Below are 112,971 nucleotides of genomic sequence, written 5' to 3' on the forward strand. Positions count from 1 at the left end.
CCGTCCAGCGTGACGGTCTGCTCCCCGCGATTCGCGAACGAGCCGCCGCCGGGCGCACCGTACTTGAACTTCCAGCCGTCGTCCTTGAGCTTCTTCAGGTCGCCTTGCAGCCCCGGCGATTTCGCCGCGAGCTTGTCGACGTCGTCGCCCAGGCCGGTCTGCTGCGGCGCGGCGGCGGCGCCTGCCGCACCCGCGCCTGCACCCGCGCCTGCACCGGCGGCTCCGGCCGCCGCTGCCGCATCGCCGCCGGCCGCGCCGGTCCCGCCCGGCGGCGCCGACGCGCCCCCTTGGTTCAGGTGGATGACCGGCCCGTCGATATAGATGCCGCTCGCGTCGATGAGGATGGTGGACGCGCCATGCGTCAGCTTGATGCTGCCCTTCGTCATCGTCACGACGCTGTCGCCGACCCGGTGCTCGATGCCGTCGCTCGCTTCGTGACTTTGCGTGCCGGGGCCGGCCGCGTTCGCCACCGCCTGGGTGTTGATCACGTTGGCGGTCGACGAGCGCGTCAGCGCGATCGTCTCGGTCAGGCTGCCCTGCGCGACGTGTTTCGTTTCATCGCCCTTCAGCACCGACACCTTCCGCGCACCGCCCTCGACCGTATGCGATTCGTTATCCTTGACGACCGTGTTCATGTCCTTCTGCGCGTGCATGAAGAACTCTTGCGCGCCGTTCGCATCCGAGAAGCGCAGCTCGTTCGAGCCGGCGCCCTTGTGCGTCTGGCTCTTGATCCCCATCGTCTGGCCGCCGCTGCCGTGATACGGGTTGCCCGAATCACCGTTGAACACGCGCCCGACCACGACCGGGTTGTCCGGATCGCCCTCGTTGAACGCGACGATCACTTCCTGCCCGATCCGCGGAATCGCCGCGCCGCCCCAGCCCTTGCCGGCCCACGGCTGCGACACGCGCACCCACATCGAATCCGAACCGTCACGCTTGCCGCGCCGATCCCACGGGAAATGCAGCTTCACGCGGCTGCCGTCGGTATGGATCTCCTCGCCCTTCGGCCCGACCACCATCGCCGACTGCGTGCCGTGCATGGACGGCTTGCGCGTACGCCGCTCCGGCCGGAACGGAATGTCGAACGGCAGGCACGTGAACGTGTTGTGGTACGGCAGCTCGGCACCCTGGCGCGTGTAATCGTTCACCGCCTGGTGGCGCACGCGCAGGATCACGAATTCCTTGTCGTTGTAGCTGGACGAAGCGTGATTGACGAGCGTGAACCGGCCGTTCGTCGTCATCCCGCGCGCATACCCGGCACCGTTGAAGCGCCGCGCCTGCGCTTCTTCGGCTTCCATCGCGTAACGCGCATAGCGTTCGCCGTCCTCGCCGTGGTCGTACAGCGAGTGGTACTGATAGCGTTCGGTGCCCTGAATGTTGTCGTGCTTGAGGCTGACGGTCGGCACCTCGACATGCATCAGGCTCGACGACGGCTGGTTGTAGTTGAAGTCGCGGAACGTGATCTTGCCGACCCGGAAGCTGAACGCCTCGTCCCACCGGTCGATGCCGTTCAGTTCGCTGGCGGCGCTGTCCGCGTAGTACGGGATCGTCTCGAGATTCGGGATCGGCCGGAACAGCGAATTGCTGTCGCCGATCACCAGCACGTGCCTGTCCTTCTCGAAGCGGAACGTCCAGACGAGCCCCTCCTGCTCCATCAATCGCGTGCAGAAGTGGTAGTACGACTCGTCGTACATCACGATGTATTCGAGCGGCGGCCGCTCGCTGCGGATGTCGAATTCGAAATCCGCGAACCCCATCTCCTGGAAAATCTCGCGCAGGATGTCCTGCGGCGCCAGGTTCTGGAAGATCCGGCAGTCCGTCGAGCGCGTGAGGAACCAGAACCACGGCACGACCGACATCTCGTAGCGCGTGACCGTGCCGGAATTGCCGACCCGGCCGAACGACGCGACGTAGCCGTCGAAATAGCGACGCTCGTCAGTCTCGGCCGACGCGGCCACGATCTTCGTCAGGCTGAAAGTCTTGCCCTGCGGATCCAGCGCGATCTTCACGCGCTGGCCGACGATCTGCTCGGGCCCGATATTGTTCCGGTGAGACAGCAGGTCGAGGTGAATCTCCGGCAACTGGTTGACGTGCTCGTCGATCACGGCGGCGTTGACGAGCAGCACGTCCTGGCCCAGCGGCGTGTCGAGCGTGACGTAGCGGTTGTCCTGGGTCAGTTGCGGGCGCCCGCCCGTCACGCTGTTGAGTGCGTCGGCGATCGATTCGGGGGTCTTGCCGAGCATCGCCATGCCGGTTTGTGCGAGCTGGACGGCGCTTGCCGCGCCGCCGAGCAGCCCCGCGCCCGGCATGCCGGTCAGTGCGCCGAGCTGCCCCGCCATGCCGGCGATCGAGCCCAGGCTCGCCAGGCCGCCCGCCGTCGCGGGGACGGCGCCACCGGCCAGCCCGCTGGCGCCCCTGTCTTCCACGAAACTCATGATTAACCTCTTTCTTCTATTCGGGCGGGCCGATTGCCGAATTCGCAATGCGCCCGGCTGCGAGGGTCTCTCAGTTCCTCGCGCGTCGCCAAATATAACAAATTGGAGGAAAATTCATAAGCATTTCGGAGTATGTAACGCTCGTTTAAATCACCGTGGCGCTCGGCGGTTCAGCCTCCTCCGTCAAACAGCGCCAGTGATCGGCCGTGCACTGGCTACAGGCCGTTGTGCTGCAATGCGTCAGGCAATCGCCGGCCCGCCGCGCATGAATGCCTGTCATTCATGTGTCACGCCCATATACGTGAATCGACTTCGACGTCTTGATAACCGGCCGTTAAATTAATACCGATCAAAATCGGGTTTTACGCAACCCGATTGTCATATTTACCGATTCATTTGAAGTCCGGTTTGATAACCCGGAAGATTCAATCGCCCCATTCATGCATGATTGGTCGATTGACGAGAAATGAATGCCGCCGCCGCGTGACGGCACGACACCGGCACGGAGGCCGTGATGCGTGCCGCTAGCGCGTCTTGCCCCGCGCCGCCTTCTTCGCGCCCTTCGCGCGCGGCGCTTCCTTCTCGGCCTGCGCGCCGCCGCCCATCAGATCCTCGAGCCACGACAGCGCGTCCACGTACGACAGGAACTGCTGGAGATAGCCCGGCGACAGGTCGCGCATCAGCGACAGCGAGCGGTGCACGAGGCTGCTCGAATTCAGCGGGCCCGCATTGCGCGGCACCTGGTCGAGCGCCTGGCGATACTGCTTCTCGGTGCGGACCTTCGACCACGTCTCCCGGAAGAACTCGATCATGGCCGGATCGATGCCGGCGCGGTCCGCCTGCGCATCGCGCGCGAGCTGCGCGACGAGCGCCGCCAGCGCGCCGCGTGCGGGCTCGCCGGACGCGGGTTCGCCGCGCGCAGGCTCGCCGGGCGGAATGCCCACGTCAGCCGCATTCGGCGCACCACGTTCGACGATATCGGCATAGCCGGCGAGCAGCGTCGCCAGCCGCGCGTCGAGCAGGCGCCGCGTGTCGCCGTCGTGGCCGGCCGCGCGACGCGCCAGCGCGTCCATCAGGTGAAACCGCACCGGGTCGAGGCGATCCGCGCCCTGCTCGCGCCACGCGTCGAGCATCGCGCGGGCCTGCGTCGCGTCACTGCCCACGCCGGCCCCCGTTCGACGCCGTGCGGCGCGGCACCGGCGCGATCTCGACGCGGCGGTTCTTCGCGCGCCCCGCATCGTCGGCGTTCGAGCTGACCGGCTGCTCCGAGCCGAATGCGGCGGCGAACACCGACGCGCTCGGCACGCCCGCGTCGATGAATGCGCGCGTGACCGTCAGCGCGCGCTTCGCGGACAGCTCCCAGTTGTCCGCGAACTGGCGGTTGCCGGCGTGCACCTGCTGGTCGTCGGCGAAGCCGCTGACCATCAGGATCTCGTCGCGGTTCTTCAGGTACGCGGCGAGCGGCCCGGCCAGCGTCTTCAGCAGCTCGCGGCCCTCGGGCTGCAGCTGGTCGGAGTTCAGCGCGAACAGCACGTTGCCGGCGATGCCGATGCGGCCGTTCACGAGCGTCACGCGGCCGGCCGCGAGCGGGCCGGCCAGCGCCTGCTCGAGCGACTTGCGCTGCTGCGCTTCCTGCTGGCGCTGCCGCACCGCTTCCTCGAGCTTCGACGTGAGTTGCAGCTGCATGCCGATCACGCCGACCAGGATCAGCACGAACGCGCCGAGCAGCACCGACATCAGGTCGGCGAACGCAGGCCAGACCGGCGCGGCCGATTCCGCGCCGCCGTCGATTTCGTCGTGCATGCGTTACGCTCCGACGGACGCGCGCCGGCCGGCGAGCTGTTGCAGGTCTTCGACGATCTGCTTCTGCGACATCATGCTCAGGTCGATCACTTCGCGCGCCTGCGCGACGTAGTATTCGAGCTGCTCGTCGCTGCGCACGAGCGACTTCTCCAGCGCGGCCTCGATGCGCTGCAGGTGGGACAGCAGCTTGTCGTTCGATTCGCCGAACGCGTGCACGGCCATTCCGAACGCGTCGCCGAGGCTCGCAACCTCGACGGCGCCCGCCGTTACCTGCGCCGCAACCGCGTCGAGCTTGCGGGTTTCCGCGTCGACCGTGTCGTTGAAGCGCGCGCCCACGCGTTCGAGCAGGCCGGCCGACGTGCCGACCAGCGCGTCGACCGCGCTGCGTTGCTCGGTCGATGCGTGGTTGACCGCGTCGAGCAGCGTTTCCAGCGTCGCCAGCAGGCGGCTGCGCTCCTCGAGCATCGCGGTGTCGCGCACCATGCTGTCGGACAGGCGCTGGCGCAGTTCGGCGACGACCTCGGCCGCGGCCTTCGGTGCCTCCGATGCGGCCTGCACGAGGCGGGAGATCTCGTTGATCGTGTCGCTCGCATGCGCCTGCGCGTGCGCGGTGATGTCGTTCGCGGTGCGGGCAAGCGTGTCGCAGATGTCCTGCTGGCGGCTCGCGGCCTGCGTGCTCGCCTGCGCCCACTCGTCGCGCAGCGTCGCGGCCATCGACGCGAGCGACGCGTTCCATGCGGCGAGGCGCTGTTCGTCGCGCGATGCGAGTTCGGCCTGAAGCCCCGCGTGAGATTCGCGCATCGTGTTCAGCAGCGATGCCGAATGCTGTTCGAATGCCGACGTCTGCGCGCCGATGTCGCTTGCCGATTGCGCAAGCGCGTCGATGATCTTCTGCTGGCGGCTCGTGTGATCCGCGCTCGTCTGCGCCCATTCGTCGCCGAGCTTCGCCGCGATTGCTGCAAGCGACGCATTCCATGCGGCGAGGCGCTGCTCGTCGCGCGATGCGAGTTCGGTCTGCAAGCCCGCGTGCGATTCGCGCATCGTGTTCAGCAGCGATGCCGAATGCTGTTCGAACGCCGACGTCTGTGCGCCGATATCGCTTGCCGATTGCGCAAGCGCGTCGATGATCTTCTGCTGGCGGCTCGTGTGGTTCGCGCTCGTCTGCGCCCATTCGTCGCCGAGCTTCGCCGCGATTGCTGCAAGCGACGCATTCCATGCGGCGAGGCGCTGTTCGTCGCGCGATGCGAGTTCGCTCTGCAAGCCCGCGTGCGATTCGCGCATCGTGTTCAGCAGCGATGCGGAATGCTGTTCGAACGCTGACGTCTGCACGCCGATGTCGCGCGCCGATTGCGCGAGCGCGTCGATGATCTTCTGCTGGCGGCTCGTGTGATCCTCGCTCGTCTGCGCCCATTCGTCGCCGAGCTTCGCCGCGATCGCTTCAAGCGACGCGCTCCATGCCGCGAGACGCTGTTCGTCGCGCGATGCGAGCTCGCTCTGCAGGCCCGCATGCGATTCGCGCATCGTATTCAGCAGCGATGCCGAATGCTGCTCGAACGCCGACGTTTGCGCGCCGATGTCGCGCGCCGTTTGCGCCAGTGCATCGCTGATCGCCTGCTGGCGGCTGGTCTGGCTTGCGCTCGTCTGCGCGAGGTCGTCGCGCAGCGCGGCGGCCATCGCCGCGAGCGAGTCGCGCCATGCCGCGAGGCGCTGTTCGTCGCGCGACGCGAGTTCCGTCTGCAGCCCCGCGTGCGACGCGCGCATCGTCTCCAGCAGCGACGCCGAATGCTGCCCGAACGCGGCGGCGGCCGTCTCCAGCGCGCGCGCGTTGTGGCCGGCCATCGTCTCGCCGGCCTGCGCCTGCTGCGCCAGCGCGTGCCGCCACGCGTCCGACATCCGCTGTTCGGTCGCCTCGAGGCGCGTCGCGACGCCGTCCAGCAGGTCGGTCGAGCGCTGCGCGAAGGTGTCGGTGAACTGGCCGAGCGTGGCGCGCAGCTGCTCGGCCGATGCGTCGTTCGAACGCTGCTGGTCCGCGAGCGCGCGGTTCCAGATGCCGGCCACGTTGTGGGTGGTCGCCTCGAAGCCGCTCGCCAGGCCATCCAGCTGCCGATCGACGGCCTGCGTGACGGTGTCGCGCAGTACGGTCATTTCGCGCGTGAGCCCCGCCATCGTCGCTTCCATCACCGGCTGCAGCGCGGCACCGGCCACGCGGGCGCTCTCGGCGGCGCTGTCCTGCAGCGACTGCCCGACCGACGACGCGAGCCGCCCGTATGCGTGCTCGGTCCGGTCGAAGAAGGCCTGCTGGCTCGCGGCCTGCTGCTCGTGCAGCGCGACGCTGCGCTGCTCGAGCGTCGTCATCATCGTCTGCAGCCGGTCGACCAGCGCCGGCATCACGTCGGCCTGCCGCTGCAGCAGCCGGAACGACTCGTCGCGGCGATGCGCATGCGAATGCACGCGCAGCGTCGTCGCGATCTTCGCGTCGAGTTGCTGCGCCGCATCGATGCGCTCGCGGCGCAGCAGCGCGGACAGCAGCCCGAGCATCGCGGACGTCGCCACCCCGGCGATCGACGTGCCGAACGCGAAGCCGAGGCCCTTGACCGGCGCGATCAGCGACGCGCGAATCGCGTCGAGGTCGGTCGCGCTTTCCAGCGCGGCGCCGGTGCCCTTGAGCGTCACCACCATCCCGAGCAGCGTGCCGAGCATCCCCAGCAGCACGAGCAGGCCGACCAGGTAAGGCGTGAGCGACGGCCCCGGCAGCGCCGCGCGGGTGCCCTCGATGCGCGCGCGCACCGCGCCGCGCAGGCCCGGGTGCAGCGTGTCGAGCCACGCGTCGAGCGCAGCCGGCGGCTCGGACAGGCCGGCCACCGCGCGCGAAAGGGTCGCCGTGGCCTGCCGGTAGCGCAGCAGTTCGAATCCGCCGGCGAGATAGCAGGCGGCGATCAACAGGGTGACGGTCGCCGCCACCGGGTTCGACGCGACATAACCGGCGCCGATCCAGCACACCGCGATCAGACCGGCCACGAATACAACGAGATCAATACGAATTCTGGACATAACGTCTTGTTTAGCTGGCGCGAAGGGCTTCGAGCAGCCCTTCCACCGTTTGAAACCGAACTTCGAGCTCGGCGAGCAGCACGCTCTGCATATCCTTGCGGAACACGTCCAGCCATGCGCCGGACGTGACCGCCGTGTTTCCCGATTCCTCGACATCGCCGAGCGCCTGCCGCTCCGCGTCGCGCAGCCGCTCGAAGTGCGCGCCGAGCAGCGCCGGCACGGTGGCCAGCAGGCTGCGCTCGCGCGCGCCGAGCACCCGCTCCATGATCGCGTCGAGCGTCGCGAGCCGCGCCATGCCGGGCGTGCGCGCCGCGAGCGCGACCCGCAGGCGGCCGCGCAGCTGGCCGATCGCCGTTTCCATCTCCTGCTGCAGGGACAGATAGCGCTGCCGGAAATCCGCGAAGTCGGCCGTGTCGGCGGCCGGCGCCGCCGGCATCGCGCCGTTGCGGCGGCTCGCGCCGGCCGCGCGGCTGCGCGTCACCGCCTGCGCCAGCTCGTGGCGCACGCGCGCGCACTCGCGCTCGGCGTCGCCGCCGGGCGCGCGCGCGCCGCCGGCGAGCGCAGGCGGACTGCCGTTCAGCGCCGAGGACAGCGTGATCGCGTCGGTCCAGCCGAGCCATTGGCTCAGCCGGTCCGCCAGCGTCTGCCGGGATTCGGGTACGTCGGCATCCGCCAGCCGCGCGAGCAGGCGAACGAGCGTCGGGCCGCTCAGTGCCGTGCGCTGGGGGGCTTGCACCATGCTGCAACCGTCAAAAAAGGCAGCAGTTTACACGTCGGCGCGGGGTCCGCCGCCGGATTGCGCCCGGCGGGTGCGGCAACGCACCGCGGCAGAGCCCGCGAACGCCCGCCGGACAAGGCTCGCAGCGCGATCGGCGGCGGCCGGCGCTCAAGAATCCGGCGCGCCGGACCGATAAACCGGACACGGCGGGCTTGCCCCGCGCGTCTGCATTGCCGGCCCGACTCGACTCCACACGATGCTTCCCGATTTTGCCCTGCGCTTTCTCGACCGCTTCCGCAAGCCGGTCACCCAGCAACAATTCGCCGAACGGCTGACGAACGCGCTGCGCGCGGCCGGCGACACGCGCGCGTGGATCTACGAAAGCGACAAGAGCCGCCTCGTGCAGTCGGACACCCGCTCGAACGTGATCAACCTGCACAACCTGTTCCGCGACTACGTCGGCGCGAAACCGGCGGACCGGCAGGCCACGCTGGCGCGCCAGGCGAGCGGGATGCTGCAGCACGCCATTCCCGCCGCGTTCGCCGAGGCGAAGGCGCAGCTGCGGCCGGTGATCCGCAGCGCGACGGAGCGCGGCGTGATCGACCTGCAGATGGAGACGCGCGCGAACCGGCCGGCAATCGCGCACCGGCCGCTGTGCGAGAACCTCGAGATCGGCATCGCGTACGACAGCGAATTCACCGTGACGCGGCTGACCACGGCCAAGCTGGACGAATGGGGCGTCACGTTCGACGACGCGTACGACGTCGCGCTCGACAACCTGCGCGCCGCTTCGTCGCGCGCGTGGCTGCCGCTGCAGCACGGCGTGTTCCTGTCGCAGTTCGGCGACTACTACGACGCGGCCCGGCTGCTGCTGACCGACCTGCTCTACCGGCAGCCGATCGCCGGCGCGCCGGTGGTGATGGCGCCGAACCGGTCCGTGCTGCTGCTCACCGGCGACCGCAACGCGGCGGGGCTCGACACCCTGCTCGGGCTCGCCGAGCAGGCGCTCGCGCAGCCGCGCCCGCTGTCACCGCTGATGCTCCGCTGGGACGGCACAGCCTGGCGGCAGTTCGTGCCGGACGCGCTCGCGCCGAGGCTGCAGCAGCTGCGCGTGAACGAGCTCGCCGGCGACTACCAGGACCAGCAGGCGCTGCTGAACGAGGCGCATGCCCGCGACGGCGTCGACATCTTCGTGGCGAAGTACGGCGCGTACCAGCGCCCGAGCGGGGAAGTGTTCAGCGTGTGCGTGTGGACCGAAGGCGTGCGCGCGCTGCTGCCGGAAACGGACTGCGTGGTGCTGTACCGGCAGTCGACCCGGCAGTCGGCGTACGTGCCGACGGCGGAGCTGATGCGCGCGTGCGGCGGGCTGATGAAGGCGACCGGGCATCGCCCCGTTCGCTACGAGGTCGACGCGTTCCCGGACGACGCGGTATTCGGCGCGTTGCTCGCGCAATATCCGGAATGCTGAGCGGATGAACGGCGGCGCAGGCGGATGCGGCGCCGCATCATGCGTCGCCCTTCGCACCCCGCGTCAGTCCCCGCTTTCGGCGCGGTCAGGATCAGCCGCAGCCCGAGCGCGGAGATCGCGCCGGCCGCGGCGCGGTCGACCCATTTCTTCGTGCGCAGATACCATTCGCGCGGCCGGCGGGTCGAGAAGCACAGCGCGACGATCGTGCAACGGCGCCACGCGAGCGGCCATGCTGCCGGTTCCCCGCCGCAACCTGCCCCCATTCGACCGCGCCTGTACGCGACACGCGCGGCCCCGAAGCGGCCGACTGCCTTCGGCGCGCGGCGTCGCAAGGACTGACCCAGCCGGCCAGATCGACAAGGTCTACCATAGACGAACCGTGCGCCGCGAACGCGGCCCGGCCGGCACGCATGATGCTTCCGTCATGCATCGTTCACGACGCAACGCACCCGCAGCGCAGGAGAACGCCATGGCCCAACGCTTCGACGCAATCATCATCGGCACCGGGCAGGCCGGCCCGCCGCTCGCCGCCCGGCTGTCCGGCGCCGGCATGAACGTGGCCGTGATCGAACGGGGCCGGTTCGGCGGCACCTGCGTGAACACCGGCTGCATTCCCACCAAGACGCTGATCGCCAGCGCGTACGCCGCACATCTCGCGCGGCGCGCCGGCGAATACGGCGTGACGCTCGGCGGGCCGGTAACGGTCGACATGAAGCAGGTGAAGGCGCGCAAGGACCAGATCTCCGGGCGGTCGAACCACGGCGTCGAGCAGTGGGTGCGCGGCCTCGAACACGCGACCGTGCTCGAGGGCCACGCGCGCTTCGACAGCGCGAACACGGTGCGTGTCGGCGATGCGCTGCTCGAGGCGGAACGGATCTTCATCAACGTCGGCGGGCGCGCGCTGGTGCCGCCGATGCCCGGTCTCGACCAGGTGCCGTACCTCACCAACTCGACGATGATGGACGTCGACTTCCTGCCCGAGCATCTGGTGGTGGTCGGCGGCAGCTACGTCGGGCTCGAATTCGGCCAGATGTACCGGCGCTTCGGCTCGCGCGTGACGATCGTCGAAAAGGGGCCGCGCCTGATCCGGCGCGAGGACGAGGACGTATCGGATGCGGTGCGCGAGATCCTCGAGCGCGAAGGCATCGACGTGCAGCTCGATGCGAACTGCCTGAGCGCACGGCGCGACGGCAGCGGCGTCGTGGTCGGCCTCGATTGCACGGGCGGCGCGCGCGAAGTCGCGGGCTCGCACCTGCTGCTCGCGGTCGGGCGCGTGCCGAACACCGACGACCTCGGGCTCGAACGCGCCGGCGTCGACACCGACGCGCACGGCTACATCAAGGTCGACGAACAGCTGCGCACCAGCGTGCCCGGCATCTGGGCGATGGGCGACTGCAACGGCCGCGGCGCGTTCACGCATACGGCCTACAACGACTACGAGATCGTCGCGGCGAACCTGCTCGACAACGATCCGCGCAAGGTGTCGGACCGCATCCCCGCATACGCGATGTTCGTCGACCCGCCGCTCGGCCGCGTCGGGATGACCGAGGCCGAGGCGCGGCAGTCGGGCCGCCGGCTGCTGGTCGGCACCCGCCCGATGACGCGCGTCGGGCGCGCGGTCGAGAAAGGCGAGAGCCTGGGCTTCATGAAGGTGATCGTCGACGCGGACAGCCACGCGATCCTCGGCGCGTCGATCCTCGGCGTGACCGGCGACGAAGTCGTGCATGCGCTGCTCGACGTGATGGCCGCCGGCGCGCCGTACACGACGATCAGCCGCGCGATGCACATTCATCCGACGGTGTCGGAGCTCGTGCCGACGCTGCTGCAGGATCTGCATCCGGTGCCGTAGCCGGCGCGCAGCACGCACGCCGGCAGGTAGGCGAACACGGCCGGCGCCACGGCATTCGAGCCGTCGATCGATCGCGCCTTCGCGGTTCGCGCAGATCGCCGATGCGCGCCGGTACATGGAGGCCGGCGCAGGCGCCGGCCGACAATCAATGGAAGCCTGCCGCCTTCAATGCGTCTGCGGCCATGTGCGCGCCAAGCGCAAACAACATGGCACCCATCGTCCATCGCTGAGCCAGCAGGAGCCCCGGGCGACGGGCGAGGAACGCCGCCATGCCGCCGGAGCAGATGGCCACGAAGCCATTGACCAGTGCGAACGCGACGATCAACGACGCACCGAGCACGAGCGACTGCCTGAGAACGCTGCCGTCCTGCGCGTTGATGAATTGCGGCAGGATCGACAGAAAGATCATCGCCAGCTTCGGATTCAGCAGACTCGTCGCGGCGCCCATCGCGAAGAGCCGGCGTGGCTGTTCCCGGCGCAGCTCGCGCACTTCCAGCGGAGAACGGCCGCCGGGCTTCACGGCCTGCCACGCGAGATAGAACAGATACACGGCGCCCCCGGCGCCCAACACGCTGCCTGCATAAGGCACGCTCAGGAACAGCGCCGTGATGCCGAACGCTGCGCCGAACATGTAGAAGAGGTAGCCGAGCATGACGCCCGCCAGCGAAATCAGCCCGGCCGAGCGTCCTTGCGCAATCGAGCGCGACATCACGTAGACCATGTTCGGGCCCGGCGTCACGGCAATCATCCCGCCAACCGCCAGAAATCCGTAAATCGATGCCGTTCCCTGCATGGTCGTGCACTCCGCTCGTGATCGTCGAGCGTAGTATCGGGTCGATGCATAACCACGTAAAACGAATTAAACTGAAGCGATTGCTCAGATTTTCTGAATAGAATGAAGAAGCTCGATCTGGACGTGCTCGAGATGCTCGTGGCGGTTGCCGATACGGGATCGTTCGTGCGTGGTGCGGAGTCCGTGCACCGGTCGTCGTCGGCGGTCAGCATGCAGGTCAAGGCGCTTGAAGAAGCGCTGGGAAAACCGCTTTTCGTACGAAGCACCCGCAACGTCACGATTACCGCGGAAGGCAAGACGCTCGTGGACTATGGCCGCCGCATGCTGGCGATGCGGGATGAAGCCTGGGCGTCGGTCGTGCGCCCCGAGATCAAGGGCCGCGTCACCATCGGCGTGCCCGACGACTACGCCGCGTCGCTGCTGCCTCAGGTGCTCGGAAAGTTCGCGGTTGCGCATCCGCGTGTCGAAATTCGGGTCATCGGCCTGCCCAGCAGCGCGCTCGTTCCCTTGCTCAAGGACAACACGCTGGACCTCGCCTGCATCACGAAAACGAGGGGCGTGGCGAGCGAATTCATCCGCTTCGAGCCGATGGTGTGGGCCGGGTCGCCCGCAAGAAAGGTGTGGAAGGAACGCCCGCTTCCGATCGCCGTTTTTGCCCATGGCAGCACGGCGCGCGCCAATGCCGTCAGCGCGCTTCAGCGCGAGAACATCAAATATCGGATGTCTTACGAAAGCCCGAGCCTGATGTGCCTGATCAGCATGGTGGAGGCGGGACTCGCGATCGCCCCCCTCGCAAAGTGCAGCGTGCCGGGGCATCTCGTTCAGCTATCGCAGAACGAAGGGTTGCCGCCGCTGGATGAACTCGAAGTCGTCCTGGCCCGAAGCGCACGGTCCGGCCGGCCGCCCTGCGATTTTCTCGCGGAGCAGATTCTCGCGGAGATGAGCGCGTGAGCCGGTCGCGCGTTGACGCGCTCCAGCACCCTGCCGTGCGGCCGCACGTCCGGATCGCGGAATGCCGGCGGCGGTAGTGCGATCAGCACGTCGATCGCTTAGCGCAGCACCTTGGCAATCGTGGCGTGTTGCCCTGTTCCGGTTCGATGTGATGACGCGTCGCGCACGCACGCTCACGCGCCGATGAACGCGCCGTCGCGCGCGACGATCCGCCCGTTCGCGACGACGAGCCGGCGCACGGGCCGCGCGACGATCGCATGCGCGACCGTCTCGGCGTCGACGAGCACGAGATCGGCGCGCGCGCCGGCGCGCAGCCCGTAGTCCGCGAAACCGCAGCCGCGCGCGCCCGCATCCGTCACGCAGTCGAGCGCGATCGCCAGATCGTCGTCGCGACGCAGGTCGTAGCGCATGCCGATCAGCATCGCGCGTTCGAGCATGTCGGGCACGTTGTACGGCGACCAGGTATCGCGAATCCCGTCGTTGCCGCCGAACAGCGTGATGCCGCGCTCGCGGCACGTCTTCAGCGGCGGCACCGGGCACGACGCCGGCGCGGACGTCAGCAGCGCAACGTTCAGGCTGGCGATCCGGTCGAGCAGCGCGTCGCGTTCACGCTCGGGCAGCGCACCGAGACAGAACCCGTGGCTGACCACCACCTGCCCCTGCATCCCGTGCGCCGCGACGCGATCGAGCAGCAGGTTCAGCGTGAATGCGCCGACCTCGCCCGGTTCGTGCAGGTGAATGTCGATCGGCTTGCGGTGGCGCTCGGCGAGCGCGAACGTCGCATCCAGCGAGCCGGCCGGATCACGGTCGATCAGCGCGGGATCGAGCGCGCCGAGCACGTCCGCGCCCGCGTCGAGCGCACGCGACAGCAGCTCGACGGTGCCCGGGCGAATCAGCATCCCCGACTGCGGGAACGCGACGATCTGCATGTCGAGCGCGTCGGCAAGCGTCTGCCGCGTCTGGAGCACGCCGTCGAGATAGCGCAGGCCCCCGTCGGTATCGATGTCGACGTGGGTACGCAGCCGCGTCGTGCCGGCCGCGACGAACGCGCGCGACAGCGCGAGCGACTGCGCGGCCGCGTCGTGCCCCGACGTCTTGCGCCATTCGCGCTCGTTGCCGATGCGGTCGGTGAGCGCGGGGCCGACTTCGTTGCGGTACCACGGGCGGCCCCAGTTGCTCTTGTCGATGTGCGTGTGCCCTTCGACGAAACCGGGCAGCAGCAGCGCGCCGCGGCCGTCCTCGACCGTCGCGCCCGGCGCCGCCGTCACGCCGGGCCCGATGGCCGCGATCCGGCCGCCTTCGATCGACACGGCCGCCGCACTGCCGTCCGGCAGCCGGACGTTGGAAATCAGGAGGGAAGAAGAAGTCGTCATGTGGATTCGGCCGTCGTCGAAAAACGGGCCGGCAGCCTGTGCTGCACGGCGGTGATCGCGATGAAAACCAGCGCGTTCGCGAGCAGCGCGCGCAGCTGGATCAGCTGTATGGTATCCAGCCGCAATTGCACTCAGAAATGAAATGTTCAACTGAAGATCAGTTGGAAATCGAATGCCAGCCGATGGTTCGACCCTACAAGAAAAACGAAAGCGCACGCAAGTAACGGGGCCAGGGTGTCAAAATGGCCCATCGATGCACGTACCCCAGCGGCGGCGCGCCCCAAACCCCATCGCCGATCCACGCCTCATGACCATCCGCACCCGTATCACCGACGACAACCCCGTGCTGCTCGACATCTGGCACCGCGCCGTCAAGGCGACCCACGCGTTTCTCAGCGAGCAGGACATCGCCGGGCTCTACCCGCAGGTCCGCGATCTCTATCTGCCGAGCGTCACCATCTGGGTGGCCGAAACCGGCGACGGCCGCATCGCCGGTTTCATCGGCACGAACGACGCGCAAATCGAAATGCTGTTCGTCGACCCGGACCGGTTCGGCCAGCGCGTGGGCACGCGCCTGCTCGATCACGTGCGCGCGCAGCACCCGCACCCGACCGTCGACGTCAACGAGCAGAACCCGGGCGCGCATGCGTTCTATCGCCGCTACGGCTTCCGGGACATCGGCCGCTCGGAAACGGACGCGGCGGGCCGGCCGTTCCCGCTGATCCACATGAGCTATTGAACGGCGCCCGCGCACCGCAATTCGAAACGATTCGCGCAATTACGATCAATATCGTCAAATTTAAATAAGTTCAATAAATGGGCAATGTTCGCTAATTCATAAAAATCCGCGCAACCAAAATTTAATTATTCGATTTCCCTCAGCGCAACGAAGCCTGAAAAACTCAACAAATCCGGCTGTTTAGTGGATACAAGGTAAAAACGATCCGCATGATTGCGCTCGCTAAAGTCGTCAATTAATATCCAATCCACTTGAAAGGCATCGACCGATTAATGCCGGACAAGCAGCGGCGGACAACCCGCCGCGTTTCCATGTTGAAAATCTCGTGTTCACCCAACCAGGAGAATTGACATGCAGGAAAATCAGCAAATCGACTTGCTCGAGTGGATGAAGGAAGACACGCATCCGCAGGCCGTCGACATGATGGTCGAGGACGCCGTGGTGCCGTTCGGCACCGCACTCTGGCCGGTCTGAGCGGGCCATTCGACCAGGCGGAAGGGCATCGCCCCTTCCGCCGCTTCCGGAGACACGCATGCTGAACCTGCACCGCGCGCTCGGCTGTCATCCCGCGCTGCGCGACAAGCTCTCACGCGCGGACCAGGCCAAGCTGCTGGTCGGCTACGACGCGCGCAACCGCGACACCGCGCTGCGCGCGTTTTCGACGCTGCCCGAAACGCTCGCCGCCACCACCGTCTGCCTCGACACCACGCCGCCCGACGAGATCGTCGCGGCGATCGGCGAGGCCGACCTGTTCGTGCTGCTGTACGACTCGTCGACGCTGCCCACGCCGTCGCCGAGCGGCCCGCCGTTCCTCGCGGCGATCCGGCCGGCGATCGTCGAGCACTGGGGCAAGTCGGTGCTGTTCAAGGACTACGGCCCGCATCTCGACGAGGCGTTCGCGGAATCGCTCGACGACATCGCCGAGCGCAACGGCCGGCTGATCGACGCCGCAGCGCGCGCGTCGCACATTCACTTCATCGACGAGGCCGGCAACCGGCTCACGGGCTCGCTCGCGCCCGACCAGAAATGGACCAGCGTGGACGGCCTGGGCAACCTCGACGTCGTGCCCGGCGAGATCGCGACGCACGTCACCGACCTGCGCGGCTCGATCGTGTTCAGCGGCACGTTCCTCGGCACGGTGCCGTTCGCGGTCAAGTACAAGGTGGCCGAGCGGCTCGCGACGCTGCACGTCGAGGACAGCACGATCGTCGGCTTCGACAGCGACGATGCGGACTTCCGGCGCGATTTCGCGTCGTACCTCGAGCGGCATGCGAACCATCGCACGATCGAGGAATTCGGCATCGGCACCAATCTCGGCATCCGGCGCCTGTATGGTCGCAACGCGGGCTTCGAGGAACGGCATCCGGGCCTGCACCTCGGCCTCGGCGGCGGCGCGCAAGGCAGCCATCATCTGGACCTGATCTTCGCGCGCGGCACGCTGGCGCTGGACGACAGGATCGTGTTCGACGGCGCATTCGCCGTGTGACGCCGTTCGCGGCGCGTCACGACACAGTCCTCAATCCTTCGCGAACTGCCCGTCCCGCAGCCGCCACACGCCGAGCGGATTGCCATCCTGCAACGCCGGCGGCAGCAGTTCCGCCGGCAGCGCCTGATAGCACACCGGCCGCAGGAAGCGCTCGATCGCGAGCGTGCCGACCGACGTCGTGCGCGAATCCGACGTGGCCGGGAACGGCCCGCCGTGCACCATCGCGTGCGCGACCTCGACGCCGGTCGGATAGCCGTTCGCGAGAATCCGCCCCGCCTTGCGTTCGAGCGTCGGCAGCAGGCGGCGCGCGAGCGCGTAGTCGTCCGGCTCGATCTGCAGCGTCGCGGTCAACTGCCCTTCGACATGCTCGGCGAGATCGATCATCTCGTCGATATCGCGGCACGTGACGACCAGCGACGTCGGCCCGAAGATCTCGTCCTCGAGCTGCGGGTTCGCGACGAACGCGGGCTGCGTCGTCGCGAACAGCGCGGGCAGCGCCGCCGACAGCGCGCCGCTCGTCGCGCCCTGCGCGAGCGTGCGCACGCCGTCCGCCGCCGCGCGCTGCGACACGCCGCGCGCGTACGCCTGCGCGATGCCGTCCGTCAGCATCGTCTGCGCGCCCTTCTGCCCGAGCGCCTGCGCGGCCGCGTCGATGAACGCCTGCGTGTGCGGCCCGTCGAGCACGACCACGAGCCCCGGGTTCGTGCAGAACTGGCCGACACCGAGCGTCAGCGATTCGACGAAGCCGCGCGCGATCTCGCCGCCGCGCGCCGCGAGCGCGCCGGGCAGCACGAAGCACGGATTGATGCTGCTCATCTCCGCATACACGGGAATCGGCTCGCGCCGCCGTGCGGCGATGTTCATCAACGCAAGCCCGCCGCCGCGCGAGCCGGTGAAGCCCACCGCCTTGATCGCCGGATGCGCGACGAGCGCCTCGCCGATCGCGTTGCCCGCGCCGAGCACGAGCGAGAACGTGCCCTCCGGCAAGCCGCAGGCGGCGACCGCGCGCTGGATCGCACGCCCCACCAGCTCCGACGTGCCGAGATGCGCGGGATGCGCCTTCGCGACCACCGGGCAGCCGGCCGCGAACGCCGACGCCGTGTCGCCGCCCGCGACCGAGAACGCGAGCGGGAAGTTGCTCGCGCCGAACACCGCGACCGGCCCGACCGGAATCTTCTGCAGGCGCAAGTCCGGGCGCGGCAGCGGCTGACGTTCGGGCTGCGCGGCATCGAGCGTCGCGCCGAGCCAGCGGCCGTCGCGCACCAGCGCCGCGAACAGCCGCAGCTGGCCGACCGTGCGCGCCCGCTCGCCTTCGAGCCGCGCGACCGGCAGCGCCGATTCCTGGTGCGCGCGCGCGATCAGCGTGTCGCCGAGCGCGACGAGCTCGTCCGCGATCGTGTCGAGAAAACGCGCGCGCACGTCGAGCGGCGCCGCGCGCAACGGATCGAACGCGGCCGCCGCGAGCGTGCATGCGCGGTCCGCGTCGGCCGCATCGCCCGCGCCGAATTCGGGTTCCAGTTCGACGCCGCGCGCGGGATCGAACGCGCGCAGCGCCCCTGCCGTGCCGCGCACCGATGCGCGGCCGATCAACATGTCTCCGGAAATCTGCATCATCCACCTGCCTGCTTGTGCGGTTCGTTCAGGTCGATCCGGTAGACCCGGATCGCGTTGTCATGCCAGATTGCTCGACGTGCGCCGTCATCGAGGTCCGCCAGCGCGGCGGCAAAGGTGCGCAGCAACGCGGGATACGTGACCCGCAGCCCCGCCACCGGGAAATTGCTCGCGAACAGGCAGCGTTCCCAGCCGAAGATCGCGATCGCCTCGCGGATGATCCGCCGGTTCTCCGCGTCGTTCCACGCGGCGTCGCGCAACCCGAACTCGGACAGCTTCACCGACACGCGCGGCAGCGCGGCGAGCGCCGCCATGCCGCGCCGCCAGCGCGCGAGCCCGGCCGCCGAGCGGTCCCACGGCAGCCCCGCGTGTTCGAGCACCACGTCGACGGCCGGCGCACGCGCGAGCAGCGCGGCCGCTTCGTCGAGATGCCAGAACGGCACCCGAAGATCCCAGCCGAGGCCATGCGCGGCGAGCCGTTCGAGCGCGGCGGGCCAGCGCGCGTCGCGCAGCGTGCCGGGGCCGTCCACGGTCGCGTCGGGCGCCGGCGCGATGCGCGGCTTGAAGCGCACGCCGCGCACCAGCGGCCACGCGGCCTGCCCGGCGAGCCGCTCGTCGGCGTCGCCGGCGAGCAGGTCGACCCATGCGACGACCGCCGACGGCAGCCCGTGCGCGGCCGCGACGTGATGCAGCCAGCGCGTTTCCGCGAGCGCTTCGTCGTGCGCGCGCTCCGCCTCGACGTGCACGCTCGCGACGAGCGGCGCGCCGTGTGCCGCCCGCCGGTAGTCGTCCACGTCGAAATCGCGGCACAGCGCCGCGTAGTCGCCGAGGATGAAGCGCGCCGGGTCGTAGCGCTCCTGCAGCCACGGGTAGTGCGCGCCGTCGCCGAGCCGCCACAGATGATGATGCGCGTCGACGAGCGCCGCCGGCAGCGCGACGGGCGAAGGCTCCCCGCGCATGTCAGCGCGCGCCGGCGAGCACGAACGACGCGTCCGGCTCGCGCAGCGTCGGCAGTGCGCTGACGAAGCGCCACGCATCGAGATCGAGCTCGCGCACGTAGTCGTCCTGGAACGACACGTAGGCCGCGCGCCGCGCCGGATGGAACGACAGCGCGGTCGGGTTCGCGGGCAGCGCGACGCGCTCGATCTCCTCGAGCTGCTGCGCGTCGAACACCGAGATCGAGCGCTCGCCCGAATTGGTCAGCAGCAGCAGGTCGCGGCCGTCCGGCGCGCTCGTGCGATAGATGCGGTTCGGGTCGTGGCGCGTTTTCACGCGGCGGCCGCAGGTCATCGTGTCGGTGTCGATCGCCACCAGCGTGTCGTCGCCGCGGTTCGCGACGAACAGCGTGCGCTCGTCGCTCGACAGCGCGTTGCCTTCCGGGCGCGGCCCCGGCATCACCGCGCGCGGCGCGACCGTCGCGTCGCGCGGATGGAACTGCGTGACCGTGTTCGACAGCAGGTGCACGCCGTATGCGCGGCTCGCGTCGCGCGTGAGCGTCACGAGGTGCGTCTTCACGCCGCCGGACGGCACCGCGAGGTTCGGCACCGCCTGCTCGGTCGGCCGGTCGAACACGAGCAGCATGTCGTGCGCCTCGCTCATCGCATAGAGGCGCCCTTCGCGGTCGCTCGCCATGCCGTGCGGCCGGTAGTACGGCCACAGGTCGAGCATGCGCGTGTGGGTGCGCTCGACGAGGTCGATCTCGGCGATCCGGTGATCGCCTTCGTGGCCGCGCGACCACGCGGTCTCGATCCCGAAGATGCCGACGTAGGCGAAGCGATTGCTCGCGTCGACGGTGAATTCATGCGGGAAGTTCGGCAGCACGATGTGCTTGAGCGCCGTCTTCGTGTCGAGGTCGTAGAAGCTGAAGGTATGGGCGCACTTCTGCACCAGCAGCAGGATGTCGTTCATGTCGTGTCTCCGTACTTCGATCATGCCGCCGCGGCGCGCGGGCCGCGGCGAATTCGTGCGTTCCCGCGCCGGTTCACGCCTCGCAGCGCTTCGGCAGCGTGAAGGTCAGCAGCCCGGCCACCGCGAGCGCGCCCGCGAGGCTGTACACGCCGGCCGCCGCGCTCACGTGCTGGGTCAGCACGCCCACCGCATACGGGCCGCAGAACCCGCCGAGGTTGCCGAGCGCGTTGATCAGCCCGCGTGCGCTGCCCGCCGTCTCGACGCTGCACAGCTTCGGCGGGATCGCCCAGAACACGCCGGCCGCCGCCTGCAGGAAGAAGCCGCAGCCGATCAGGAACGCATACGACACCCACGTCGCCGACTGGAACCGCACCGACAGGAACAGGCACGCGGCGAAGCCGAGCAGCGGCAGCACGATGAACAGACGCCGCCTGCCGGTCTTGTCCGACAAATACGACGTCACGCTCATCCCGAGCATCGTGCCGATGTACGGCAGGATCGCCAGCATCCCGACCTGCGCCATCCCGCCATGGGTGAGGTTTTTCAGGAGCGTCGGCAACCACAGCGTATAGCCGTAGATGCCGACCTGGTAGCAGAAATTGATCGCGACGAGCCGCCAGACCGTCTCGTCGCGCAGCAGCGCACGGAACGACGTCGCGGTGTGCTGCGCGCTGCCGCGTGCGGCTTCGCGCTCCGCGCGCAGCGCGTCGACGAGGTAGGCCTTTTCGCGCGGCGACAGCCAGCGCGCGGTTTCCGGGCGATCGTCGGCGAACGGCAGCCAGATCGCGAGGAACGCGAGCGACAGCAGCCCCGCGCCGTAGAACAGGTGGCGCCAGTCGTACGCGGCGAGGATGAAGCCGGACAGCGGCGCGGTGATGATCCCCGCGAGCGGCACGAACATGATCACCATCGCGTTCGCGCGGCCGCGCTCGCGGTCGGGAAACCAGTTGCTGACCATCGTCAGCACGACGGGCAGCATCCCGCCTTCCGCCACACCGAGCAGGAAGCGCAGCGTCAGCAACTGCCATGCTTCGGTGACGAGCCCCGTCAGCGCCGACAGCACGGCCCAGCTCACCAGCGACCACGCGATGAACTTCTTGCCGCCGCCGAGCGCCGCGAGCCGCCCGCCCGGAATCTGCAGGAACAGGTAGCCGAAGAAGAAGATGCCGCCCGCGAGGCCGGCCATGCTCGCGCCGATGCCGAGCTCGGCGTTCATCCCGCCCGGCATCGCGAAGGCGATGTTCACGCGGTCCATGTACGACACGATGCAGGCCATCAGCAGCGGCGGGATCACGCGCAGCCAGCGGCGGCGCGGAATGGGGGTGGCGGCGTCGGCATCGTAGGCCGGGCTCGCGTGGTTCAGGGTGGTCATGGTGTCTCCAATCGTTTTCGGCTTTGTCGGTATGCATGCGGCCTTCTGGCGGGCCGTTCGGTGTCTGTTCGATGTGCAGCCTAGCGCCCCCAGCGCAGCACGAGCGGATCGAGCCGCCGCGCCGCGTCGAGCAGCCCCGCGCGCGTATCCGGATGCAGGTCGGGCCACGGCGCGCGCGGCCGGTCGCACGCGATCACGCCGCCCGCCTTCATCAGCGCCTTCGCCGCGAGGAAGCCGGCCTGCCGGTTCTCGTAGTTGATCAGCGGCAGCCAGCGCGCGTACTGTTCGCACGCTTCATCGCGGCGGCCCGCGAAATACGCGTCGGTGATCGTGCGGATGCCGTCCGGATAGCCGCCGCCCGTCATCGCGCCCGTCGCGCCCGCATCGAGATCGGCGAGCAGCGTGATGCCCTCCTCGCCGTCCCACGGCCCTTCGATCGCATCGCCGCCCGCGCGGATCAGCTCGCGCAGCTTCGCGGCCGCGCCGGGCGTCTCGATCTTGAAGTACGACACCGCGTCGATCTCGCGCGCGAGCCGCGCGAGGCAGTCGACCGACAGCGGCGTGCCGCTCGCGGGCGCGTCCTGGATCATCAGCGGGATGTCGAGCCCGTCGCTCGCTTGATGGAAGAACGCGTGAATCGACGCCTCGGGCACGCGGAACGTCGCGCCGTGATACGGCGGCATCACCATCACCATCGCCGCGCCCATGGCCTGCGCGCGCCGGTTGCGCGCCGCGCAGATCCGCGCGCTGAAGTGCGACGTCGTGACGATCACCGGCACGCGGCCGGCGACGTGCTCGAGCACCGTGCGGGTCAGCAGGTCGCGTTCGTCGTCGCCGAGCGCGAACTGCTCCGAGTAGTTCGCGAGGATGCAGATGCCGTGCGAGCCCGCGTCGATCATGAAGTCGATCGCGCGGCGCTGGCCGTCGAGATCGAGCGCGCCGTCGTCGGCGAAGATCGTCGGCGCCACCGGAAAGACGCCCTGGTAACGTGCGCGCATGGTCACTCCACGATGTCGAACTGGTCGAGGAATTCGGTCTTCAGCGTGAGGCCGAGGCCGGGCACGTCGTCGCGCAGCTGCAGGAAGCCGTTCTCGGCCACCGGTTCGCCGTCGAAGATGTAATAGAACAGCTCGTTGCCGACCTCGACGTCGAACATCGGGAAGTACTCGCTCATCGGCGACGCGAGCGTGCTCATCGTCAGGTGGTAGTTGTGCATCTGGCCCGCGTGCGGGATCACCGGCACGCTGTACGCCTCGCACAGCGCGTTGATCTTGTGCGCCATCGTGATGCCGCCCACGCGGTTCGTGTCGTACTGCACGACCGACACGGCCTTGCGGTCCAGCAGCTGCTTGAAGCCGTACAGCGAGAACTCGTGCTCGCCGCCGGAGATCGGGATGCTCGTGAGCCGGTTCAACTCCGCGTAGCCGTCGAGGTCGTCGGCGATCACCGGTTCTTCCAGCCAGCGCGGCTGGTATTTCTCGAGCTTCGGCAGGATGCGCTTCGCATACTCGAGGTTCCAGCCCATGTAGCATTCGAGCATCAGGTCGTTGTCATAGCCGATCACCTCGCGGATCGCCGCCACCGATTTCAGGTTCTCGGTCACCCCCTGCTGCCCGTGCGCGGGCCCGTAGCCGAAGCGCATCTTGAACGCGCGGAAGCCTTCGTCGAGATAGCGCTGCGCTTCCGCCTGCATCTCGCGCAGATCGGTGCGGTACAGCTTCGAGTAGTAGCAGGGAATCTTTTCCTTCGTGCGGCCGCCGAGCAGCTTGAACACGGGCTTGCCGACGCTCTTGCCGAGGATGTCCCAGATCGCGATGTCGACCGCCGAGATCGCCGCCATGCCGATGCCCTTGCGGCCCCATGCGTGGGTCGCGCGGTACATCCGCTGGTTCAGGTATTCGTAGTCCCAAGGGTCCTGGCCGATCACGAGCGGCGCGAGGTACTGGTCGACGATCGCCTTCGCGACGTGCGGCGCGAGCGCGACGTTGCCGAGCCCGACGATGCCGTCGTCGGTCTCCACTTCGACCACCGTCCACGCGTGGAAGCGGAACGTGCTCATCGTCTCCTGCGGCGCATACAGCAGGTCCATCGCGTTCGAGCAGAAGTTGCCCTGCGGCGGCACCGTCTTGCCTTTCCATTGGTACACGCGTGCGCGTACGGCCTTGATCTTCATGGGGTTGTCTCCGGGTGTTCGGTTCTGAATGGGTGTGGCGGATGGCCGTCACGCGGACGTGGTCTGCCGGCGGTGCGCGGCGCCCATCCGGCACGCGATCTGCAGCGCCTGCCAGGTCGCGCCCACGTCGGCCGTGCCGCGCCCCGCGATGTCGTACGCGGTGCCGTGCGCGGGCGTCGTGATCGGCACCGGCAGGCCGCCCTGCACGGTCACGCCGCGCGAGAAGCCGAGCAGCTTGATCGCGATCTGCCCCTGGTCGTGATACATCGTGACGATCGCCTGGTAGTCGCCGGCCTGCGCCTTCAGGAAGATCGTGTCGGCCGGGAACGGGCCGTGGAACGGCGCGTCGGTCGGCCAGTCGCGCGCCTGCAGCGCGCGCACCGCCGGTTCGATCACGTCGATCTCCTCGCGGCCGCAGCTGCCGCCGTCGCCGCCGTGCGGATTGAACGCGGCGATCGCGACCTTCGGCGCCGCGACGCCGTTCGCAAGCAGCGCGCGGTAAATCAGTTCGGAGGCCTGTTCGATCCGCTCGACGGACAGGTAGCGGGCCGCGTCCTTCAGCGGAATGTGCGACGAGATGCGCGCGGTCCACAGTTCGCCGAGCGTGTTGAATTCGCAGAAGTAGCCGGTCACGCCGAGGTATTCGGCGAAGTGGTGCAGCTCGTCCTCGTGCCGCAGGCCGCCGAGCTTCATCGCGTGCTTGTTGAGCGGCGCGAAGCAGATCGCGTCGATGTCGCCGGCGCGCGCGGCGTCCATGCAGCGGTTCAGCACGTCGAGCACCGAGCGGCCGCCGGCGGCGCCGGCCTGGCTCGCCGTGACCTGCGCCGGATCGACGGTATCGACCGCGACGAAGGCCGGCCGCGCGCACGACGGCCGCTCGCGCACGGCGGCGAGCGACGCCACCGGTTCCAGCTCGACCCGCACGCCCGCGACGCGCTGCCCGGCTTCCCACAGCCAGCGGTCGCCGATCAGCACCAGATTGGCGCGCGACGTGGCGTCGGGGCGCGCGAGCAGCTTCGCGATCAGCTCGGGGCCGATGCCGGCCGGGTCGCCGAGCGTCAGCGCGACGACGGGCAATGCCGGGGCGGCCGTCATGCGCGGGCTCCGGCGCGGGCCGGGCCGCGGGCGGGGGTGGCCGAATTCGTCTGCATGGTCGTCTCCTGTGCTGTCTGTCTGTCTGGCCGGCAACCGGCCGTTCGTCATGTGGGGTTCATGCTAGGTAGACGGAACGCACCGGTAAATTGAAAACTCTTGATGAATTGATAACCTGAGGTAATCAGATTGGGTTCGATCGACCGGAAGGACTCGACGCCGCAGTTGCTGAACCGGCTGCGGATGCGCCAGGTCGCGCTGCTGCTGGCGGTGGAGGAATGCTCGACGCTGCGCGCTGCCGCCGACCGGCTCGGCCTCACGCAGCCGGCCGCGACCAAGATGCTGCGCGAGCTCGAGGACGCGCTCGGCCAGCCGCTGTTCGAGCGCGTCGGGCGCGGGCTGGTGCTGAACCCGGCCGGCGAGCGGGTGCTCGGCTACTTTCGCGGGATACGCGGCAGCATGGAAGCGCTGAACCGCGAGCTGGCCGAGCTGCAGCTCGGCAGCGCGGGGCGGCTCGCGATCGGCAGCATCATGGCGGCCGCGCCCGGGCGGCTCACCGAGGCGCTCGTGCAGCTGAAGGCGCGCTTTCCGCTGCTCGCGATCGACATCGCGGTCGATACGAGCGACAAGCTGATGCCGCAGCTGCAGGAAGGCGTGCTCGAAGTGGTGATCGGGCGCGATGTCGGCGCGGATTGCGAATTCCGCGCGGTGGACGACGAGGCGCTCGCGATCGTCGCGGGCCGCGACCATCCGCTGGTCGGCCGGGAGCGCGTCGAATTCGCGGCGCTGCTCGACTATCCGTGGATCCTGCAGCCGGCCGGCAGCCCCGCGCGCGAAGTGGTCGAGCGCGAGTTCCGGATGCATCACCAGCCGATGCCGCGCGGGCTGATCGAGACGGGCTCGATCCTCACGACGATGAACCTCGTCGACCGCTCACGGATGCTCGGCGTGATTCCGCAGACGGTCGCCGCGCTCAATGCCGCGCACGGGATGGTCGCGATCGTCGATTACACGCTTGGGCAGAAGCTGCCGTCGTATGGGAGCCTCGTGCGGCGGGATCGGCCGCTGTCGGTGCCGGCGCAGCAGTTTCTGGGGTTGTTTCATCGGGAGGCGGGGGGCTGACGCGCCCTGTCACCGCTTGCGGCGATGCGACGCCATCAGCCGCCATCCACGCCGCGCCGCGCCCCCCTCCGAAACGCCCCCGGCGCCACCCCATACCACCGCTTGAACGCCTGCGAAAAACTCGACAGATCGCTGAACCCGAGCCGCTCGGCCACGTCGGTCAGCGTCAACCGCGCGTCGCCGAGCAGCGTTTCGGCCATCGCGCCGCGCGACTCGGCGAGCAGCGTGCGGAACGTCGTGCCCTCGTCCTGCAGCCGCCGCTTCAGCGTGCGCGCGCTGGTTTTCATCAGCCGCGCCATGTCCTCGAGCGAGAACGGCGCCGCGCCCGGCGTCGCGCTCAGGTAATCGCGGATCATCGCTGCGGTGCCGACATGCGCGCGCCGCGCTTCCACGAGGCGGCCGCACATCTGCTCGCACATCGACACCGTGAGCGGATTCGCATGCGGCAGCGGCCGGTCGAGATATGCGCGCGAGAACGCAATGCAGTTCGAGCGCGCGCCGAACATGGGTTCGACGCCGGCGATCCGCGGCACGGAAACGGACGGCGCCGCGCCCCGCGCCACCGTCGCCGCCGTCGCCGGACGATCGGCCTGCAACGTAAACCGCGACAGCGTGAAATCCGGGCCGCCGATTTCCTCCATCAGCACGGTCGCCGCGGTCATGTCGCGCTCCACGACGAACCGGCTCAGCTCCCCGGCCAGCTCGGGCGCGCCGAAATTCAGCACGCAGCCGTCGTCGTCCTCGCGGTACGTGATCACCGTGTACGCATAAGTGAGCGGCAGAAAGCGCATCGCCAGCGCGAGCGCGTCGCGCGTGGTGGCACTCGCGATCAGCCCGTAGCCCCACACGCCGTAAGCCGAGAAGTGATAGCGCCGCCCGACCTCGAAGCCGAGGCCCGGCGGATGCCCGAGCAGGCGCAGCAGGTTGCCGGTGACGCGCAGTTCCTGCGCGGCCGTCACCTCCGCGTTCGGGTCGTCGAGCTGCGCGTCCGACAGCCCCGTGCCGGCGAGCAGCTTCGCGCGCGACACGCCGCGCTCATCGCCGAAATCGGCCAGCAGCCGGGCGCTGGCCGGACTTCGGGTGTAGTCCCAGAAGCTCATGCAGAGATACCCTCGAAGCGCCGATTTGGCCCAAATACTAAAACAATTGTCCCGTCGCAGCATTGGTGTTTTCCCACGCGGCACGCACCATCGGCGTCATCCAGTCGTCGCCGAACGACTCCAACGACCGCCCTAGGAGACACCATGCATTCGAACCCGCCTGCCGCCGTCGCCGCACGCCGCGCACCGTCGCGCGCCGCCTGACCCGCCGACTTTCCGGAAACGATTCCATGACCAGAACATTCGACTACATCGTCGTCGGTGGCGGATCGGGCGGCTGCGTCGTCGCGGGGCGGCTGACCGAGCGCCCGGACGTCACCGTCTGCGTGCTCGAGGCCGGCAACCGCGGCGACGGCACGCTCGTCAACGTGCCGACCGGCGCCGTCGCGATGATGCCTACCCGCATCAACAACTGGGCGTTCGAGACCGTGCCGCAGCCGGGGCTCGGCGGGCGCCGCGGCTACCAGCCGCGCGGCAAGGCGCTCGGCGGCTCGTCCGCGATCAACGCGATGGTCTATATCCGCGGCCACCGCAGCGACTACGACCACTGGGCCGCGCTCGGCAACGACGGCTGGGCCTTCGACGACGTGCTGCCGTATTTCCGGCTCAGCGAGCACAACGAGCGCTTCGACGACGCGTGGCACGGCCGCGACGGCCCGCTGTGGGTCAGCGACCTGCGCACCGGCAACCCGTTCCATGCGCGCTACCTCGAAGCGGCCCGCCAGGCGGGCCTGCCGCTGACCGACGATTTCAACGGCGCGCAGCAGGAAGGCATCGGCCTCTACCAGGTCACGCAGAAGCACGGCGAGCGCTGGAGCGCCGCGCGCGCGTACCTGCTGCCGCACGTCGGCCGCCGCGACAACCTCACGGTCGAGACGCACGCGCAGGTGCTGCGAATCCTGTTCGACGGCACGCGCGCGATCGGCGTCGAGGTGCGGCAGCACGGCGAAGTCCGCACGCTGCGTGCGCGGCGCGAAGTCGTGCTGGCCGCGGGCGCGTTCCAGACGCCGCAACTGCTGATGCTGTCCGGCGTCGGCCCGGCCGCCGAGCTCGCGCGCGTCGGCATCCGCACGCTCGCCGACCTGCCCGGCGTCGGCCGCAACCTGCAGGACCATCCGGATTTCATCTTCGGCTATCGCACGCGCAGCGTCGACACGCTGGGCGTGTCGGCGGGCGGCGGGCTGCGCATGCTGCGCGAGCTGCTGCGCTTTCGCCGCGAGCGGCGCGGCATGCTGACGTCGAACTTCGCGGAAGGCGGCGGCTTCCTGAAGACGCGCGCCGAACTCGACGCGCCGAACATCCAGCTGCATTTCGTCGTCGCGCTCGTCGACGACCATGCGCGCCGCCTCCACACCGGCCACGGGATGTCGTGCCACGTTTGCCTGCTGCGCCCGCGCAGCCGCGGCGCGGTCACGCTGCAGAGCGCCGATCCGCTCGCGGCGCCGCGCATCGATCCGGCGTTCTTCGACGATCCGCGCGATCTCGACGACATGGTCGCGGGCTTCAAGCTCACGCGCCGGCTGATGCAGGCGCCCGCGCTCGCCGGCTGGATCACGCGCGACCTGTTCACCGCGAACGTGACGACCGACGACGAGATTCGCGACGTGCTGCGGCAACGCACCGACACCGTGTACCACCCGGTCGGCACCTGCCGGATGGGGCGCGACGCGCTCGCGGTCGTCGATCCGCAGCTGCGCGTGCGCGGGCTGCAGGGGCTGCGCATCGTCGATGCGTCGGTGATGCCGACGCTGATCGGCGGCAACACCAACGCGCCGACGATCATGATCGCCGAGAAGGCGGTCGACCTGATGCGTGGCGCGAGCCGCGTGTCGATCCAGTCCCGTGCCGAGGCGAACGCCGACACGCAAACCGCGGCTGCGCCCACCTCCGACGCCGCCCCTTCCCGCCCCGCCCAACCCGAGGACATCCGCCATGCACTCGCCTGAGCCCTCCGCACCCGACGCCGCTGCTGCTGCCGCCGCCGCGCCGCTGGCCGCCATCATCATCGGCGCGGGCTTCGCCGGCATCGGCATGGCCATCGCGCTGCAACGCGAAGGCATGCATGACTTCGTGATCCTCGAGCGCGCGCACGACGTCGGCGGCGTGTGGCGCGACAACAGCTACCCGGGCGCCGCGTGCGACGTGCCCTCGCACCTGTACTCGTTCTCGTTCGAGCCGAACCCGCGCTGGTCGCGCACGTTCGCGCCGCAAGCGGAAATCCACGCGTACCTGCAGCACTGCGCGCGCAAGTACGGGCTCGCGCGGCACCTGCGCTTCGGCGCGGAAGTCGCGCATGCGCGCTACGACGAGCCGCATGCGCTGTGGCGCGTGACGCTCGCGGACGGCACCGAGCTGAGCGCCGCGCTGCTCGTCAGCGGCACGGGGCAGTTGAGCCGCCCCGCACTGCCGACGCTGCCGGGCATGGAAACGTTCCGCGGCCACGCGTTCCACTCCGCGCACTGGGACCACGCGTATCCGCTCGCCGGCAAGCGCGTCGCGGTGGTCGGCACCGGCGCATCGGCGATCCAGTTCGTGCCGGCCATCGCCGGGGCCGTGAAGTCGCTGACGGTGTTCCAGCGCTCGCCCGCCTACCTGATGCCGCGCCCGGACCGCCCGTACCGGCGATGGGAACAGGCGCTGTTCCGGCGTCTGCCGTGGGCGATGAAGCTGCACCGCGCGGCGATCTACCTGCGCTACGAATCGCGCGCGATCGCGTTCACGCGGCTGAACGGCCTGATGGACGTCGCGGTCGGCCGGCCGTTTCGCAAGCTGCTGGCGCGGCAAGTGCCCGACGCGGCGCTGCGCGAACGCCTGACGCCCGACTATCCGATCGGCTGCAAGCGCATCCTGCTGTCGAGCGACTACCTGGCGGCGATCGCCCGGCCCAACGTCGAGCTGGTGACGCAAGGCATCCGCCGCGTGACCGAACACGGGATCGAGACCGCCGACGGCACGCATCATCCGGTCGATGCGATCGTCTACGGCACCGGCTTCGCGGCCACCGAGTTCCTGTCGCCGATGCGCATCACCGGCCGCGGCGGGCTCGACCTGAACGACGCGTGGCGGCGCGGCGCGCAGGCGTATCTCGGGATGACGGTGCCGGGTTTCCCGAACTTCTTCATGCTGTACGGCCCGAACACCAACCTCGGCCACAACTCGATCGTCTACATGCTCGAAAGCCAGATCGCGCACGTGATGCGCTGCGTGCGCGCGATGCGGCAGGCCGGCGCGAGCGCGATCGACGTCGACGCGGGCCGCTACCGGCGCTACAACGTGCACGTCCAGCAGCGCCTCGCGGGCTCGGTGTGGAGCGGCTGCAAGAGCTGGTATGTCGACGCGTCCGGCCACAACAGCACCAACTGGCCGGGCTTCACGCTGACGTACCGGTGGCTCGCGCGCCGCTCCGGCCTCGCCGCATACCGCTTCTCGAGCGTGCTGCCGGGCATGGCGGGGCACGCGGGCGGCGTCGCCGTCGCCGCGCCGAAGGGCGCGCTGGAAGCGCTCAACGCGGGGTTCCTGCGCGGCTTCCTGCGCGTCGGCTTCCGGGCGCTGATCGGGCCGCCGTTCGGCATCGGCGTGCAGCGGCGCGTCGTCGGGCTGCTGGCGCCGCTGATGCCCGGCGTCGGCGGGATGATCCGCTATCGCACGCACGCGGGCGGCGTGCCGGCCGAGGTCGTCGCGCCGAAACGCGGCGACAGCGGCGGCGCGATCCTCTATCTGCACGGCGGCGCGTTCTGCGTCGGCGGGCCCGGCACGCACCGCAGCGTGACGACGCGGCTCGCCGACGAATCGGGCCTGGCGGTCTGGGCGCCCGACTACCGGCTCGCGCCCGAGCATCCGCACCCGGCCGCGCTCGACGATGCGCTGGCCGCGTATGCCGCGCTGCGCGCGCAGGGGCATGCGCCGTCGCGCATCGTCGTCGCCGGCGATTCGGCGGGCGGCGCGCTCGCCCTGGCGCTCGCGATCGCGTTGCGCGAGCGCGGCGAGCCCGCGCCGGCCGGGCTGCTGCTGATCTCGCCCGTCACCGACGCGGCGCTCGGCGGCGAAACGCTCGCAACGCGGCGCGGCGACGACCCGATGATCCGGCGCGGCTGGCTCGAACAGGGGCTGCGCTGGTATCACGGCGCCGGCGCGGCCACGGCGCGCGGCCCGCTCGACACCGACCTGCGCGGCCTGCCGCCGATGCTGATCCAGGCCGGCGACCAGGAAGTGCTGCTGTCGGATTCGGTGCGGCTCGCGAATCACGCGCTCGCGTGCGGCGTGCCGTGCCGGCTCGAGGTGCACCAGGCGCGCTGGCACGTGTTCCATCTGCAGTCGTTCTATCTGCGCTCGGCGCGGGAGGCGCTGCGCACGCTCGCGGGGTTCGCGCGGGAACGGGTGGCGGCGACGGCGTGATTGGTGCGCGGTAACGTTGGCCGTCCGGCCAATAGCAGGCAGTTCGTAACGAATGAAAGAATCGACTTCGTCCGGTTAGCGGGTTTCATCGTCCGAAGCCCGCAACGAAAGGCGCTGCCAGCCGCCCGGCTGCAGCGCCTTTTGCTTTGCATGCGTGCCGCCCCCGGCACGTTTCGAGGTCGGCTCCTTTCATTCTCTTTCTGTAGCTTATAAGTTACAATGCTGCCTGTCATCGAACTGCTTCGCCATCGATGCGACGACGGTCGCGAACCCTTTACCGAATGGCTGCTCGCCGTGCGCGACAAGGTCGCGCAGGCACGGATCCGCGTTCGCCTGCGCCAGGTGCAGATGGGCCATTTCGGCGACTGCAAGCCGGTTGGCGACGGTGTGATCGAACTGCGCATTCACGTCGGCGCCGGCTACCGCGTGTACTGCGGCCGGCACGGCAAGGCGGTGGTCCTGCTGCTGACCGGCGGCGACAAAGGCAGCCAGGCGGCCGACATCGGGCACGCGAAGGCAATCTGGACGGAATGGAAACGGAGGCAAGCTTGAGCCCACTCAAAGGCGCGGTGTCGCACCACGACGCCGAACTCGCGGAGCTGCGCGCCGATCGCGAACTGGCGGTCGAATACCTGAAGGCGGCGATGGCGTCGCTCGACGATCCCGACGATCGCGCGGCCGGCCTGCTCGCGCTGCGCACCGTCGCCGAAGCCTACGGCGGCCTCGGCGCGGTCGCGGCGCAAGCCGGCATCAGCCGCGAGGCGCTCTACCGCGCGCTGTCGCCCAACGGCAACCCGACACTGAAAACCCTGATCGCGGTGCTCAAGACCGTCGGCCTGCGCCTGACCGTCGAGCCGGAAGCCAGCCCCCGCGCGTGAGCGCCGTGCGCGTTCACCGCGCCGCCATCCACACCAGCAGCACGTCGGCCGGCGCCGACGGCGTGCCCGCCGGCGGATGCACGACGGTCGCGTCGATCGCGAGCGCCTGCGCGATGTCCGGCGCGCGCTCGATCGTCGCGGTGCGCACGATCGTCATCAGCCCGGCCGGCCGGTGCAGCGTCTCGCGATACAGCGCGCCGTACCACAGCGCCCGCGTGCCCTGCGCATCCTGCAGCACATACGGATAGCGCCACAAGCGCAGCACGAGCCGGCTGTCCGGCTGGCCGGGATCGGCGCGCACGAACACGCGCCGCGTGCCCACGCCCTGCGAATAGCGCGGCAGCACCGGCAGCCCGTCGGCCGGCGCCTGCGGCACCAGCCAGCGCAGCGCGGTCTGCAGCGACCACGGCGTCGCGCGCTGCCAGCCCGCGTGCGAGAGATGCCGGGCGAGCACGTCGGCGGCGACGCACCACTGCAGCGGCAGGAATTCCTCGCGATCGCCGCTGATCTCGGTGCGCCGCGTCGGCACGCGCTGCCAGCCGCCGCGCATCCACTGGTCGACCGTCATCGCGACCACGCGGCTGTGCGCGCGCGGGTCCCGGTCGGCCTGCCACGCGGCCGGCACCGTCCAGACGCCCGCCGTCGCCAGCACCACGACGACCGCGACGAGCGCGCCCCGCGGCTGCACTTCGTCGCGCACGTGCCCGTACGCATACGCGCCGGCCAGCAGCGCGAACCACGCGAGCCCGAGGCTCCAGCCGCCGAGCAGCCCCGACAGCCACGTGTCGCCCAGGTACAGCCGCGCGAAGCCGCCGAGCACGATCCACAGCACGATCGCGGTCACGACGCCGGTGCGCCACAGCGCGCCACGGCCGCGCGTCAGCACCCAGCCCATGAAGCTGCTCGCGAGGATGCCGAACGCCGCGTCGGCGTCCGGCAGCGGCACGTGCGGGCTGCCGGGCGCGAGGTTCGCGGGCGTCGCGCCGTTCGTGCCGGCGCCGAACGCCGGCACCATCACGACGGCGACGCCGACCGTCGCGATCCACCACACGGCCGTCATCCAGCAGCGGTGGATCACCAGCCACACGAGGAACGCAGCCGCGACGATCAGGCCGACGTCGCGGCCGTTGAGCACCGCGACCGCGCGCATCGCGGCATCGACGGGCGGCGTGCGCAGGTTCAGCAGCGTTCCGTACAGCGTGGTGTCGACGCCCATCAGCGGATCGTTCGCGACGACGTCCTGCACGATTCCCGCGAACAACCAGACGCTGCCGACGAACAGCAGCGCGAGCACCGGGATCGCGCCGGGCAACCGGCGCACGCGCGCGACGAGCCCGCGAAGCCGGGCGACCAGCCACGGCCGGCGATGCGCGAGCGCGTGCCACGCGGCCAATGCGGCGCGGTGCAGCAGCGGCACGCCGCGCTGCAGCGCGACGCGCACGCCGAACCACACGGCCGCGACCAGCGCCGCGACGACCAGCAGGATCGCGGCGACCCGCGTGCTGACCGCTTCGGCAAGCGCGGCCGACGCGCCGAACGCGATGCCCGGCGCGACGTGCACCGGCGCCCATACGAGCGCCGAGCCGACGTTCACCGGATAGAACGTCCGGCGCGGCAGCGACGCGCAGCCGACCACCACCGGCACGACCGCGCGCACCGGCGCGAGAAAGCGCGCGAGCACGATGCTCTTCATCCCGTGGCGCAGCACGAACTGCTCGCCGCGCTCGTACGCCTCGGCGTGGCCGAGCCGCGCCCACCAGTTGCGGACCGCGCTGCGATAGCGGCGGCCGAGCTCGTAGCTGATGCCGTCGCCCACCACCGCGCCGGCCACCGCGACGCCGATCGTCGCCCAGCCGTCGAGCGCGCCCGCGCCGATCAGCGCGCCGGCCGCGAACATCACCGCGCCGGCCGGCACGACCGTGCCGACCAGCGCGATCGCCTCCGCGCACGCGGTCGCGAACACGATGACGAGCACGAGCGCCGGATGCGCGCCGACGGCGGCAAGCCACGCATGGATCGTTTCGCTCATCGGGTGTCCTGTCGAACGGCGGCCCCGCGTCGCCACGCGACCGCAGCGAGCAGCGCGGCCGGCAGGATGGCGGCGAGATCGATCATCGACGGCTCTCCTCGCAGGGTGGGGGTCGGCGTCGAACTCAGTGTAGTCCCGAACCGGGGCGCGCCGCCGGCGGCCCGTCCTGGCGGGCGGGGCAATTCAGGGCGCGATGCGGAGCGCGATTCAGCGGACGAGCAGCGCCGCTTCGGCGGCCGATTCGCGCCAATCATCAGATCATTGAACTGCGGCCGCGCCGCCGATCGCAAGCTCCCCGGATTATTTCGTCCCGTTATCGATTTCACCTGCCGCGTCGCAGAAAATTTCGCCGACGTTTACCGTTTTTCGGTCAGGCGGAATATATTGATCGGATGAACGGCCGGCGCGCCGACTTCGCGCGGCCCGGCCTTACGGGGGAAACCGTCTCCACGACACCCGCGCCATCGCGCACCGAAGCGTCATCCCGCCAAGAGGACCGCTCCATGATCAAGGTGATTCTGGCCGACGACCACGCAGTCATGCGAGACGGACTGCGTCACATACTCGAGACGGCCGGCGGTTTCGAAATCGTCGGCGAAGCGAGCGACGGGGCGACCACGCTCGCGCTCGCCGAGCGCGGCGCGGCCGACGTGCTGCTGCTCGACCTGTCGATGCCCGCGCCGACCGGCATCGAGCTCATCCGGATGATCAAGACCCACGCGCCCGCGCTGCGCACGCTCGTGCTCACGATGCATACGGAGGAGCAGTACGCGGCGCGCGCGTTCAAGGCCGGCGCGACCGGCTACCTGACGAAGGACAGCGCGACCGCCGAGCTGGTCGCGGCGGTCGGCAAGGTGGCGGCGGGCGGCCTCTACGTCAGCCCGTCGGCGGCGGAAAGCCTCGCGCGCACCCTGCACGCGCCCGCCGAGACGTTGCCGCACGAGCGGCTGTCCGCGCGCGAGTTCGACGTGATGCGCCGCATCGTCGCCGGGCAGACCGTCACGGAGATCGCGGGCGCGCTCGCGCTGAGCGCCAAGACCGTCAGCACCTACAAGATGCGCATTCTCGAGAAGATGGACCTGCCGCACGACGCGGCGCTGATCCGCTATGCGGTGCGCCACGGCCTCGGCATCGACCTGGACGACGCATGACGCACGCCGCGACGCCCCAGCACGACTCCACGCGGCCGGACGATCCGCCGCCGCAGGTGGATGCCGCCGCCCGCGACGCCGAGACGGACCCGTCGCGGATGTTCATGTCGTCGCTGCCGCCGGGGCCGCGCGAGCGGCGGCTCGCGCTCGCGACGGTCATCGTGTCGGCGGCGATCTTCGTCGCGCTCGTGCCGTTCGCGCCGATTCCGCTCGCGCGGGAGTGGGGGTTCATCCCGGTCTACCAGACGGCGATCCTCGTCAACGACATGGCGACGGCCGGCCTGCTGCTCGGCCAGTTCGCGATCCTGCGCGAGCGGGCGCTGCTGGTGCTCGCGGCCGGCTACCTGTTCACGGGCTTCATGGCCGGCGTGCACATGCTGACCTTCCCCGGCCTGTTCGCGCCCACCGGTTTGCTGCACGCGGGCGAGCAGACCACCGCATGGCTCTACATGTTCTGGCACGGCGGCTTCCCGCTCGTGGTCGCGTGCTATGCGCTGCTGCGCGACGCCCCGCGCACGCCGCCGAAGCCGGCCAGCCATGCGGCGGTGCCGATCGCGGGCTGCGTCGTCGCGACCTTGCTCGCGACCGCCGCGATCGCGGTGTTCACGACGGCGGGCCACGACTACCTGCCGCGCGTCATGCGCGGCAACTGGATGATCGAGCCGCTGCTGAGCCCCGTCGTCGCCGTCTGGGCGCTGAACGTGGTCGCGCTCGCGTTGATGTGGCGCCGCCGGCGGCGCCACTCGGTGCTCGATCTGTGGGTGATGATCGTGACGGTCGCGTGGCTGTTCGACATCGCGTTGTCGGCGATGCTGAATCATGGGCGCTTCGATCTCGGCTTCTACGCGGGGCGCATCTACGGGTTCGTCGCGTCGAGCGTCGTGCTGTTCGCGCTGCTGTTCGAGAACGGCCGGCTGCATGCGCGCACGGCGCGCGCGCTCTCCGGCGAACGGCACGAGCATCAGCTCGTGCTGCAGAAGACGGCGGAGCTGAACGACGCGAACGAACGGCTCGAGCAGCGCGTCGCCGCGCGCACCGCGCAGCTCAGCGCGTCGAACCGCGACCTGCGGCGCGAGGTCGAGGAACGCGTGCGCGCGGAGCGGGCCTTGCAGGCGTCGCGCGAGGAATTGCGGGAGATTTCGGCGATCAGCGCGAGCGCGCGCGAAGCCGAGCAGCGCCGCATCGCGCGCGAGCTGCACGACGAACTCGCGCAGACGCTCGCGACGCTGAAGAACGATCTCGAATGGCTGATCGATCGCGTGCCGCAGGACGATGCGATGCTTGCCCGCAAGATCGCGGCGATGCACGGGCTCGCGCGCGGCGCGGTGGCCGCGACGCGGCGCATCGCGTCCGACCTGCGGCCGCTGATGCTCGACGATCTCGGCTTCGCCGCGGCGATGCAGTGGCTCGTGCAGGACTTCCGGCAGCGGCACGGCATCGCCTGCACGCTGCGCGTCGACCCGCCCGAGCGGAACCTCGCGGAGCCGTACGCGACGGCCGTGTTCCGCATCGCGCAGGAAGCGCTCGCGAACGTCGCGCGGCATGCGGCGGCCTCGCAGGTCGACGTGGATCTGGCGTGCGGCGGCGGCGACATCGCGCTGACGATCCGCGACGACGGCGCGGGCTTCGATCCCGGCGATCCGCGCAAGCCGACCTCGTTCGGGCTCGTCGGGCTGCGCGAGCGGGCGTATCTGGTGGGGGGGATGTTGACGATCGATACCGCGCCGGGAAAGGGGACGAGGGTGTCGGTGCGGATTCCGCTCGATGGGGCGCAGGTGGCGTTCACGGTCGGTGGGCCCACGACAGGACACGCGGATTAGCGGAGGTGGCGGTAGGCGCGGAACCGAACGCGGCCGCGCGATCAACGGCACGAATGGGATGCATGGCGGCAATCGGCAGCACGACTGCCTTCCGTCAATGGTAGTCGTCTTCCCGTTGATGTCGGACTGCCAGAATGGTCACTTGCTCCGAGTACTCGATCTCGAACAGCATCACGTAGCCCCATGCCCCGAACGAGATGATCAGCTCACGCAAGAAGGGATTCGCGGCATCGGCCTTTCGGCAACTGAACGGAAAATTTCGCAGCACGGAAACACCCTGCCCGATCGCTTCCAACGCCCGTGCCGCGGCTTGCGCATCCCGCTCGAGCAAAAACCTGTACAACCGCATCAGGTCCTCACGCGCCGCGCGCGTGTATCGCACCTGATATCTCAAACTGCTTTCCTCGCCATGCGCGAGGCGTTCAGCATCCCTTCAAGTTCTGCATGCACTTCGTCAGCGTCGAAATACTCGCCGGTGCGACGCGCTTCATCACGAGACGCAAGGCCGCGGGCAATGAACTCCCGCTGGAATCGCCGACGCGCGATGCCGTCGCGCAACGCCGCTTCCATGAACGCCGATAGCGTTTCGTTCTCGTCCAGCACGGATTCGGCCGCGTCGCGCAATTCCGGATCGACGCGCAGGGCCGGCATGGTCGCGGTTTTCATCGCATCCTCCTGCATTACATTTGTAATGCATGGTAGCACATCGGCTGATGGATGCGCAGTCGTCCGATCGGCATACCGTCGTGCCGGTGCCGAATCGTCCGGCGGGCCCTGCAGCCGAGGCGTGCCGACCGACACGCGCCCCGCCCCCTCACACCCCCACCGTCACCATCCCCCGCTCCGACCGCGTCCACGCAACCAGCGCACCGGCCCCGAGCAACGCGAGGCACACGATCGGCACGATCATCGGCCCGAACGCGGTGCCGGTCACCTTCCCCGCGAACGGCATCAGGTTCTGGCTGAAGAAGCCGCCGAGGTTGCCGATCGAGTTGATCGCCGCGACGCTCGCCGCCGCGCGCGCGCCGGTGAAGTAGCGCGGCGGCATCGACCAGAAGCACGGATACAGCAGCGGGATGCACGCGCCGCCGAGCACCAGCGCGACGAAGCGCAGCGGCGTCGACGGCAGCACCAGGCTCAGCAGGAACCCGAGCGCGCCGAGCGCCGCGACGATCGCGATCGTGCGCAGGATGCTCTTTGCGCGGCGCAGCTTCGACGGCAGCCAGACCAGCAGCAGCACGGCCAGCGCCCACGGCAGCATGCTGAGCAGGCCGTTCGTGCTGCTCGACACGCCGAACGACTTCACGAGCGTCGGCAGCCAGTACGTCACGCCATACAGCGACGTCGACATCAGCATGTAGGTCGCCGCAAACAGCATCACGCGCGGATCGAGCAGCGCCTTCCACGGTTGCCCATGTTCCGCGTGCGCGGGCTGCTCGCGTTCGAGCGCGGCCGCGACCACCTGCTTCTCGCGCTCGTCGAGGAAACGCGCATCGCGATATGAAGCCGGCAGCACGCGAAACACGACGATCGCGACCACCACCGCCGGGATGCCCGTCGCCACGAATACCCATTGCCAGCCCGCGAGCCCCCACACGCCGTTCAGGCTCAGCAGCCAGCCGCCGACCAGCGAGCCGAGCATGTTCGCGAGCGCGCTGCCGAGCGTGAAGATGCCGAGCACCTTCGCGCGGTAGCTCTGCGGGAACCACAGCGTCAGGTAGTAGATGACGCCCGGATAAAAACCGGCCTCGGCGATGCCGAGCGCGAAGCGCAGCCCGCAGAACACCGGCATCGACGTCGTGAAGCCCATCAGCACGGTAATCAGGCCCCAGGTCAGCATGATCCGCGCGAGCCACACGCGTGCGCCGTAGCGATGCAGCGCGAGCGTGCTCGGCACCTCGAACAACAGGTAGCCGATGAAGAACAGCGACGACGCGAGGCCGAACGCGGCCTCCGTCATGCCGAGGCTGTGCACCATCTGCAGCTTCGCGAAGCCGACGTTCTGACGGTCGATGAACGCGATCAGGAACATCACGACGAGGATCGGCAGCAGGCGCCGCGCCATCTTCGACATGACCTGCCGTTCTTCGGCGGACGCGGGGTCCAGGGTTTCGGTGGCGTTCACAGCATGCTCCTCCTTGATTTCGGTTGTATGCGCTCGGGCGTTCGCCTACGACGGGCGGAATTCGCCGAGCATCGGCGTGAACATCTCGGTCCACGCGCGCGGCTTTGCCTTGATCGTGCCGGCCATGTAGAGAAATTCGACGTAGTCCATCAGCTGGTTCGGCTTCACCGAGAAACGCGTCTCGGGCGCCGCGAGCATCTGCATCACGTCGTCGTGCGACACGCCGACGCCCGACGACGCGGCGTAGATCGCGGCCGCCGCGCGCGGGTCCTGCGCGATCGCGCGGTTCGCGTCGTCGAGCGCGCCGAGGAACGCGGCCGCGAGCGCGGGCTCGGTGTCGACGAGCCGCTTCGGCGCGAACACGACGTCGAGCGTCAGCGGGCCGAGCACGTCGACCGAACTGACGACGCGATGAATGCCCGGCTGCCGCAGCTCGAGCGTCGAGAACGGCGGCGACGTGAAGTGCGCGGTGACGCCGTGCTCGCGCCGGATCAGCGCCTGCATCGCCTGCGGATGCGGCAGGTTCACGGTGATCGAATCGAGCTGCGCGAAATGCGGCCGGCCGAGCAGCTTGGCCGCGACCATCTGCAGCACGACCGCCGACAGCGACGTGCGGATGCCCGGCACCGCGATCCGGTCGGCCGGCGTGAAATCGCGCAGCGACGTCAGCCCGGGGCGGTTCGCGTTCAGCGACAGCGAGGTGGTCGACAGCCCGCTGATGCCGATCACCTCGACGTTCGGAATGCCGCGTGCCCGCGCCCACAGCTCGATGAAGCCCGGCGCGCCGGCGCCCGCGAAATCGAGCGTGCCGGCCATCATCGCGTCGTTCACCGAATTGCCGCCGTCGAGCAGCACCCAGTCGACGCTGACGTCGCGCACGCCGTGCTTCGCCGCATGCCGTTCGAACAGCCGCTGCTTCTCCATCACGAGCAGCGGCAGGTACAGCACGCCATAGCCTTTCGAGATCCGCACCGTGCGCGGCTTCGACAGCACGAGCGCGGGCGCGAGCGCCGCGCCGAGCCCGGCGGCGACGAACGCGCGACGGCGCAGCGACGGCGTCATGCGGGCGCGCCCGCTTCGGTGATTGCCTGCTGCATGTTGCCGTCTCCTCTGGTATTAATGCCGTCTCTGCCATCCTCGGCTCAAGCACAGGTTATCGAGCGAGTCTGAGAAAATGCTGACATCCCGCCCCCGGGAAAACCCGTAACCCAATCGAACCGAAGCAGGCCAGCACCATGCGCATTCTCGTCGCGGAAGACGACGCGGAAATCGGCGCGGCGATCCGCAGCCGCCTGACGCGGCTCGGCCACGCGGTCGACCTCGAAACGAACGGCGCGACGGCGAACAGCCTGCTCGGCGTCGAGCGCTTCGACCTCGTCGTGCTCGACGTGATGCTGCCCGCGATGGACGGCTTCGCGATCCTGCGCAACCTGCGCGCGTCGGGCAGCACGACGCCGGTGCTGCTCGTCACCGCGCGCTCGGCGATCGACGACCGCGTGAGCGGCCTCGGGCTCGGCGCGGACGACTACCTCGTGAAACCGTTCGACTACCGCGAGCTGGAAGCGCGCGTGCAGGCGCTCCTGCGCCGCAACAGCGGCCACGCGAACGACGTGCTGACGCTCGGCGGCCTGCGCATCGACCGCAGCAGCCGCCTCGCCGAGCTCGACGGCCGGCCGCTGTCGCTGTCGCGCCAGGAATTCGCGCTGCTCGAGATCCTCGCGAGCCGGCCGCAGCGGATCTTCTCGAAGGACGAATTGCTGAACCAGCTGTTCAGCTTCGGCAACGAGCCGAGCGCGAACGCGGTCGAGCAATACGTGACGCGCGTGCGCAGGAAGCTCACGGGCAGCTCGGTCGAGATCCGCACCGCGCGCGGGATGGGGTACCAGATTGCGACGCACTGACTGGTTCCCGAAGACGCTGTTCGGGCGCACGCTGCTGTTCATCGCGCTCGTCGTCGCGTCGGGCGCGCTCGCGCTCGCGGCGATCGCGCGCTACTACGCGGGCGTCGCTGCCGAACGCGCGTACGACCAGCTGCTCGCCGGCGCGGCAATCCAGGTCGCGGAAAACCTCTACGTTCAAGGCGGCGTGCTCGCGCTGAATCCGCCGGTTGCCGCGCTGTCGACGCTGTCGCGCTACGACCTCGTGTACTACAAGGTCGTCGACTCGCGCGGCGTGGTCGTGGCCGGCTACCACGACCTCGCGAGCCCCGCGACGCTCGCCGCCGCGAAGCTCGGCCCCGCGTTCGCGAACGGCACCTACCAGCACGCGCGGATCCGGATGGCGACCATCGCGCGCTACATGCCCGAGGAAAGCACGCCCGGCTGGGCGCTCGTCACCGTCGCGCAGACGACGAACGCGCGGCAGGCGCTGACGAACGACATGAGCTTCAAGGTGTGGACGCTGATCCTGCTGATGAGCGTGCTCGCGATCGGTGCGAGCGGCCTCGCGATCCGGCGCGGCCTGCGGCCGCTCGCGCAGATCGAGACCATCATCGCCGCGCGCGACCCCGCCGACCTGCGCCCGGTGGCCGTCGACACGCCGAGCGAGATCAACGCGATCATCGGCGCGATCAACGGGCTGATGCGCCGCCTCGCGGAGCGGATCACCGCGATGCAGCGCTTCATCGCCGACGCCGCGCACCAGATGCGCACGCCGCTCGCGCGCCTCGACGCGCAGATCGAGCTGCTCGACAGCGAAGCCGACCCCGCGCGCCATGCCGCGCGGCTCGACGCGCTGCGCGCGACCTGCGCGGACGTCGGCCGGCTCACCGGGCAGCTGCTGAACCACGCGATGGTGATCCACCGCATCGAGGCCGTGCCGCTGCAGCCGGTCGAACTGGTCGGGATTGCCAAGGAAGTGCTCGGGCGCACGATTCCGCTCGCCGACGCGCGCGACGTGGCGGTCGCGTTCGACAGCGACACGCCGCACGCGTGGATCGACGGCGACGCGATCAGCCTGCAGGAAGCGCTGTCGAATGTGCTGCACAACGCGCTGCTGCACGGCCACGCGGACGACATCGTCGTGTCGGTGGCCAGCACGAGCGAGTCGGTGACGCTGAGCGTCGCCGACAACGGCCGCGGGATTCCGCGCGAACAATGGGACGCGGCGCTGCAGCCGTTCGTGCGGCTCGAACCCGACGGCGCCGGGCGGCGCACGGGGTCGGGCCTCGGGCTCGCGATCGTGCAGGAAGTGATGAAGGCGCACGGCGGGCGGGTCGGCTTCGCGTTCCCGCCGCAGGGCGGGTTCGCGGTCGTGCTGACGTTTCCGCCCGCGCGGGGCGCGGGCGACGCGACGGCCTGAAGACGTGAAGGCGTAAGCGCCCCGCTACACCGCCACCGCTTCCCCGCCGAGATACGCATCGCGCACCCGCTCGTCGCCGAGCAGCGACTTCGCCGCGCCTTCCAGCACGACGCGCCCCGTCTGCAGCACATAGCCGTAATGCGCGATCTCGAGCGCGAGGCTCGCGTTCTGCTCGACCTTGACTGCTCTCCTCCCGAAAGGAAGGCGATTCCCGCTTCACTGAATGCGACCCGACATCGCCTCAAAGAGACATGGGACTTACGCTTTCTCCATGGGCTGACACCGCCAGTCCGGCGGCCAAAACGTTGCGCGCGGCGTTGATGTCGCGGTCGTGCGTTATTCCGCATCCCGGACAGTCCCAGGCGCGCACTTTCAACGGCAGGCGGGCTACGGTGTGCCCGCAATCGGCGCATCGCTTGCTGGAGGGATACCAGCGATCGATCCCGATCAACGTGCGGCCGTACCACTTGGCCTTGTACGTCAGCTGCCGCACGAATTCCGACCAGCCCGCATCGCCGATCGATTTCGCGAGCCCTCGATTCTTCAGCATGTGGCGGACGGCAAGACTTTCGATCGCGATCACTTGGTTTTCGTTGATCAACCGTGTCGAAAGCTTGTGCAGGAAATCCCTGCGCGAATCTGCCGTCCTGGCATGCATCCGTGCGACTTTGAGTCTCGCCTTCCTGCGATTGGCCGAACCCTTTTGCTTCCTTGCCAGCCGTCGTTGCAACTTGGCGAGCCTGGCTTCGTTCTTGCGAAACGCATTCGGCGCCGCGATCTTCTCGCCCGTCGAAAGAACGACAAAATCTGTCAACCCGAAGTCGATGCCGACCTTGCCGGTTGCTGCGGATTTTGCAGAAACCACGTCGTCGCAAAGCAGCGATACGTGGTATCGGCCTGCGGTGTCCTTCGACACCGTGACAGTGGTCAGCTTCGCCCCCGACGGAATCCTGCGCGACCAGCGGATCGCAAGCGGCGCATTCATCTTCGCCAGCTTCAGCGACGTGCCATCCCATCTGAACGCGCTCGCCGTGTACTCGGCCGATTGCGCACCGTCCTTGCGCCGGAAGTTCGGGTACTGGGCGCGCTTGGCGAAGAAGTTCGCAAACGCCGTCTGCAAGTGGCGCAACGCCTGCTGGAGCGGCACGGAGCTGACTTCGTTCAGCCAACCGTGTTCGGGCGTTTTCTTCAGCGCGGTGAGCGCGGCGGAGGTTTCGTGATAGCCGACACGTGCCTGGCGCTGCTGCCACGCATCGGTGCGCATCTGCAGCATGCGGTTATACACAAAGCGCGCACACCCGAACGTCCGGGCAAGCATCGTTGCTTGCTCGGGCGTCGGGTAGAACCGGAATCGGTAGGCGCGCTTGATATCCATGCCTCACACCATGTCATAGGCTCGCGTGTGCTTCAAGTTTGGGAGAATCGGCCACTCGGCCGCACTCGTTTCACTCCTCGCTCTAAACGACGGGGTTTCTCGGAGCAAATCGGATGACGATCGTCACGCCCTGCCGGTTGATCGCATCGATCAGTTCGAGCATCTTGTCGACATAGAGCGGCGACAGGCCCATCGTCGGCTCGTCCAGCAGATCACGACGCCGATGGCCGAGATACGCGTCGAAGGAGGTCGCATGACGACCCGTACGCGAACACGTCGGACTGTTACCTGCTGCTGATGCACCTGCCGGAAATCCTGCGTCAGCGCTCGGACGTGTTCAGCCGTCCGGCGCTCGCATCACGCCTTATGCGCCGACAACAAAATACTCGTCTCCGTATTCGCGATCCCGTCGATCAACCGGATCGCCCCCAGCACACGATCGAAGTTCTCGAGCGAATCCGCATTCAGCTCCGCGACCAGATCCCAGCGCCCGTTCGTACTATGAATCGTCGCGACGTTCGGATGCCCGCGCAGCACCTTGACCACCTCCGCCGCGCGGTTGCCCTCCACCGCGATCGACATCAGCGCGCGAATCCGGTGCCGTTCGGCGGCCGGCTTCAGCCGCACCGTATAGCCGACGATCACCCCGTGCTTCTCCAGCCGCGTCAGCCGGTTCTGCACGGTCGCGCGCGCGACGCGCAGCTGCTTCGCGAGCGCGACCACCGACAGCCGCGCGTTGTCGCGCAGCAGCGCAATGAGCTGACGGTCGACGTCGTCGAGCGTAATCATCGAATGTCCCTCTCCTGTGAAATGCCCTCGCCGCGCAAGCCGGCCGCGCGCCGCCGCGCTTGACCCGCGGGATTCGATCACATTGCCACATGCGGCTGGCATTTTGCAAAGTTTGGTGATGAATCTGCCAGTTTTGCTGTCTTTTTGTTGGCTGGCGCCCCGGAAATAATGTCTCCATCGAGCGGCCCGTTACGCCGCATCCATCACCGGAGACACCCTCATGACCCGCTTCCTGGACGTTCCCGCCACCGCCCGGCTGATCGCGCAAACCGGCGTCACGCGCTTCCTGAACGAACTCGTCGATACGCTGCATGCCGACTACCTTCGCTGGGCCGATTTCGACAAGTCGCCGCGCGTCGCGTGCCATTCGCGCGACGGCGTGATCGAGCTGATGCCGGTCGCGAACGCGTCGCTGTTTGCGTTCAAGTACGTGAACGGCCACCCCGTCAACGCGGCGCGCGGCATGCACACGGTGATGGCGTTCGGCGCGCTCGCGGAAGTCGACACGGGCTACCCGCTGCTGCTCGCCGAGCTCACGCTGACCACCGCGCTGCGCACCGCCGCGACGTCGGTGCTCGCCGCCAAGGCGCTCGCGCGCGCCGACGCGCGCACGATGGCGCTGATCGGCAACGGCGCGCAGAGCGAATTCCAGGCGATCGCGTTCCACGCGCTGCTCGGCATCGACGAGATCCGCCTGTTCGACGTCGATCCGCTCGCCACCGACAAGCTCGTGCGCAACCTCGCCGCGTATCCGGCGCTGCGCGTGGTGCGCGCCGCCTCGACCGCCGACGCGGTGCGCGGCGCGGACATCGTGACGACCGTCACCGCCGACAAGGCCTACGCGACGATCATCACGCCGGACATGATCGAGCCGGGCATGCACCTGAACGCGGTCGGCGGCGATTGCCCCGGCAAGACCGAGCTGCATGCGGACGTGCTGCGCGCGGCGCGCGTGTTCGTCGAATACGAGCCGCAGTCGCGCATCGAGGGCGACATCCAGCAGCTGCCGGCCGATTTCCCCGTGATCGAACTGTGGCGCGTGCTGCAACAGGAAGCGGCCGGCCGCGAAAGCGCCGGGCAGGTCACGGTGTTCGACTCGGTCGGCTTCGCGCTCGAGGATTACTCGGCGCTGCGCTACCTGTATTCGCTCGCGCGGCAGCACCACGCGGGCGTCGAGATCGCGCTGATCCCGCCGGCCGTCGACCCGAAGAACCTGTTCGCGCTGATCGACGATCCGTCCGCGCTCGCGCACGGCCAAGCCGCCTTCGTCGCCGACGCCGTCGCCGCGCTCGCGCGCTGACCCGAGCCGGTGCGGCCCGCGCGCCGCACCGCCCTATTCCCTTCGCTCTGCTTGCGATGAACCTCGTATCGATTCAGGCACCGGCCGCCGTCGTGATGATCCGGCCGCACCATTTCCTGCCGAACCCGCAAACCGCGGCCGACAACGCCTTCCAGCGCACGGGCGCCGCGCTCGGCGAGCACGACGGCGCGCCCGCGCGCGTGTCCGCCGCCGCGCGCGACGAAGTCACCGCCGCCGCGCAGCGGCTCACCGACGCCGGCGTGCGCGTGCACGTGTTCGACGACCACGGCGAACGCGACACGCCCGACTCCGTGTTCCCGAACAACTGGTTCTCGACGCACCCGGGCGGGCACGTCGCGCTGTATCCGATGACGAGCCCGAACCGCCGCCGCGAGCGGCGCGCGGACGTGATCGAGATGCTGAAGGCCGAATACCGGGTGCAGGACGTGATCGACTACTCGGGCCTCGAATACGACGACGTGTTCCTCGAAGGCACCGGCGCGATGGTGCTCGACCACGTCGCGCGCGTCGCCTATGCCGCGCGTTCGCGGCGCGCGGACCCGGTCGCGCTCGAACGCTTCTGCACGCACTTCAACTTCGAGCCGATCTGCTTCGACACCGCCGACGCGCACGGCCGCCCGATCTATCACACCAACGTGATGATGAGCGTCGCGACCGGGTTCGCGCTGGTCGGGCTGGACCTGATCAGCGATCCGGGCCGGCGCGACGACGTGCGGCGCCGTCTGTCGGAAACCGGCCGCACGGTGATCGCGCTCGAGCCGTCGCAGATCGGCGATTTCGCGGGCAACGCGCTGGAGCTGTCCGGGCGCGATGGACGCGTGCTCGCGCTGTCGCGGCGCGCGGCCGACTGCCTGACGCTGCGCCAGCGCAAGCTGATCGAGCGCTCGGCGCGGCTGCTGCCGCTCGACGTGCCGACGATCGAGCTGGCCGGCGGCTCGGTGCGCTGCATGCTGGCCGGCATCCACCTCGCGCGCCGGCACGGCTGACGCTGCGCCGCCCCTTCTCTCTAAAAAACGATTGAAGATACCGATGCGTCACACGATTCGCCCCCGCGCGCCGCTGGCCGCGCTCGGCCTGGCCTGCGCCGCCACGCTCATGCCCGCCGCGCACGCGGCCGATCCACTCGTCAGGATCGGGCTGGCCGCGCCGCTGACCGGCGGCGTCGCGCACCTCGGCAAGGACGACGAGAACGGCGTGCACTAAAGGCGCGGCGCGATCGTCGACGGTTCGACTGCGTACGGCCAGTGGCTCGCGAGCCGGTTCGAGCGGCAGGCGAAGGCGCTCGGCATGACGGTGGTGTCGCGCGACGCGGGCACCGACAAGACGATCGACTTCCGCGCGATCCTCACGAAGATCAAGGGGCAGCGGCCCGACGTGATCGTGTACGGCGGGATGGACGCGACGGGCGGGCTGTTCGCGCGGCAGGCCGCGCAGCTCGCGATCGGCGCGAAGCTCCTCGCGGGCGACGGCGTGTGCACGCCGGAGATCGCCGATCTCGCGGGCCCCGCCGCGAAGAGCATCGTGTGCTCGGTCGCGGGCATGCCGCTGCTCGACGTCGTGAAGATGTAACGCGGCCGCCGGTGCGCGCTCAGCCGGCGATCAGCTTCAACCCGGCCGGCAGCGATTCGCCGAACACGCGCACCGTGTCGTCGACGTCGAGCGCCACCACCTCGCGCACCCGGTCGAGCCACGCCGCCGGCGCGCTCGCGGCCGCGAGCCGGCGGATCACCGCGTCGCGCAGGTCGGGCGGCAGGTCGCGCGAGCGATCGCCCGTCATCCGCGCGATCTGGGCCGCCGCGAACGCGGCCGGCTCCACCTGCTTCCAGTCGAGCGCGAACAGCGCGTCGAGCAGCCGCGCGGCGACGTCGGCCGGCACCACGCCGTGCGCGCTGCCGTAGAACGGCTGGCGCGCGCCGATGCGGCCGATCGCCCACGCGCCCAGCGCGCTGTCGGCCGGCTTCTGCAGCAGCGCGACGAGCCGCTCCGCGAGTTCGATCTTGCGCTCGACCGGCAACCGTTCGAGCGACGCCGACAGCCGCGTCATGTCGGCCGGGCCGACCTTGGCCGGATCGAACGGCAGCTTGCGCCGCTTGCCGTCGGTGGGTTCGAGGAACGCGATCGCGTCGCGTACCTGCGCCTGCGCATCGTCGTCGAGCCCGCCCGCCGCGCGCCGCCACAGCGTCCACCATTCGGACCACACCTGGCCGTCGTTCACGTACTGGATGCCGTCGTCGAACAGCGGCCACAGCTGCTCGATGCGCCATGCGTCGAGCGGATGCCCGAAACCCGGGCGCACGCAGTAGCCGGCAAGGTTCAGCCACGCGCGTTCGTGGTCGGCCGAACGCCGCCGCCGCCGTGCGCGCGCGAGCAACGCGTCGAACAGCTCGCGCGCGAGCGCCACGTCCCATTCGTCGCGCGGGCCGAGCAGCTGTTCGAGCTGCGCGCGCAGCCGGCGCGTGTCCTTCGGCGTGACGTCCGCCGAGCGGCCGCCGAACGAGCGGTCGATCAGCTCGATCGCCTGGTCGAGTTGCGGATGCCGCGCGGGCGTATCCGCGTCGCCTTGCGTCGCCGCGTCGCCGCGCAGCTGGAATTCGAGCCGCCAGCGCCGCGCCGCGTCATCCGTCGCGATGCAGTGCATTTCGAGCGTGCCGACCTCGGTCAGCGACGCCGTGAGCTTTACGGGCGTCTCGTGTGCGTCGCGCGCATCCTGCCGCCCGACCACGGTCGCGATCGGCGGCAGCCGCACGAAATCGCCGTCGCCGAGCGTCACCAGATCGCCCGGCCGGTACGCGGTGTCGGCCACCGTCGACACGAGGTGGAAGCGCACCGGCTGCCCGAGCCGCAGCGCGAACGTGCGGCCCTCCAGCCGGATCTCGTGGCCCTCTTCGGTGCCGCGCGGCAGCAGGCACACGCCGCGCGGTTCGGCGTCGCCGTCGTCGAGCACCAGGAAATAGCTGCGCGCCGAGCCGCCGCCGATGCGCGGCGCATGCCCCGCGCGCGCGAGGCCGTACGCCACCGCGCCGCGCGCGACCGCGATATCCGGATGCGCGTTGTGCAGCACGTTGAGCGGCTGGCCGCGCCATGCGCCGAGCGTCTGCGCCAGGCGGCCGGCGAGCGCGCCCGCGCGGAACACGCCGCCGTTGAGCAGCAGCGTGTCGGGCAGCGGCCCGTCCGCATGGCGAGCAAGAAACGCGGCGACGTGCCGCGTGACGGCCGCATCGCTCGCATACGGCAGCCCGAATTCGACGATCGCGCTGCGCGCGCGGCGCGGCAGTTCGTCGGCCGCGACCTGCGGGAAGAAACCGTCGACGACGATCTGCTCGACTTCCTGCCGCGTCAGCTCCGCCGAGCGCGCGCCGCCGATCAGGCGGCTGCCCGCGCCGAGCAGCGTGACCGTGACCGAGTCGGGCGCGTCGGCGCCGAGCAGGCGCTCCTTCGCGGCGCGGCAGCGCTCGACGAGCTGCGACAGGCTCGCGGCCGACAGCCGCGCGCCGGGCTCGGTCAGGCGCGGCTCGACGAGCCGCGCGAGCGCGAGGTCCATGTTGTCGCCGCCGAGCATCAGGTGATTGCCGACGCCGATCCGCGTGAGCGCGGGCTTGCCGTCGTCGCCGAGCGCGACGTCGACGAGCGTGAGGTCGGTCGTGCCGCCGCCGACGTCGCAGATCAGCACGCGCCGCGCACCGGCGAGCGTGTCGCGCAGCGACGCGCGGTGGCGGTACAGCCAGTCGTAGAACGCGGCCTGCGGTTCTTCGAGCAGCCGCAGCGCGGGCAGCCGCGCGAGACGCGCGGCTTCGACCGTCAGCGCGCGCGCGCCGTCGTCGAACGACGCGGGCACGGTGAGGATCAAGTCCTGCTCGGCAAGCGGCGCGTCGGGGAAATGCGCGTCCCACGCATCGCGCACGTGCGCGAGGTAGCTCGCGCTCGCATCGACCGGCGACACCTTGTCGACGCCGTCGGCCGCACCCCACGGCAGGATCGGCGCGAGCCGGTCGACCGACGCGTGCGACAGCCAGCTCTTCGCGCTCGCGACGAGCCGGCCCGGCACCTGCGCGCCGAGCGCGCGCGCATAGCGGCCGATCACGGCGGGCAGCGGGCTGCCTTCACCGGCTGCTTCACTCGCCTGCCACGGCAGCCGCAACGCCTCCGCCGGCAGCTCGCCGGGCGCCGGGTGATAGCGCACCGACGGCAGCAGCGGCTGCGCGCCGACCTCGCCGGGGCCGACGAGCTGCTCGACGTCGAACACGCGGATCGCATCCGATCCCGCTTCGACGTACGCGACGACCGTGTTGCTGGTGCCGAGGTCGATGCCGACCGTATAACGCTTCATCGCGCTCAGGCGGTGCCGCGCACGTCGAACTCGACCTTCCAGCGCTCGTCGGTGCCGCTCGGGATCGCTTCGAGTTCGAGCGTGCCGGCCTCGGTCACGCGCGCGTGCAGCTTCACCGGCACGATCTCGCCGACGGAGCGGCCGTCGGCCGGCAGCGTCGCCTGGATCTCCTCGAGCTCCTGCAGCTCCTCCGGCGACCAGTAGTCGAGCAGCGTGCCGACCTGGTCCTGGCGGCGCACCGACGATCCGAAGAAGCGGAAATGCACCGGCTCGCCGACGACGAGGCCGAACTCCTGCGGCGGCAGCGCCGCGTTCGTGCCTTCCTCCATGCCGAACGGCGCGACGCACAGCGCCTGCACCGGCGGCTCGAGCCCCGGCACCGCCGGCATCGCCGATTCGATCGCGACGTAGTACGCGCGCGCCGTGCCGCCGCGAATGCGCACGCCGCGGCCGCGCTTCACATAGCCGTAGTACGCGGCGCCGCGCGCGACCGCGAGGTCGAGATCCGCGCCGCCGAGCAGGCGGGCGGGCGCCGCGCCTTCCGATCCGAGCCAGCCGTTCAGCGTGTCGAGCACGCGCTGCGTCAGCAGCGACGACTTGAACACGCCGCCGTTGAACAGCACCGCAGTCGGATGCAGGAACGTCGCGCCCGGCGGCAGCGTGCGCTGCACGCCGTCCAGCGCGTCGAGCGCCGCGACCTGGCGGCCGAGGAACGCGGCGAGGTGGCGCGTGATGCCCGCGTCCTGCGCATACGGCAGGCCGAGCTGCGTCAGGCCGACGCGCGCGCGGCTGACCGGGCGCGCCGCTGCGTCCACGTGCGGGAAGAAGCCTTCGAGGATCGTCTGCGTGAGTTCCGCGCGGGTCAGCTCGGTGCGGATCGAACCGCCGATCAGCTTCGAGCCGCGGCTCGGCACGACGAGCGGCACCGCATCGGTCGACGGGTCGGACAGCAGCGTCTCCTTCGCGGCGCGGCACGCGTACGTGAGCGCACGCAGCTGCCACGGGTCGGCCTGCGTGCCCTGCGTCGCGAGCTTGCGCGCGACCACGTGCGCGAGCGCGAGGTCCATGTTGTCGCCGCCGAGCAGGATGTGCTCGCCCACCGCGACGCGATGCAGTTCGAGGTTGCCGTCGCGTTCGACCACCGCGATCAGCGACAGGTCGGTCGTGCCGCCGCCGACGTCGACGCACAGGATCAGGTCGCCGACGTTGACTTGCTTGCGCCAGCCGCCCTGGCTCTTCTGGATCCAGCTGTAGAGCGCTGCCTGCGGCTCCTCGAGCAGCGTCATGCGCGTATAGCCGGCGGCCCGCGCGGCCTCGGCCGTCAGCTCGCGCGCGGCCGGGTCGAACGACGCGGGGATCGTCACCGTCACGTCCTGGTCGACGAACGGCGCGTCCGGATGCGCGTGGTCCCATGCTTCGCGCAGGTGCGTCAGGTAGCGGATCGAGCTTTCGAGCGGCGACACGCGCGACACCTCGGGCGGCGCATCGCTCGGCAGGATCGCCGCGCGGCGGTCGACGCCCGGGTGGCACAGCCAGCTCTTCGCGCTCGACACGAGGCGGATCGGCGTGCCGGCGCCGCGGCTGCGCGCCATTTCGCCGACCGCGAAGTTGCGCGACGCCGTCCACGGCAGCGTCAGGTCGCCCTGCGTCAGCTCGCTTTCATGCGGCAGGTAGAGGAACGACGGCAGCAGGTCGCGCGACTCCAGCGCGCCGGGCGCGGTGAGCTGCGCGATCGGCAGCACCTGCTGCTCGACCTTCTCGCCGTCGCTCGCGGCCGTGTCGACGTACGACAGCGCGCAGTGGGTGGTGCCGAGATCGATGCCGATCGAATAGCGTGCGTCGCTCACAGTTCCACCTCCGCCGGGGCGATCACGGAGGCGTCGTGGCTGCCGGTCAGCTTCGGCAGGCGCACGTCGGAGACGCGCCAGCCGCGATGGCTGACGGTGCCCGTGAACGGCGCGGCGCCGACGACGTTGCCGGTCACGCGCACGGCCGTCGCGTCGAAGCCGGCCGGCAGCGTCACGCGGCTGCCTTCGGCTTCGTCGCGCACCGGCACGATCGTGAAGTGCTCGCGCAGCGCGGCGCGGCAGCCGTCGTGCACGAGGCGCGCGGCCGCGCCGATGTCGGCGTCCGTGTAGCCGGCGATGTCTTCCTGCACGAAGTCGATGAAGCGTGCGTCGCGCTGCAGCAGGCCGAGCAGTTGCAGCGCGGCCTGCGGGCTCGCTTCGCGCAGTTCGGGCGCCTTCACGGGCGCGGCAGCCGGCGCGGGCACGGGCGCAGGCGCGGCGGCCGGCGCCGGTTGCGCGGCAACGGGCGCGCCGTCGCGCACGCGCAGCACGCCGGCGGCGAATTCGCGGTTGCCGAGCACGGAGAAGAACGTGCCGACGGCAAGCGACAGCCGGCCGAAGAACGACAGATTGGATTCGGGCATGTGGCTTGGACTCCTGTGGGCCCGCCATGCGGCGGGCGATCTTGCCTGGGGCGCCGGGCGCGGGGCGCGAAATGCGCATGGCCGATGCCCGGAGCGCGATTCCGGGCCCCCTCGCGGGGTGCGGAAAACCCGTATTTTGCCCTGTGGCGGAAGAATGGTGCGGAAGTTGGGGGACAGAACAGTGTGGCCGCGTGCAAAAGGCGCCGGCCGGATGGCGGGATTGCGCTGCGAGGATTAGCGGTCCGTAGTGAATTTCAAGGTGCCTGACGGCTTCAGGAAAGGCCGGCGATGCGTGCGGCGTGGGCCGCTTCGCTGGGTACGCCCTTCTTGGTAACGATCGAAATCCTCCCAATAGCCGACCGGACCTCGACCTTGACGCATTCGGTGCAACGTCGGCGTGAACCAGCCTGCGCTCCCCTGAACCGCCCACACTCGATACCGAGCGTCGGCCGAGCCATGCTGCAGGCCGCGCGCGACGGCGGCGCACCGGCCATCGTCGAACCCGCAGGCATCAACCGGCTCGCGCAGGCCGCCGCCGCGCCGGGCCGCCCATAACGCCCGGCGTGCGCGTGTGGGCGCGCCCGCCTACGACGCCACGCCCACACGCGCAGGCACGGCCGACACGATCGTCGCGACCGCCACCGCCAGCACGACCGCCGCGCCGATGAAGACGCCGCTCGCGCCGTTCGCATCGAACACCACGCCGCCCGCGGCCGCGCCGGTCGCGATCGCGAGCTGGACCGCCGCGACGATCAGGCCGCCCGCGCTCTCCGCCTCGTCCGGCACCGTGCGCGTGACCCACGTCGACCACGCGACGGGCACGCCGCCGAACGCCATCCCCCACAACGCGACGAGCACCGCGTCGACGAGCGGCGCGCGCCCGAGCGCCACCAGCGCGACGCCGAGCACGACCATCAGCGCGGGCATCGCGATCAGCATCGGCCGCAGCCGGTGCTCGAGCACGCGGCCGGCCAGCGACGTGCCGACGAAGTTCGCCACGCCATAGCCGAGCAGGATCGCCGACAGCCCGTTCACGCCGACACCCGCGACCTGTTCGAGAAACGGCCGCAGGTACGTGAAGAACGCGAAATGCCCGGTGAACACGAGGATCGTCGCGAACATCCCGAGGCCGACCGTCGGCCGCCGCAGCACGTCGACCAGCGTGCGCAGCCGCGTCGTGCCGGACGGCGCCATCGCCGGCAGCGTCGCGACCTGCGTCGCGAGCGCGAGCACGCCGAACCCGGCCGCGATCAGGAACACGTTGCGCCAGCCGATCAGGTGACCGAAATAGCTGCCGAGCGGCGCGGCCGCGATCGTCGCGACCGCCACGCCGCTGAAGATGATCGACAGCGCGCGCGGCACCATCGCAGTCGGCACGAGCCGCATCGCGGTGGCCGTCGCCATCGTCCAGAAGCCGCCGAGCGCGATGCCGAGCAGCACGCGGCCGACCAGGATCGTCGCGAGATTCGTTGCGCACGCGACGGCCAGGTTCGAGACGATCAGCAGCGCCGTAAACGACAGGAGCACGCGCCGCCGGTCGATGGCGCGCGTCGCGGCTGCGGTGAGCAGGCTCGTCACGAGCGCGACCGATGCGGTGGCCGTGACGGCCTGGCCGGCGACGCCCTCGGTCACGCCGAGGCTGTCGGCCATCGGCGTGAGCAGGCTCGCGGGCAGGAACTCCGCGGTGACGAGCCCGAACACGCCGAGCGTCATCGCAAAAACGGCGCCCCAGGCGGGTTCGCGCGGCCCCGCCGCGACGCCGGCGGATTCGATGGTGGGATTCATGTTTGATGCGATTCCGGAAAAAGTGCCAATGGTTGCGCATCGTAAGGTCAGCACATCAGGACGGTCTATGACATACAATCCGGAAACATTGATCAATCGTCCGAAACCGATGTCCGATCCCGTCGACCTCCCGCCGTCCGACACGCACGACCTCGTCAGCGAACTGCTGCTCGGGATGCGCCTGAGCGGCGTCCAGTACCGCCGCATCCAGGTGGCGCGGCCGTTCGGCATGCGCTTCGGCAACGTGCGCGGCCGCGCGCAGTTCCACTTCGTCGGCCGGGGGCCCGTGCTGCTGCGCGACCCGCGCGGGGCGACCTACCGGCTCGACACCGGCGACGCGATCCTGATGCCGAACGGCGGCGAGCATGCGCTGGTGTCCGAGCCCGACACGCCGTGCCGCGAGATCGACGGCTTCGAGACCGCGAAGATCTGCGACACGGTCACCGCGGTCGGCGCCGCGCGGCAGGCCGAAGGCGACGGCGGCGCGGAAGCCGGCGACGCACTGATCTTCAGCGGCTGCATGGAACTCGATCTCGGCGGCATGCAGCCGCTCGTCGCGACGATGCCCGAGGTGATGTTCGTCGGCACGCTGCTCGCGCGCAATCCGGAGCTGCGGCCGCTGCTCGATGCGATGGAGCGCGAGTCCCGCGCCGAGCGCGCGGGCTTTGCAGGCATCCTGGCGCGGCTCGCGGACGTCGTCGCCGCGTTCATCGTGCGCGGCTGGGTCGAATGCGGATGCGGCAACGGCACCGGCTGGGTGCAGGCGCTGCGCGACCCGAAGCTCGGCCGCGCGCTCGTCGCGCTGCATCGCGAACCGGGGCGGAACTGGAGCGTCGCGGAGCTCGCGACGCAGGCCGGCGTGTCGCGCTCGGTGTTCGCGGAGCGGTTTCTCGCGGCGACCGGGATGACGCCCGTGCGTTACCTGACCGAGCTGCGGATGCGGCTTGCCGCGCAATGGATCACGCGGGATCGCGAGCCGATCGAGACGGTCGCGTATCGGCTCGGGTATGGGTCGCTGGCGGCGTTCAGCCGCGCGTTCAAGCGGGTGGTGGGGAAGCCGCCGGGGGCGGTGCGGGCCGACGGCGAGGGCAACGCCGAGGCCGCAGGCGACGCGGCGGCAAGCGCCGAAGCGGCCGGGTAACGCGACGTCGGCTGCACGACGCACGCGTGCAGCCGCGATGCGCCGCAAGCGGGCGCGCCCTCGCCCGCCTGCGGCGCGTCAAGGCCGCGCATGGATACGGCGCTGACTCCGCCCGCCGTCAGCCGGCCCGCTCCTCGAGCCGGTCGATCAACGCCGTCGCGCAGCGCACGGCCAGTTCCGCGCTCTGTTCGGCATCGACCGTCGCGCCGGCCGCCAGCGTGCCCTGCACGATCCGCCCCAGCAGGTCCTTCGCCAGGTCGCTGATCTCGTAATCCCGTTCCGTCATGATTCGCCTCCGGTGCGCCGGTCCGCCCGGACCGCGCGAGTGGGTGATGCCGGTGCCCGCACGACGATCTGCGCCTGCGTGTCCCGTTCGATCCGTTCGAGCGATGCGCGCATCGCCGCGTAATCGTCCGGCGTGCACACCTGCCGGTCGAAATGCGCGCGCAGCCGCCGCGTGACCTGCACGACGCGCGCGCCCGCATCGAACACATAGTGCGACGCGAAATCGACGTAGCCGTCGCGCACCGTCGCATCCGTCGGCAGGTCGGTCACGGTCACACCCGCCGGCAGCGCGATCTGCGCGCTCTCGCTGAACGCGCCGCCGATGCACACCCACGGCTGCGTGCGCACCGGCTCCGCGAGCCATGCCTGCACCTGGGTCGCGATCCCGCCCGTCAGGCTCGACAGCGCGGGCACCGCGCTCGTGCCGTCCGGCCACACGACGTGATCGAGCGTGCCCGTCATCGTCACGCCGAACGGCCCGTCGGTCGCCGTGCGGTCGGTCGTGACGAGCTGCGCGGTGCCGCGCAGCCCGCTTTGCCGCAAGCGCTCGACGGCAAGCTGCCGGATGCGCTCGCGGGTCGCGCGGCGGAACACGGTGCGTTCGAGTTCGGCGGTCCAGCCGTCGTCCTCGACGTACGACTGGTAGCGCTGCGCATCGATCCGCGCGGCGTCGATCGCGAGGCGCGCGCTGCGCGTGCGCGGCTGCGTGGCCGGCGTGCGCGACAACACGCCGGTGTCGACCCGCAGCGCGGGCCGGTCCATCACGATCGGCGGCAGGTAGCCGAACGCGATGCCGGCGGTGGTCGTATCCGCGTACAGCCCGAGATCGGGCAGCCACGTGATCGCGTGATTGATCGCGCCGCCGCCGTAGCCCGGCACCGACGGCAGCGTGTACACCGCCCCGAGGTTCAGCAGCACCGGCTCGCTGCGGATTCCGACCGCCGCCAGCAGCGCGCCGAACAGCGCGACGTGGTCCTTGCAGTCGCCGTAGCGGTTGCGCAGGATGTCGGTCACGCGGTGCGGCGCGGCAGCCGTCTCGCCGAGAAACAGCGCGACGTAGCGCACGTTCGCCTGCACCCAGTCGTACAGCACGCGCGCCTTGTCGCGCGGGTCGGATGCGTTCGCGGTCAGCGCCCGCGCGAGCTGCACGACCGCCGGATCGTTCGCGCTCGGGTCCACCGCCGCGTTGCGGTAGCGCGCGGCAAACGCCGCGTAGTCGGGCAGCGTCGACACCATCAGCCGGTCGCCGTCGGTCGGATAGCCGACCGCACCGTTCTCCAGCCGGTCGTACGGGCCGTGGCGATAGTCGAACGTGTAGCGGGTGCGGCCGTTCTCCGTCACCGGCGGCAGCGCGACGTAGCCGCGCGCATCGGCATGCAGCGGCATGTCGGCCGGCACGTCGAAGATCAGCCGCTGGTGGTCGACGGGCTCACGCGACGGCTCGACGAAGTAGCCGAAATAGCCGGGATTGAGCGGCTTGGTCCGCACCTTGCGAAACGCGATGCGCGTGCGCGAACCGGCCTCGACGCCCGGAAACACGACCGTGCGCAGCACGCCGTCCTGGAACGTCGGCGCGCCGGCGGAACGCGGCTCCTGCACGTCGCGGATCGCGTCCGGGCCGACCGGGTGCGCGACGCCGTCGCGGTCGATCGTCTCCGCCGCGAGCAGCTCGACCTTCTCGATGTCCTTGTCGAACCATACGTAGCGCTGCGCGATCGCATCGATGCCGTTCGCGTCATTCGCGCGCAGCGTCGCATCGTCGTGCTCCTCGAGCGAGCCGTCGCGCTGGATCACGAAAACGTGCACGTCGTTCTCGAGCGTCGTCGGCGCGATGTCGGCCGACTCTGGCCCCGCAGGGCCGGGGGCCGCCGGCGACGCACGCGCGCCGACCGTCGACAGGCAGAAACAGGCAACGCCGAACAGACGGAGCAGCATGCGCATCGCATCGAACCTCGCGGCACGTGGCCGGCAAGACCGCGGCCGGGCAGCCGCGTTCTTCGTCAGACTACGCCAATCAGGTGCGCTGCGCACCGCGCGCGCTTCGCGGGGTCGAATCCGAATCGATCGAGTCACACACGCATGCGCGATGCCGGATACGGGCGCCGGAAGACATTTTCACCGGTCATCCGCATCACTTCGCGACATATATACTGGAATCGTGCCCGTGATGCGCGGGCCTGCCGCGACGCCAGGGCAGCCAGGCGCGGCGCCGCGCCGGCAGCGGGCGAGGAGGCGTCATGGAGATCATCAACAGCGACTACGAAGTCGGTTTTCTGTTGGTCGTGTTCGTGCTGCTGGGCGTGGTGCTGATCGGTGCGTTGCTGACGGCGATGCATCTGGAACGCTGGCACCCTCGGCTGATCGGCGCCGCCATCGGCGCACTGATCGGGATTGCGCTGATCGAAGCCGTGCCGATGCTGACGTGAGCGCGGGCGCGCGCACGGATCGTCGGTCCTTCCTGCCGGAGGCTACATGGCACACAGCATCGTGCAAATCGTCGTGGTGCTCGTGATCCTGGGGCTCGCGCTGCTGTTCTTCATCGAACGGCGCAGCCGCGACCGGATCCGCGAGCGCCTGCTGCACCGCTCCTCGCGGCGATCGCATCGCTCGCATACGCATCATCATCCGTGACGCCGCGCGTCGCGCCGGGCGCGCGTGCGTGCATGGACATGCCGGAATCCGAATCAATGCCGCGCATCACCCGACGCCGGCCCGCCTGTTACCGGCAGTCGCCGACCCGCTTGCCGCGCCAGGTCCATGCCATCGTGTACGCACCGGCCTGCGCATGCTGGCCGTGCATCTGCCCCTTGAGGTCGTAGCTGGTCGGCGTGACAGTGCCCGTGACGTTCGCCGTGCCGCGCCCCTGCGCGTTCGCGCATGACATCGCCACCTTCAGCGTCGTGCCCGCGTAATCCCAGTGCGTGATCGTGCAGGCGACGTTGTCGCGCCGCATGCGCGCTTCCATCGTCGCGCGGATGTGCTTCGCGTCGGCGTCGGTCAGGCACTGGTCGGGCACCGGGTCGCCCGACGGCAGCGGCTTGCCGTTCAGCGTATAGGCGGTGTCGTCGTGCCACATGCCCGGCGACACGGTTTGGGCAAACGAAGCAACGGCAAAGCCGGCAAGCCCGGCGGCAATCAGCAGTTTCATGATTTCGGTTTCGGCTCGGCATGCGCCCGCGCGGCCGCACCGGATGCGGCCGCACACGGCGACGTGGAACGACGGTTATTGCTGGACGAGTTCGACGCGGCGGTTTTGCGCGCGGCCCGCGTCGTCGCCGTTGGATGCCACCGGCGACAGCGACGCGACGCCCTTCGCGCTCAGGCGCGCGGGTGCGATCTTGTAGGTGGTCGCCAGCGCCTGCGCGACCGCTTCGGCGCGCTTCTGCGACAGGTCGGCGTTGCGCGCGAACGGGCCTTGATTGTCGGTATGGCCGACGATGTACACCTTCAGCGCCGGGTTCGCCGTCAGCAGCTTCGCCATCTCGTCGAGCTGCGCCTTCGATTCCGGCTTGACCTGCGCCTTGTCGGTATCGAAGTAGATGCCGTACAGCGCGACCTTGCCCGTTGCCGCCAGCCCCTTCTGCAACGCGCCCGAATCGAGCACCTTGACCTGGCCGGTCTGCATCGGCTTCACCTCGACGACTTCCTCGTAGACGAGCGTGCGCTTGTTCGACGCGGAATCGTCCATGATGTGCAGGAACACGTACGCATCGCCGGACGCACGCGACAGCTTCGCGAGGATCGTGCGGTGCTTGTCGCCGAAATTGGCCTGGCCGACACCCGGCTGCGCGACCCGGTTCGAGCTGATCACGACGCTCTGGAATTCAATACCGCCGGATTTCCCGCATTGCTCCTGCGTGCAGCGGAACAGGATCTGGAAACCGCCCTTCTGCAGCGCGTCGAGATAGTTGCGCTCCACTTCCAGCGTCGACTTGTCGCCGCCGATCGTGTACGAGACGCGCGTGATCCGGCCTTCCAGGCTGAGGCCCTTGGCGGTCTTGCGGTCGTCGATCGGCTGGTTCGGCAGGAACGCCTCGTCGAAGGCCGTCTGCGAGTATGCATTGATGGTCGCGCCCGCGAAACGCGTGAGCAGCGGATGATCTTTCGAGCCCGGCGCATCGCCGGCGGCGAAGGCCTGCGCGGACAGCGACAGCAGCGCGGCGGCGGACAGCAGGCGGAATACGGACGATGCTGCGTTCTTCATGGAGTCTCTCAGGATGGTTTGTTATTCGATCGGATGCGACGAAGCGCGCGCATATTACCAAATCTGTCCGGAGAGATTTTTGACGAATGAATGATTTTCGGTGGCCTACGGCGGGCTGGCTCCGAGGGTGTTCAAGGCCAGCCGAAGTGCGGCGCAAAGTTGACATTGCGACAGACTGCACACTCCCACTGCCCGCGCCCAAGTCCGTTCAGACCCTCGCGACTATCGCGTTAATTCTTTGCGCATTCTCAAACGAGGTGCCCATTTTGCGCGCACGGTCAACGCGTTGCAGTAAGCAGCTCGATTCGCCGCGATGGCGGCGCGAAAGCCGATATCACGACAGCAGGATTTGGCACGACAGCGTTAAAAAATTGCAGATAATCAAATACACCCAATATATACTGCAACCAGACAACGCCCTAGTCACCCTCAATGAGCAACAAAACAGTCCAGCGGTTGATGCAAGAGACCCGGCGCGGCTACCCCATCGATTCCGAAACGCTTCGGGACATGGGTGTGAGCGCGGCCCTGGCGTCGCATATGGTCAAGTCCGGCTGGCTGCAGCGCCTTTCGAAGGGTGTCTACCTGCTGACCGGTGACACGCCCTCACGAGACGGCATCATCGCGTATCTTGGCCGACGCGTCCCCGGCATCCACGTCGGCGGCAAGACCGCCCTCGCCTGGCAAGGTGTTCGCCACAATATCGCGTTCAACGAGAAGGTCGTTCTATGGGGCCCGAGGCCGTACCGCATCCCTTCATGGGTAGCGGAGCACATGCACTACACGTACCAGACCACGGCCTTGTTCGACGAATCGTTGCCCTACTCGTCTGGGCTGGCGGCGCTTCCTACAGGTGATCCTGACTTACTTGTGTCGGTGCCGGAGCGAGCGATATTGGAGCTCGCAAGCGACATCGGAAAAGGACAATCGATGGAGGAAGCAACCAACCTGGTGATCGGATTGCGCAACCTGCGCGTCAAGACGCTGGACATGCTGCTGCACCACTGTACGAGCGTGAAGGTCGTCCGGCTGGTGCGAGATCTTGGACAGGGCGCGGATTTTCCATGGGCGCAAGACCTTCAGAAGCATGTCAACCGCCTCGGCGAAGGCACGCGATGGTCGAACAAGATGAAAAACGGCAAGCGACTCACACTCAAACCGTGATGAACCCGACCTACGTAGACACCGTCCGGCTGATGCTCGCGATCGCACCGATCGTCTTCGACACGCCGCGCTTCGCGATGAAAGGCGGTACCGCACTCAACCTGTTCCTGCACGACATGCCGCGTCTGTCCGTCGATATCGACGTCGTGGTCACCGATCGAAGCATGAACCGAGAAGAAGCGCTCGAAGCGATCGACAAGGAACTGGATCGAACCCGCAAGCAAATCGAGGCCGAGGGGCATGCGACCAAGTTCTCGGCCGCCTCCTCATCCGGGAAAGCGAAGGGCGATGACGTGAAGCTCGTGGTCATTTCCGGCACGGCCGCGGTCAAGGTCGAGGTCAACTACATCTTCCGAGGCACGCTGCTTGAACCGGTCCGGCGCCCGCTCACGCAGCAAGCCGAAGACACCTTCAGCGCCAGCATCGTCGTCCCGACGCTTCATGAAGCCGAACTCTACGGCAGCAAGCTTGTGGCCGCATTGGACCGCCAGCATCCGCGCGATCTGTTCGACGTGATGCATCTGGTCTCGCGCCACGGGTTGCGCCCGGATATCGTGGATGCGTTCGTGGGCTACCTCTCCGGGCATAACAGGCCGATTCACGAGGTGCTCTTCGGACCGATGCATTCGATGGCGGAAGCCTATGAATCCGATTTCGTCGGCATGACCGCCGAACCCGTCGGCCTGGATGTGCTCGAGGCAACGCAAGAACGGCTCCATCGGGAACTGCCGGCGTCACTCACGGAGAATCATCGTCGATTCCTGATATCGCTGGTTCAGGCCGAGCCCGACTGGTCCTTGATGCCATACGAGCATCTGCGTGAACTTCCGGCACTGAAATGGAAGCTCATCAACCTCGAGAATCTCAAGAAGAAAAAGCCGAAGGTGTTCGAGCAGCAGGCGTCCGAGCTCCGCGAGCACTTCGCCAGGCTGGACAACGACACGCGCTGACGCCACGCGTCATCTTGCGCCACCTCCCGCCTACCCCACATTCATCGGCAGCAGCACCATCTGCTTGCCTTCGACATGCAGCCGCGCCTGCAGCTCGACGGGCGTCTGGTTGTGCAGCCACGCGGTCAGGAAGTTCACGCGCCGGAAGATCAGCTTGCTCGCGAAGCACACGCTGTTCGGGAATTCGTCGAGCGTCGCCGATGCGAGGTTCATGAACTCGACCACCGGGTTCGTGCCGAACGCGATCCGGTAATCGGCCGCGATGCCGTTGCGCCGGCAATGCGCGACGTAGTAGTCGAGCGCCTCGGTGATCGTGTGCCGCAGCCGTTCGAGATGCTCGTGCCCGTCGTACGCCTTCGCGTCGACCTCGCCCACCGCGAGGAAGATCACGTTGCGGAAGTGCCCCGGGAACAACCGGTTCACCCACAGCAGCGCGTGCATGCTCGCCCCACGATGCTTGCCGACCAGCAGCACCGCGGTCGGCTGGGACGGATCGGGCTTGCCCGGCGCCGTCGCTTCGTCGACGGCCGGCGGCGCGCCCGAGAACAGCGCATCCTCCTTCGCGAGCTGCGCGCGCGTCTCCGCGTAGTGGCGGTTGATCAGGAAGCACGCCGCGACCACCGCGCTCGTCACGAGCACCGTCAGCCAGCCGCCTGCCGTGAACTTCTCGACCAGCGTGATCCCGAGCACCGTCGCCGTCACGACCAGCCCGATCGACGTCAGGAAGAAAGGCTTGTACCAGCTGCGCTCCACGCGGCGCTGGCGCCACCAGTAGGTGCTCATGCCGAGCAGCGACAGGCTGAACGTGAGGAACACGTTGATGCTGTACAGCACGACCAGCACGTCGACGCTGCCGTGCGTCCACAGCAGGATCAGCAGGCTCGACGCGCCCACGACGATGATGCCGTTCTGCCGCACGAGCCGCGTCGACAGGTCGCGGAAATGGCGCGGCACCCACGAGTCGGACGCCATGTTCGACAGCACGGCCGGGCCGTCGAGAAAGCCGGTTTGCGCGCCGACCAGCAGCAGCCCCGCCTCGAACGCGAGCACGGCCCCGAGCAGCAGGTGCCGCGCGAACGCCGAGCCGAGCCCGAGCTGGTCGATCACGCTGCCGAACACGACCGCGTTGAGCGTCTTGCCTTCGACCGGCGCCGCGTGCCACAGCATGTAGAGCAGGATGATCCCGCCCGCGGTAAACGCGAGCGACGTCGACATGTACAGCATCGTCACCTTGCCGTTCGGCACGCGCGGCTCCGCGAGCATGTTCACGTTGTTCGACACGGCCTCGAGGCCCGTGTACGTGCCGCCGCCGAGCGAGAACGCGCGCATCAGCAGCGCGAGCATCACGAAGGTGCCGAGCGATTGCGACATCCCGTGCGCCTCGTGCACCGCGTCGGGCACGATCGCCGCGAGATGGTCGCCGTGCGCCGCCACGCCGTAGACGATCAGCCCGAAGTGCAGCACGACGAAGCCGATGAAAATCGGCAGCAGCACCAGGATCGACTCCTTCATGCCGCGGAAGTTGAGCCCCGTCATCAGCACGATCAGCACGATCTCGGTCGTCAGCTTGAACGCCTGCGCGCTCACCGGCAGCATGCTGTAGAACGCGTCGACGCCGCTCGCGAGCGACGTCGCGACGGTCAGCACGTAGTCGACCAGCAGCGCCGCGCCGGACACGAGCCCCGGCTTCGGCCCGAGCAGCGCGGTCGCGACGCGGTAGCCGCCGCCGCCCGTCGGGAACAGTTCGATCACCTGGTTGTAGCCGATCGCGATGATGAACACCGTCGCGGCGGTCGCAAGCGCGAGGAACAGCGCGAGCGGGGTGTGATGGCCGAGCGCGAGGAACGCCTCCTCCGGGCCGTAGCACGACGACGACAGGCCGTCCGCGCCGAGCCCGACCCACGCGAGCAGCGGCGTCACGGCGATCGCGTGACGCGTGCGCGGATCGAGGGGATCGAGCGGCTTGCCGACGAGTACCTGCCACATCCTCTGAAGTGCGGTCACGATCCCTCCCGATGGCAGACGCGCCGGCGTCGTCTTCTCCAAGGTAGGAGGGTTCGCAAGCGTCCGCCAGTCGGCACATTCCTTAGGGCGGCATGTGTGGCTGACGAGACGCTTTCAGTACACCGACGTCCGGCAGACAGTGTGCGATCGCCTCAACCAAGCTCGCCGAGCACGCGCGCCAGCATGCGCGACACGCCCGCGAACGCCGGATGCGGCGCGGTGATCACGAAGGTCGGAATCTTCGCCAGATAGCCCGCGAAGCGGCCCTTCGCCTCGAAGCGCGCGCGAAACGGCGACGCGTCGAACAGCGCACCGAGGCGCGGCACGACGCCCCCGCCTATATAGATGCCGCCGGTCGCGCCGAGCGTGAGCGCCAGATTGCCCGCGAACGTGCCGAGCATTCCGCAGAAACAGTCGAGCGTCGCGATGCAGCGCGCGTCGCCGGCAAGCGCCCGCTCGATGATCGCGGCGGAATCGGTTTCGCGTGCGGCACGCGCATCGCGCGCGGCGAGCGCCGCATGGATCACCGCGATGCCCGGCCCGGCCGCGAGCCGCTCGAACGACACGTGCGGCCAGCGCGTGCGCGCAAGGCGCAGCACATGATCCTCGCGTTCGTCGGCCGGCGCGAACGACGCGTGCCCGCCTTCACCGGACAGCGGCACCCACGCATCGCCCGCGCGCACGAGCGCGGCGACGCCCAGCCCCGTGCCGGCGCCGAGCACGCCGATAGCGCCGCCGGGTGCCGCCGCCCCGCCGCCGACCGGCCGCCGCTGTTCGTCGGACAAATGCGGGACGGCCATCGCCAGCGCCGAGAAGTCGTTGACCACGTGCAGCGTGTCGAAGCCGAGCGCGCGACGCGTCGCGTCGATCGAGAATCGCCAGTGATGATTGGTCATGCTGACGAAGTCGCCGTCCACCGGGTTGGCGATCGCGATCGCCGCATGCCGCACCCGCGCGCCGCCGGCATCGCGCAGGAACGCGCGCACCGCGTCGGCGATGCCGGCGTGATCGCCGCAGCGATAGACGCGCACGCCGCCGATCCCGTCGCGCGCGGTTTCCAGCGCGAAGCGCGCGTGCGTGCCGCCGATGTCGGCCAGCAGGCGCGGTTCGGCCGCGTGCATCATGCAGCGCGCGAGCGGATCGTCGCGGAGGGTCGCTTCGCTCATCGTGTCTCCCGGATGGTCATGGGTTGTCGATCCTGCCGGTCGTGCCGGTCATGGCACCTCCACGCCCCGCGCCGCCTCCAGCAGCGCGAACCAGTGCTCGCGCGCGAGCGTCAGCCGGGTCGCCGCCACCGCCTCGCGCAGCGCCGCGATGCGGCCCGACCCGACGATCGGCAGCGGCCGGCACGGCAGCGCGAGCAGCCACGCGAACAGCACCGTCGTCGCGCACACGCCGAGTGCGCCGCCGATCCGCTCGGCACAGGCGCGCACGCGCGCGGCGGCCGGCGACGCATCGGTCAGCACGCGCCCGCCCGCGAGCGGCGACCACAGCATCGGCGGGCTGCGCCAGCGCTGCGCCTGGTCGAACGTGCCGTCGTCGAGCGGCGCGAGATGCAGCAGCGAGCATTCGACCTGGTTCGTCGCGAGCGCCATCCCGTGCGCGGCCAGCCGGTCCTGCAGCAGCGCCGCTTGCGCCGGCGCAAAGTTCGAGATCCCGAACGATCTCACCTTGCCGTCGCGCCGGAGCGCGGCGAAGGTCGCGGCGACTTCGTCGGCGTCCATCAGCGGATCCGGGCGATGCAGCAGCAGCAGGTCGAGCCGGTCGGTGCACAGCGCGCGCAGCGACTGCTCGACCGACGCGACGACATGCGCGGCCCCCGTGTCGTAGTGCTTGACGCGGTGCTCGGGACGCTGCGCGGACACCGGGCGGATCCCGCACTTGGTGACGAGCTGCATTCGCTCGCGCAGCTGCGGCGCGTCGGCGAGCACGTCGCCGAACAGGCTTTCGGCCGCATAGTCGCCATAGATGTCCGCGTGATCGAAGCTCGTCACGCCGAGGTCGAGCGCCGCTTCGACCAGCGCACGGCGCTCGCCGCGCGACAGCCGCCAGTCGGCGATCCGCCACATCCCGAACACGATCCGCGAGAACGGCATCGCGTCGGCGCCCATCGCGATCGTCGTGCAAGGTGCTTGCGTCATGCTCACCACCACCATTCGACCTGCGCGCCGACCGTCGAGCCGCTGCGCGACGTGCCGAACACGCCGGTCGTCGACAGCGGATCGCCGGGCGCCGCCGCATCCTGCGCCGCCTTGTTCCAGCGCGCATACGTATAGAACACCCGGAACTCCGGCCGCGACCAGAACGAGCGGTCCATCGCGAGCGTCAGCGCGACGCTCGCCTTCAAGAGCGTGCGCGTCGGGCCGCCGGACGGCGTCACGCGGTCGTGCCCGAGGTCGCCCTGCAGCTTCACGTGGTGCGTGAACGCATACACCGGCCGCACGCCCATCGACACCCAGGTCTGCGAGCCGCCCGACGGCGCGATGTCGCGCTGCCAGATGCCGACCACCTGCCCGCCGAAGTCGCGCGTCGCCTGCCAGTCGAACGCGTCGAGCACGCGCACGCTCTTGTAGCGGGTGTCGTTCGTCAGCGTGCCCGTATAGCCGAGGCCGGTGCCCGGCCCGACGCCGTACTGGAACGCGAGCTTGTTCTTGCCGCCGAGCAGGTTGGTCTGCACGTGCTGCACCGTGACCGACCAGCCGCTGTGCGCGTCCTGCATCACGCCGCTGCCGTTCAGCACCGGCGCGCGTGCCGGGATGTACGACAGCCCGAACTGCAGCTCGCCGCCGGGGTTCGGGCGCACGCCGGACAGTTGCAGGTCGTGGCGCGTCGCGTAGTTCGGCTGGTCGATGTAGTCCTCGCGGAACAGCCCGTAGCTGAGCTTCAGGCCGCCACCGATCGGCACGTTCTCGATGCCCGCGCCGAGGCCGCTCGGGTTCCAGTAGTAGAAGTCGTTCATGTGGACGTCGTTGCGCCGGTAGTAGATGCGCCCGAACCAGATCCGCATGTCGTCGAGCCCCGGAAAATTGGTCAGTTGCACGTACGACTGCGGCAGGCGGATGCGGCCATGATTGCCGTCGAAAGTCGGCGTGCGGTCGAGATCGTTCACGAGGCTCGCCATGCCCACCGCCGACAGTTGCATCCCGTTCGCGAACTTGTAGAGCGTCTGGTCGATCTCCAGTTCGCTGTAGACCTGGCATTCGTTGCCGAGCCGGTACTTGCTCTGCGCGCCCGGCAACTGGAAGCAGGCCTGCGAGTGGCTGTCGCTCGTGCCGATGCCGGCCCGCAGGTAGCCGTGGAACTGCGTCCACGGCGTCAGCTGGTTCCAGGCCGACGACGGCGTCGGCGTCGCCACGTTGGCGGGGCTCGTGTCGGCCGGCACCACGCCGGTGGCCTGCGCGAGGCCGCCCGGCACGCCGTCCGCGGCGAGGGTCGTCGCGGAGTCCGGCGCGGCATGCAGCGCCGCCGATGCGGCGGCGAGCGACAAGGTCGCGGCGAGCCGCGTGAGCCTGAACGGGGTGCGTGCCGGGCCGCGCGTGCGGCGGCCTGCTTCGTCGATCATGTACGTGTCTCCAAACCGTGTTGTTGCGCCGCGTGCGATGCGCGGCGTCGTCGAATAGGTATGTGTGCTGCGTCGTCCGTGCTGCTGTTGACGGGCCGGCACGGTGGACGCGCCGCGCGCCGGCCCGGCGAAGCGTCAGCCGGCGACGTCGAGATCCAGCACCGGCGGCGCATCGGCGGCCGCGGGCCCCGGCGCATGGATGCGGATCGGCTCGCCCGCGGCCGCGCTCGCGTAGATCGCGTCGAGGATCTCCATCACGATCAGCCCTTCCTCGCCCGGCGCCGGATGCGGGACGTCGCACAGGATCGCTTCCGCGTAGTCGTACATCGCCGAATGCGCGCCGTCGGCGGGCGGGTTCAGGCGCATGTCGAACTGCGCGCCGTTCTGCTCGATGAAGATGTGCGCGTCGAACGTGTAGCCTTCGTTCAGGTTCTTCTGCAGCAGCCCCGCGCGCGTGCCGAGCAGGCGCGTCTCCATCAGCTCCGCTTCCTGGATGTTGGTCGCCCACGATGCCTCGAGCGCGAGCGTCGCGCCGTTGTCGAAGCGGATCAGCGCGGCCGCCAGATCCTCGACGTCGAACGTCTTGCCCGCGCGCGCCGCGAGTTCGCGCGCGATCGGGTCGTAGGTGCTGCCCATCACCCACACCGGCTTCGGATACCCCATCAGCCACAGCGCGAGGTCGAGGCGGTGCACGCCGAGGTCGATCAGCGGCCCGCCGCCCGCGAGCGCCTTGGTGCCGAACCAGCCGCCGAAGCCCGGCATCCCGCGCCGGCGGTGCCACATCGTGCGGCCGAAGTAGAAATCGCCGAACACGCCGGCATCGACCTGCGCCTTCAACGCCCGCGACTGCGCGCTGAAGCGGTACGAGAAGTTGATCATCAGCCGCTTGCCGGCGCGCTGCGCGGCGATCAGCATGTCGCGCCCCTCGTCCGCGTTCAGCGCCATCGGTTTCTCGCACAGCACGTGGCAGCCGGCGTCGAACGCGGCGAGCGTCAGCTCGCGATGGAACTTGTTCGGCGTGCACACGCTGACGACGTCGAGCTTCTCGGCGGCGAGCATCGCCTCGGCCGTCGCGTAGCGCGCGTCGATGCCGAACGCGTCGCCGACCTTCGCGAGCCGTTTCGCGTCGGGGTCGGCGATCGCGACCACGTCGACGTCCGGATGCTCGCGCCAGCCCTCGATATGCTTGCGGCCGATCCCGAGCCCGATCACGCCCACGCGCAGGCGGCGGCCGCGCGCAATCGCCGCCGCTTCCGGCAGCTCCACCTTGTAGTCGTCGTTCATGCGAGGTCTCCGGCGGTTTGCTGGATGCCGACCTGCGCGAACTGCGTGCTCTTCTCGCTGAGCGTTTCGAGCGGCGCCGTGTTCGGGCAGCGGTCGGCGAGGTTCACGCGCGGCGCGGCCCACTGCACCGCGTTCGCGATCACGCGCTGCACGTTGCGGTCGTGATAGGTCGGATACGCTTCGTGGCCGGGGCGGAAATAGAAGATCCGGCCGTGGCCGCGCTCCCAGCAGCAGCCCGAACGGAACACCTCGCCGCCCTCGAACCACGAGATGAACACGGTGCTGTCCGGCTGCGGGATGTCGAAGCGCTCGCCGTACATCTCCTCGTGCTGCAGCTCGAAGTACTCGCCGAGCCCGGCCGCGATCGGATGCGACGGCTCGACCACCCACAGCCGTTCCTTCTCGGCCGCCTCGCGCCACTTCAGCGAGCAGTTGGTGCCGAGCAGGCGGCGGAAGATCTTCGAGAAGTGGCCGGAATGCAGCACGATCAGGCCCATCCCTTCGAGCACGCGGCGCTGCACACGCTCGACGATCTCGTCGGAGACCTTCGCATGCGCCTTGTGCCCCCACCACACCAGCACGTCGCACGCGGCGAGCCGCGCCTCGCTGAGCCCGTGCTCGGGCTGGTCGAGCGTCGCGGTGCCGATCTCGAGCGGCAGCGCGCCGTGGCCGAGCGCCGGCGTCTCTGCGAGCGCGCTCGCGATCACCTGGTGAATGCCGTCCGGGTAGATCGCGCGCACGCCCGCGTTCTCGCGTTCGTGCTCGAACTCGTTCCAGACGATCACTGAAAGTTTCTTGCTAAGCATGACTATCCTTTTTATAAGGGTGGGCGCCGATTCGACAGCGGCCGCGCGCCGTGGCCGCCTGAAACCTGTGGGCCGCTTCGCCGCTCGCCGCGCTCAGGCGCTCGCGAGCGCCGGGGCGGCTTCGCGCACGATGCGCTCGGCCGCGCGGCCGTCCGGGTGAAACAGATGCAGTGCGGCGGCCGGCAGCTCGACGCGCACGCGCTCGCCGATCCGTGCGCCAGCGGCATCGGTCTTGGCGACGATCGGCTGCGCGCCCAGCGGCGTATCGAGGTACAGATAGGTGTGCTCGCCCATCTGCTCGACGTGCACCACTTCGCCGGTCACGCCGCCCGCGCCGCCGGTGCCGATGCGCACGTGTTCGGGGCGGATGCCGAGCGTCACGGCGGCGCCCGCCTGAAGGCCGTCGCCCGACACGTTCGCCGTCAACCCCTGCTCGCCGGCCCGCGCGCGCACTTCGCCCGCGCCGGCCGACGCGACGGTCGCCGGCAGGAAGTTCATCGCGGGCGACCCGATGAAGCCGGCGACGAACTGGCTGGCGGGGCGGTGATACAGGTCGAGCGGCGTGCCGATCTGCGCGATGCTCGCCACGCCGCCGCGCCCTTCGAGCGGCCGCAGCAGCACGATCTTGTCGGCCAGCGTCATCGCCTCGACCTGGTCGTGCGTCACGTAGATCATGCTGGTGCTGTCGAGGCTGCGGTGCAGCTTCGCGATCTCGACGCGGGTCTTCACGCGCAGCGCGGCGTCGAGGTTCGACAGCGGCTCGTCGAACAGGAACACCTTCGGCTTGCGGACGATCGCGCGGCCGATCGCGACGCGCTGCCGCTGGCCGCCGGACAGCGCGCCGGGCTTGCGTTCGAGCAGCTCGCCGAGGCGCAGCGACTCCGACGCGACGCGCACGCGCCGGTCGATCTCGTCCTTCGGCAGGCGCAGGTGGCGCAGGCCGAACGCCATGTTTTCGTAGACGGACATGTGCGGATACAGCGCATAGCTCTGGAACACCATCGCGATGTCGCGCTTGGCGGGCGCGAGCGTGTTCACGCAGCGGCCGTCGATCCACACGTCGCCCGCGCTCTGCTCCTCGAGGCCCGCGACGATCCTCAGCAGCGTCGACTTGCCGCAGCCCGACGGGCCGATGAACACGCAGAACTCGCCGGGTTCGACCGCGAGATTCACGTCGCTGAGGATGGGGGTCGCACCGAACTGCTTGTGAAGACCGCTCAACCTGATCTGACTCATGCTTTTTCTCCTGATCCTGACGACGGGCGCAACCCGCTCAACCCTTGACCGCGCCGGCCGTGAGGCCGGACACGATATGCCGCTGGAACACCAGCACCAGCAGCACGAGCGGCACGGTGACGATGACCGACGCGGCCATGATGGTTCCCCACGGCAGCTCGTAGCTGCTCGCGCCGGAGATCATCGTGATCGCCACCGGCACGGTGCGCTGCGACGACGAGATCGTGAAGGTGAGCGCGAACAGGAACTCGTTCCATGCCGACACGAACGCGAGCAGCGACGTCGCGGCGAGCGCCGGCCGCAACAGCGGCAGGAAGATCCGGAAGATCAGCGTGAACACGCCGACGCCGTCGACCAGCGCCGCTTCCTCCAGCTCGCGCGGCAGCTCGCGCATGAAGGTGACGAGGATCCAGATCGTGAACGGCAGCGTGAAGATCAGGTCCGACAGCACGAGCGCGCCGAGGCGGTCGTACAGGCCGAGCGCGCGGACCAGCTCGAACAGGCCCGACAGGATCGCGACCTGCGGAAACATCGACACACCGAGGATGCACATCATCAGCACCCCGCGCCCGCGAAACGACACGCGGCCGAGCGCATATGCGGCGAGCACCGACACCGCGAGCGACAGCGCCACCGCGCCGCCGGCCACGCACACCGAGTTCAGCAGGTACGCGCCGAACGGCTGGTCGCGGAACAACTGGCGATAGTTGTCGAGCGACGGGCTCGACGGGAACAGCGACGTATCGAACAACGCGTCGCCGTGCTTGATCGACGTGCCGATCATGTAGACGAACGGGAACAGCGCGATCACCAGCACGAGCGCCGACAGCAGCCCGTGGATCGCGATCTCGAACGGATGCTTCTTCATGTCAGGCCTCCCGCATGCGGCGATGGCTGACCGCCATGTAGCCGACCGTGAACAGCACGATCGTGAGGAACAGCAGCATCGCGGCCGCGGACCCGAAGCCCACCTGCTGGAAATCGATCAGCTGTTCGCGCACGTACACCGACATGCTTTTCGTGACCCGGCTGTTCGACGTCATCACGTAGATCAGGTCGAACACGCGCAGCGCGTCGAGCGACCGGAAGATCATCGCGACCAGCACGCCGGGCAGGATCAGCGGCAGCGTCACCGAGCGAAACACGCGCCAGCGCGGCACGCCGTCGACGCGCGCGGCCTCGTAGCAGTCGCGCGGCACCGTCTGCAGCGCGGCGAGCATCAGCAGCGCCATGAACGGCGTGGTCTTCCACACGTCGACGAGCACGATGGTCGGGAACACGAGGTGCGCATCGGCGGTGAACGCGAGCGGCTCGCGGATCGCGCCGATCGCCATCAGCATCGCGTTGACGATGCCGAACTGGTCGTTGAGCATCCAGCTCCAGATCTTCGCCGACACGACGGTCGGGATCGCCCACGGCACCAGCACCGCCGCACGCAGCAGCGTGCGCAGCCGCGACGGCACGTCGAGCAGCAGCGCGACGCCGAGGCCCGCGGCCGTTTCGAGCACGACGGACACGACGGCGAACAGCACCGTTTTGCCGACCGCCTGCCACCACGCCGGGTCGCGCAGCACGCCGGCCGCGCCGAGGTAGTTGTCGAGGCCGACGAAATGGCGCTGCGACAGGTCCGCGAGCTGCGCATCGGTCAGGCTGAACCACGCGGTGCGCATCAGCGGCCAGCCGGCGATCGCCGCCAGCGCGAGCAGCGCCGGCGCGACCAGCAACCACGCCTGGCGGCGGCGAGCCTGCGCGAGGCCTGAGCCGGTTCGCGCTGGCGCCTGCTCAAACGGAGGAGTACTACTAATCGGGATGCTACCGGTTCTCATGCGATGTCTCCTGCGGGGCCGGCGCCGTCAGGCTGCCGGCCGGATCGATCGGGCGTGGGCGCGGGGCGTTGCGCTCAGCGCCAGTTGCCGCCCGGCGCGAGCCGGTTCAGCGACGCGGCGAGCCGCGCGAGCGCGCCCGACGCGGTGTCGCTGCCGGCGAGCACGTCGTGCGCGGCGTTCCAGAACTGGTTGCTGACCTGGTTGTACTTCGCGCCGGTGACCGTCGACGGCCGCGCGACCGCGCTGCTGAAGGTCGGCAGCAGGTCGGCCATGAACGGGTTGGCCTGCAGGATGTCCTTGTCGTGGTAGAGCGCCGGCATGGTCGGATTGAACGACGCCTGCACCGCGCGCATCTTCTGCACCTCGGCGCTCGACAGGTACATCACGAGCTCGGCGGCCAGCTTCGGGTTCGGCGAATAGCGCGACACGGCGAGCTGCCAGCCGCCGAGCGCCGCGGCCGGGCGGCCGTCCGCGCCGCCCTTCGGCAGCGGCGCGATGCCCACCTTGCCCTTGATCGGGCTGCCGGTGCGATTGGCGATCGCCCATGCATACGGCCAGTTGCGCATGAACACCGCGTTACCGGCCTGGAACACGCCGCGCGCTTCTTCCTCGCCGTAGTTCAGCACCGCCTTCGGGCTGATCGTGCCGACCCACTTCGCCGACTGGTCGAGCGCCTTGACCGCGCCCGGGTTGTCGATCGTCACGCGGCCCTTGTCGTCGATCACGGTGCCGCCGTTGTAGCTCGCGACCCATTCGAGCGCGGCGCAGGTCAGCCCTTCGTACGCGCGCCCCTGCCACACGTAGCCCCACATCTTCTCGCTGCCCGCGGCGCGCTCGCCGGCCTGGATCTTGCGCGCGGTCGCGTCGAGCTCGTCCCACGTCGCCGGCACCTTCGCGCGGTACTTGTCGAGCAGGTCCTTGCGGTAGTACAGCAGCCCCGTGTCGATGAACCACGGCATCGCGACGAGCTTGCCGTTCACGGTGTCGTTCGCGACGATGCTCGGGAACGACTGGGCCTCCTGCCCCTTGCTGTACGGCTTCAGGTCGATCAGGTGGTTCGCGAGGATGCCCGGCCAGACCGTGTCGATCTGCATCACGTCGATCTTGTCCGAGCCGCTGCCGAGCAGTTGCTGGTACAGCGCGAGCGTCTCGCTCGAGTTGTTGGGCATGCTGATGAACTCGACCTCGTTGCCGGTCTTCTCGGCCCAACGCTTCGCCGAGACCTGGCAAATGTCCTGGTCGACGCCGGCCGCGCCGCACGCGATCCGCAGCGTCGCCGCGCCGGCCGTGCCGGCCATCGTCGCCATCGCGGCGAGCGTCATCGTCAGCAATCCAGCCTTGAGCTTCGTCATCGGGTGTGTCTCCAGTATCGTTCGAATCGTGCGACCCGGTGCCGCGCTCGCGCCGCCGGGTGCCGTGGGTGTATGAGACTCCAGTCCCGTTAATCGAAAATTTCGGAAACGCGGCCCGCCATTAACAATCGAAACAATCGGCCACGCGGCTCAGGCGAGCAGCGCGGCGAGCGCCGCGAGGTCGAACGGCTTCGGCACGAACGGCAGGTCCGCGCGCCAGTCGGGGTGGGCCTGGTGGATTTCGGGCGGCAGGCCCGAGGTCAGCGCGACGCGCTGCGCGGGCCAGCGCTCGGCGAGCCGCGCGGCGAACGCGATGCCGCTGCCGCCCGCGCCGAGCGAGATGTCCGACAGCACGAGCGTGACGGGGCCGTGCTCGGCGAGCCAGCCGAGCGCGGCATCGCCGGTCGCGACCGCGTCGGCCTGCGCGCCGAGCGCCGCGAACTGGCTGAGCGCCGTGTCGCGCACCTCGGGGTCGTCGTCGACCACCAGCACGCGCGCGCCGCCGGCCCGCGCGGCGGCGGGCGCGGCGGGCGCGGCGGGCGCGGCGGGCGCGGCGGGCGCGACGGGAGCGACGGGAGCGACGGGAGCGACGGGCGCGACGGGCGCGACGAGCACGGCGGGCACGGCGGGCACGGCGGGCGCCGCCGCATCGCGCCGCTCGGGCGCAGCGCTTTCCGGCAGCCACAGCTCGACCCGCGTGCCGCGGCCGACCTCGCTGTGGATCCGCAGGTCGCCGCCGCTCTGGCGCACGAAGCCGTACACGCTGCTGAGGCCGAGCCCGCTGCCCTCGCCCGCCGCCTTGGTCGTGAAGAACGGCTCGATCACCTTGTCGAGCAGGACCGGCGCGATCCCGCAGCCGGTATCGGTCACGCTCAGCACGACCGCGCCCGCGGCGGCCGCGCCTTCGCCCGCCATCGGCTCGCGGCGCGCGGCCAGCGTCAGCGTGCCGCCTTCCGGCATCGCGGCGGCGCTGTTGAGCGCGAGGTTCAGCACCGCATTCTCGAGCTGGCCGCGGTCGACGTTCACCCACAGCGGCTCGGCGGCCGGCTCCAGCACGACGTTCACGCGCTGGCCTGCCGAATATTCGACGAGATCGAGCATCTCCGCGAGCATCGCCCGCACCGACATCCGCTCGGCCTGCAACGGCTGGCGGCGCGCGAACGCGAGCAGCCGCCGCGTGAGGCGCGACGCGCGCTCGGCCGCGCGGCGCGCCCGCTCGGCCATCGTCTGCGCGTCCCGCTGCCCGTCCAGGCGCGGCAGCAGCAGCTCCAGGTTGCCGAGGATCGCGACCAGGAAGTTGTTGAAATCGTGCGCGACGCCGCCCGTCAGCTGGCCGAGCACGTCCATCTTCTGCGCCTGGCGCAGTTCCGCCTCGACCGCGCGCCGGCTCGTCAGGTCGCGGCACACCGCGACCCAGCCGCCGTCCGGCAGCGGCTGGCAGTGGAACTCGAGGATCCGCTGGTCGCGCAGGTGCAGTTCGGCCGACGCGGCGATGCGTGCGCCGTCCGACGTGCGGGTCGCGGTGTCGCGCGACACCTCGCGCCAGCGCGCGGGCGGCGCGATCGCGCGCCGCAGCGCCGCGAGCGGCAGGCCCGCCCGCAACGCGTCGGCGTCGATCCCGAGCAGCGTCGCGAAGGTCGGATTCCACGCGATCAGGCTGCCGTGCGCGTCGTGCACCGACACGCCGTCGTTCATCGAGTTCAGCACCGACTCCTGCAGGCGGCGCTGCGCCTCGAGCCCGTGGGTCAGCCGCTCCTTCTCGATCAGGTTGGTGCGGAACACCTCGAACGCGCGCGCCAGTTCGCCGATCTCGTCGGGCCGGTGCGTCGACGGCATCCGGTCCGACGTGATGCCCTTCGCGAGGCGCGCCATCACGCGCGTCATCGCCTGCAGCTTCTGCAGGATGCGGCTCGCGTACGCGACGCCGAGCAGCGCGACCGCGACGCCCGCGATCGCCAGCAGCAGCAGCCCCGACTGGCTCGACACCGCGACCTTGCGCACCTTGTCGCTGCGCTCGCTCGCGATCTGCCGCAGGCGCTCGACGTAGCGCGCCGACTTGCCGCTCAGGTGGTCGGCATGGCCGCGCAGCAGCGTGACGAGGTAGCCCGTCTGCGCTTCGCTCGCGAGAAACTCGCGGCGCACCGCGAACACGCTGCGCGTGCCGCCGTCGAGCTGCTGCAGCGCGTCGGCGAGCGCCGGCTGGCGACGATCCTCGCCGCGTTCGCGCACGCGCAGCCACAGCGCCTCGTTGTCGCTTTCGGCGCTGCCGAGCTCCGCCGCGTTCGCGGCCTGCAACGCGCCGGCGGTGCGCGCCCAGATCTCGAGCAGCGTCGGCGCGCGCTGCGCGATCAGGCTCTTGTCGCGCGCGATGCGCTCGCCGATGCGGTCGTTCGCGATGCGCAGCTCGCCCAGCTCCTCCTTGAGCTGCCGCTGCCGGCCCGACACGATCAGCAACCGCGCGAGATCCTGGTCGATCGCGTCGAGATCGTCGACCACCGCGAGCCGCTCGCCGGCCTTCGCGGCCGGGCCCGGCTGCCGGCCGAAGCCCGGCGACAGCCGCCGGATGTCGCCGAGCAGGCCGCGCAGCAGCTCGGTGTCGTTGTGCAGCAGGTCCGGCGAATCGGTCAGCATCATGCTCGGCGCAACCGCCGCAAGCTGCGCGACCTTGTCCGACAGCTCCAGCGCGCGGGCGATCTCGGGTACCACGTTCGCCTCGTACTCGTCGAGCGCGTTCTGGTTCGCGCGCATGCCGAGCACGCCGACCACGACGACCGCGAGCGTGATCCCGAACAGCAGCAGGAAGGTCGCGATCAGCTTGGCGCGGACACTCCACGGCGGCAACAGCCGGAACGGGGCGCGCATCGCGTCACACGCGCACGACGGGCACCGCGAACACGTAGCCGACGCCGCGCTGCGTGCGGATGTAGGTCGGCTGCTCGGGGTTCGGTTCGATCTTGCGGCGCAGCCGCAGGATCAGCACGTCGATCGTGCGGTCGTAGACGTCGATGCCGAAGCCGCGCGTGTGTTCGAGCAGCTGGTCGCGCGACCACACGCGCGACGGCTGCTGCACCATCGCGGCGAGCAGCTCGAACTCGCCCTGCGTGAGCGCGCACGCGCCGGCCGCGCCCGTCAGCGTGCGCGCGGCGAGGTCCATCGTCCAGCCGTCGAAGCAGAAGCGCGGGCCGCCGCCGTTCGCCGCGGGGCGCGGCATCGACAGCTCGGTCGTGCGCCGCAGCTGCGCGCGCACCCGCGCGATCAGCTCGCGCCCGGAGAACGGCTTGGTGACGAAATCGTCGGCCGCCGTTTCGAGGCCGAGCACGCGGTCCGTCTCGTCGCCGAGGCCGCTGATCATGATGATCGACACGTCCGAGCGCCGCCGCAGCTCGCGCGCGACCGTCATGCCGTCTTCCCCGCGCAGCTTCAGGTCGAGGATGACGAGCGCGTGCGGCGCGGCCGCCAGCTTCTGCTGCATCTGCGCGGCGCTGTCGACCGCCGACACCTCGAACCCGGCTTCTTCCAGCACGCCCTTCAGCCAGGCGCGCACCTCCGGATCGTCGTCCAGTACCAGGATCCGATGTTTTTCTGACATGCGTGTTCTCCTCCATGCCGGTCGCGCGCGCCGATGGGTCGACGTTCCACCCGGCCGCCCGGTGCGGGCCGGCACATCCGTCGGTATGAGGCGGGGCCGCTGCCGATCGCGCGGCCCCCGCCGGAAGCGAATGTTGGCCGATACCGGGCGAACCTGGCAAGGTCCGGCGCCGGCAGGCCGCGGCCGGAACACGGGCGCGGGGCGTCCAACGTCACGAAATCGCGGCGGAAATGCGTCGCGATCGGTGAATACCCTGCCCCGGGATCGACGGCCGGCCGCGCGCGCGATCGCATCCGGCCGCCCCGCGCGGCGCGGTATCGGCACGATGCGCATCACGTCGCATCGACAAAACCGATCCCGGTGCGGCAATCGACATCGAATGCGCGATCGCCGCGCGATTCGCATCGGCATTCAATCACGGCCGATTCGAATTCCGTGGTAAAGCCACGCGCGGCATGTCGCCGCGAACAGCGCGCTCAAAAAAATTCTCGAGCGAAATCCCCGCATCGCCGCCCGGCATGCCGCCCCGCTCGACCGTGTCGGCCAGCGCCCTCACTGCCAAAACGATTCAACAGACGAAATGCTTGCACATCACCGATTCGCGCCCGGCCACCAAAAATCCATGAAAAACCGCGCGCCGGCATTGCGTCGCATTCGCGCCCGCATTCGCCGGCATGCGACGGAAATGCGATTCCCGGCGTCATCGAAAACCCCGCCCCAATCCCGATCGATCGTGCGTATCCGCCGATTTCGTGCGCGCAACAATGGTATTGCCGCGCGACAGGGAGCCATGCGGCCGTCTTGCCATTCGCATGGATCGCGTACGCGGCGGTTTCACAACGCCAATCACTTTCCAACCGAGGACACATCCATGCAACTCCAATCACACCCTGCATGCCGGCCGTTCCACGAAGCCGGCGAATTGACGCAACTGATGGCCTACTACGAAGAAGGCCGCAATGTCATGTGGATGATGCTTCGCTCCGAACCGCGACCCTGCTTCAACCAGCAGCTCGTGACCGACATCATTCACCTCGCGCGCGTCGCGCGCGAGACCGGGCTGCCGTTCGACTTCTGGGTCACGGGCTCGCTCGTGCCCGAGCTGTTCAACGTCGGGGGCGACCTGAGCTTCTTCGTCGACGCGATCCGCAGCGGCAGGCGCGACCTGCTGATGGCCTACGCACGCTCCTGCATCGACGGCGTGTGCGAGATCTACTCGGGCTTCGGCACCGGCGCGGTGTCGATCGCGATGGTCGAGGGCAGCGCGCTCGGCGGCGGACTCGAGGCCGCGCTCGCGCATCACTACGTGCTCGCGCAGAAGGGCGTGAAGCTCGGCTTCCCCGAGGTCGCGTTCAACCTGTTCCCGGGCATGGGCGGCTATTCGTTCGTCACGCGCAAGGCCGACCGCCGCGTCGCGGAAGACCTGATCACGAACGGCGAGCCGCACGTCGCCGAGTGGTACGCGGATCACGGGCTGGTCGACCAGACCTTCGATGCGGGCGACGCGTATCTCGCGACGCGCACCTTCATCGACGTGCTGCGGCCGAAGCTGAACGGCGTGCGCGCGATGCTGCGCGCGCGTCAGCGCGTGTTTCCGCTGTCGCGCTCGGAGCTGATGGACATCACGGAGGACTGGGTGCGCGCGGCGTTCACGATCGAGCCGAAGGATCTCGCGTACATGGAACGCCTGGTGATGCTGCAGAACCGGCGCGTGTCGAAGCTGCGCCCGGTGTAATCCCGGCCGTCGATGCCTGACGGCACGGCCTTGCGGGAAAGTTCAGGCGATGAGCCTGAACTTTCTCTTTTCGGTGAGCCACTGCTCGAACGCCTGCGCGGCCATCGGCCGCGCGAAGTAATAGCCCTGCGACTGGTCGACGTCGATCTGCTTGAGGAAATCCGCTTCGCCGCGCGTCTCGACGCCTTCGGCCACCACCGAGAAGTTCAGCGCATGCGCGAGCGACACCACCGAGCGCACCAGCGCCTGCGAGCGCAGGTTGCGGTCGATGCCGGTGATGAAGCTGCGGTCGAGCTTGATCGCATCGAGCGGCAGGCGCGACAGCTGCGACAGCGACGAATAGCCGGTGCCGAAATCGTCGAGGTGGATCTCCGCGCCGAGCAGGCGGAACTGCTTCATCAGCGCGAGCGCCGCGTCTTCGTCCTCGATGAAGCAGCTCTCGGTCAGCTCGATGTCGAGCAGCCCCTGCGCGAGGCCCGTCTCGTCGAGGATCGACGCGAACTGATGCACGATGTTCAGGTCCTGCAGCTGCCGCGCGGACACGTTGATCGCGATGCGCGTCTCGATCCCCTTGGCCTTCCAGTCGGCGGCCTGCGCGGCCGCGGTGCGCATCACCCAGCGCCCGAGCGGCGCGATCAGCCCCGATTCCTCGGCGAACTGGATGAACTCCATCGGCGCGACGAGCCCGCGGTCGGGCGACTGCCAGCGGATCAGCGCCTCGACGCAGCGCACGTCGCCCGACGCGAGATCGACGACCGGCTGGTAATGCAGCACGAACTGGTCCTCTTCCAGCGCCTTGCGCAGGTTCGTGTCGAGCCACATGTACTTCGCGACCTTCTGGTTCATCTCCAGCGAGAACACGCGATACGTGTGCTTGCCGGCCTCCTTCGCAACGTACATCGCGGTGTCGGCGCTGCGGATCAGGGTTTCGAGCGTGTCGCCGTGCTGCGGATACATCGCGATGCCGATCGAGCAGCTCGTGTACACCTCCATCAGCCCGAGATGGATCGGCGTGCGCAGCCGCTCGAGGATCACCTGCGCGGTGGCCTCCAGCAACGGGCGCGTGCCGTGCGAGAACAGCACGAGGAATTCGTCGCCGCCGAGCCGCGCGAGCGTTGCACCATCCGGCAGGCAGCCGTTGATGATCCCCGACACGTCCTTCAGCAGCCGGTCGCCGGTGATGTGCCCGTAGTGATCGTTGACGCGCTTGAAGTTGTCGAGATCGAGAAACAGGATGCCGACCTGGCGCAGCGAGTTGTCGATGTCGGTCGCCAGCAGCGCCTTGATCTGCTCGCTGATCGCGTGGCGGTTCGGCAGGCCGGTGAGCACGTCGGTGTTCGCGAGCTCGATGAGCCGCTGCTGGGCCTTGCGCTCCTCGGTGATGTCGATGCCCGAGCAGATCAGGAACTGCTCGTCCACGCCGCTGCCGCTCTGCACGAACTTGTTGCGGAACTCGAACAGGCGCGGGCCGTTGATGGTGTTGATGTAGCGCTCGACCGAGAACGGCTTGTTGCTCGAGAAGAAGCCCGTGATGTTGGTGCGCGATTGCGCGCCCTGGTCGGGGCTCATGAACAGCTCGAACGCGCTGCGGCCGATCACGTCGACTTCCCGCTTGCCGGTGACTTCCTCGCACAGGCGGTTGAAGCGCTGCACCATGCCGTTGCGGTCGAGGATCACGACGAGCGAATTGACTTCGGAGACGACCTGCTCCGCGAACGCGAGGCCGTGCGCGAGATCGCCGGCGACGGATTCGGTGTCCGAATACGCGCATGCGGTGCCGGCCCATTCGGTCGTGGTGAGCTTCTTGCCGACGAGGTGCAGGCTGACCGGGTCGCCGAACAGCTTGATGTCGAACACGAGGTGGGAAGTCACGCCGGTCAGCGCGCGAATGCGCGCGGCCTGCTCGGTGGTGAGCGCCACGCTGATGTTGGTCAGGCCGCGCTCCGCGGCCAGCTCGAGCGCATTGCTGTCGTTGCCCAGGCGCCAGCACGGGCTGCGCGTGCCGAAGTGCGCCTCGAGTACCGCGCTTTCGTTTTCGTCATCCATGGACGAGCCCCGACCAAAAAAACGCTTAGTGTAGACGAGGCGCCTGTGCTCGACCGCGTGCCCGGCCCCCGCCCCGTTTTTTGCTCCAGACAATTGCAATCCGGCGTTTGCCGATGACGCGCGGATTAATACCGAACGAATATTGGGTTCATCTTATCAAATGACGGACGAGATTTGCACGCATGATTTCCATGAGGAATCGTGCAATCTCACCGCAGTGCAATATGGGCTGTATTGCCGGTGAAAACCCTGAAAAAATGCGCGTCCGAACGTACGGAATCGCACCAATGGCGTGCGCTGTTCGCCCGTTGCGCACCGCGCCGAAGCGGCACGCGGCGCAGGGTCGGATCATTGCGGCGATGCGTCATGCCCGCGAAATGCATTTCATTTTCGACGAATCGAATTCGCGCGAATTTTATTCAGGAATGTTTCGCAAATCTCCCGATCGCTCTCGCGCGCGATGCGATCCGGTGCATTTTCGTCATACGTATTTACTCGCTGTGAAACCGGTGCATCGCCTGCACTGCAAAACGTGCCGGACCGCCAGCCGAATGAATCATCTGCTTCATTCAAACCTGCGATCCGGCACGTTTTCGTGACGCGTGACGCGTCACGCGCGATGCGCCCGCTCAGGCGCCCGGCGCGCCGTACCCGCCGCCACCCGGCGTCTCGACGACGAACACGTCGCCGGGCGCCATCTGCGCGCGGCCGATGTGGTCCAGCGCGACGACAGTGCCGTCCGCGCGCTCGATCGTGTTGCGGCCCAGCGCGCCCGCGGCGCCGCCCGCCGCGCCGAACGGCGCGTGGATCCGGTTGTTCGACAGGATCGACGCGGTCATCGGCTCGAGGAAGCGGATCCGGCGGATCGCGCCGTTGCCGCCCGGCCAGCGCCCGCCGCCGCCCGAGCCAGCGCGGATGCGGTGCGAGTCGAGCCGCACCGGGTAGCGCCATTCGAGCACTTCGGGGTCGGTCAGCCGCGAGTTCGTCATGTGCGTCTGCACCGCGTCGCTGCCCGCGAACCCGTTTCCGGCGCCGCTGCCGCCCGCGATCGTCTCGTAGTACTGATACCGTGCGTTGCCGAACGTGAAATTGTTCATCGTGCCCTGGCTCGACGCGACCCGCCCGAGCGCGCCGTACAGCGCGTTGGTGATCGCCGACGACGTCTCGACGTTGCCCGACACCACCGCCGCCGGATACGCGGGGTTCAGCATCGAGCGTTCCGGCACGATTACCGTCAGCGGCTTCAGGCAGCCCGCGTTCAGCGGGATGTCGTCGCCGACGAGCGTGCGGAACACGTACAGCACCGCCGCCATGCACACGGCCTTCGGCGCGTTGAAGTTGTTGTCGAGCTGCGCGGAGGTGCCCGAGAAATCGATCGTCGCGCGGCGCGCCGCGCGATCGACGCAGATCGCCACACGGATCTCCGCGCCGTTGTCGAGCGCATAGCGGTAGTCGCCGTCCTGCAGCGCGCCGATCACGCGCCGCACGGCCTCCTCCGCGTTGTCCTGCACGTGCCGCATGAACGCGAGCACCACGTCGCGGCCGAACTGCGCGACCATCCGGCGCAGCTCGTCGACGCCCTTCTGGTTCGCGGCGACCTGCGCACGCAGGTCGGCCATGTTCTGCTCGACGTTGCGCGCCGGATAGCGGCCCGACGCGAGCAGCGCGCGGGTTTCCGCGTCGCGCAGCGTGCCGGCCGACACGAGCTGCCAGTTGTCGATCAGCACGCCCTCCTCGTCGATATGCGTCGAATCGGGCGGCATCGAGCCCGGCGTCGTGCCGCCGATGTCCGCATGGTGGCCGCGCGAGCCGACGTAAAACAGCGGCTCGTCGGCGCCGTCGGCGAACACCGGCGTGATCACCGTCACGTCCGGCAGGTGCGTGCCGCCGTGGTACGGATCGTTGAGCATGTAGACGTCGCCGTCGCGCATCTGCCCGCGATTGCGTTCGATCACCGTGCGGATGCTCTCGCCCATCGAGCCGAGGTGCACGGGCATGTGCGGCGCGTTCGCGATCAGGTTGCCGTCGCCGTCGAAGATCGCGCACGAGAAATCGAGCCGCTCCTTGATGTTCACCGAGTACGCGGTGTTCTGCAGCCGCAGCCCCATCTGCTCGGCGATCGACATGAACAGGTTGTTGAAGATCTCGAGCCGCACCGGGTCCGCGTCGGTGCCGAGCGAGCGCCGCGTCGGCAGCGGCGTCGCGCGCGCCATCACGAGGTTGCCCTGCGCGGTCATCTGCGCGCGCCAGCCGGGCTCGACCACGGTCGTGCCGTTCTTTTCCGCGACGATCGCGGGGCCGTCGATCACGTCGCCGGCCAGCAGCGCGTCGCGCACGTAGAGCGCCGCATCGTGCCACGCGCCGCCGGAATAGAAGCGCACCGCGGCATCGGCGCGCGGCGCGGCGGTGCCGGTGTCGTCACGCTCGCGCGCCGCGAGCGGCGCGATCTCGACCGGCGCGTCCGACCGGCCGATCGCCTCGACGGACGCAAGCTCCACGACGAGCGGCGTGCCCGGCATCAGGAACGCATAGCGCTGCCGATACGCGGCCTCGAACGCCTGCTGCATCGCCGCGACGCTGCCGGCCGGCACCGCGAGCGCGGAATCGGTGCCCTGGTAGCGCAGGTGCACGCGGCGCTCGGTCGCGATCCGCGCGGCCGGCACGCCCTGTTCGAGCAACGCGCCGGCCGCTTCACCGGCGAGCGCGTCGAGCGTCGCGTCCAGCGCGGCGAGCGATGCATCGGACAGCACCGCCTCGACCGCGCGCTCGCGCATCGCGGTCTGGTCGGCGAGCCCCATCCCGTACGCGGACAGCACGCCGGCGAGCGGATGCGCGAACACCTGCGTCATGCCGAGCGCGTCGGCCACTCCGCACGCATGCTGGCCGCCCGCGCCGCCGAACGTCGTCAGCACGTAGCGCGACACGTCGTGCCCGCGCTGCACCGAGATCTTCTTGATCGCGTTCGCCATGCTGCCGATCGCGATCTCGAGGAAGCCTTCGGCAAGCGCCTCGGGCGTTTCGCGCCGCCCCGTCGCGGCGAACACCTCGTCCGCGAGCGCCTCGAACTTCGCGACCACGCCGTCGCGGTCGAGCGGCTCGTCCGCATGCGGGCCGAACACGCGCGGGAAATGGTCGGGCTGGATCTTGCCGAGCATCACGTTGCAGTCGGTCACCGTCAGCGGCCCGCCGCGCCGGTACGCGGCCGGCCCCGGGTTCGCGCCCGCCGATTCGGGGCCGACGCGCAGCCGCGCGCCGTCGAAGCCCAGCACCGAGCCGCCGCCCGCCGCGACCGTGTGGATGCTCATCATCGGCGCGCGCATCCGCACGCCGGCCACCTGCGTCTCGAACACGCGCTCGAACTCGCCGTTGTAGTGCGACACGTCGGTCGACGTGCCGCCCATGTCAAAGCCGATCACGTGGTCGAAGCCCGCCACGCGCGCGGCACGCACCATCCCGACGATGCCACCGGCCGGCCCCGACAGGATCGCGTCCTTGCCCTGGAACGTGTCGGCGCGTGTCAGGCCGCCGCTGCTCTGCATGAACTGCAGGTTCACGCCCGGCATCTCGCCCGCGACCTGCTCGACATAACGGCGCAGGATCGGCGACAGGTACGCATCGACGACGGTCGTGTCGCCGCGCGACACCATCTTCATCAACGGCGACACCTCGTGCGACACCGACACCTGCGTGAAGCCGATGCGGCGCGCGAGTTCGGCGAGCGCGCGCTCGTGCGCGGTGTGGCGGTAGCCGTGGATCAGCACGATCGCCAGCGCGCGGATGCCCGTGTCGAACACCCGGCGCAGCGCCGTTTCCGCCGATGCGGGATCGAGCGGCTCGACCACGTCGCCGTGCGCGCCCATGCGCTCGTCGATCTCGACGACCGTCTCGTACAGCGCGTCGGGCAGCACGATGTCGAGATCGAACAGGCGCGGCCGGTTCTGGTACGCGATGCGCAGCACGTCGCGAAAGCCGCGCGTGGTCGCGAGCGCGGTGCGCTCGCCCTTGCGCTCGAGCAGCGCGTTGGTGGCGACCGTCGTGCCCATCTTCACCATCTCGACGCGCTCGGGCGTGATCGGCTCGCCGGCCGCGAGGCCGAGCAGGTGGCGGATGCCGGCGACCGCCGCGTCGCGATACTGCTCGGGGTTCTCGGACAGCAGCTTGTGCGTGGTGAGCGAGCCGTCGGGCCGGCGCGCGACGATGTCGGTGAAGGTGCCGCCGCGGTCGATCCAGAATTGCCAGCGTTGCGCGTCGGACGGAATGGAAGGGCTGTGTCGGGTAGTCATGGCGATGGAATCACTGCGTCGATGAAACGGGAATCGGAAGACGCGCGCCGGCCGCGCGGCGCGCGTGCACACCGCGTCGCGACAGGCGTCGTCAGGAAGGAAAGGGGCGCTGCAGGGGCGCGGCACGCATGCCGCGCGCCTTTCGCCGGGAAGCCGGGCGCGTGACGGCGCCCGGCCGGCGCTCAGGCCGCGTCGAGTTCGCGGCCGCGGGTTTCGGGCAGCGTCAGCGCGGCGACGATCAGCACGCCGTACGCGGCCACCGCGAAGATCCCGATGCTCACGCCGAGGCCGTAGTGCTTCGACAGCGCGCCGATCAGGAACGGGAACAGTGCGCCCACCGCGCGGCCGACGTTGTAGCAGAAGCCCTGGCCCGAGCCGCGCACGCGGGTCGGGAACAGTTCGGTGAGGAACGCGCCCATCCCGGAGAAGATGCCCGACGCGAAGAAGCCGAGCGGGAAGCCGAGCCACAGCATCGACGCGTTGGTCAGGTTCAGCGACGTATACGAGAACGCGATCACCATCGAGCCGAGCGCAAACAGGATGAAGTTCGGCTTGCGGCCGAGCCGGTCGGTCAGGTACGCGCTCGCCAGGTAGCCGACCCACGAGCCGACGATGATCGTCGCGAGATAGCCGCCCGTGCCCATCACCGTCAGGTGCCGCTCGGTCTTCAGGAAGGTCGGCAGCCACGTCGTGATCGCGTAGTAGCCGCCCTGCGCGCCGGTCGTCAGCAGCGCCGCGCGCAGCGTGGTCGACAGCAGCGCCGGCGCGAAGATCTCGGTGAGGCGTGGTGTGTCGCTGACGTGCGCCTGCGCGGCCTTCGCTTTCTCGTAGACGTCCGGCTCCTTCACATAGCGGCGGATCACGACGACGAGCAGCGCGGGCAGCAGGCCGATCAGGAACAACCCGCGCCATGCATACTCGGCGGACAGCACCGAGAACAGCAGCGCGTAGAGCAGCGCCGACAGCCCCCAGCCGATCGCCCAGCCGGACTGCACGAGGCCGACCGCCTTGCCGCGGTCGCGCGCGCGGATCACCTCGCCGATCAGCACCGCGCCGGCCGTCCATTCGCCGCCGAAGCCGAAGCCCATCAGCGCGCGCGCCGCGAGCAGCTGGTGATAGTTCTGCGCGAGCCCGCACAGCCCGGTGAACACCGCGAACCACAGCACCGTGAGCTGCAGCGTGCGCACGCGGCCGATCCGGTCGGACAGGATGCCGGCGATCCAGCCGCCGAGCGCGGACGCGAGCAGCGTCAGCGTGCCGATGAAGCCGGCGTCCGCGAGCGAGATGCCCCAGGTCGCGACGAGGGTCGGGATCACGAACGACAGCATCTGCGTGTCCATCCCGTCGAGCATGTAGCCGACCTTGCAGCTCCAGAACGCGCGGCGCTCGCGCGGCCCCGTCTCCGAATACCACGAAAAGAGGCCGCCGCGCCCGGCGGGCGCGGGGTCGGTGGCGGGCGGTGCCGTCAGGGTCTTGCTGTCCATGGTGTCGCTCCAGTTCGAAGTGCGCGCTAACAATCGTCGTCATGGGCCGCCGGCTGCCGCGACGCGGGTGCGCGTCGCCCTCCGGCCGGGCGGATGGAATGCGGTCGCGGCGCGGCGCGCGCCGTGACGGGTTTGGGCGGGCGGCCGCCCCTTGCGTCAGAACACGGCCAGCGACGCGTTCGTGATGTCGGTCATCAGCATGTGGCCCGGCGTATGCGCGATCGCGAGCGGCAGCTTCGCGGCCATCAGCGCGGTTTGCGGCGTGACGCCGCACGCCCAGAACACCGGCAGCTCGCCGTCGCGGATCGTCACCGCGTCGCCGAAATCGGGCGCGCCGAGATCGGCGATGCCGAGTTCCCGCGGATGGCCGATATGGATCGGCGCGCCGTGCACGCCCGGAAAACGGCTCGTGATCTGCACCGCGCGGATCGCGTCGGCGCCGCGCATCGGCCGCATCGACACGACGAGCTCGCCGCCGAAGATGCCCGCGCGGCGGTTCGGGATCGACGTGCGATACATCGGCACGTTGCGGCCCTCTTCGACGTGGCGCAGCCCGATGCCCTCGCGCGCCAGCATGTCCTCGAACGAGAACGAACAGCCGATCGCGAACACGACGAAATCGTCCTGCCACAGCGCTTCGAGCGAGTCGACGCATTCGGTCAGGCGGCCGTCGCGGTAGACGTTGTAGCTCGGCACGTCGGTGCGGATGTCGACGTCGCGGCCGAGCGCGTCCACGCGAAAGTCGCCCGGCTCGCCGACGCCCAGCAGCGGGCAGGCCTTCGGATTCGCCTGACAGAAGCGCAGGAAGTCGTGCGCGTATGCATCGGGCAGGATCGCGAGGTTCGCTTGCGCGTACGGCCCGCAGTGGCCGGCGGTCGGGCCGCGAAACGCGCCGCGGCGCACGGACTGGCGGAATTCGGAAGGCATCATGGTGTTCGGGTGCACGTCGGGAGTTGGGCGGGATGACGCGGGTGTGTCATCGGATACGGCGAAGAATAGAAAAGAAAAAAATTGACCGCCAACGAGTTTTTTTGCGCGGCGTGTATAGAATTTCTTAACGAATCCCCGGGTTTTCCCCGGTCCCGTTCACTTTTGGTGCAGGGCAAGCTGCACGCCCACCGCCTTTCCGACCGCCATGAACACGCGTTTCCTCGATACCTTCGTCACGCTCGCGAAGCTGCGCAACTTCCGCACCACGGCGGCCGCGCTGCATGCGACGCCGGCCGCGATCTCGCAGCGCCTGAAGGCGCTCGAGGACGAATTGCAGACCGTGCTCGTCGATCGCGACAGCCGCGAATTCCGGCTGACGCCGAACGGGGAATACCTGCTCGGCTATGCGAAGGCGGTGGTCGAGGCGACGCAGCAGCTGCAGGCCGCCGCGTCCGGCGAGAGCGCGCTGCGCGGCAAGCTGCGGCTCGGCGTGATCGAGACGGTCGTGCACAGCTGGCTGCCGCACTACATGCGGCGGCTCGCGGCCGACTATCCGCAGCTCGAGATCGACCTGACGGTGGATGTCAGCGTGGTGCTGCAGCGCCGGCTGATGGCGGGCGAGCTCGACCTGATCATCCGGGTGGAGGGCAGCGACGAGGCGTCGGTCGTGTGCGACGCGCTCGCGAACTATCCGGTGCGCTGGATCGCGCGCGCGGGGCTGCTGCCGCACACGCGCACCGGCCTCGCGCGGCAGGTGCTGCGCCAGCCGATCCTGACGTTCGGGCGCGGCACCGCGCCGCATCGCGCGCTGGAAGACATCGTCCGCACGCTCGCGCATGCGCACGGCGTGCCGCTGTCGGACACGCGCATCACGGGCTCGCCGTCGATCTCGGTGATCGTGCAGCTCGTGCGCGACGGTTTCGGGGTGGCCGCGATTCCGCGGCTGTTCGTCGATGCGCTGATCGAAAGCGGCGAGGTGGTCGAGCTGCCGCTGCAGCCGTCGCCGCCGTCGATCGTCGTGTCGATGTCGCGGCGCGCCGATGCGCCGCGCTTCGTGCACGGCGCGTCGATCGCGGCGCGCGCCGCGTGCCACGAGTATTGCGAGAAGAGCAACAGGAAGCTGGTGGAGGCGCTGTGACGGGGGCGATCAGCCCGGCTGGCCGGCGGCGGCGGCGTGCCGCACGCAGCCGCCGTCGCCGTACTCCCTGAGCACCTTCGCGATCACGACCCGGTAGCCGTCGAGCCAGCGGGCCTGCTTCGCCTTCGCTTCCCGGTGCGCCGGATGCGCGATCAATTGCTGCAGCGCCTCCTCCGATTCCCAGTAGTAGATGTTCTGGATGAGCCCTTCGCCGGCGTTCTCCCAGGTTTCCTCGCCCAGATAGCCGGGAATCGCGCGCGCCATGTCGGCAATCTGCTGGTCGAGGCGATGGAATTCGTCGTCGTATTGCCCGGCCTTGAAGATGAACGTGGAGGAATACATGGCGCTGCCTCGGCGGACGATTGAAAGAGCCGGGAGTGTAAGACATGCGGAGCCGGCCGGGTCGCTGGGTCGCTGGGTCGCTGGGTCGCCGGGTCGCCGGGTCGCCGGGTCGCCGGGTCGCCGGGTCGCCGGGTCGCCGGGTCGCCGGGTCGCCGGGTCGCCGGGTCGCCGGGTCGCCGGGTCGCCGGGTCGCCGGGTCGCCGGGTCATCATGCGCCGCGCCGCGCGTCACGCAGGCATCGATCGCGCTTCCCGTGCGAGCCGGGTCAGGATATCAGCGAGCGCGCGAATCTTCGGTTGCGCCGCGCGCGCGGACGGATACACGAGGAAATAGCCCAGGCCGTTTTGCGCGATGTCTCGAAACGGCATCACGAGTGCGCCGGCCTCGAGGCGGTCCCGCGCCATCCGGGGGTCGCCGATTGCCACGCCGTGCCCCTGCGCGGCGGCCGTGAGCGTCAATTCGAGGGTATCGAACTGCAGCCCGCGGTTCGCGTCGATCGACGCTGCCCCGACGTGATCGAGCCAGCATCGCCACTCCTCCCGACCGTGAGCGGGATGGAGCAGCGTGACGCGCCGGAGGTCAGCCACCGATTGCAGCGACGCCGCCAGCTCGCGGGTGCACATCGGCGCAAGGTTTTCCTCGAACAGCGGTATCGCGTCCATTCCCGCCCAGTTTCCGGGCCCGCGCACGACCATCGCGTCGACGTCGGATGCGGTGAAATCCGGCGTATCGTCCGCCGACGTGTGGATGCGAAGCTCGGTCCGGGGCAGCGCCTCGCTGATCACGGGCAGATGGGGAAGCAGCCAGCGAATCGCGAACGTCGACGGCAGCCGCAGCGTGAGCACCGACGGCGATCGGTCGTGCGCGTCCTCGTGGCGAACGAGCCGGGTGAGCAGGTCCACGGCGACCGCCAGCAGCGCGCGCCCTTCCGGCGTAAGCGTCAGCCCCGACGCGTGGCGCACGAAAAGCGCGCATCGATAGTGGGCTTCGAGATGCTGCACCTGACGGCTGACTGCGCCCTGCGTACGGCAGAGATGATCGGCGGCCCGGCTGAAACTGCCGAGTTCCGCCGCGGCGACGAAGGCCTGGAATGCGGGCAGCGGAGGCAAGGCCCGCGTCAGATCGGACAGCGGGTATGCGTGCCCCGCATACGGGGGTTGCGAATAATTCGGTTGTTCGGTCATCGGCGCATCGCTATCGTGGCTCGATCCGATCCGCGCCCCCTGGCGCGGGTCGCCACACGAACCTTCTGTCCGGAGCCAGATCATGGTCCTGTCGTCCGATGCACTATACACGCGCCAGATCCGCGCTTACCTTCGCGAACTGGAGCGCGGCGACGTCGCCGCGATCTGCGCATTGTTTGCGCCCGACGCCCGGATCCATTCCCCGTTTCTCGGATGGATGCACCCTGAGGCGTTCTTTGCAAAGGTCGATGCGGCATCGGGCCAAAGCCGGATCACCCCGATCGATATTTGCGCGAGCACGACGGGTGCGCGTCGCGCCACCGCGTACTTCGTCTACGACTGGGGGCTGAAAGACGGCACCGCGGTGACGTTCGAGTGTGTCGACGTCTTCGAGTTCGACGAGCATGGCCGGATCGTGAAGATGATCATCCTCTACGACACGCATCCGCTGCGCAGCACGGTCGGCGACAAATACGCGTAGCGGCAGCGCGGCCGCCACGGCCCGGCGGGATCGTCGAACGGCGACACGCGCGGTGCCCGGTGCCCGATGCCCGATACCCGGTGCCCGGTGCCCGGTGCCCGATGCCCGATGCCCGGTGCCCGGTGCCCGGTGCCCGGTGCTCGATGCCCGATGCCCGATGCCCGATGCCCGATGCCCGATGCCCGATGCCCGATGCCCGACGCCCGGTGCCCGGTGCCCGATGCTGCCGGGTTGCCGGGTTGCCTGCCGACGTCACGCAACGTCGAGCCACGCCTCCACACGCGACGCATCCGCAGGCGCGACATCCGCCTGCGACGGCAGCTCGGCCAGCGCCTGCCGCGCATGCGCATACGCCTGCGCGAAGCCGCGCAGCTCGCGCGTCGCGGGCCGGTCGTCGGGATGGCGGCGGGCGAGCGCCGCTTCGATGCGCGCGTCGATCAGCGCGAGCTGACGCTCGATGAAGTCCGCGCACAGCGCGCGGCAACGTTCGGAGAGACGCGCGACGGCCAGCAGCACCGGCACGATCGACATCGTCAGATAACCGCCCGGCGCGAGCCGCGACAACGCGTCGTTCAACGCCTGCGCGCCGTCGCTCAGCGACGCGAACACTGCATCGCGCCACACCGCGCGCTCGAACACGAGCGCGTCGCGGCATGCAGCGAGCGCGGCGGCATCGTCGATTCGACCGGCGGCGATCAACGGGATCACGCGCACGCCTTCCGCCGCGTCTTCCGCATCGGCCGCCTCGCGAATGCAGTTCGCGCCGAACCATGCCGCCTGCGCGCGCCGGCCCGCCAGCACCTGCGGCTGCAGGCGATCCGGCAGCAGCGGATCGAGCGGCACCGCGCCGCAGATCGCGGGCTTGTCCGCGTGGATCGTGCAGCGCCCGTCGTCCGCGAGCGCCGAGCAGCGGCCGAGCGACGGATAGTCGTAGCCTTGCAGCGTCAGCGCGAGCCATCCGTGGCGGCTGCCGCTTGCGCGATGGAACAGTGCATCGGCAAGCGCGTCGCAGGCGGCGACATCGTCCGCATCGAGCACATGCTCGGTGCCACCAGTACGCACGCGTTCGCCGACGCGCCGCGCCGGCACGCGCTGGATCGCCAGCGCGCCGACGAAGCGGTCGCGATGCCGGAACAGCTCGCGCAGCGACAGCGTCGGCGCGCTGTTGCAGCAGCGGCCGCACGCGTGGCACGCGAGAAGGTACGTGTCTACCACGGCCGCCGCACCGAATCCTGATAGCGCGTCAGGACGAACTTCGCGACGTCGTCCGAGTGATACGCGGCCACCAGCCGGCCGACCCACGGCTTCGCGCGATCGGCGTCGCGCACCGTCAGCACGTTCGCATACGGCGAGCGCGCGTCCTCGATGCCGATGCTGTCGCGCGCGGGCTGCAGCCCCGCACGCGCGGCATCGTCGCTGTCGATCACGACGAACGCCGTCGTGTCCAGCGCGGCGGCGAGGCGCTCGCGGCGCAGCGCGACGAGCTTCAGGCCGAGCCGGTTGCCGGTCACGTCGCGCAGCGTCGCATGCAGGCCCGCGCGTTCGCGCAAGGTCAGCAGCGTGTCGTTCTGCAGCAGCACGAGCGCGCGCGCCATCCCGGCCCGGTCCGCCGGAATCGCGACCGTCGCGCCGGGCCGCAGGTCGTTCAGGCTGCGCAGCTTGCGCGAATAGAGCGCCATCGGCAGCGTCACCGTCGTCGCGACCGGCGCGAGCGCGTAGCCCGTTGCGGCGCGCGTCGCGGCAAGGCGCTGCGCATCCTCGAAACTCGCCGCGTCGATGCGGCCTTCGGCGAGCGCGCGGTCGATGCGCGCGGCGTCGTCGAACACGACGACGTCGACCGGCAGCCCGCGCGCGGCGGCGACGCGCTTCACTTCGTCGAGGATCTCGGCATGCACGCCGCGCGTCACGCCGACGCGCACGGGCGCTTCCGCGGGTGCGGCTGCCGGGGCTGCCGGGGCTGCCGGGGCTGCCGGAGCCGCTGGGGCCGCCGGGGCCGCGGTCGCCGCATGTGCCGCAGCGCACGTCATCAGCAGCAGCGCGGCGATCGAACAAAACGCACGCTTCGTCGCACGTCCATCACGACCACACCGAAGCCGACCGGCGACGCCGCACGCAGCCGCCGAACGCACGGCAACATCCCTCACCCCGCGCATCAAGACGCATCCCTCCGGACCGTGCGAAACCCGATGTGCGACGCCGCGAGATCGGCCTCCTGCTGCTCGCGCGACGACGCCCGATAGCGCACGCAGTAGTCCCGCGAGCACAGGAACGAGCCGCCCTTGATCACCATCGGCGTGTCGTGCCGGCGCGTCGGCGGCGCGACGGCCGCAGTGTCGCCGTTCGTATGCGGCTGATGCGGGCCCGTATACGCGTCCTTGGTCCACTCCCACGCGTTGCCGATCATGTCGTAGAGCCGGAAGCCGTTCGCCGCGTAGCAGCCGACCGGCGCGAGCCCCGCGTGGCCGTCCTCCGCGGTGTCGAGCACCGGAAACGCGCCCTGCCAGTAATTCGCGGCGGGCTTGCCCTGCGCATCGCGCGGCGCGGCGTCGAGCGATGCGTCGTCGCGCCCGGCCTTGCCCGCGTATTCCCATTCGGCCTCGGTCGGCAGGTCGCGGCCGAGCCAGCGCGCATACGCAAGCGCGTCGCGCTGCGTGACCAGCGTGACGGGCAGGTTGCCGCGCCCGTCGACGGTGCTGCCGGGGCCGCGCGGCTGCCGCCACGACGCACCCTTCACCCAGCTCCACCACGCGAGGTCGCGCGCGTTCAGCTCATCGCGCGTCGGCACGTGGAACACCGCCGCGCCGCCCTGCCGCTCCGCGTCGGTCACGTAGCCGGTGGCCTGCACGAACGCGGCGAACTGCGCGATCGTCACGTCGGTCTGGTCGATCCAGAAGCCGCCGACGCGCGTGCGGCCGTCGCCCGCCGGGCGCTCGGCCGGATAGCCGCGCGTGCTGCCGAACACGAACGCGCCGCCGCGCAGGTGCACCATCCCCGCGTTCGGATCGTCGCGCCATCGCGCCGGCAGCCCCGAATAGCGTTCGCACTGCCGTTCGGAGCCGAGCGGCGCGAGCGGGCGGCCGCGATTCGCGCCGTCGAAGCCGTCCGCGCGCGCCGGTGCGGAATTCGCATAGCCGAGCGCGAACGCGGCGGCGAACAGGGCGGCGGCGCCTGCCGCGCCGATGAGCCAGGGCCGCATCGCCGCCGCCTCAGTAATAGCCGCGCGGACGCAGCGGCTCGACGCCGCCGACGTTGCTCATGTAGGCCTTCCACTGCTCGACGAGGCTCTGGATCAGCGACGGGTTCTGCGCCGCCACGTCGGTCGTCTCGCCGCGATCCGACGCGAGGTCGAACAGCTGCCAGTGGCCGTCGAGCGGGCCGACCGGCGGCTCGGTCCACAGCGCCTTCCAGCGGCCGTCGGCGCTGCGCAGGTACGCGCGGCCGTATGCCTCGTCACCGAACGGCGCGGTGTGCACTTCGCCGCTGCCCGTGCCGCTCAGCACCGGCAGCAGCGACTTGCCCGTCACCGGATACACGTAGCGGTTGTTGTAGACCACCTTGCCGCGGTTCTGGTCGACGCCCGTCAGCGTGTTGACGAGCGGCGGCGCCGGCTGCGACGGCGGCGTGACGCCCGCGACGTCGAGGAACGTCGCCGTGTTGTCGGTCACGTGCGTGAACGCGCGCAGCGTCGGCAGCGCCCGCTGCTGGCCCGGCAGGCGCACGATGGTCGGCACCGACACGCCGCCTTCCGCCGAGAAGCCCTTGGTCAGCCGGAACGGCGTCGCGCTCACTTCGCCCCAGCGCAGCCCGTATTGCAGCCGCTGCGCGTTCTGCTTGCCGTTGTCGGTGCCGAGCGCCGAATACACGGGGTCCTGCGCGTTCGCGGTGTCGGTCGCCGTCGGGTCCGCGCCGGAATCGATCGGCCAGCCTTCAGCACCGTTGTCCGACTGGAACATGATGAACGTGTTGTCGTATTCGCCGATGTCCTTCAGGTGCTGGATCAGCAGGCCGATGTTGTAGTCGAGGTTCTCCACCATGCCCGCGTAGATCTCCATGTAGCGCGCCTGCGCCTTGCGTTCGGCCGGCGACAAGCTCGACCACAGCTTGTCCACCTTGCCGGGGCCGTAGTCGGCGTAGCCGTCCGCCGGCGCGTGCACCGCGCTGATGTACTTCGCGCCGGCCGTGCCGTTGTTCGGCGTGGCCGGCGACGCCGCGAGCGTCTCGGGCAGCCCGTCGAACGGCCTGAAATCCGCCGGGATCAGCCCGAGCGCCTTCTGCCGCGCGATCCGCGCGTTGCGGATCGCGTCGTAGCCCGCGTCGTACACGCCCGCGTACTTGTGCAGCCACGGCTCGGGCACCTGCAGCGGCCAGTGCGGCGACGTATAGGCCGCGTATGCGAAGAACGGCTTGCCGTCGCGCCGGTTCGAATCGATGTACGCGATCAGCTTCTGCGTATAGAAGTCGGTCGAATAGAACACGGCCGGGCTGCCGCCCGCGCCGCCCGGCTGCCCGGGCTGGCCCGGCTGCACGTAGCTGCCGTCCTCGGTGTAGTTCTTCGAGCCGGCCGGCTCGTGCGCGAAGTGATTGGTGGCCGCGCCGCCGAGCAGCACGTAGCTGCGCTCGAAGCCCCATTGATCGGGCGTCTGCCCGCCGCCGGTCGCGCTGCCGACGATGCCGGAGCCGATATGCCACTTGCCGGCGATATAGGTGTGATAGCCGGCGTCCTTCAGCAGTTGCGCGACCGACAGCGCGCGGTCGTTCAGGTAGCCTTCGTAGCCGGGCAGCCCGCGCCGCTCGTCGGTCGGCGTGCCCATCGTGCCTTCGCCGACGAGGTGATGATCGGTGCCGGAGATCAGCATCGCGCGCGTGATCGCGCACACCGTGCCCGCGTGATGGTTCGACAGGATGCGGCCCGACTGCACGAGCGCGTCGAGGTTCGGCGTGTTGATCTCGCCGCCGAACGCGTGGATGTCGGAATAGCCGAGATCGTCGGCCATGATGTACAGGATGTTCGGGCGCTTCGCCGGCGTGCTCGCGTCGGCCTGCGGCGGCGCGGCGCTGTCGACGCCGCCGCACGACGCGAGCGACAGCGCGCCGGCGAGCGCGGCGCAGATCAGGCTGGATCGGAATGCATGCGGAGGCGAAGCGGGCTGGGTCATTGCTGTATCGCTCGTTCATCGGGAGCGGCGATGTTAGCCGCGCGCCCGCGGCGGCCAAAGTCCGATTCGTCACATGCTAAGGAGGGCGGAGAATTTGACGCGGCGCGGGCGTCACCTTCCCGCTTGGCGGCACACGCCGCTGCCCGTACACGCGCTCGCCGAAACGTGCCTGCTGCCGGCGAAAACGCAGCGCTTCATCGAATTCCCGCAGGAACGGCTCGGGCAGCGGGCGGCTGACGTTGCGCCGCCCGCTGCATGAGCGCCCCCGTGTGCGCGGCGATCAGAACTTGTGCCGGATCCCCGCGTGCACCATCAGCTGCCTCGACGTCGACGACAGATCCGGCGCGCCCGGGATGAGCGCCTGGTCGAGCGACGAGCCCGTCGCATCGCCCGCGACCTTCTGGTATGCGCCCGTCAGGTAGACGTCGGTGCGCTTCGACAGCGCGTAGTCGGCCATCAGCCCGATCGAATGGATCGTCGGCTTCACGCTGCCGGTGGTCGCCTCGTAGCGCGCGAGCGTGTACACGTACTGCGCGCCGACGAAGAAAGCCGGCGTGAACTGGTATTTGCCGTTCACTTCGAAGTTCTGGTACTTGAGCGCGGTCACGGTGCCGCCCGCGAGCGGCCCTGCAATCGGCTGGATCGTCTCGTCGCCGAACAGGTAGCCGACGTTCGCGCTCGGGCGGCTGACGGTGCTGTTCGTGTAGGCGAACCCGACGGTCGCGGGCCCCGCCGTGTAGTTGATGCCCGCGCCGAAGATCCGCAGCCGCGCGGACACGAAGTTCGCATCGGCCCCGACCGATCCCGCGCCCGCGATCGCGCCGCCTGACGTCGCCCCCGGGTTGTTCGCGTTCAGGAACGCGGCGCCGACGAGCAGCCCGCCGTGCTCGTATTGCGCGCCGATGCTCCACTGGCGGTTGTTGGCGAAATTCGTATCGTTGCTGAAGCCGTATGTGCCGCCGAACGAGAAACCCGCGAAGTCGGGGCTCGCGTACTTCACCGTGTTGTTCACGCGGAACGTGTTGCCGGTGTTGTCGTTGTCGAGCGGGTGCGAGAACGGGTAGACGCCCCAGCTGCCGTTCGCGGTCGTCGGCGCGAGATAGTCGACGACCGAGTCGTATTGCCGGCCGAGCGTGAGCGTGCCGAAGCGCTCGCCCGCGAGGCCGACGTACGCCTGCCTGCCGAACGCGCGGCCGCCCTGCGCGAGCGTGCCGCTGTTCACGTTGAAGCCGTTCTCGATCTGGAACAGCGCGCTGTAGCCGCCGCCCAGATCCTCCGTGCCTTTCAGGCCCCACCGGCTGCCCTGCGCGAAGCCGCTCGCCATCTGCCATGCGCTGCGGCCGCCGACGTTGCTCGTATAGTCGATGCCCGCATCGACGAGGCCGTACAGCGTGACGCTGCCTTGCGCGAATGCGAGCGCCGGTGCGGCGCACAGCGCCGGGACGATGACGCAGGCCGATCTCCAGTTCATATGTGATCCTTATAAATTATGTGATGCGCAGGCCGCGTTGCGCGGCCCGTTCTCCTCATGCCGGGCGTCGCCCGCCCTGCCTACTTCGCGCCGTAGATGTCGAAGTCGAAATACTTCCGGTTGATGCGCGCATACGTGCCGTTCGCGAGAATCGCCGCGAGCGCGCGATTGAATGCTTCGCGCAGATCGGCATCCTGCTTGCGCAAGCCGAGCCCGTCGCCCTGGCCGAAGTACTTCGGATCGTCGATCGCGTCGCCCGCGAACGTGAAGTCCTTGCCCTGCGGTTTCTTCAGGAACCCGTCGCTCGCCGCGATCGACGCCTGGAACGCCGCGTCCAGCCGGCCCGACACGAGATCCGCGTACACCTGGTCCTGGTTCGGGTACGACACGATCTGCACGCCGGCCCGCTGCCAGTTCGCGATCGCGTAGTCGGCCTGCGCCGAGCCCTGCTCGACGCCGACACGCTTGCCCTTCAGCGATTCGGCGCTCGGCAGCAGCGGCGCGCCCTTGCGCACGACGAGGCGGGCAGGCGCGTTCGAGATCCGGTTCGTGAACGCGATCTGCTGCATCCGCTTCGGCGTGATCGTCATCGACGATGCAATCACGTCGAACTTGCGCGCGAGCAGGCCCGGAATCATCCCGTCGAAGCTCGACTCCACCCACACGCAGCGGGCGCGCAGCTCCGCGCACAGCGCATTCGTGATGTCGATGCCGAAGCCCGCCAGCGTGCCGTCGGGCAGCTTGTATTCGAGCGGCGGGTAGGTCGGGTCGACCGCCAGGCGGATCTCCTTGCCCGCCCAATCGCCGGCGTGCGCCGAGCCTGCCGCCAGCGCCACCGCGAGCGCCGCCATCCACTGTTTCATTGCTTGTCTCCTTGTGTTCAACCGAAATCGTCGCGGCATTCGGCGCCGCTTCCGTCCGCTGCGCGTGCCGCGCGTCAGCGGAGAAACCGCTCCGCGAGCGCGACCCAGTAGCTCGCGCCGGTTGCGAGAATCGCGTCGTTGAAGTCGTAGCCGGGGTTGTGCAGCGCGCAGCCGGCCGCACCGTCGCCGTCGCCATCGCCGTCACCGTTGCCGATCGACAGGTAGCTGCCCGGGCATGCGTTCAGCATGAACGCGAAGTCCTCGCTTGCCGCGATCGGCTGCAGATGGTCGATCACGGCGTCGCTGCCGCCCCAGTCGTGCGCGACCTGCCGCGCGAACGCCGTTTCCGCCGCGTGATTGACGAGCACCGGATAGTCGTGGCGATAGTCGATCTCGGCCGTCGCGCCGTAGCTCGCGGCCTGCCCCTGCACCGTCTCGCGGATGCGCCGTTCGAGCAGCGCGCGCACGTCCGGCGACAAAGCGCGCACGCTGAGTTCGAGGTCCGCATGCGGCGGAATCACGTTCGACGCGGTGCCCGCGTGGATCGCCCCGGCCGTGATGATCGCGAGATCCTGCGGGTTCACGTTGCGCGACACGATCGTCTGCAGCGCCATCACGATCGACGCGCAGACGACCACCGGATCGACCGTCGCGTGCGGCGCCGCGCCATGCCCGCCGCGGCCCGTCACGCGCACGCGCACCTCGTCCGCCGACGCCATGAACGCGCCGTCGCAGAAGCCGATCTTGCCGGCCGGCAGCCCCGGCACGTTGTGCATCGCGAACACCGCGTCGCAGGGAAAGCGCGTGAACAGCCCGTCGTCGATCATCCGCTTCGCGCCGCCGAGCCCTTCCTCGGCCGGCTGGAAGATCAGGTTCAGCGTGCCGCTGAAGCGCGCCCGTTCCGCGATGCAGCGCGCGGCGGCCAGCAGCATCGCGGTATGGCCGTCGTGGCCGCACGCATGCATCACGTCGTCGATGCGGCTCGCATACGGCAGCCCGGTCGTCTCGCGAATCGGCAGCGCGTCCATGTCGGCGCGCAGGCCGAGCCGGCGGCCGACGCCGCGCGCCAGCGTGCCGACCACGCCCGTGCCGCCGAGGCCGCGCGTCACCCGATAACCCCACGTTGTCAGGCATTCGGCCACCAGCTCGCTCGTCGCGTGCTCGTCGAAACCGAGCTCCGGATGCGCGTGCAGCCGGTGGCGCAGCGCGATCATCTCCGCCTCGATGGCCGCCATTTCGGGCCAGATTCGTTCCTGGTTCAACGCCGACACTCCTCGGTTACGCGTTTCGCTCGATCGCCGGGGCGGCGAATCGTGACGAGATCGTATGCGGCGAATATCCGCTGGAACAGCCCCGGTTTCGTTATGATGACAACTTTATGTTGTCGGGTATTGCCCCATGAAACTGCATCAGTTGCAGGCGCTCGTCGCGAGCGCGGAGGCCGGAAGCATTCGCGGCGCGGCGCGCGCGCTGGGCCTGTCGCAGGCGGCCGTCACGCGGGCGCTGCGCGAACTGGAGGCGAGCGAGCGCCTGCCGCTGCTCGTCCGCGCACCGGAAGGGATCGGCTTCACCGACTACGGCCGGGCGCTGCTCACGCACGCGAAGCTCGTGCTCAAGCAGCTGGAGCGGGCGCAGAGCGATCTCGCGACGATGCGCGGCCGCGTCGAGGGGCGGCTGAGCGTCGGCGTCACGCCGTGGCTCACGCAGACGTTCCTCGCCGAGACGGTGCTGCTGTTTCGCCAGCGCATGCCCGACGTGCGCCTCGAACTGTATGAGGGATTGATGGCCGTCGCGCAGCCGCTGCTGCGCGACGGCAGCATGGATTTCGCGCTCGGCCAGGTGCAGCCGGGCGTCGCCGCGCAGGAATTCGCGTGCGAACCGGTGCTGACCTACGAGACCTCGGTGATGGTGCGCGCCGGCCATCCGCGCGAACATGCGCGCTCGATCCACGAGCTGCTCGACCAGGACTGGGTGCTGAACTTCGCGCCCGACGGGCAGGCCGCGCTCGTCGACTATCTGTTTACGCGCCACGGCGCGCAGATCGACGAGCGGCGCATCGTCCGCGCGCAATCGGTCGCGATGCTGCAGACGATGCTCGAGCAGGCCGACATGTGCACGTGGTGCCCGACGATCCTGAGCGTCGTGCCGCCGTTCGGCGAGCGGATGCGCGCGCTGCCGCTGAAGGAAAGCTTCGAGCCGCGCAAGCTCGGCATCGTCACGCGCCGCAGCAGCACGCTCAGCGACGCGGCGCGCTGCTTCATCGACTGCCTGACGCAGGTGATCCGGCGCCACGCGCGCTCGGCGCGCAAGGAAGACCTCGCGCTGTTCCGCACGCTCACGCTGCTGATCTGACGCACGGCGCGTGCGCGCCGCCCAATTGCACGCCGTGGCAAATGCATTTCGCAATCCGTTATTGGATCGCGCGGGCACGCATTCCTATACTCGTCAGCACTCTCCGATGAAGAGTGCCAATCACCCTAGACAGCACGAACCAGGACGAACCGATGAGCCTACGCCCCTTGCACGACCGAGTCATCGTGAAGCGACTCGACCAGGAAACCACCACCGCTTCCGGCATCGTGATTCCCGACAGCGCTGCGGAGAAGCCCGACCAGGGCGAAGTGATCGCGGTCGGCCCCGGCCGCAAGGATGCGGACGGCCAGCGCATCGTGCCCGACCTGAAGGTGGGCGAGCGCGTGCTGTTCGGCAAGTACGCGGGCCAGACGGTCAAGGTGGATGGCGATGAACTCCTCGTGCTGCGCGAGGAAGACATCGTCGCCGTCGTCAATCAATAAAGGAGCGGAACCATGGCAGCGAAGGAAATCATCTTCAGCGACGTCGCACGCGCAAAACTGACCGAAGGCGTGAACATTCTCGCGAACGCGGTGAAGGTCACGCTCGGGCCCAAGGGCCGCAACGTGGTGCTCGAGCGCAGCTTCGGCGCGCCGGTCGTCACGAAGGACGGCGTGTCCGTCGCGAAGGAAATCGAACTCGCCGACAAGCTGCAGAACATCGGCGCGCAGCTCGTGAAGGAAGTCGCGTCGCGCACCAGCGATGCGGCCGGCGACGGCACCACCACCGCCACCGTGCTCGCGCAGGCGATCGTGCGCGAAGGCCAGAAATACGTCGCGGCCGGGCTGAACCCGCTCGACCTGAAGCGCGGCATCGACAAGGCCGTCGCGGCGGCGGTCGAAGAACTGAAGAAGATCAGCAAGCCGACCACGACGAGCAAGGAAATCGCGCAGGTCGCGACGATCTCGGCGAACGGCGAGGAATCGATCGGCCAGCGCATCGCGGAAGCGATCGACCGCGTCGGCAAGGAAGGGGTGATCACCGTCGAGGACGGCAAGTCGCTCGCCGACGAGCTCGACGTCGTCGAAGGGCTGCAGTTCGATCGCGGCTACCTGTCGCCGTACTTCATCAACAACCAGGACAAGCAGATCGCGGAGATCGAGAACCCGTACATCCTGCTGCACGACAAGAAGGTGTCGAACATCCGCGAGCTGCTGCCGGTGCTCGAGCAGGTCGCCAAATCCGGCCGGCCGCTGCTGATCATCGCGGAAGACGTCGAGGGCGAGGCGCTGGCCACGCTGGTCGTCAACAACATCCGCGGGATCCTGAAGACCGTCGCGGTCAAGGCGCCGGGCTTCGGCGACCGCCGCAAGGCGCTGCTGGAAGACATCGCGATCCTCACCGGCGGCCAGGTGATCGCCGAGGAAACGGGCCTCACGCTCGAGAAGGCGACGCTCGCGGAGCTTGGCCAGGCGAAGCGCATCGAGGTCGGCAAGGAGAACACGACGGTGATCGACGGCGCGGGCAACGCGGCGAACATCGAGGCGCGCGTGAAGCAGATCCGCGTGCAGATCGACGAGGCGACGTCGGACTACGATCGCGAAAAGCTGCAGGAGCGCGTGGCGAAGCTCGCGGGCGGCGTGGCGGTGATCAAGGTCGGCGGCGCGACGGAGATCGAGGTCAAGGAGAAGAAGGATCGCGTCGACGATGCGCTGCATGCAACCCGCGCCGCCGTTGAAGAAGGCATCGTGCCGGGCGGCGGCGTCGCGCTGATCCGCGTGAAGCAGGCGATCCGCGAGCTGACCGGCGCGAACGCCGACCAGCACGCCGGTATCAAGATCGTGCTGCGCGCGCTCGAGGAACCGCTGCGCCAGATCGTCACGAACGCGGGCGAGGAAGCAAGCGTCGTGGTCGCGAAGGTCGCGGAAGGCTCGGGGAATTTCGGGTACAACGCGCAGACGGGCGAGTATGGCGACCTCGTCGAATCGGGCGTGCTCGATCCGACCAAGGTGACGCGCACCGCGCTGCAGAACGCGGCGTCGGTGGCGGGGCTGCTGCTGACGACGGATGCGACCGTGCATGAAGCGCCGAAGGATGCCGCGCCGGTGGGCGGTGTGCCGGAGGCGGGCGCTGGCGGGCCGGGGTTCGGGTTCTGACGGGCGCGACGCGATAACGCGCTAATGCAACGCGTGACGACTTGCGTCGTCACGCGTTTTTTGTTGGTTCTTCGCGGAATTCCGTGGATGCCGCTTGCCGATCCGCTTCGGCCAACCGCACTTCCGCAAAGCAGCCATATATTCGGTGCAGGATCCTCCAACGCTTGTTCGAACAGTCAGGACACCCGCGTATCGATTGGATTGCTATGCGTGTCGCTTGGGGTTCCACGCTTTGTGCACGAACTCAAGACGGTTGCCGTCGAGGTCGGCGACGTTGGCGGCGTAGTAGCCGGGGGCGAAGTAGGTACGATCCGCCGGTTTCCCCTCGTCGATACCGCCAGCTTTGATTGCAGCTGCGTAGGCAGCGTCGACCAGCTCATTGGTATCGCAGACGATCCCGAGGTAAAGCCCGGTCTCGCCGGGCTTGCGTTTTCGTAGCCAGATGCTTGATCCAACCCCCTCTCCCTTGCCGTACACATCGTCACCGATGCCGTAAAGATCAGGGACGCCCTCCGGGCCCGAAGCAGAGTCGTAGTTGCCGAATATTCTCCAGCCGAGTGGCTTCAAGGCCTCGGAGTAGAAGATCAGTGACTTTTCGATGTCGGTGACTGAGATGTAAACGTGGTCGATCATTGGGTCGCCTTCGACGTGGATGGGTACTGTCCGTGCCTCACTATATTCGACGGATGAGTATCCATACTCATGCCGCGCATGTGGGGCAGAGACATCACTGCATCAAAGCCGGGCACGGATCAGGGTTGACGTTTGCCACGGCCGCCAGCGGGTTTGCCGGCCGGCTTGCGTGAACCCGCAGCCGGCTTGCCGGCGGGTTTGCTGCTGCGTGGTTTTTGCACGCTGAAGGGACTACCGCCGGACAAACTCTTGCCTTTACCCGCGCCGACAGCGCGCTGCGCCGCAGGCTTGCGCTTGTTTTCGCCGCCTTGCGGGCGCGGTTTGTTGCCGTGTACCTGCGCGGAACCCGGCGCAGCTTGCGGCACCTTGGGCTTCTTCGGCTTCTTGGGTTTCTTGATCAGTTGCCCCGTCGCGCTGGTTTCCGGCACGCGGTGTTCGGCTTCGAAACCCGGCTCTTCTTCGCGGGGCAGCGTTTGCCGGATCAGCGCTTCGATCGCGGCCAGTTGCGGCGCTTCGTCGGCGCACACCAGGGACACCGCCACGCCGCTGGCGCCCGCGCGGCCGGTGCGGCCGATACGGTGCACGTAGTCCTGCGCCACGATCGGCAGGTCGACGTTGATCACCAGCGGCAGATCGTCGATATCCAGCCCGCGCGCAGCCACGTCGGTGGCGACCAGCATCTGGACTTCGCCCGCCTTGAAGCGCTCCAGCGCACGCAGGCGCGCGGGTTGCGGTTTGTCGCCGTGGATGGTGTCGACCGCATAGCCCGCGTCGTCCAGCATGGCCGCCAGGTAATCCACGCCCTTGCGGGTCTTGACGAACACCAGCGCGTGATCCCAGTTGTTTTCTGCCACGAGGTGCATGAACAGATCAGGCTTGTTCCTTTTATCGACCGGCACCACCCACTGCTTGATCTTGCTGGCCGTGGCATTGGGCGGGCTGACGCTGATATTGACCGGGCCGCGCAGAATGCCCGCCGCCATGGTGCGGATTTCATCGGAAAATGTGGCGGAGAACAGCAGCGTCTGGCGCCGGGCGGGCAACGCGGCAAAGACGGCGTCGAGTTCGCGCGCAAAGCCCAGATCCAGCATGCGGTCGGCTTCATCCAGCACCAGCGTTTGCACCTGATCGAACTGCACCGCGTTCTGGCGATTGAGATCCAGCAAGCGGCCCGGCGTGGCAACGAGCACATCCACGCCCTTGCGCAGCTTCATCATCTGCGGGTTGATGCTCACACCGCCGTAGGCAGCGAGAAATCGCAAGTCGAGGCCTTTGCCGTAAGCGATGAAGCTTTGCAGCACTTGTTCGGCCAGTTCACGCGTAGGCACCAGCACCAGCACGCGCGCGCGGTTGCTGGACACCGCCGGGCCGTGCTGCACCAGCCTTTGCAGCAGCGGCAGCGCAAAACCCGCCGTTTTGCCCGTGCCCGTCTGCGCCGCGGCCATGATGTCCTTGCCGCCGAGCACGGCAGGAATCGCCTTGGCCTGCACCGGCGTAGGTGTCTGGTAATTGAGATCCTGCACATTACGCAGCAAGGGATCGATCAGGCCAAGCGAGGCAAAGGACATGGGCGTGTTCCGGGCTAAAACCGCAATTCTAGCGGTTACCGCGCGGATGGCCCCGCGCACGTCCATGGTCGAAAGGATCGACGTTGAAAGAACCCCAACAATCCGGAATCCGAATTCAATCCGGACAGCCGAGCTTCGTGGCCAGTTCGCCCAGATCATCGACCTCGAAATCCCACGCGTCTGCCGCGCGCAGGTCCGTGGTCTGGTTCGGCCCGTGTTCGGTCGGCCGCTTGACGAAGGCGGTCGTCAGGCCGCACCGCCGCGCCGCGCCGAGATCGCCGTTATGGGCCGCGACGAGGCACACCTCGGCCGGCGCGAGGCCGAGAATGTCCACGGTGTCGATGTACACCTGCGGCGACGGCTTGTACATGCGCACCACTTCCGCGCCGAGAATCGCATCCCACGGCAGGCCGGCCCGCTTCGCGATATCCACCATCAGGCGGATGTTCCCGTTCGACAGCGGCGCGATGATGAAACGCAGCTTCAGGCGCGACAGCGCCGCGACGGAATCCGGCCATGGGTCCAGGCTGTGCCACCCGAGGTTGAGTGCGTCGACCTCCGCGTCCGGCGCGCCGGCAATCCCGTGCCGCTCGAGCACGCGGACCAGGTTCTCCCGGTGCAGCACGTCGAGCCGCACGAATGGCCGGCGTCCGCTGCGGATTTCCTCCATCGCCGGCCCGTACTCGAGCCGCCACGCATCCGCGAACGCAAACGGGTCGAGCCCCGGCGCGTGACGATTCAGAAACGGCGCCGCCGCGCGCGCAACGCCGCTTCGCCAGTCGACGACCGTTCCGAACACGTCGAACACGAGGGCCTTGATTGCGGTGGAATGCGTCATTGATCCGATCCTCCAGCAGCAACAGTAGAAATGGCGATTGCCGGCCCGAAGGGGCCGGCAATCGAAGCGGATTCACGCTACGTCGAAATCCGCCGACGAGCAAGTCGTTTGCGTCCGCGGTTCAACGCCGCGCCGCCAGCCTGCGCACCACCCGCACCAGCGCATCGACCTCGTCGCAGGTGTTGTAGAACGCCAGCGATGGCCGCACCGTCGCCTCGAGCCCGAAGCGCCGCAGGATCGGCTGCGCGCAGTGATGCCCCGAGCGCACCGCGATGCCCTCTTCGTTCAGCGCCTGCCCGACCTCCTCGGTCTCGTAGCCCTTCAGCACGAACGACAGCACGCTCGCCTTGTCGCGCGCCGTGCCGACCAGCCGCACGCCCGGCACCGGCGCGAGCACGCTCGTCGCATACGCGAGCAGGTCGTGCTCGTAGCGCGCGATGTTCTCGATGCCGATGCGGCTCACGTAGTCGAGCGCCGCGCCGAGCCCCACCGCGTCCGCGATGTTGCCGGTGCCGGCCTCGAAACGGTTCGGCGGCGGCTGGAACACGGTGCGCTCGAACGTGACGTCCGCGATCATGTTGCCGCCGCCCTGCCACGGCGGCATGTCGTCGAGGATCGCGCGCTTGCCGTACACGACGCCGATGCCGGTCGGCCCGTAGATCTTGTGCCCCGAGAACACGAAGAAATCCGCATCGAGCGCCTGCACGTCGACCCGCAGGTGCGAGATCGACTGCGCGCCGTCGACCAGCGCCTTCGCGCCCGCGCGGTGCGCAAGCTCGACGATCTCCTTCACCGGCACGACCGTGCCGAGCGCGTTCGACACCTGCGTGACGGACACGATCTTCGTGCGGTCGCTGAGCAGCTTGCGATACTCGTCGAGCAGCACCTGCCCCGAATCGTCGACCGGGATCACGCGCAGCTTCGCGCCCTTCTGCGCGGCAAGCTGCTGCCACGGCACGATGTTCGCGTGATGCTCGAGATGCGACACGACGATCTCGTCGCCCTCGCCGACGTTCTGCACGCCCCACGTCTTCGCGATCAGGTTGATCGCCTCGGTCGTGCCGCGCACGAACACGATCTCGTCCGGCGACGCCGCGCCGATGAAGCGCCGCACCGTGTCGCGCGCGTGCTCGTACGCGTCGGTCGCGCGGCCCGCGAGCGCGTGCGCGGCGCGGTGGATGTTCGAGTTCTCGTGCGCATAGAAATACGCGAGCCGGTCGATCACCGCCTGCGGCTTGTGCGTCGTCGCCGCGTTGTCGAACCAGATCAGCTGCTTGCCGTTCACGCGCTCCTGCAGGATCGGGAAATCGCGGCGGATCGCGTTCACGTCGAACGGCGGATGCGCGCCGCCCGCGAGCGTGTGCGGCTCGGCGGCCCGCGCATCGTCGACGAAGTAGCGCGGGGTCGCGCCTTGCGACGCAGGCTGGGCCGGCGCATGGCGGTTCAGCGCGAGCAGCTCGCGCAGCGCGTCGTCGCCGGGCAGCCCGAACGCCTCCGGCGATGCAATGCCGTTCGTCGGCACGACGATGTCCTGCGGCGTCGCCTGCCAGCCTTGCAATGCGCCGTCGGTGAAGTAATACGGCGAAGGCGCGGCAGCAGGCGAGGTTTCGTTCACCGCGGCCGCCGCCTGCGGCACGCCGAGCGCCGCGCCGCCGACGCGCGGCTCGAACGCGGGCGCGATCGATACGACGCTGTCGGGCAGGCCGTTCTGCGCGGCCGCGTGCGGCGCGAGCGCCGGTGCGCGATTGCCGAGCGACAGCACGTGCGTCGGCGCGGACGGCGCGAGATTCGCGCCTGCCACCTTGCCCAACGCCTTGTCCTGCAGCGCGAGGCCCGGCACGCCGGTGCCCGTGCCGCCCGGGCCCGCGAGCGGCGAACCGGCCGGCGCGGGGTTGCTCACCGACGCGAGGATCGGCGCGGCCGCCGGCAGCGCCGACGGCACGCCGCCCACCGCGCCGCTGCCCGCCGACACGCCGGGCGCGGTGGCCTGCCCCGGCGGCGTCGAGAAGAATTCGGACGCGAGCCGCGCGAGCGTCGCCGGGTCGGGCAAGCCCGCCGGCAGCGGCGCATGCGGCAGCGCGCCGGCGCCGGGCAGCTCGCCCGCCGGCCGCCCGGGATTAACGGTAGGTGTCGGGATAGTCATGGTACTTGCCGATTTCGACGTCTTCGAGGACAGCCAGCGCATCCGGCGAGTGGACCGCGAGCGAGCAATACAGCGAGATCAGGTACGACGCGATCGCCTGGTTGTTGATCCCCATGAAGCGCACCGACAGCCCCGGCCCCTGCTCGCCCGCGACGCCCGGCTGGTAGAGGCCGACCACGCCCTGCCGCTTGTCGCCGACGCGCAGCAGCAGGATCTTGGTCTTGCCGTCCGCGACCGGCACCTTGTCCGACGGGATCAGCGGAATGCCGCGCCACGTGAGGAACTGCGAGCCGAACAGGCTGACCGTCGGCGGCGGCACGCCGCGCCGCGTGCATTCGCGGCCGAACGCGGCGATCGCGAGCGGATGCGTGAGGAAGAACGCCGGCTCCTTCCACACCTTGGTCAGCAGCTCGTCGAGATCGTCCGGCGTCGGCGCGCCCGTCAGCGGGAACACGCGCTGCTCGTCGGTCACGTTCGCGAGCAGGCCGTAGTCGGGGTTGTTGATCAGCTGGCTTTCCTGCAGCTCCTTGATCGTCTCGATCGTCAAGCGCAGCTGTTCCTTGATCTGGTCGTGCGGGCTGCTGTAGAGATCGGAGATTCGCGTATGCACGTCGAGCACCGTGCTCACCGCGTTCAGGAAATACTCGCGCGGCTGCTCCTCGTAAGGCACGAACGTGCGCGGCAGGATGCGCTCGTCCTCCAGCTGCGTGCACGCGGCGCGCACCGCCTCCGGGTTCTTCACCTGGTTCAGGCGGTAGATGCCGGCCTCGACCGGCACCCATTGCAGCAGGTGGGTCAGCCAGCGCGGCGTGATCGTGGACAGCTGGGGTACGGTCTTGGTGGCGTTCGCGAGTTGGCGGGCGGCGTGATCGCTCAGCGCAGCCGAGCCGCTTACTACGGTCGACATGTGTGGCTCCGGGTTCTAAAGATGAAAAACGGGATTGCTTATGACGCTGGGTGATTATCGGAAGCGCGCACCTGCCGGCTCAACATGCTATAGCCGGCATGCCGCGCAATCGATGGGGGAAACGGGGCGGCGCGGCGCGCGCCGTCAGGCGGCGAACGCGTCGGGCGCGCCGGGCAGCAGGGTCGCGATCGACACGTCGAACGCCCGCGCGATCTTGTCGGCGGTGACGATCGACGCGATCGCCTCGCCGCGCTCGATCTCGCCGACGTACGAACGGTTCAGCCCGGCATGCTCGGCGAGCTGCTCCTGCGACCAGGTGCGCGCCTCGCGCATCCGGCGCACGGTCGTGCCGAAACGATGGATCAGGTCGCTCATGACGCCGCCTGCTCGACGGGAATCCGCTCGGCCGGCGCGCGCGGCGCCTGCGACGCCTGCGATGCGTTCAGCCCTTCGCTGCGCAGCACGGCCTGCGTGATGTTCGCGCCGGGCGGCACGTCCTGCGTGAGCCACACGTTGCCGCCGATCACCGCGCCGCGCCCGATCGTCACGCGGCCGAGGATCGTCGCGCCCGCATAGATCACGACGTCGTCCTCGACGATCGGATGGCGCGCGAGGCCTTTCTCCAGATGGCCGGCCGCGTCGCGCGGGAAGCGCTTCGCGCCGAGCGTCACCGCCTGGTACACGCGCACGCGCTCGCCGATGATCGCGGTCTCGCCGATCACGACGCCCGTGCCGTGGTCGATGAAGAAGCCGCCGCCGACGCGCGCGCCCGGATGGATGTCGATGCCCGTCTCCGCATGCGCCTGCTCGGCGATGATCCGCGCGAGCAGCGGCAGGCCGAGCCCGTACAGCTCGTGCGCGAGCCGGTGATGGATCATCGCGAGGATGCCCGGGTAGCACAGCAGCACCTCGTCGACGCTGCCGGCCGCCGGATCGCCGTGGAACGCCGCGAGCACGTCGCTGTCGAGCAGGCGGCGGATCTCCGGCAGCCGCGCGGCGAACGCCTGCACGGCCGCGGATGCCGGTTCGTCGGCCGGCGCGTCCGCGTTGCGCTGGCGCGCCGCGTAGCGCAGCTCCAGCATCACCTGCGCGAGCAATGCGTTCAGCGCCGCGTCGAGCGCGTGGGCCACGTAGAAGTTCTCGCTTTCCTGGCGCAGGTCCGGCGGGCCGAGCCGCATCGGAAACAGCACGCCCTTCAGCGCGCCGACGATCTGCGCGAGCGCTTCGCGCGCCGGCAGGTCGCGGCCGCCCGGCTCCAGCGAGCGCCGCTGCTTTTCCCGCCACGCGCGGCGCTCGGCCTGCAGCGATTGAACGATGTCGTCGATGTCGAATGCGGCCACTGTCGCTTCTCCCCGTATCGGCCTTGTTTCAGTCCTGCGCCCACGGCAAGCCGTGAAAGCGCCAGCCGTTGCGGCTGCCGCGGCGCTGCTGTTCGTCCAGGTCGCCCTCGAAGCCTTCGAGCACGTTGAACACTTGCGTGAAGCCGGCCTTCGCCGCCGCCTCGGCGGCCTGCGCCGAGCGGTTGCCGCTGCGGCACAGCAGCAGGATCAGCGCGTCCTTGCCGGTTTTCGCTTCCAGTTCGCGCACGAAGCGCGGGTTGCGCGTGAGGCTCGTGCCGGTCGCCCACGGCACGTGCAGCGTGTCCGGCACATGGCCGACGAACTTGCGCTCTTCGGCGGTACGCACGTCGACCAGCAACGCGTCGCCGGCCGAGAACAGCGCCCACGCGATGTCGGGCGCCACGCCGCCCGCATAGGGCGCGCCCGCGGCCGCTGCGGCAGCGCGGGCGTCGTCGAGCGCTTGCCGGGCTGCGGTTCGTTCTTCCACTGCATATGTCATGACGTCTCCTTGTCGGTTCGTCCGATCAAAAACGCTGGGATATGCGGCCGGTGCAGCTTGCATGCTGTCTATAGCCGTCAGCGCCACTATGCGAGCGCGTGCGGGGATGCAGAACCAATAAAAATTCATTTCCTAATCAGCGCCGGATGAATTGCTATCGCGGTTGTGCGCTATCGGGCGGATTGGTGCGGTTTGTCGCGCAGCCTGCGAGGCGCGCGTCGGGTGCCGAGGCACCGACGCGGAAAGGGAGAACGGGGGAAGAATGTCGGCGCGCCGGACGGCGCGTCGTGATGGAAACCGAAGCCGAGCGTACGGCCCGGCTTCGGCGGCGCGCGAGGCGCCGTGTTCGCTTACTGCGCGTCGTGCTTCGCGCGTTCCGCCGCCGCGATGATCGCGTCGGCCACGGCCTTCGGCTGGCTCAGCATCGCCACATGGCTGCCGTTCACGCGCGTGAGCGTCGCGCCGATCCGCTTCGCCATCGTTTCCTGCAGCGTCGGATCGATCATCCGGTCCTGCGTCGCGACGACGAAGGTCGACGGCTTCGCATGCCAGGCGGCCTGCGTGACCTTCTCCGAGATGCACCCGCCGTACCACGGCCCTTGCGTCGCCGCGACGAGGCGCTGCTGCGCGGCCGGCAGATCCGGCGCGAAATTCTGCGCGATCGCCTTGTCCGACAGCGTGGCGAAGCCGCCCGCGTCCTTGCGCAGTTCGCCGGCCCACGCCGGCGGCGGCAGCCCCTGCGTGACGTCGGCGATCGACTGGCCGTTGTCGGGCGCGAACGCCGCGACGTAGACGAGCGACTTCACCTTGTCGTCATTGCCCGCGTCGCTGATCACCACGCCGGCCCACGAGTGGCCGACCAGCACGACGGGCCCCTGCTGCTGGTCGATCGCGCGCTTCGTGGCGGCCGCGTCGTCGGCAAGCGAGCTCAGCGGGTTCTGCACGGACACCACGTGCAGCCCGCGCGCTTCCAGCAGCGGAATCACGCGGTTCCAGCTCGACCCGTCGGCGAACGCGCCGTGCACGAGCACGACGTTGGTGCCTTTCAGATCGTCCTTCGGCGCGGCATGCGCCGCCGCTGCGCCGAACAGCCCGCCGATCACCGCGGCGGAAACCAGCACCCGTTGCATCGTTCGAACCATGGTCATGCTCCTTCTTGTCGTGTTGTTCACATGAAGCGCCGCCGATGGGCGGCGCAGGCGGCAGCGGATCACGAATGTGCGTAGATGTCGTCGGACGGGATCGTGTCGTGGTGGACGGCGCGCGCCTGCACCATGTCGCGATGCGGCGCCGGCGCGGGCGTATCGGC

Annotated in this window: 96 protein-coding genes and 7 pseudogenes (2 of these 103 running past the window's edge); 33 read left to right on the forward strand and 70 right to left on the reverse strand. The window is 69.3% G+C overall.

Annotation, left to right across the window (positions count from 1 at the left end):
* From HWY45_RS03205 to HWY45_RS03225, 5 genes are all read right to left on the reverse strand, one after another.
* A protein-coding gene (locus HWY45_RS03205; protein WP_059886430.1) for a type VI secretion system Vgr family protein crosses the window boundary here: on the reverse strand, positions 1-2,435 show its 5' portion. Its footprint begins 391 nt before the window's first position; 2,435 of the gene's 2,826 nt are visible here — the first part of the coding sequence; its start codon is at positions 2,433-2,435; the stop codon falls past the left edge of the window.
* Between the two features lie 524 nt (positions 2,436-2,959).
* Positions 2,960-3,598, reverse strand: a complete 639-nt coding sequence (locus HWY45_RS03210; RefSeq protein ID WP_150999436.1) for a DUF2894 domain-containing protein — start codon at positions 3,596-3,598, stop codon at positions 2,960-2,962.
* Complete coding sequence (locus HWY45_RS03215; protein WP_059564078.1) at positions 3,588-4,238, reverse strand: OmpA family protein; 651 nt, start codon at positions 4,236-4,238, stop codon at positions 3,588-3,590. The genes HWY45_RS03210 and HWY45_RS03215 overlap by 11 nt, the downstream gene beginning before the upstream one ends.
* Positions 4,239-4,241: 3 nt before the next feature.
* The gene (locus HWY45_RS03220; RefSeq protein ID WP_176118348.1) at positions 4,242-7,289 is read right to left on the reverse strand and encodes a DUF802 domain-containing protein; all 3,048 of its coding nucleotides are present in this window, start codon (positions 7,287-7,289) and stop codon (positions 4,242-4,244) included.
* A gap of 10 nt (positions 7,290-7,299) precedes the next feature.
* Entirely contained in the window at positions 7,300-8,028 is a 729-nt protein-coding gene (locus HWY45_RS03225) for a DUF3348 domain-containing protein (protein ID WP_059886426.1), read from the reverse strand.
* A 235-nt stretch (positions 8,029-8,263) separates the two neighbouring features.
* On the opposite strand from HWY45_RS03225, the gene HWY45_RS03230 reads away from it, so the two are divergent.
* On the forward strand, positions 8,264-9,475 hold the full coding sequence (locus tag HWY45_RS03230) for a DUF1444 family protein (RefSeq protein ID WP_059886424.1): 1,212 nt from the start codon (positions 8,264-8,266) through the stop codon (positions 9,473-9,475).
* Positions 9,476-9,543: 68 nt separating this feature from the next.
* On the opposite strand, the pseudogene HWY45_RS03235 reads toward HWY45_RS03230, so the two are convergent.
* Positions 9,544-9,681, reverse strand: a pseudogene (locus HWY45_RS03235) (LysE family translocator); the annotation flags it as partial.
* Positions 9,682-9,944: 263 nt separating this feature from the next.
* On the opposite strand from HWY45_RS03235, the gene HWY45_RS03240 reads away from it, so the two are divergent.
* A complete protein-coding gene (locus HWY45_RS03240) occupies positions 9,945-11,324 on the forward strand; it encodes an FAD-containing oxidoreductase (RefSeq protein ID WP_059886420.1) in 1,380 nt (459 codons plus the stop codon).
* A gap of 145 nt (positions 11,325-11,469) precedes the next feature.
* Here the strand turns inward: HWY45_RS03240 and HWY45_RS03245 are convergent, their stop codons facing one another.
* Positions 11,470-12,117, reverse strand: a complete 648-nt coding sequence (locus HWY45_RS03245; RefSeq protein ID WP_059886418.1) for a LysE family translocator — start codon at positions 12,115-12,117, stop codon at positions 11,470-11,472.
* 102 nt (positions 12,118-12,219) lie between these two features.
* On the opposite strand from HWY45_RS03245, the gene HWY45_RS03250 reads away from it, so the two are divergent.
* Positions 12,220-13,068, forward strand: coding sequence for a LysR substrate-binding domain-containing protein (locus tag HWY45_RS03250; RefSeq protein WP_059564084.1), 849 nt, complete (start codon positions 12,220-12,222; stop codon positions 13,066-13,068).
* Positions 13,069-13,241: 173 nt separating this feature from the next.
* Here HWY45_RS03250 and HWY45_RS03255 read toward each other — a convergent pair whose 3' ends face one another.
* The gene (locus HWY45_RS03255) at positions 13,242-14,441 is read right to left on the reverse strand and encodes an amidohydrolase family protein (RefSeq protein ID WP_059886417.1); all 1,200 of its coding nucleotides are present in this window, start codon (positions 14,439-14,441) and stop codon (positions 13,242-13,244) included.
* Positions 14,438-14,566, reverse strand: coding sequence for a hypothetical protein (locus tag HWY45_RS37115; RefSeq protein ID WP_269114083.1), 129 nt, complete (start codon positions 14,564-14,566; stop codon positions 14,438-14,440). Before HWY45_RS37115 ends, HWY45_RS03255 begins: the two co-directional genes overlap by 4 nt.
* A gap of 182 nt (positions 14,567-14,748) precedes the next feature.
* Between HWY45_RS37115 and HWY45_RS03260 the strand changes: the two genes are divergently transcribed.
* The 3 genes from HWY45_RS03260 (at position 14,749) to HWY45_RS03265 (ending at position 16,666) form a co-directional block, all read left to right on the forward strand.
* A complete protein-coding gene (locus HWY45_RS03260) occupies positions 14,749-15,180 on the forward strand; it encodes a GNAT family N-acetyltransferase (RefSeq protein WP_059886415.1) in 432 nt (143 codons plus the stop codon).
* Between the two features lie 351 nt (positions 15,181-15,531).
* Positions 15,532-15,654: a hypothetical protein gene (locus HWY45_RS37120; RefSeq protein ID WP_017330456.1), complete on the forward strand. Its 123-nt coding sequence runs from the start codon at positions 15,532-15,534 to the stop codon at positions 15,652-15,654.
* A gap of 58 nt (positions 15,655-15,712) precedes the next feature.
* Positions 15,713-16,666 carry a CgnE/CgnB domain-containing protein gene (locus tag HWY45_RS03265; RefSeq protein ID WP_059803603.1) on the forward strand — a complete coding sequence of 318 codons (954 nt, stop codon included), beginning with the start codon at positions 15,713-15,715 and terminating at the stop codon, positions 16,664-16,666.
* Positions 16,667-16,696: 30 nt separating this feature from the next.
* On the opposite strand, the gene HWY45_RS03270 is transcribed toward HWY45_RS03265, so the two are convergent.
* The 7 genes from HWY45_RS03270 to HWY45_RS03300 all read right to left on the reverse strand — a co-directional run bounded on the left by HWY45_RS03270 (position 16,697) and on the right by HWY45_RS03300 (position 24,825).
* Positions 16,697-18,277: an aldehyde dehydrogenase (NADP(+)) gene (locus HWY45_RS03270; RefSeq protein WP_059886453.1), complete on the reverse strand. Its 1,581-nt coding sequence runs from the start codon at positions 18,275-18,277 to the stop codon at positions 16,697-16,699.
* Positions 18,277-19,236, reverse strand: a complete 960-nt coding sequence (locus HWY45_RS03275; RefSeq protein WP_059886412.1) for an amidohydrolase family protein — start codon at positions 19,234-19,236, stop codon at positions 18,277-18,279. The genes HWY45_RS03270 and HWY45_RS03275 overlap by 1 nt, the downstream gene beginning before the upstream one ends.
* Position 19,237: 1 nt before the next feature.
* Entirely contained in the window at positions 19,238-20,185 is a 948-nt protein-coding gene (locus HWY45_RS03280; RefSeq protein WP_059886411.1) for a YncE family protein, read from the reverse strand.
* Positions 20,186-20,258: 73 nt separating this feature from the next.
* Positions 20,259-21,557, reverse strand: coding sequence for an MFS transporter (locus tag HWY45_RS03285; RefSeq protein ID WP_059886409.1), 1,299 nt, complete (start codon positions 21,555-21,557; stop codon positions 20,259-20,261).
* An 80-nt stretch (positions 21,558-21,637) separates the two neighbouring features.
* Positions 21,638-22,555, reverse strand: a complete 918-nt coding sequence (locus HWY45_RS03290; RefSeq protein WP_059886407.1) for a dihydrodipicolinate synthase family protein — start codon at positions 22,553-22,555, stop codon at positions 21,638-21,640.
* A 2-nt stretch (positions 22,556-22,557) separates the two neighbouring features.
* Positions 22,558-23,730 carry an L-rhamnonate dehydratase gene (locus HWY45_RS03295; RefSeq protein WP_059803592.1) on the reverse strand — a complete coding sequence of 391 codons (1,173 nt, stop codon included), beginning with the start codon at positions 23,728-23,730 and terminating at the stop codon, positions 22,558-22,560.
* Positions 23,731-23,778: 48 nt separating this feature from the next.
* Positions 23,779-24,825 (reverse strand): 4-hydroxythreonine-4-phosphate dehydrogenase PdxA, encoded by a 1,047-nt coding sequence (locus HWY45_RS03300; protein ID WP_059886406.1) that lies wholly within the window; start codon positions 24,823-24,825, stop codon positions 23,779-23,781.
* Between the two features lie 186 nt (positions 24,826-25,011).
* Between HWY45_RS03300 and HWY45_RS03305 the strand changes: the two genes are divergently transcribed.
* Complete coding sequence (locus HWY45_RS03305; protein ID WP_059803587.1) at positions 25,012-25,944, forward strand: LysR family transcriptional regulator; 933 nt, start codon at positions 25,012-25,014, stop codon at positions 25,942-25,944.
* A gap of 35 nt (positions 25,945-25,979) precedes the next feature.
* Here HWY45_RS03305 and HWY45_RS03310 read toward each other — a convergent pair whose 3' ends face one another.
* Entirely contained in the window at positions 25,980-27,044 is a 1,065-nt protein-coding gene (locus tag HWY45_RS03310; protein ID WP_059886404.1) for an AraC family transcriptional regulator, read from the reverse strand.
* A gap of 230 nt (positions 27,045-27,274) precedes the next feature.
* Here HWY45_RS03310 and HWY45_RS03315 point away from each other — a divergent pair, with 230 nt between their 5' ends.
* The 4 genes from HWY45_RS03315 (at position 27,275) to HWY45_RS03330 (ending at position 32,317) form a co-directional block, all read left to right on the forward strand.
* The gene (locus HWY45_RS03315; RefSeq protein WP_059886402.1) at positions 27,275-28,990 is read left to right on the forward strand and encodes a GMC family oxidoreductase; all 1,716 of its coding nucleotides are present in this window, start codon (positions 27,275-27,277) and stop codon (positions 28,988-28,990) included.
* Entirely contained in the window at positions 28,977-31,439 is a 2,463-nt protein-coding gene (locus tag HWY45_RS03320) for an alpha/beta hydrolase fold domain-containing protein (protein WP_059886400.1), read from the forward strand. The genes HWY45_RS03315 and HWY45_RS03320 overlap by 14 nt, the downstream gene beginning before the upstream one ends.
* Before the next feature lie 219 nt (positions 31,440-31,658).
* Positions 31,659-31,991, forward strand: a complete 333-nt coding sequence (locus tag HWY45_RS03325) for a type II toxin-antitoxin system RelE/ParE family toxin (RefSeq protein WP_059886398.1) — start codon at positions 31,659-31,661, stop codon at positions 31,989-31,991.
* Complete coding sequence (locus tag HWY45_RS03330) at positions 31,988-32,317, forward strand: addiction module antidote protein (RefSeq protein ID WP_060018719.1); 330 nt, start codon at positions 31,988-31,990, stop codon at positions 32,315-32,317. The genes HWY45_RS03325 and HWY45_RS03330 overlap by 4 nt, the downstream gene beginning before the upstream one ends.
* Positions 32,318-32,330: 13 nt before the next feature.
* On the opposite strand, the gene HWY45_RS03335 is transcribed toward HWY45_RS03330, so the two are convergent.
* On the reverse strand, positions 32,331-34,346 hold the full coding sequence (locus HWY45_RS03335; protein WP_059886396.1) for a VTT domain-containing protein: 2,016 nt from the start codon (positions 34,344-34,346) through the stop codon (positions 32,331-32,333).
* 503 nt (positions 34,347-34,849) lie between these two features.
* Here HWY45_RS03335 and HWY45_RS03340 point away from each other — a divergent pair.
* Complete coding sequence (locus HWY45_RS03340; protein WP_059564101.1) at positions 34,850-35,497, forward strand: response regulator; 648 nt, start codon at positions 34,850-34,852, stop codon at positions 35,495-35,497.
* Positions 35,494-37,317 (forward strand): sensor histidine kinase, encoded by a 1,824-nt coding sequence (locus tag HWY45_RS03345; RefSeq protein ID WP_081069947.1) that lies wholly within the window; start codon positions 35,494-35,496, stop codon positions 37,315-37,317. The genes HWY45_RS03340 and HWY45_RS03345 overlap by 4 nt, the downstream gene beginning before the upstream one ends.
* A gap of 94 nt (positions 37,318-37,411) precedes the next feature.
* On the opposite strand, the gene HWY45_RS03350 is transcribed toward HWY45_RS03345, so the two are convergent.
* The 4 genes from HWY45_RS03350 to HWY45_RS03365 form a co-directional block, all read right to left on the reverse strand.
* Positions 37,412-37,711, reverse strand: a complete 300-nt coding sequence (locus HWY45_RS03350; RefSeq protein ID WP_059803570.1) for a type II toxin-antitoxin system RelE/ParE family toxin — start codon at positions 37,709-37,711, stop codon at positions 37,412-37,414.
* Positions 37,708-37,983 (reverse strand): YlcI/YnfO family protein, encoded by a 276-nt coding sequence (locus HWY45_RS03355; RefSeq protein WP_059803650.1) that lies wholly within the window; start codon positions 37,981-37,983, stop codon positions 37,708-37,710. The genes HWY45_RS03350 and HWY45_RS03355 overlap by 4 nt, the downstream gene beginning before the upstream one ends.
* A 148-nt stretch (positions 37,984-38,131) precedes the next feature.
* Positions 38,132-39,442, reverse strand: coding sequence for an MFS transporter (locus tag HWY45_RS03360; RefSeq protein WP_059803567.1), 1,311 nt, complete (start codon positions 39,440-39,442; stop codon positions 38,132-38,134).
* 45 nt (positions 39,443-39,487) lie between these two features.
* Positions 39,488-40,504: an ABC transporter substrate-binding protein gene (locus HWY45_RS03365; RefSeq protein WP_059564104.1), complete on the reverse strand. Its 1,017-nt coding sequence runs from the start codon at positions 40,502-40,504 to the stop codon at positions 39,488-39,490.
* 173 nt (positions 40,505-40,677) lie between these two features.
* Between HWY45_RS03365 and HWY45_RS03370 the strand changes: the two genes are divergently transcribed.
* Both HWY45_RS03370 and HWY45_RS03375 read left to right on the forward strand, forming a co-directional pair.
* Complete coding sequence (locus HWY45_RS03370) at positions 40,678-41,343, forward strand: response regulator transcription factor (protein ID WP_059564105.1); 666 nt, start codon at positions 40,678-40,680, stop codon at positions 41,341-41,343.
* On the forward strand, positions 41,330-42,742 hold the full coding sequence (locus HWY45_RS03375) for a sensor histidine kinase (protein WP_059886394.1): 1,413 nt from the start codon (positions 41,330-41,332) through the stop codon (positions 42,740-42,742). Before HWY45_RS03370 ends, HWY45_RS03375 begins: the two co-directional genes overlap by 14 nt.
* 24 nt (positions 42,743-42,766) lie before the next feature.
* Here HWY45_RS03375 and HWY45_RS03380 read toward each other — a convergent pair.
* The 3 genes and pseudogenes from HWY45_RS03380 to HWY45_RS03390 all read right to left on the reverse strand — a co-directional run.
* Positions 42,767-42,919: pseudogene (locus HWY45_RS03380) on the reverse strand (ABC transporter ATP-binding protein); the annotation flags it as partial.
* A gap of 64 nt (positions 42,920-42,983) precedes the next feature.
* Positions 42,984-44,117 carry an RNA-guided endonuclease InsQ/TnpB family protein gene (locus tag HWY45_RS03385; RefSeq protein WP_059886392.1) on the reverse strand — a complete coding sequence of 378 codons (1,134 nt, stop codon included), beginning with the start codon at positions 44,115-44,117 and terminating at the stop codon, positions 42,984-42,986.
* A 118-nt stretch (positions 44,118-44,235) separates the two neighbouring features.
* Positions 44,236-44,325 (reverse strand): annotated as a pseudogene (locus HWY45_RS03390) (ABC transporter ATP-binding protein); the annotation flags it as partial.
* A 53-nt stretch (positions 44,326-44,378) separates the two neighbouring features.
* On the opposite strand from HWY45_RS03390, the pseudogene HWY45_RS37390 reads away from it, so the two are divergent.
* Positions 44,379-44,459, forward strand: a pseudogene (locus HWY45_RS37390) (peroxidase-related enzyme); the annotation flags it as partial.
* Between the two features lie 15 nt (positions 44,460-44,474).
* On the opposite strand, the gene HWY45_RS03395 reads toward HWY45_RS37390, so the two are convergent.
* Complete coding sequence (locus tag HWY45_RS03395; protein WP_059564107.1) at positions 44,475-44,906, reverse strand: Lrp/AsnC family transcriptional regulator; 432 nt, start codon at positions 44,904-44,906, stop codon at positions 44,475-44,477.
* A 220-nt stretch (positions 44,907-45,126) separates the two neighbouring features.
* Here HWY45_RS03395 and HWY45_RS03400 point away from each other — a divergent pair, with 220 nt between their 5' ends.
* The 4 genes and pseudogenes from HWY45_RS03400 to HWY45_RS03410 form a co-directional block, all read left to right on the forward strand.
* Positions 45,127-46,206, forward strand: coding sequence for an ornithine cyclodeaminase (locus HWY45_RS03400; protein WP_059803561.1), 1,080 nt, complete (start codon positions 45,127-45,129; stop codon positions 46,204-46,206).
* A gap of 56 nt (positions 46,207-46,262) precedes the next feature.
* Positions 46,263-47,213, forward strand: coding sequence for a citrulline utilization hydrolase CtlX (ctlX, locus tag HWY45_RS03405; RefSeq protein ID WP_059886390.1), 951 nt, complete (start codon positions 46,263-46,265; stop codon positions 47,211-47,213).
* A gap of 43 nt (positions 47,214-47,256) precedes the next feature.
* Complete coding sequence (locus tag HWY45_RS37395; protein ID WP_414143467.1) at positions 47,257-47,430, forward strand: hypothetical protein; 174 nt, start codon at positions 47,257-47,259, stop codon at positions 47,428-47,430.
* Positions 47,431-47,439: 9 nt separating this feature from the next.
* Positions 47,440-47,775: pseudogene (locus HWY45_RS03410) on the forward strand (ABC transporter substrate-binding protein); the annotation flags it as partial.
* 40 nt (positions 47,776-47,815) lie between these two features.
* On the opposite strand, the gene HWY45_RS03415 reads toward HWY45_RS03410, so the two are convergent.
* The 4 genes from HWY45_RS03415 to HWY45_RS03430 all read right to left on the reverse strand — a co-directional run bounded on the left by HWY45_RS03415 (position 47,816) and on the right by HWY45_RS03430 (position 54,770).
* Positions 47,816-50,554, reverse strand: a complete 2,739-nt coding sequence (locus HWY45_RS03415; RefSeq protein ID WP_059886388.1) for an Hsp70 family protein — start codon at positions 50,552-50,554, stop codon at positions 47,816-47,818.
* A 5-nt stretch (positions 50,555-50,559) separates the two neighbouring features.
* Positions 50,560-52,401, reverse strand: a complete 1,842-nt coding sequence (locus tag HWY45_RS03420; protein ID WP_059886386.1) for an Hsp70 family protein — start codon at positions 52,399-52,401, stop codon at positions 50,560-50,562.
* Positions 52,398-52,985 (reverse strand): DUF2760 domain-containing protein, encoded by a 588-nt coding sequence (locus HWY45_RS03425; protein WP_059564113.1) that lies wholly within the window; start codon positions 52,983-52,985, stop codon positions 52,398-52,400. The genes HWY45_RS03420 and HWY45_RS03425 overlap by 4 nt, the downstream gene beginning before the upstream one ends.
* Positions 52,986-53,570: 585 nt before the next feature.
* Complete coding sequence (locus tag HWY45_RS03430; RefSeq protein WP_059886384.1) at positions 53,571-54,770, reverse strand: MFS transporter; 1,200 nt, start codon at positions 54,768-54,770, stop codon at positions 53,571-53,573.
* A 67-nt stretch (positions 54,771-54,837) separates the two neighbouring features.
* Between HWY45_RS03430 and HWY45_RS03435 the strand changes: the two genes are divergently transcribed.
* Positions 54,838-55,911: an AraC family transcriptional regulator gene (locus tag HWY45_RS03435; protein ID WP_059886382.1), complete on the forward strand. Its 1,074-nt coding sequence runs from the start codon at positions 54,838-54,840 to the stop codon at positions 55,909-55,911.
* Between the two features lie 118 nt (positions 55,912-56,029).
* On the opposite strand, the gene HWY45_RS03440 is transcribed toward HWY45_RS03435, so the two are convergent.
* Both HWY45_RS03440 and HWY45_RS03445 read right to left on the reverse strand, forming a co-directional pair.
* Positions 56,030-56,197: a hypothetical protein gene (locus tag HWY45_RS03440; protein ID WP_170304070.1), complete on the reverse strand. Its 168-nt coding sequence runs from the start codon at positions 56,195-56,197 to the stop codon at positions 56,030-56,032.
* Positions 56,194-58,137 carry a DUF3857 domain-containing transglutaminase family protein gene (locus HWY45_RS03445; protein WP_150999358.1) on the reverse strand — a complete coding sequence of 648 codons (1,944 nt, stop codon included), beginning with the start codon at positions 58,135-58,137 and terminating at the stop codon, positions 56,194-56,196. Before HWY45_RS03445 ends, HWY45_RS03440 begins: the two co-directional genes overlap by 4 nt.
* Positions 58,138-58,433: 296 nt before the next feature.
* Between HWY45_RS03445 and HWY45_RS03450 the strand changes: the two genes are divergently transcribed.
* Both HWY45_RS03450 and HWY45_RS03455 read left to right on the forward strand, forming a co-directional pair.
* Positions 58,434-58,622 (forward strand): hypothetical protein, encoded by a 189-nt coding sequence (locus tag HWY45_RS03450; RefSeq protein WP_059564116.1) that lies wholly within the window; start codon positions 58,434-58,436, stop codon positions 58,620-58,622.
* Between the two features lie 46 nt (positions 58,623-58,668).
* Positions 58,669-58,827, forward strand: coding sequence for a hypothetical protein (locus HWY45_RS03455; protein WP_167361394.1), 159 nt, complete (start codon positions 58,669-58,671; stop codon positions 58,825-58,827).
* 88 nt (positions 58,828-58,915) lie between these two features.
* Here the strand turns inward: HWY45_RS03455 and HWY45_RS03460 are convergent, their stop codons facing one another.
* Positions 58,916-59,344, reverse strand: coding sequence for a DUF3617 domain-containing protein (locus tag HWY45_RS03460; protein ID WP_059886448.1), 429 nt, complete (start codon positions 59,342-59,344; stop codon positions 58,916-58,918).
* A 75-nt stretch (positions 59,345-59,419) separates the two neighbouring features.
* Entirely contained in the window at positions 59,420-60,400 is a 981-nt protein-coding gene (locus tag HWY45_RS03465; protein ID WP_059886380.1) for an OmpA family protein, read from the reverse strand.
* Positions 60,401-60,832: 432 nt separating this feature from the next.
* Here HWY45_RS03465 and HWY45_RS03470 point away from each other — a divergent pair, with 432 nt between their 5' ends.
* On the forward strand, positions 60,833-61,564 hold the full coding sequence (locus tag HWY45_RS03470; protein WP_059886378.1) for a type IV toxin-antitoxin system AbiEi family antitoxin domain-containing protein: 732 nt from the start codon (positions 60,833-60,835) through the stop codon (positions 61,562-61,564).
* The gene (locus HWY45_RS03475; protein ID WP_059886376.1) at positions 61,564-62,514 is read left to right on the forward strand and encodes a nucleotidyl transferase AbiEii/AbiGii toxin family protein; all 951 of its coding nucleotides are present in this window, start codon (positions 61,564-61,566) and stop codon (positions 62,512-62,514) included. The genes HWY45_RS03470 and HWY45_RS03475 overlap by 1 nt, the downstream gene beginning before the upstream one ends.
* 30 nt (positions 62,515-62,544) lie before the next feature.
* Here HWY45_RS03475 and HWY45_RS03480 read toward each other — a convergent pair whose 3' ends face one another.
* From HWY45_RS03480 to HWY45_RS03540, 13 genes and pseudogenes are all read right to left on the reverse strand, one after another.
* On the reverse strand, positions 62,545-64,500 hold the full coding sequence (locus HWY45_RS03480; protein WP_375861841.1) for an APC family permease: 1,956 nt from the start codon (positions 64,498-64,500) through the stop codon (positions 62,545-62,547).
* Between the two features lie 185 nt (positions 64,501-64,685).
* Positions 64,686-65,684, reverse strand: a pseudogene (locus HWY45_RS03485) (glucokinase); the annotation flags it as partial.
* Positions 65,685-65,732: 48 nt separating this feature from the next.
* Positions 65,733-66,674: an aldo/keto reductase gene (locus HWY45_RS03490; RefSeq protein ID WP_059886372.1), complete on the reverse strand. Its 942-nt coding sequence runs from the start codon at positions 66,672-66,674 to the stop codon at positions 65,733-65,735.
* Entirely contained in the window at positions 66,662-68,080 is a 1,419-nt protein-coding gene (locus HWY45_RS03495) for a maltoporin (RefSeq protein ID WP_175038446.1), read from the reverse strand. The genes HWY45_RS03490 and HWY45_RS03495 overlap by 13 nt, the downstream gene beginning before the upstream one ends.
* A gap of 135 nt (positions 68,081-68,215) precedes the next feature.
* Positions 68,216-69,364 carry a Gfo/Idh/MocA family protein gene (locus HWY45_RS03500; RefSeq protein ID WP_059886370.1) on the reverse strand — a complete coding sequence of 383 codons (1,149 nt, stop codon included), beginning with the start codon at positions 69,362-69,364 and terminating at the stop codon, positions 68,216-68,218.
* Complete coding sequence (locus tag HWY45_RS03505) at positions 69,361-70,170, reverse strand: ThuA domain-containing protein (protein ID WP_059886369.1); 810 nt, start codon at positions 70,168-70,170, stop codon at positions 69,361-69,363. Before HWY45_RS03505 ends, HWY45_RS03500 begins: the two co-directional genes overlap by 4 nt.
* Positions 70,171-70,263: 93 nt before the next feature.
* Positions 70,264-71,406, reverse strand: coding sequence for an ABC transporter ATP-binding protein (locus HWY45_RS03510; RefSeq protein WP_059886368.1), 1,143 nt, complete (start codon positions 71,404-71,406; stop codon positions 70,264-70,266).
* Positions 71,407-71,443: 37 nt separating this feature from the next.
* Positions 71,444-72,274, reverse strand: a complete 831-nt coding sequence (locus tag HWY45_RS03515) for a carbohydrate ABC transporter permease (RefSeq protein ID WP_059886366.1) — start codon at positions 72,272-72,274, stop codon at positions 71,444-71,446.
* Between the two features lies 1 nt (position 72,275).
* Positions 72,276-73,232: a carbohydrate ABC transporter permease gene (locus HWY45_RS03520; RefSeq protein ID WP_059886365.1), complete on the reverse strand. Its 957-nt coding sequence runs from the start codon at positions 73,230-73,232 to the stop codon at positions 72,276-72,278.
* Between the two features lie 74 nt (positions 73,233-73,306).
* The gene (locus HWY45_RS03525; protein ID WP_059886362.1) at positions 73,307-74,584 is read right to left on the reverse strand and encodes an ABC transporter substrate-binding protein; all 1,278 of its coding nucleotides are present in this window, start codon (positions 74,582-74,584) and stop codon (positions 73,307-73,309) included.
* Between the two features lie 150 nt (positions 74,585-74,734).
* Positions 74,735-77,446 (reverse strand): hybrid sensor histidine kinase/response regulator, encoded by a 2,712-nt coding sequence (locus HWY45_RS03530; protein WP_059886360.1) that lies wholly within the window; start codon positions 77,444-77,446, stop codon positions 74,735-74,737.
* A gap of 4 nt (positions 77,447-77,450) precedes the next feature.
* A complete protein-coding gene (locus HWY45_RS03535) occupies positions 77,451-78,173 on the reverse strand; it encodes a response regulator (RefSeq protein ID WP_059886358.1) in 723 nt (240 codons plus the stop codon).
* Between the two features lie 211 nt (positions 78,174-78,384).
* The gene (locus HWY45_RS03540; RefSeq protein ID WP_059886356.1) at positions 78,385-78,588 is read right to left on the reverse strand and encodes a hypothetical protein; all 204 of its coding nucleotides are present in this window, start codon (positions 78,586-78,588) and stop codon (positions 78,385-78,387) included.
* A gap of 456 nt (positions 78,589-79,044) precedes the next feature.
* Between HWY45_RS03540 and HWY45_RS03545 the strand changes: the two genes are divergently transcribed.
* Entirely contained in the window at positions 79,045-79,908 is an 864-nt protein-coding gene (locus tag HWY45_RS03545) for a crotonase/enoyl-CoA hydratase family protein (protein WP_059564120.1), read from the forward strand.
* Between the two features lie 42 nt (positions 79,909-79,950).
* Here HWY45_RS03545 and pdeR read toward each other — a convergent pair whose 3' ends face one another.
* Positions 79,951-81,954 carry a cyclic di-GMP phosphodiesterase gene (gene pdeR, locus HWY45_RS03550; RefSeq protein WP_059564121.1) on the reverse strand — a complete coding sequence of 668 codons (2,004 nt, stop codon included), beginning with the start codon at positions 81,952-81,954 and terminating at the stop codon, positions 79,951-79,953.
* A 182-nt stretch (positions 81,955-82,136) separates the two neighbouring features.
* On the opposite strand from pdeR, the gene HWY45_RS03555 reads away from it, so the two are divergent.
* Positions 82,137-82,553, forward strand: a complete 417-nt coding sequence (locus HWY45_RS03555; protein ID WP_124490928.1) for a hypothetical protein — start codon at positions 82,137-82,139, stop codon at positions 82,551-82,553.
* Positions 82,554-82,583: 30 nt separating this feature from the next.
* Here the strand turns inward: HWY45_RS03555 and HWY45_RS03560 are convergent, their stop codons facing one another.
* From HWY45_RS03560 to HWY45_RS03570, 3 genes are all read right to left on the reverse strand, one after another.
* Positions 82,584-86,237 (reverse strand): hydantoinase B/oxoprolinase family protein, encoded by a 3,654-nt coding sequence (locus tag HWY45_RS03560; protein WP_059886354.1) that lies wholly within the window; start codon positions 86,235-86,237, stop codon positions 82,584-82,586.
* Between the two features lie 182 nt (positions 86,238-86,419).
* Positions 86,420-87,721: an MFS transporter gene (locus tag HWY45_RS03565; protein WP_059886352.1), complete on the reverse strand. Its 1,302-nt coding sequence runs from the start codon at positions 87,719-87,721 to the stop codon at positions 86,420-86,422.
* A gap of 156 nt (positions 87,722-87,877) precedes the next feature.
* On the reverse strand, positions 87,878-88,651 hold the full coding sequence (locus HWY45_RS03570) for a putative hydro-lyase (protein ID WP_059886350.1): 774 nt from the start codon (positions 88,649-88,651) through the stop codon (positions 87,878-87,880).
* A 205-nt stretch (positions 88,652-88,856) separates the two neighbouring features.
* Here HWY45_RS03570 and HWY45_RS03575 point away from each other — a divergent pair, with 205 nt between their 5' ends.
* A complete protein-coding gene (locus tag HWY45_RS03575; protein WP_059564125.1) occupies positions 88,857-89,789 on the forward strand; it encodes a LysR family transcriptional regulator in 933 nt (310 codons plus the stop codon).
* 9 nt (positions 89,790-89,798) lie between these two features.
* Here HWY45_RS03575 and HWY45_RS03580 read toward each other — a convergent pair whose 3' ends face one another.
* On the reverse strand, positions 89,799-90,131 hold the full coding sequence (locus HWY45_RS03580) for an antibiotic biosynthesis monooxygenase family protein (protein WP_059886348.1): 333 nt from the start codon (positions 90,129-90,131) through the stop codon (positions 89,799-89,801).
* 227 nt (positions 90,132-90,358) lie between these two features.
* The gene (locus tag HWY45_RS03585; protein WP_059886346.1) at positions 90,359-91,315 is read right to left on the reverse strand and encodes a LysR substrate-binding domain-containing protein; all 957 of its coding nucleotides are present in this window, start codon (positions 91,313-91,315) and stop codon (positions 90,359-90,361) included.
* A gap of 82 nt (positions 91,316-91,397) precedes the next feature.
* Between HWY45_RS03585 and HWY45_RS03590 the strand changes: the two genes are divergently transcribed.
* Positions 91,398-91,796, forward strand: a complete 399-nt coding sequence (locus tag HWY45_RS03590; protein WP_059564128.1) for a nuclear transport factor 2 family protein — start codon at positions 91,398-91,400, stop codon at positions 91,794-91,796.
* Positions 91,797-92,048: 252 nt separating this feature from the next.
* Here HWY45_RS03590 and HWY45_RS03595 read toward each other — a convergent pair whose 3' ends face one another.
* The 4 genes from HWY45_RS03595 to HWY45_RS03610 all read right to left on the reverse strand — a co-directional run bounded on the left by HWY45_RS03595 (position 92,049) and on the right by HWY45_RS03610 (position 96,952).
* Positions 92,049-93,011, reverse strand: a complete 963-nt coding sequence (locus HWY45_RS03595; RefSeq protein ID WP_059886344.1) for a YkgJ family cysteine cluster protein — start codon at positions 93,009-93,011, stop codon at positions 92,049-92,051.
* The gene (locus HWY45_RS03600; RefSeq protein WP_059886342.1) at positions 93,005-93,823 is read right to left on the reverse strand and encodes a MetQ/NlpA family lipoprotein; all 819 of its coding nucleotides are present in this window, start codon (positions 93,821-93,823) and stop codon (positions 93,005-93,007) included. The genes HWY45_RS03595 and HWY45_RS03600 overlap by 7 nt, the downstream gene beginning before the upstream one ends.
* A 125-nt stretch (positions 93,824-93,948) precedes the next feature.
* Positions 93,949-94,992, reverse strand: coding sequence for a formylglycine-generating enzyme family protein (locus tag HWY45_RS03605; protein ID WP_059886340.1), 1,044 nt, complete (start codon positions 94,990-94,992; stop codon positions 93,949-93,951).
* A gap of 10 nt (positions 94,993-95,002) precedes the next feature.
* Complete coding sequence (locus tag HWY45_RS03610) at positions 95,003-96,952, reverse strand: arylsulfatase (protein ID WP_059886338.1); 1,950 nt, start codon at positions 96,950-96,952, stop codon at positions 95,003-95,005.
* 109 nt (positions 96,953-97,061) lie between these two features.
* Between HWY45_RS03610 and HWY45_RS36710 the strand changes: the two are divergent.
* Positions 97,062-97,211 (forward strand): annotated as a pseudogene (locus HWY45_RS36710) (LysR family transcriptional regulator); the annotation flags it as partial.
* Between the two features lie 21 nt (positions 97,212-97,232).
* Here the strand turns inward: HWY45_RS36710 and HWY45_RS03615 are convergent.
* The 3 genes from HWY45_RS03615 to HWY45_RS03625 all read right to left on the reverse strand — a co-directional run bounded on the left by HWY45_RS03615 (position 97,233) and on the right by HWY45_RS03625 (position 100,548).
* Positions 97,233-98,423 carry a porin gene (locus HWY45_RS03615; protein WP_059886336.1) on the reverse strand — a complete coding sequence of 397 codons (1,191 nt, stop codon included), beginning with the start codon at positions 98,421-98,423 and terminating at the stop codon, positions 97,233-97,235.
* Positions 98,424-98,503: 80 nt separating this feature from the next.
* The gene (locus tag HWY45_RS03620) at positions 98,504-99,286 is read right to left on the reverse strand and encodes an ABC transporter substrate-binding protein (protein WP_059886334.1); all 783 of its coding nucleotides are present in this window, start codon (positions 99,284-99,286) and stop codon (positions 98,504-98,506) included.
* Positions 99,287-99,360: 74 nt separating this feature from the next.
* Positions 99,361-100,548, reverse strand: a complete 1,188-nt coding sequence (locus HWY45_RS03625) for a M20 aminoacylase family protein (protein ID WP_059886446.1) — start codon at positions 100,546-100,548, stop codon at positions 99,361-99,363.
* Between the two features lie 136 nt (positions 100,549-100,684).
* Here HWY45_RS03625 and HWY45_RS03630 point away from each other — a divergent pair, with 136 nt between their 5' ends.
* From HWY45_RS03630 to groL, 3 genes are all read left to right on the forward strand, one after another.
* Complete coding sequence (locus HWY45_RS03630; protein ID WP_059886333.1) at positions 100,685-101,638, forward strand: LysR substrate-binding domain-containing protein; 954 nt, start codon at positions 100,685-100,687, stop codon at positions 101,636-101,638.
* Positions 101,639-101,790: 152 nt separating this feature from the next.
* A complete protein-coding gene (locus HWY45_RS03635) occupies positions 101,791-102,081 on the forward strand; it encodes a co-chaperone GroES (RefSeq protein WP_059564135.1) in 291 nt (96 codons plus the stop codon).
* Between the two features lie 12 nt (positions 102,082-102,093).
* Positions 102,094-103,734: a chaperonin GroEL gene (gene groL / locus HWY45_RS03640; RefSeq protein ID WP_059886331.1), complete on the forward strand. Its 1,641-nt coding sequence runs from the start codon at positions 102,094-102,096 to the stop codon at positions 103,732-103,734.
* 204 nt (positions 103,735-103,938) lie between these two features.
* Here the strand turns inward: groL and HWY45_RS03645 are convergent, their stop codons facing one another.
* The 10 genes from HWY45_RS03645 to HWY45_RS03690 all read right to left on the reverse strand — a co-directional run.
* Positions 103,939-104,367: a VOC family protein gene (locus tag HWY45_RS03645; protein ID WP_059564137.1), complete on the reverse strand. Its 429-nt coding sequence runs from the start codon at positions 104,365-104,367 to the stop codon at positions 103,939-103,941.
* 119 nt (positions 104,368-104,486) lie between these two features.
* Complete coding sequence (locus tag HWY45_RS03650; protein WP_059803521.1) at positions 104,487-105,935, reverse strand: DEAD/DEAH box helicase; 1,449 nt, start codon at positions 105,933-105,935, stop codon at positions 104,487-104,489.
* Positions 105,936-106,050: 115 nt separating this feature from the next.
* On the reverse strand, positions 106,051-106,773 hold the full coding sequence (locus tag HWY45_RS03655; RefSeq protein WP_059886329.1) for a haloacid dehalogenase type II: 723 nt from the start codon (positions 106,771-106,773) through the stop codon (positions 106,051-106,053).
* Positions 106,774-106,894: 121 nt separating this feature from the next.
* Positions 106,895-108,916, reverse strand: a complete 2,022-nt coding sequence (locus HWY45_RS03660; protein ID WP_059886327.1) for a family 2A encapsulin nanocompartment cargo protein cysteine desulfurase — start codon at positions 108,914-108,916, stop codon at positions 106,895-106,897.
* Positions 108,891-109,823, reverse strand: coding sequence for a family 2A encapsulin nanocompartment shell protein (locus HWY45_RS03665; protein WP_059564141.1), 933 nt, complete (start codon positions 109,821-109,823; stop codon positions 108,891-108,893). The genes HWY45_RS03660 and HWY45_RS03665 overlap by 26 nt, the downstream gene beginning before the upstream one ends.
* Before the next feature lie 144 nt (positions 109,824-109,967).
* Positions 109,968-110,198: a helix-turn-helix domain-containing protein gene (locus HWY45_RS03670; RefSeq protein WP_059803513.1), complete on the reverse strand. Its 231-nt coding sequence runs from the start codon at positions 110,196-110,198 to the stop codon at positions 109,968-109,970.
* Entirely contained in the window at positions 110,195-111,163 is a 969-nt protein-coding gene (gene epsC, locus HWY45_RS03675) for a serine O-acetyltransferase EpsC (RefSeq protein ID WP_059886324.1), read from the reverse strand. Before epsC ends, HWY45_RS03670 begins: the two co-directional genes overlap by 4 nt.
* 28 nt (positions 111,164-111,191) lie before the next feature.
* The gene (locus HWY45_RS03680; RefSeq protein WP_059886323.1) at positions 111,192-111,662 is read right to left on the reverse strand and encodes a rhodanese-like domain-containing protein; all 471 of its coding nucleotides are present in this window, start codon (positions 111,660-111,662) and stop codon (positions 111,192-111,194) included.
* A gap of 350 nt (positions 111,663-112,012) precedes the next feature.
* On the reverse strand, positions 112,013-112,804 hold the full coding sequence (locus HWY45_RS03685; RefSeq protein ID WP_059886321.1) for an alpha/beta fold hydrolase: 792 nt from the start codon (positions 112,802-112,804) through the stop codon (positions 112,013-112,015).
* A gap of 68 nt (positions 112,805-112,872) precedes the next feature.
* Positions 112,873-112,971 carry the 3' portion of a DUF4148 domain-containing protein gene (locus HWY45_RS03690; RefSeq protein WP_059886319.1) on the reverse strand. 237 nt of this gene lie beyond the right edge of the window, so only the last 99 of its 336 coding nucleotides appear in the window; the start codon falls outside the window, past its right edge; the stop codon is at positions 112,873-112,875.

The sequence above is a fragment of the Burkholderia stagnalis genome (assembly GCF_902830275.1).
GTDB classification, from domain to species: Bacteria; Pseudomonadota; Gammaproteobacteria; order Burkholderiales; family Burkholderiaceae; genus Burkholderia; species Burkholderia stagnalis.

What these genes read in the sequence shown, in the direction of transcription:
- HWY45_RS03215 (WP_059564078.1), bottom strand. Translation starts at nt 4,238, where the DNA reads ATGCACGACGAAATCGACGGCGGCGCGGAATCGGCCGCGCCGGTCTGG.
- HWY45_RS03220 (WP_176118348.1), bottom strand. Translation starts at nt 7,289, where the DNA reads ATGTCCAGAATTCGTATTGATCTCGTTGTATTCGTGGCCGGTCTGATC.
- HWY45_RS03225 (WP_059886426.1), bottom strand. Translation starts at nt 8,028, where the DNA reads ATGGTGCAAGCCCCCCAGCGCACGGCACTGAGCGGCCCGACGCTCGTT.
- HWY45_RS03230 (WP_059886424.1), top strand. Translation starts at nt 8,264, where the DNA reads ATGCTTCCCGATTTTGCCCTGCGCTTTCTCGACCGCTTCCGCAAGCCG.
- HWY45_RS03240 (WP_059886420.1), top strand. Translation starts at nt 9,945, where the DNA reads ATGGCCCAACGCTTCGACGCAATCATCATCGGCACCGGGCAGGCCGGC.
- HWY45_RS03245 (WP_059886418.1), bottom strand. Translation starts at nt 12,117, where the DNA reads ATGCAGGGAACGGCATCGATTTACGGATTTCTGGCGGTTGGCGGGATG.
- HWY45_RS03250 (WP_059564084.1), top strand. Translation starts at nt 12,220, where the DNA reads ATGAAGAAGCTCGATCTGGACGTGCTCGAGATGCTCGTGGCGGTTGCC.
- HWY45_RS03255 (WP_059886417.1), bottom strand. Translation starts at nt 14,441, where the DNA reads ATGACGACTTCTTCTTCCCTCCTGATTTCCAACGTCCGGCTGCCGGAC.
- HWY45_RS03260 (WP_059886415.1), top strand. Translation starts at nt 14,749, where the DNA reads ATGACCATCCGCACCCGTATCACCGACGACAACCCCGTGCTGCTCGAC.
- HWY45_RS37120 (WP_017330456.1), top strand. Translation starts at nt 15,532, where the DNA reads ATGCAGGAAAATCAGCAAATCGACTTGCTCGAGTGGATGAAGGAAGAC.
- HWY45_RS03265 (WP_059803603.1), top strand. Translation starts at nt 15,713, where the DNA reads ATGCTGAACCTGCACCGCGCGCTCGGCTGTCATCCCGCGCTGCGCGAC.
- HWY45_RS03270 (WP_059886453.1), bottom strand. Translation starts at nt 18,277, where the DNA reads ATGCAGATTTCCGGAGACATGTTGATCGGCCGCGCATCGGTGCGCGGC.
- HWY45_RS03275 (WP_059886412.1), bottom strand. Translation starts at nt 19,236, where the DNA reads ATGCGCGGGGAGCCTTCGCCCGTCGCGCTGCCGGCGGCGCTCGTCGAC.
- HWY45_RS03280 (WP_059886411.1), bottom strand. Translation starts at nt 20,185, where the DNA reads ATGAACGACATCCTGCTGCTGGTGCAGAAGTGCGCCCATACCTTCAGC.
- HWY45_RS03285 (WP_059886409.1), bottom strand. Translation starts at nt 21,557, where the DNA reads ATGACCACCCTGAACCACGCGAGCCCGGCCTACGATGCCGACGCCGCC.
- HWY45_RS03290 (WP_059886407.1), bottom strand. Translation starts at nt 22,555, where the DNA reads ATGCGCGCACGTTACCAGGGCGTCTTTCCGGTGGCGCCGACGATCTTC.
- HWY45_RS03295 (WP_059803592.1), bottom strand. Translation starts at nt 23,730, where the DNA reads ATGAAGATCAAGGCCGTACGCGCACGCGTGTACCAATGGAAAGGCAAG.
- HWY45_RS03300 (WP_059886406.1), bottom strand. Translation starts at nt 24,825, where the DNA reads ATGACGGCCGCCCCGGCATTGCCCGTCGTCGCGCTGACGCTCGGCGAC.
- HWY45_RS03310 (WP_059886404.1), bottom strand. Translation starts at nt 27,044, where the DNA reads ATGAGCTTCTGGGACTACACCCGAAGTCCGGCCAGCGCCCGGCTGCTG.
- HWY45_RS03315 (WP_059886402.1), top strand. Translation starts at nt 27,275, where the DNA reads ATGACCAGAACATTCGACTACATCGTCGTCGGTGGCGGATCGGGCGGC.
- HWY45_RS03320 (WP_059886400.1), top strand. Translation starts at nt 28,977, where the DNA reads ATGCACTCGCCTGAGCCCTCCGCACCCGACGCCGCTGCTGCTGCCGCC.
- HWY45_RS03325 (WP_059886398.1), top strand. Translation starts at nt 31,659, where the DNA reads ATGCTGCCTGTCATCGAACTGCTTCGCCATCGATGCGACGACGGTCGC.
- HWY45_RS03335 (WP_059886396.1), bottom strand. Translation starts at nt 34,346, where the DNA reads ATGAGCGAAACGATCCATGCGTGGCTTGCCGCCGTCGGCGCGCATCCG.
- HWY45_RS03340 (WP_059564101.1), top strand. Translation starts at nt 34,850, where the DNA reads ATGATCAAGGTGATTCTGGCCGACGACCACGCAGTCATGCGAGACGGA.
- HWY45_RS03345 (WP_081069947.1), top strand. Translation starts at nt 35,494, where the DNA reads ATGACGCACGCCGCGACGCCCCAGCACGACTCCACGCGGCCGGACGAT.
- HWY45_RS03355 (WP_059803650.1), bottom strand. Translation starts at nt 37,983, where the DNA reads ATGAAAACCGCGACCATGCCGGCCCTGCGCGTCGATCCGGAATTGCGC.
- HWY45_RS03365 (WP_059564104.1), bottom strand. Translation starts at nt 40,504, where the DNA reads ATGACGCCGTCGCTGCGCCGTCGCGCGTTCGTCGCCGCCGGGCTCGGC.
- HWY45_RS03370 (WP_059564105.1), top strand. Translation starts at nt 40,678, where the DNA reads ATGCGCATTCTCGTCGCGGAAGACGACGCGGAAATCGGCGCGGCGATC.
- HWY45_RS03385 (WP_059886392.1), bottom strand. Translation starts at nt 44,117, where the DNA reads ATGGATATCAAGCGCGCCTACCGATTCCGGTTCTACCCGACGCCCGAG.
- HWY45_RS03395 (WP_059564107.1), bottom strand. Translation starts at nt 44,906, where the DNA reads ATGATTACGCTCGACGACGTCGACCGTCAGCTCATTGCGCTGCTGCGC.
- HWY45_RS03400 (WP_059803561.1), top strand. Translation starts at nt 45,127, where the DNA reads ATGACCCGCTTCCTGGACGTTCCCGCCACCGCCCGGCTGATCGCGCAA.
- ctlX (WP_059886390.1), top strand. Translation starts at nt 46,263, where the DNA reads ATGAACCTCGTATCGATTCAGGCACCGGCCGCCGTCGTGATGATCCGG.
- HWY45_RS37395 (WP_414143467.1), top strand. Translation starts at nt 47,257, where the DNA reads ATGCGTCACACGATTCGCCCCCGCGCGCCGCTGGCCGCGCTCGGCCTG.
- HWY45_RS03415 (WP_059886388.1), bottom strand. Translation starts at nt 50,554, where the DNA reads ATGAAGCGTTATACGGTCGGCATCGACCTCGGCACCAGCAACACGGTC.
- HWY45_RS03425 (WP_059564113.1), bottom strand. Translation starts at nt 52,985, where the DNA reads ATGCCCGAATCCAATCTGTCGTTCTTCGGCCGGCTGTCGCTTGCCGTC.
- HWY45_RS03430 (WP_059886384.1), bottom strand. Translation starts at nt 54,770, where the DNA reads ATGAATCCCACCATCGAATCCGCCGGCGTCGCGGCGGGGCCGCGCGAA.
- HWY45_RS03435 (WP_059886382.1), top strand. Translation starts at nt 54,838, where the DNA reads ATGACATACAATCCGGAAACATTGATCAATCGTCCGAAACCGATGTCC.
- HWY45_RS03440 (WP_170304070.1), bottom strand. Translation starts at nt 56,197, where the DNA reads ATGACGGAACGGGATTACGAGATCAGCGACCTGGCGAAGGACCTGCTG.
- HWY45_RS03445 (WP_150999358.1), bottom strand. Translation starts at nt 58,137, where the DNA reads ATGCGCATGCTGCTCCGTCTGTTCGGCGTTGCCTGTTTCTGCCTGTCG.
- HWY45_RS03450 (WP_059564116.1), top strand. Translation starts at nt 58,434, where the DNA reads ATGGAGATCATCAACAGCGACTACGAAGTCGGTTTTCTGTTGGTCGTG.
- HWY45_RS03455 (WP_167361394.1), top strand. Translation starts at nt 58,669, where the DNA reads ATGGCACACAGCATCGTGCAAATCGTCGTGGTGCTCGTGATCCTGGGG.
- HWY45_RS03460 (WP_059886448.1), bottom strand. Translation starts at nt 59,344, where the DNA reads ATGAAACTGCTGATTGCCGCCGGGCTTGCCGGCTTTGCCGTTGCTTCG.
- HWY45_RS03465 (WP_059886380.1), bottom strand. Translation starts at nt 60,400, where the DNA reads ATGAAGAACGCAGCATCGTCCGTATTCCGCCTGCTGTCCGCCGCCGCG.
- HWY45_RS03470 (WP_059886378.1), top strand. Translation starts at nt 60,833, where the DNA reads ATGAGCAACAAAACAGTCCAGCGGTTGATGCAAGAGACCCGGCGCGGC.
- HWY45_RS03475 (WP_059886376.1), top strand. Translation starts at nt 61,564, where the DNA reads ATGAACCCGACCTACGTAGACACCGTCCGGCTGATGCTCGCGATCGCA.
- HWY45_RS03480 (WP_375861841.1), bottom strand. Translation starts at nt 64,500, where the DNA reads ATGTGGCAGGTACTCGTCGGCAAGCCGCTCGATCCCCTCGATCCGCGC.
- HWY45_RS03490 (WP_059886372.1), bottom strand. Translation starts at nt 66,674, where the DNA reads ATGGTGGTGGTGAGCATGACGCAAGCACCTTGCACGACGATCGCGATG.
- HWY45_RS03495 (WP_175038446.1), bottom strand. Translation starts at nt 68,080, where the DNA reads ATGATCGACGAAGCAGGCCGCCGCACGCGCGGCCCGGCACGCACCCCG.
- HWY45_RS03500 (WP_059886370.1), bottom strand. Translation starts at nt 69,364, where the DNA reads ATGAACGACGACTACAAGGTGGAGCTGCCGGAAGCGGCGGCGATTGCG.
- HWY45_RS03505 (WP_059886369.1), bottom strand. Translation starts at nt 70,170, where the DNA reads ATGCTTAGCAAGAAACTTTCAGTGATCGTCTGGAACGAGTTCGAGCAC.
- HWY45_RS03510 (WP_059886368.1), bottom strand. Translation starts at nt 71,406, where the DNA reads ATGAGTCAGATCAGGTTGAGCGGTCTTCACAAGCAGTTCGGTGCGACC.
- HWY45_RS03515 (WP_059886366.1), bottom strand. Translation starts at nt 72,274, where the DNA reads ATGAAGAAGCATCCGTTCGAGATCGCGATCCACGGGCTGCTGTCGGCG.
- HWY45_RS03520 (WP_059886365.1), bottom strand. Translation starts at nt 73,232, where the DNA reads ATGAGAACCGGTAGCATCCCGATTAGTAGTACTCCTCCGTTTGAGCAG.
- HWY45_RS03525 (WP_059886362.1), bottom strand. Translation starts at nt 74,584, where the DNA reads ATGACGAAGCTCAAGGCTGGATTGCTGACGATGACGCTCGCCGCGATG.
- HWY45_RS03530 (WP_059886360.1), bottom strand. Translation starts at nt 77,446, where the DNA reads ATGCGCGCCCCGTTCCGGCTGTTGCCGCCGTGGAGTGTCCGCGCCAAG.
- HWY45_RS03535 (WP_059886358.1), bottom strand. Translation starts at nt 78,173, where the DNA reads ATGTCAGAAAAACATCGGATCCTGGTACTGGACGACGATCCGGAGGTG.
- HWY45_RS03545 (WP_059564120.1), top strand. Translation starts at nt 79,045, where the DNA reads ATGCAACTCCAATCACACCCTGCATGCCGGCCGTTCCACGAAGCCGGC.
- pdeR (WP_059564121.1), bottom strand. Translation starts at nt 81,954, where the DNA reads ATGGATGACGAAAACGAAAGCGCGGTACTCGAGGCGCACTTCGGCACG.
- HWY45_RS03555 (WP_124490928.1), top strand. Translation starts at nt 82,137, where the DNA reads ATGATTTCCATGAGGAATCGTGCAATCTCACCGCAGTGCAATATGGGC.
- HWY45_RS03560 (WP_059886354.1), bottom strand. Translation starts at nt 86,237, where the DNA reads ATGACTACCCGACACAGCCCTTCCATTCCGTCCGACGCGCAACGCTGG.
- HWY45_RS03565 (WP_059886352.1), bottom strand. Translation starts at nt 87,721, where the DNA reads ATGGACAGCAAGACCCTGACGGCACCGCCCGCCACCGACCCCGCGCCC.
- HWY45_RS03570 (WP_059886350.1), bottom strand. Translation starts at nt 88,651, where the DNA reads ATGATGCCTTCCGAATTCCGCCAGTCCGTGCGCCGCGGCGCGTTTCGC.
- HWY45_RS03575 (WP_059564125.1), top strand. Translation starts at nt 88,857, where the DNA reads ATGAACACGCGTTTCCTCGATACCTTCGTCACGCTCGCGAAGCTGCGC.
- HWY45_RS03580 (WP_059886348.1), bottom strand. Translation starts at nt 90,131, where the DNA reads ATGTATTCCTCCACGTTCATCTTCAAGGCCGGGCAATACGACGACGAA.
- HWY45_RS03585 (WP_059886346.1), bottom strand. Translation starts at nt 91,315, where the DNA reads ATGACCGAACAACCGAATTATTCGCAACCCCCGTATGCGGGGCACGCA.
- HWY45_RS03590 (WP_059564128.1), top strand. Translation starts at nt 91,398, where the DNA reads ATGGTCCTGTCGTCCGATGCACTATACACGCGCCAGATCCGCGCTTAC.
- HWY45_RS03600 (WP_059886342.1), bottom strand. Translation starts at nt 93,823, where the DNA reads ATGACGTGCGCTGCGGCACATGCGGCGACCGCGGCCCCGGCGGCCCCA.
- HWY45_RS03605 (WP_059886340.1), bottom strand. Translation starts at nt 94,992, where the DNA reads ATGCGGCCCTGGCTCATCGGCGCGGCAGGCGCCGCCGCCCTGTTCGCC.
- HWY45_RS03610 (WP_059886338.1), bottom strand. Translation starts at nt 96,952, where the DNA reads ATGACCCAGCCCGCTTCGCCTCCGCATGCATTCCGATCCAGCCTGATC.
- HWY45_RS03615 (WP_059886336.1), bottom strand. Translation starts at nt 98,423, where the DNA reads ATGAACTGGAGATCGGCCTGCGTCATCGTCCCGGCGCTGTGCGCCGCA.
- HWY45_RS03620 (WP_059886334.1), bottom strand. Translation starts at nt 99,286, where the DNA reads ATGAAACAGTGGATGGCGGCGCTCGCGGTGGCGCTGGCGGCAGGCTCG.
- HWY45_RS03630 (WP_059886333.1), top strand. Translation starts at nt 100,685, where the DNA reads ATGAAACTGCATCAGTTGCAGGCGCTCGTCGCGAGCGCGGAGGCCGGA.
- HWY45_RS03635 (WP_059564135.1), top strand. Translation starts at nt 101,791, where the DNA reads ATGAGCCTACGCCCCTTGCACGACCGAGTCATCGTGAAGCGACTCGAC.
- groL (WP_059886331.1), top strand. Translation starts at nt 102,094, where the DNA reads ATGGCAGCGAAGGAAATCATCTTCAGCGACGTCGCACGCGCAAAACTG.
- HWY45_RS03645 (WP_059564137.1), bottom strand. Translation starts at nt 104,367, where the DNA reads ATGATCGACCACGTTTACATCTCAGTCACCGACATCGAAAAGTCACTG.
- HWY45_RS03650 (WP_059803521.1), bottom strand. Translation starts at nt 105,935, where the DNA reads ATGTCCTTTGCCTCGCTTGGCCTGATCGATCCCTTGCTGCGTAATGTG.
- HWY45_RS03655 (WP_059886329.1), bottom strand. Translation starts at nt 106,773, where the DNA reads ATGACGCATTCCACCGCAATCAAGGCCCTCGTGTTCGACGTGTTCGGA.
- HWY45_RS03660 (WP_059886327.1), bottom strand. Translation starts at nt 108,916, where the DNA reads ATGACTATCCCGACACCTACCGTTAATCCCGGGCGGCCGGCGGGCGAG.
- HWY45_RS03665 (WP_059564141.1), bottom strand. Translation starts at nt 109,823, where the DNA reads ATGTCGACCGTAGTAAGCGGCTCGGCTGCGCTGAGCGATCACGCCGCC.
- HWY45_RS03670 (WP_059803513.1), bottom strand. Translation starts at nt 110,198, where the DNA reads ATGAGCGACCTGATCCATCGTTTCGGCACGACCGTGCGCCGGATGCGC.
- HWY45_RS03680 (WP_059886323.1), bottom strand. Translation starts at nt 111,662, where the DNA reads ATGACATATGCAGTGGAAGAACGAACCGCAGCCCGGCAAGCGCTCGAC.
- HWY45_RS03685 (WP_059886321.1), bottom strand. Translation starts at nt 112,804, where the DNA reads ATGGTTCGAACGATGCAACGGGTGCTGGTTTCCGCCGCGGTGATCGGC.